Consider the following 113,802-nt stretch of genomic DNA (forward strand, 5'->3'; position numbering starts at 1 on the left):
GTTGGGTCCATCCCCGCGTGCACGGGGAGCAGAACGGCCTATATCCGCTCCCCGCGGGCGCGTTGGGTCCATCCCCGCGTGCACGGGGAGCAGACCTGATGGCCGCGCCCCAGAAGGACCCCGGCGGGTCCATCCCCGCGTGCACGGGGAGCAGCGCTGGATCTTCGCCTCGGTCGACAGGGGCGCGGGTCCATCCCCGCGTGCACGGGGAGCAGGCCCGTGCGATGCGGGATGCGGGCCGGGTGGGGGGTCCATCCCCGCGTGCACGGGGAGCAGCCCACGTACAAGCACGCCTCGCAGGGGCGGCTGGGTCCATCCCCGCGTGCACGGGGAGCAGGGATTGTCCGGTTCGATTACCCGGTCTCCGATGGGTCCATCCCCGCGTGCACGGGGAGCAGTCTCGTTGACCAGGCATGATGCGCGGGGTCTCTGCGCTGAGGAACCACTTCTCAAGAATCCGACGTTCTCCATGTATCGCATCAACTACCGCAAAGGTCGTTCGTAGCCCGCATGCGGCAACGAGGCCTCCTCACGTGAGGGCTGGCTTTCGAAGGATCGCGCGTTCATCGGCGGAAGCGTCGGCGCTTAGCAGCTTTGCTCCAGCCCGGTGGCAGGTCTGGGGGAGCCGCTTGGGCCGGTTGTTTGTGCGGTCGGTGGATCAGGGTGAGTCCTTCGTGGTCGAGGGGCTGCCAGGCGTGGTCGTGGGTGCGGAAGGTGAAGCCCTGTTCGGTGTCCGTGGTGTGGGCGAGGAGGGCTCGGCCTTGGTCGGCGTAGGCGCGGACTTCGTTCCAGAGCAGGTCGCGGATGCGGGCCGAAGGGCTGCCGATGAAGACGCCAGGCGAGATTTCCAGGAGCCAGCGGGTCAGGTAGCCGCGCAGTCCCGGCGGGCAGTTGGTGAGGACGATGACGGTCACCACTGGCCTCCAGGAGCGAGGTCGAGGTCGAAACCGGAATCGGGGTCGTGGTTGCGGCCGGCCGCAATGTGGTGACCGCCGTCTGTCTGGAGAGTGACGTGATCGGCGTCTGAAGTGCTCTCGGTTCCAGGTGGCAGCAGCAGGGCCTTGATGTCATGGACGCACCGGTCGAGGAGGCCGGTGCGCGCGATGTGGTCGCGCAGGGCGCGGCGGGTGCGGGGGCCGGGGTCCTCGTTGCTCTCAGCGGCGGTGGCGAAGGCTATGGGGATACCGACGTCGGTCTTGTAGAGGTCGGCGATGTCCAGGACGAAGGAGAGCTCGTGGCCGGAGTGGATGAAGCCGAGGGCCGGTGAGCAGCCCAGGGCGGTGACGACGGCGTGGGTGATCCCGTACATGCACTGGGCGGCAGCCGTGATGGTCTGGTTGACGGTGTCGCCTGAGGTGAAGTCGCCCGGCGTGTAGTGGCGGCCTTTCCAGGGGACGCCGGTACGGGCGGATTCGCGCCGGTAGCACTCCTTGAGGCGCATGCCCTCGGCGCCCAGGAGTTGGCGCCGGGTGAGTCCGGCCGGGTCCTCAGCGGGGAAGCGCAGCCGGTACATCGCGCGGGCGACCTCGAGCCGGGTACGGACGTTGGCCCAGGCCGTGGCCTGTGCCTCGGCGAGCGCGGAGGAACGGGTGAGGGCGCGGCCGGAAGCGTAGTAGCGGACGCCGTGTTCGCCGACCCAGGCGACAGCGGCGCCGGTTTCCCCGAGGACGCTCATCGCCTGGTGCGTGATGCGGGTTCCGGGGCCGAGCAGGAGGGTGCCGATGGTTGCCGAGGGGATGTGGCGAACCCCCTCGGCGTCCTCGGCGGTGATCGCGTTCGCATCGCGGTGGACGGTGCACCTCTCCAGATAGACGAAAGAGAGACGGTCAGCGACGCGGGTGAGTTCGCGCGGGGTGAGCCGGGTGCGGCGGCTGACGGTGGACACGGGATCTGCTCCTACGGGCCGTCAGCGGATGGGTGCGAGGGTCATCAGCCCGCAGCCGTAGGCCCGCGCCTTGCCCAGGCCTTGAGTGAGCAGGGTGCGGAGCCGGTCGGGATGGGTGACCTCCAGACATCCGTCGTAGGTGACCGCGGTGACACGGACGTGATGCCTCCGGTCGTCGCTCTTCTTCGTGAAGCTGAGGGGCCGGGGCGAGCGAACGGTGATCAGGTGTTCGTCGCCGTGCTCGACGAGGCGCTGGCTTTCGGGCTTGGCGAGGATGGCGAAGCCGCCTCGTTCCTGCCGTTCGAGGAGCCAGGCGAGTTGGTGCTTGGGAACTCGGTGGGCGGTCCGCTTGGTGGGAGCGCCGTCCTCGTTGCGGACGTAGTGGACGGGGTTGGCGGTGAGCCGGAAGGACCAGGTCGTGCCCTTGTCCAGGCGGCACAGGAGTCGTGAGTAGTCGCCGGTCTGCCAGTGGGGGCCTTCGGCGGCGGGCCACCCTGCCTGCTCGACGAGGTGGGTGAGGTCGGGCGGGGTGGGGCTGACGATGTAGAGGTGCGCCACTGCGGCGCTGGTGTGATCGACGCGCCACAGCACCCGGGGGGTGTCCGGGTCCCCGGGCAGATACGGGAAGGACGACATCACAGCGGCGTGCATGACCTGCGGGGAGGTCAGGAGTCGCCGGGCGCCGGTGCGGCGCGTGTTGAAGCGGAATCGGGTCAGATGATGGGTCATCAGTTGCCTGCCAGGGCGGTCATCGGATCGTGGTCGTCGAAGGCGCCGCCCGGGCCGTTCCGCAGCCGGTGCCAGGGGTTCGGCACCGGGATCGGACCTATCTCGGTGACGATGCGCAGGCCGTAGCGACGGTGCCGGCTGGAGAAGCTGAGCGGCTGGTCGCGCAGCGAGTCGCTGAGCGCGGTCGGGTCGGTGTCGCCGGCGAGAGCGGCTGAGGGCTCGGCCATGGCGCGCAGTTCGACGGCGGCGTGGCGGGCGTGGCGGCGCTGGTGCCATGCGGAGGCGTGCCAGGGCTCGCTTTTCAGGACGTCTTCCAGCCGCGTGCCCGGGTGGATGTCCCGGTCGGGGGTGAAGTCGACCGGGCGGGCCGGCGGGCAGGACCGCCGGCCGAGGTAGGGCAGATAGGCCGGCGCGCGCAGTGCTTCGCGCAGCTCGGCGATGGTGGCGCGGTCTCCTTCGACTGCGGCGACGAAGACGGCGTCGGCGAGGTAGAAACGCTCGGAGAGCGGCATCGCGTCGTCGGTGTCGAAGTGCCGGGCCGTCTGGAAGTCGCGGACGCGGGTGCCGGGCTGGTCGATGCGGACGCCGAAGCGCAGGCGGGCCAGGCGGGCGAGCTCGGCCTCGTTGTCGCGTTCGATACCGAGGGCGGCGGCCAGCATGCCGATGACGCCGCTCTTGGTGGGGGCGGGTTCGGTGGTGCGGCGGGCGAAACGGGCCGAGGCCCCCCAGGACTGGAGGGGTCCGGCCAGCTGGAGTGCCAGCACGGCGGTGACGTTCACATCTGCCGGGGCGCTGTCCGCGGCTACGGCGGCGGTCGTGGCGCTGGTCATCCGCGCTGCTCCAGGCGCTCGGCGACAGCTTGTCCGACAGCGGCGACGAGTTCCCTGACGCTTGCCGTCCGGGTACCGAGGACGGAGACCGGCTTGGCGGCGGGGCCGACGGCCAGGACCCAGCGGTGGGTGGTCTGCTCGTCCCCGTACGCCTTCTCGATCTGCGGGACGTATTCGGCGAGCCGCCGGCAGGCCTGCTCCATATGACCGCCTGCCTCCTCGCCCGCGACGACGGCCTTCTCGAAGGCGGAGACGTAGCTGATCGGGCGGCTGGTGCGGAGGGTGACGAGCACGGCTTCCGGCACGGTGTGGTTTCCGAACGTGTTGATCTTGCCGCTGGGCAGGGACGAGATGAAGGCGTCGGTGAAGGCCTCGGCGGCGCGGCGCACGGGGGTCGTCGTCGGCTCGTCGTCCTTGAGGCCCTGCCCGAGGTTGCGCTCCAGGAGGTCGACGTCGACGGCGGCATAGCGGTAAAGGGTCGAGGAGTTGAAGTCGACGGTGCCGATCATCCCGGCGCCGGTCTCGCCCTCCTCGTTCTCGTCGTCGACGGCGGTGAAGTAGTCCGTCTCGGTCTCGGCGCGGTGGACGCTGACGGCGTGGGCGACCTGGGCTGCGGCGTCGACGTTCAGGTCGGTGGAGTCGGCGACCATCCGGCCGAACAGGGCGACGTCGACGGAGTGGCTGGTGTCGGCGGTCTTCTTGGCCAGGTCCTTGTTGGCCTTGTCCTTGAAGAACGCGGTGATGTCACCGGAGCCCTCGATGGCGAGACGGGCGAGTCCGTCGATCTGCCGGGCGCTGAGGAACAGCAGGTAGGCGGTCTCGGGAGCCGGCTCGGGCTCGCCGTTCTTCTTCGCCCGGTCGGCCTTGCGCCTGGGCACCTCGACCTTGAGGCCGGCGGCCTTCAGAGTGTCGGCCGCCAGCTTGAGGGCGGTGTTACCGTCGAAGGAGGAGTCCAGGGCGGTGATGCGCTTGGCAACCAGCGCGACGACCTGCGTGGTCCGCACGCCCAGCTCCCCGGGGTCGAGCAGGCCCTTGAATGCCTCGCGGGTTGCGCGCTTCCACGCCTGGCTGGAGACCCGGGCCCGCTTCACCCCGCCGTAGACGGCGCTCTTGGGGGAGCCGGTGTCGTCGCGGTTGATGTTGCTCGGCGGGACGCTCTGCAGTGCGTGGATCTCGAGAATGGTGCGAGGCGTTGCGGTCACTGGCCGTCCTTCGGGTCGGAGTCGGTGCCGGAGTCGGTGGTCGCGGACTTCTTGGGCTGGTAGGCCTGGTACGAGCGGCCCCAGCTGCCGCGGACGGCATCGCGGGCGGCGGGCCGCTGCCAGCGGTAGACCTGCTGAGCAAGGACCGCGTAGTCCAGGGGGATGCTGTCGCGGCGCAGCAGGGAGACGAGTTCGCGCAAGCGGTCGGCGAGCTCCTCGACGGTGCGGGAGCTGCCCAGGCGGACGAACCGCTTGCGTATGGGGCCGCCGGGATCCTCCGCTCCCTTGATCTGGCGTACCGCGGCGCCGAGTTCGCGGGCAGCCCCGGACAGGTGCATCCGCTCCCCGCGGGACTGCTGGTGCAGCGCCCACAGAGTGAGGGCGAGGTGGAAGGCGTTCTCCGCCCGGGTCAGCTCGGTCTCCCGGTCCTTCAACTCCTCGGCCTCGTACAGCGGGCTGGTGTCGAGCAGGCCCCACAGGTCGGGGACGAGGTGCGGCGGCTTGCCTGCGCCGCGCCGCAGCCGGGCGAGCGCGGCGACGGCGGCGGCATGGTCAGCGAGATAGGCGTTCTGCAGGCGCGCGATCTCGTTGTGCGTGGCCTGCGCCACCGGGCCCCACTCCTGGTACGAAGCGGTGGCCGTGCGGTTGTCCACTCCGGTCCTGCCTTTCCGTGGGTGCGAAGCCGCGCTCGCGCGGCTGCAGGGGTTGTGGATGTCGTGTCTGCCGTCGGCGCCCGAACCGGGCTCCTGGTCGGGGAGGGTCATCCGACAGTGCTCTTCTCGCCGGTCGCAAAGGCGCCGGACCCGTTGGAGGACTGGGCGGCGGGCAGGGCCCGGCGCAGTCTGCTGCGGAACCACAGGTCGGCGAGGGCGGAGTCGAGAATCACCGTTCCCTTGGAGGTCTTGAACTGACGCCCCGCGAAAGCGGCCTCCCCTGCCTCATCGAGGAGCCGCCGGCCCAGGCCCCACACCGTGGAGAAGACGGACTCCTGCCAGATTTCCCTGTGTTCGTGCCGGTCGACGCCCGGGGCGAGGCCGCTGACCCAGATCCGATAAGGGCCGTCGAGGGCGGCGTACCCGAGGTCACCGGCGGTCTTCTTGGCGCGGTCGGTCTCGGCGCCTGCGGCATGAGCGAGGTCGCCGGCCAGATCGGCGAGTACGCGGACGGCAGCGTCGGCGTCGCCTACCGCGTCGACCGCGGTCTGGCCCATCAGCCGGTCCTGCTCGCCGAGCAGGGCGACAGACAGGTCGACCCCGTCCGCGGTGATCTCGTCGATGACGGACTGCTGGGTCCCGTAGACCACGCCGTACGTCCGCAGCCGCAGTCGGGCCGCTGGCTCGATGTGCCCCTCGTCCACGAGCAGTCCGAGCCAGTCGGCCAGGGCAGGCCGCAGGAAGCCCGCCGGTTCGTTCCGGCCGGTCTTCTCGCCCTGACCCACCGGGGCGACGAGGGACTGCATGCCGCGCCAGGCGGCCCGCTCCGGCTTGTGCTCGCGCGGCAGGTAGACCGGGACCTCGCGGAGCTTCTTCTCCTGCGGCTCGCTGCGCCGCCAGGCCGACATCGGCTCGTACTTCTGCCGGTTGCGCTGGACCAGGCCGTCACCGTACGAGAGGAGGACGCCGTGCACCCCGTCGGCGTCGTAGTGGAGGCGGATACGGCGAGACTGCCATGTGTAGAGGTCCCGCACCCCGCTGGGGCGGCTGGCGAAGCCCGGGTCCCGGTTCTCGCCAGGGGCGCAGGGCGGGCGGCGCCAGGCGGGCGCGTCGTCCTTTGCGGCGTGAACCAGCCCGCTGCCGGGGGCGATGAGGTTGAGCAGCAGCGTCTCGCGCAGGCTGCGGCCCTCGGCGGCGATGCCGCCCAGATTCCCGGCCCAGGCCGGTCCTTTGGGGTAGGCCTTGCCTGCCTTGGCGTCCGGATCCCCGACAGCGCCGGTCTTGATGCCGGAGGTGTCATAGGCGTGGGCGTGGACGACCCAGCGGGCGGCCTCGGCGAAGCCGAGCCGGTCCGCCCCGGGCCGGCGCATGGAGAAGAACGGGTCGCCGTTCGGCACATCGGCCACGATCCGGTCGAGCGCGAAGACCTCGTTCTTGCCGGTACGGAGTTCGGCGACCTGGAAGAAGGGTGCTACGGGATGGAGCAGGTCGAACCGGTCCCGGTGCTGCTCCAGATATGCGGGAACGGCATCGAACGGCTCCGCGCTCTCCCACAGCTCGGCCCAGTCGTCCGTATCGTCCGGCCGGCCGTCGAGAGCGTCGTGAAGCACCGCGAGTAACAGCCGCAGCAGCGCGAACTCCTGGGTGGGCAGGTCGCCGACGATCCTGCGGACCTTCCTGGCCTGCACGAAGACGTCCAGCAGGCTCAGCACTCCCTCGGTGCCGTCGGTGCACTGGACCGGGATCCAGGGCCGGACGGTCAGGTCGTACGACAGGACGCCATCGCCCCGCACATCCGCCCGGTCGTCCCCGTGCTCGTCGCGTTCAACCCTCACGGATCACCTCGAGTCCGTCGGTGGTGCTGTAGTCGAGTCGGTAGCCGGCCAGCCGGGCCTGCGCCCGGCGAGAGGATGCTTGCATCGGGGTATGACAATCGGTGCTGACCTGGAGAAACAGCTGTCCCTCCAGCCAGTGGGCGTCCTTGCTCTGCCAGGCGCGGACCCCGAACTGCTCCAGTTCGGCGATCACTTGGTCGACGATCCAGGCCCCGGACAGCTCCACCGGGAGCCGCAGTCCGCTGGCGGCCGCCGCGCGGGCGGCCCGGGCCGCGGGCACCGCGTCGGCAGGCAGCGGCAGTCCTCCGTCGCCGTCGGGCAGCCACTCCACCGTGGTCAGCGAGCCGTCCGGATGCCGCTGTACGACGAGGACCTCCAGTGACTCGCCGCCATCGCGCACCTGAGCACGGCCGGCCCGGGTGTCCTCGGTGTCGTGGACGTCGTGGCGGAGCCAGCCGGCCAGGGACTTGCCGTCCTTGCCGGCCTCGGCGACGCGAAACGTGTCCGCCTTGTTCTCCTTCTCCCGCTGCGCGGTCTCGTGCTGCAGCCGGGCATGCTCCATCACGTGCTGCCAGCCGACCGGGCCGATCGCCGCGTCACCGTACGCACACTGCACGAGCAAGCTGATCTCGTCCGGCAGCCGAACCGGATCCCCCTTCTCCAGGAAGGGCCACAGGGCCGCCGCCGACCTCAGCAGCACATGCCTCCCGTACACGGTCACCGACCCGCTCACGGGCTCGGGCACCGGCGCCCTCCAGTCCGCGACTCCTGTGATCAGGCAGCGCGCGGTGCCCAGCTTCCCGGGCCGCTGCCGAGGGTGCCGGTGCAACCGCCCCATCCGCTGCAGCACCAGGTCGACCGGGGCGAGGTCGGTCACCAGTAGGTCGAAGTCGACGTCGAGCGACTGCTCGGCGACCTGACTGGCCACCACCACATGCCGCACCGGCCGGGGATCGGCCGCACCGGCCGCCGGCCGCCCGGGCGGACCGAACAGCCTCAGCAGCTCCTCGTCCTTGGCCGCGCGGTCCAGATCGAGGAAGCGGGCGTGCGCCACCGACACCGAGATACCGTCCTTCGTCAGCTCCTCCCTGAGGCGCCTCGCCGTGGCATGCACCCTCTTGACGGTGTTGCGGACGACCAGGGCGCATCCGCCGTCCGCCAGCTCCGACCGCAACCGCCCGGCGAGCACGTCCAGTCCGTCGTCGAGGCGCTCCACGAACACCTCGGCCGTCCGCGAGGACCGCCCCGGCTCCATCGCCTCCGGCACACCGCCGGGCGCGACGGACGTGATCAGCGGATACCCCCCGGTCGCCCGCAGCACCGCGAACCGCGGATCGGCCCTCACCGCACCCGCATACGCCTCGGCGAGCCGACACCGGCGGTCCGCGGGCAGCGTCGCCGAGAGCACCACCACCGGCACTCCGTACGCACCGAGCCAGGACAGCACCCGCTCCAGATAGGTGTTCATGTACGCGTCGTACGCATGCGCCTCGTCGATCACGACGACTTTCCCTGCCACCGCCAAGTGACGCAGCGCCAGATGCCGGGTACGCAGCCCCGCCATCAGCAGCTGATCGACGGTGCCGACCACGAACGACGACAGCAGATGTCGCTTGCGCCCCCTCAGCCACTGGTGTGCAACCAGCTCCGCGCGGGCGGCCACCATGTCCTCGGCGGGCCGGAAGCCGCCGCTGTCACCGTCCAGGTCGACAGCGGAGATGTCCCGCGCGGAACCCCTCAGCAGCTCGGCAAACCCTGTGTTCAGGGCTGCCTTGGAATGCGCCAGCCGCACCGACCAGCGCTCACCGCCCTCCGCCACCGGAAGCCGATCCAGCCACGTCACCACCCGCGGGAACATGGCATTGCTGGTCGCCATCGTCGGCAGGGCGAACAAGCAGCCCCCGGCCCCCGACCGCGCGGCCAGGACCTCGGCGGCCGCCAGCGCCGCTTCCGTCTTCCCCTCCCCCATCGGCGCCTCGACGACTATCAGCCCCGGCACCGGCATCCGGTGGGCCACCCGAACCGCGCCCTCCTGCACGGGACGCGGCCGCGCCCCCGCCGGCAGATCGAACCGGGCCGCGAAGAGTTGCTCCGCATCCTCCTCCGGCAAGGCCGGCCGCCACGGGCCGGGAAGGTCGAGCCCCCGCCAGGCGGCCGCGATCCGCTCCTCGTCCGTACGGGGCCGGTCCTCGGGAAAGTACGGGAACAAGTCCCGGTTGCTGGCGATCCAGTCGGACACGATGACAATCGCCGACAGCAGCACCTGCACGGTCTGCGGCAGCTTGACCCTCCGCCACTCCCCCAGCCGGTCCTGCACCCCGAAGTGATCCGCGCACGCCTCCAGCAACTCCCGTTGCACCCGCGCCCACAGCGCCTCACTCGGCCCGGGCGTCCGTAGCAACTCCGGGTGCGCATCGAGATCGACCGCCCGCGCCGGCTCCGGCGGCACCCCGTGGTGCCCGCCGATGACCACGGTCAACTGACTGGTCGCCGCCCGCCTCCAGCCGTGGCACTCCACCAGCCAGTCCCGCAGCAGCACCTGTCCGGCCAGCCCGTGCGGAGCCACCGCCCGGTCAGGCATCGCCTTCCGGGACTTCATCTCCAGCCCGACCCCACGCATACGCTCGGCCAACGCCTCGGACTGGCAGGCGAACGCCGGCGTGACCTTCCCGAGGTCGTGAACGCCCGCCAGCCACACGGCCAGCAGCCGCCCGTCCCCTTCCCCCGCGGGCAACACACTCCCGATGCGCCACCGCACCGCGTCCGGCAGCCAGTGATCCCAGAGCAGCCCGGCCACCGCGCCGCTGTCCGCCATGTGCCGCCACAACGGCAGCCACTCGTCGCCTCCGCGCGCGGGATCCTGGTTGCTCTTGGCCCATACGGTCAGCGCAGGCCCACTGAGTCGACCTCTTAACCCAGACTTCAACTCGCCCCCCAAGTCGGCATGTCCGGTAAGTACAGGAAAGCGACACGCGAGGTAGCCCTTTCCGCATGGAGGCCGCACACGGATAAGCGGCACCGGCACATTCCCAGACTTCGCGGCCCCGCGACCCTCAATGCCATCACTCTTCGCCCCTGGCAACGAGGCGCCCGCCAGCCAACTGGCGGATGACCACTACGACTTGACATGCCAGGCGCCGCGTCCTCAGAGCAGCGGCAAGCTGCCCGAACAATTAAGGAGCGCTCTCGTGTTGGTTGTTTGGGTCAGATGACTCTTCGTCGCCAGCGGCGTCAGCCTCACCTTCTGGCTGGGCTTGGCGCCGGCCACAGGCTGCCGCTCAGGGTTCCCGGGGCCGAAGGGAGGTAGCGACAGTTCTGGCGGGTGCCGTGTCTGCTGTCGTGGCAGTACCGCCAGTTCGCTGGGCACAGGAAAGGCATCAGCCCCCAAGGATTCCTGAGAGCGCTCACTGCACTCCGCCGCCCAGCGGGTTACGGTCCGACCGCCCACGAAGGTGGCGCCTTGCTCCCCGCACACGCGGGGATAGCCTGAGCTTGGCGTTCCGCAGGCGCATGACGGCAGATGCCGGATCGTTGAACTCCCGTGCGTGCTCCTGCAGTTCACCGCCAAGCTGCAGCCAGTCCACATCGGGGTGCGGCAGACCTCGACCGCCATGGCGCGGCGTTCCGCCTCGGTCAGCCAGTGCCAATCGGCGAGTCGGCGAGCAACCCAGTCCGGAATCTCGGCGTCGCCGCGGCAAGGTGTGCGGCAGAAGTTGCAGCCAGGCTGGCGGCGCGAAGGCGGGTGCGCGGCCCTGCACCGGAGACGCCGTCTGCTCCCGCCGCGAGCTGGACGGTGAGCCGTGGTCGGGGTGGCACGGACCGCCTCATCGACCCGCGAACCGCCTGCCGGACGCTACATCCACCCGCGATACCCGTGACGCCCCGTCAGGGCAGCCAGTGCCGATCCAGCACGGGAAACGCAACGGGGTCGGACTGCGAACAGCCCGACCCCGATTGACCTGCAGTTTTGCTAGATCTGAAACGATCTGCAATGGCGGGTATCAAACGTTGAACCGAAACTCCACCACATCCCCGTCCTGCATCACATAATCCTTCCCCTCCATCCGCGCCTTGCCCTTGGCGCGGGCCTCGGCTACCGAGCCGCATTCGACCAAGTCGTCGAAGGAGATGACCTCGGCCTTGATGAAGCCCTTCTGGAAGTCCGTGTGGATGACGCCGGCGGCCTCGGGGGCCGTGGCGGCCTTCTTGATGGTCCAGGCGCGGGATTCCTTCGGGCCGGCCGTCAAGTAGGTCTGCAGGCCCAGGGTGTTGAAGCCGACGCGGGCCAGGGTGGCGAGGCCCGGCTCCTCCGCGCCCACCGACTGGAGGAGTTCGAGGGCGTCCTCGGCGTCGAGTTCGGCCAGGTCCGCTTCCAGCTTCGCGTTGAGGAAGATGGCCTCCGCCGGGGCGACCAGGGCGCGCTGTTCGGCCTTGAAGGCGTCGTCCGTCAGCTCGTCCTCGTCGACGTTGAAGACGTAGAGGAAGGGCTTCGTCGTGAGGAGGTGGAGGTCGTGGAGGAGCTCCGCCTTCTCCGAGCCCTGGACGATGCCCTGGGAGAAGAGGGTGTCGCCCTTCTCCAGGATTTCCTTCGCCTCCTCGACGGCCTTGACCTTCGGGGCGATGTCCTTCTTGATGCGCGATTCCTTCTGGAGGCGCGGGAGGACCTTCTCGATGGTCTGGAGGTCGGCGAGGATCAGCTCGGTGTTGATCGTCTCGATGTCGTCCTTCGGCGAGACCTTGCCGTCGACGTGCACGACGTTCTCGTCCTTGAAGGCGCGGATGACCTGGCAGATCGCGTCGGACTCGCGGATGTTCGCGAGGAACTTGTTGCCCAGGCCCTCGCCCTCGGAGGCGCCGCGGACGATGCCCGCGATGTCCACGAAGTCCACCGTCGCCGGCAGGATGCGCTGCGAGCCGAAGATCTCGGCGAGCTTGTCCAGGCGGGGGTCGGGGACGCCCACGACGCCGACGTTGGGCTCGATCGTGGCGAACGGGTAGTTGGCCGCGAGGACGTCGTTCTTGGTGAGGGCGTTGAACAGGGTCGACTTGCCGACGTTGGGCAGACCGACGATTCCGATCGTGAGCGACACGTTTGACCGACTTCCCGTGTACGTACGTGATGAGTGAGGGCGTCCCCCGCGGACCGGGTGGTCCGGGGATGCGGCAGCCCTCGCGGGCGGGCCGACACACCAGTTTAGGGCCGGGCGGAGGGTGCCTGCCGACCCGGCTGTCAAGGCGGGCGGCGGGCAGGCGGTGCAGGGCGCTCCGCGCGTCACCGTCCGTGCCGCGACGTAACGTAGAGGAATGGTGACGGAGATCTTCGGTGTGGATATCGGCGGGTCCGGGATCAAGGGCGCGCCCGTGGATCTGGAGCGCGGGGACCTGGCGCAGCCGCGGCACAAGGTGCTGACCCCGCATCCGGCGACTCCGGAGGCGGTCGCCGGGGGTGTGCGGGAGGTCGTCGAGCACTTCGGGTGGTCCGGGCCGGTGGGCGTCACCTTTCCGGGGGTGGTGACCGGCGGAAGCACCATCCGGACCGCCGCCAACGTCGACAAGGGGTGGATCGACGTCGATGCGCGCGAGCTCCTGGGCGGGGCGCTCGGCGGACTGCCGGTGACCGTGCTCAATGACGCGGACGCGGCCGGGCTGGCCGAGATGCGCGTGGGCGCGGGCAAGGGGCGCGGTGGCACGGTGATGATGCTGACTTTCGGCACCGGGATCGGCAGCGCGCTCTTCGTCGACGGGCGCCTGGTGCCGAACACCGAGCTCGGGCACCTGGAGCTGCACGGCCACGACGCCGAGAAGCGGGCGTCCACGAAGGCCCGCGACGACGAGCAGCTGACCTGGGAGCACTGGGCCCGGCGGGTGCAGAAGTACCTGGCCCACCTGGAGATGCTGTTCTCGCCCGAGCTGTTCATCGTCGGGGGCGGGGTCAGCCGGAAGTCGCAGAAGTTCCTGCCCCTGATCGAGGGGATCAAGGCGGAGATCGTGCCGGCCGAGCTGCTCAACAATGCGGGGATCGTGGGCGCGGCCATGGCGGCCCGCGAGGAGCTGCCCGCCGCCTGAGGGTGAGGCGCGGGCGGGTGCGCGGGGCCGGTGGAACGCGTGCGCGGGGCCGGATGGAACGGGCCGCGCGGGGCCGGATGGAACGGGCGCACGGGGCCGGTGGAAACCGAACGAAGGGCCAAGCCACGCCAAAAGCGCGTGTCCCGTGCCCGTAATGCCGCAAAGGCCTGCCTACGTTGGATCAGTGGAGCAACACAGGACCCGGCCCGCCCGTGACGCGCAGCGTCGTCCCGCCCCTCTGCCGCCGCAGGCGCAGTCCCCCGACGCGGTGCCCGTCGCGCGTCGCGCGGTGCCGCGTCCGGCCGTGTCGGGGCCGCCGGCCGCGCGTGCGGTACGGGGTTCGGTGCAGGCCGTGCGCAAGGGGTACACGGCGGTACGGACGATGCCGAACCCGCGGCTCACGGGGCTGGGCGCCGGACTGTTCGCCACGGTCGTGCTGCTCTTCGTCGCCTGCGTGGACCGGCTGCTCTTCGACGGCTCGGTGGCCCTGTACGGGTTCTTCTTCCTGCCGGTCAGCGCCCTGACGGCGTGCTGGGTACGGCCCGCCGACCTGGTGACCGCGCCCGTCGCTGTGCCGATCGCGTTCGCGCTCGGGCTGCTGCCCATCGCGGGCGGCAGCGGGGGGTTCGGCGGCCAGCTGATGGGGCTGCTCACGGCGCTCGCGCTGAACGCGGGCTGGCTGTATGGGGGCACGCTGATCGCCGGGGTCATCTCCTCCGTACGGAAGATCCGCGAGATGGGCCGGCGCCGTGCGGCCCGCGCGGCAGCCCAGCGCCCGCCGCACCGGCGTACGGGCCGCGCCTGAGCCCCCTCGCAGGAACCGCTCCCCACACACAGGACAGCCGGCCGGACCCCAGGGTCCGGCCGACTGTTCCGTGTTCACGGAAAGCGAGGCGCCGTCAGGATCGTCGCCGCGGGCTCAGAGCTCGCCCGCCTCCGCCCGCAGATCCCTGCGCAGCTCCTTCGGCAGCGAGAACGTGATGGACTCCTCGGCGGCCTTGACCGTCTCGACGTCCTCGTAGCCGCGCTGGGCCAGCCACTCGAGGACCTCGTCGACCAGGACCTCGGGGACCGAGGCGCCGGAGGTGACGCCGACGGTGGAGACGCCCGCCAGCCACTTCTCGTCGATCTCCGAGGCGAAGTCGACCAGGTACGAGGCCTGCGCGCCCGCCTGGAGTGCGACCTCGACCAGGCGCTTGGAGTTGGAGGAGTTGCGGGAGCCGACCACGATCACCAGGTCCGCTTCCGCGCCCATCTGCTTGACCGCGAGCTGACGGTTCTGTGTGGCGTAGCAGATGTCGTCGGAAGGCGGGGAGACCAGGCCGGGGAACTTGGTCTTGAGGGCGTCGACCGTCTCCATGGTCTCGTCGACCGAAAGCGTGGTCTGGGAGAGCCAGACGACCTTCTCCGGGTCGCGGACCTCGACCTTCTCGACGTCCTTCGGGCCGTCGACCAGCTGGATGTGGTCGGGGGCCTCGCCGGAGGTGCCGATGACCTCCTCGTGGCCCTCGTGGCCGATCAGCAGGATGTCGTAGTCCTCGTTGGCGTACCGGATGGCTTCCTTGTGGACCTTGGTGACCAGCGGGCAGGTCGCGTCGATCGTGGCGAGGCGGCCGCGCTTGGCCTCCTCGTGGACGGTGGGGGCGACGCCGTGCGCGGAGAACATCACGATGTTGCCCGGCGGCACCTCCTCCGTCTGCTCGACGAAGATCGCGCCTTTGCGCTCCAGGGTCTGCACCACGTACTTGTTGTGGACGATCTCGTGGCGTACGTAGACCGGGGCCCCGTACTGCTCCAGGGCCTTCTCGACGGCGATCACGGCGCGGTCCACGCCCGCGCAGTAACCGCGGGGGGCGGCGAGCAGGACGCGGCGGGCTTGGGTCGGTGCAGTCATGCCTCCCATCGTAAGGCCGTGCCCAACAGGTCAAAGAGCCCCGCCTTGGGGAGACTGGGGCGTAGCCGAGCAGAGAGAGGCGCACGATGTCGGCGGAGCCTCACCACAACGCACCGGGCACACCGGACCCGCAGGGCGCCCCGGGCACACAGGGCGCATCGGACCCGCAGGGCGGACAGGGCGGACAGGACAGCCACACCGGGCTGCGGCGCAGTCTGGGCTTCCGGGATCTGGTCGTCTACGGCCTGCTGTTCATCGCCCCGATGGCACCCGTCGGAGTCTTCGGCGCCCTTGACGCCAAGTCGCACGGCGCGGTCGCCCTCGTCTACATCGTGGCGACGATCGCGATGGCGTTCACCGCGTACAGCTATGCGCAGATGGTGCGGGTCGTGCCACAGGCCGGCTCCGTGTTCGCGTACGCGCGGGCCGCCCTCGGGCGCGGGCCCGGTTTCATCGCCGGCTGGATGGCGATGCTCGACTATCTGCTGATCCCCGCGGTCGCGTACCTGTTCTGCGGGATCGCGATGAACGCGCTGGTGCCGGACGTCTCGCGGTGGGTGTGGACCGCGCTCGCGGTGGTGATCACGACCGCGCTGAACCTGACGGGCGTACGGACCGCGGCGAAGGCCGGCTTCCTGGTGCTCGCCATGGAGATCGTGGTGCTGGCCGTCTTCATGGTCTCGGCGATCGTGGTGCTCGTACGGGACGGGGCGCAGCGCGACTGGCTCTCGCCGCTGACCGGCGACGGGACCTTCGCGCTGTCGGCCGTGCTCGGGGCCGTGTCGATCGCGGTGCTCTCGTATCTCGGCTTCGACGCGATCGCCTCCTTCGCCGAGGAGGTGACGGGCGGGTCGGCGAAGGTGGCGCGGGCGGTGCTGTTCTGTCTGGCGCTCGCCGGCTTCCTGTTCATCGCGCAGACGTATCTGGTCGCGCTCCTTGAACCGATGTCCTCGGCCGAGCTGGCGGCCGCCCCCGAGAAGCAGGGGTCCGCGTTCTACGACGCGGTGGACGCCTCGGTCGGTACGTGGCTGCACGACCTCGTGGCCGTGTCCAAGGCGATCGGCGCGGCCTTCGCGGCGCTCGCCGGGCAGGCGGCGGCGGGGCGGCTGCTGTTCGCGATGGGCCGGGACCGGCGGCTGCCGAAGCTGCTCTCGCGCACGGACTCGGGTACGCCCCGGGTCGCGCTCTCCATCGCCGCGGTGATCACGCTGGTCGCCGCGGTGTGGGCGGCGTCCCGTGACGACGGCATGGACCACCTGGTCTCGGTCGTGGACATCGGCGCGCTCGTCGCGTTCACGATGCTGCACGCGTCGGTGGTGGCCTGGTTCGCGGTGAAGAAGCGGGGCGGGGCGGTCAGCTGGTGGCGGCATGTACTGGTGCCCGTGCTCGGTGCGGCCATCGCGATCGCGGTGATCGTGGAGGCCTCGCGGGCCGCGCAGGTGGTGGGCGCCTGCTGGCTGGTGGTCGGGCTCGTGGTGCTGTTCGTGCAGCGGGGCCGGGTGGAAGGCGCACCGGAGTCCGCCCGCTGAGCCGCGGGGCCGGGTGGAAGGGGCGCACGGCCGAACCGACCCGCTGACCGGCCGCGTTGTCGGCGCGCGCCACTACTCTCCTACGCATGGCTCTGAACACATCCGCCGAGGCGCCCCTGCCCGTGGGCGAGGTGTCGCGGCTCATCGGAGGCTGGATCGACCGGCTCGGGGCGGTGTGGGTCGAGGGGCAGATCACCCAGCTGTCGCGGCGGCCCGGCGCGGGCGTGGTGTTCCTGACGCTGCGCGACCCCTCGCACGACATCTCCGTCAGCGTCACCTGCTTCCGGTCCGTCTTCGACGCCGTCGCCGACGTGGTCTCCGAAGGGGCGCGGGTCGTGGTGCTCGCGAAGCCCGAGTGGTACGCGCCGCGCGGGCAGCTCTCGCTCAGGGCCACCGAGATAAAGCCGGTGGGCGTCGGTGAACTGCTCGCGCGGATCGAGCAGTTGAAGAAGTCCCTGGCCGGCGAAGGGCTGTTCGCGCGCGAGCGCAAGAAGCGGCTGCCGTTCCTGCCGCAGCTGATCGGCCTGGTCACGGGCCGCGCCTCGGCGGCCGAGCGGGACGTACTCGAAAATGCCCGGCACCGCTGGCCGGCCGTCCGCTTCGAGGTGCGGAACGTGGCGGTGCAGGGTGTGCACGCGGTGCCGCAAGTGGTGCAGGCGGTCAAGGAGCTCGACGAGCTGGACGCCGTGGACGTGATCATCGTGGCGCGCGGCGGCGGCAGCGTGGAGGATCTGCTGCCGTTCTCGGACGAGCAGCTGATCAGGGCCGTCTCCGCCTGCCGTACACCCGTGGTGTCCGCGATCGGGCACGAGCCGGACTCTCCGCTGCTCGACCTGGTGGCGGACCTGAGGGCGTCCACGCCCACGGACGCGGCGAAGAAGGTCGTGCCCGACGTGGGCGAGGAGCTGGACCGGGTGCAGCTGATGCGCGACCGGGCGCGGCGGGCCGTGGACATACTGCTCGACCGCGAGGAGCGCGGGCTCGCCGTCGCGATGTCGCGGCCCTCGATGGAGCATCCGCACCGGATGGTCGACGAGCGCGAGCAGCAGGTCGACCAGCTCCTGGAGCGCGGTCGGCGCACCCTCGGGCATCTGCTCGACCGCGCCGACTCCGAGCTGATCCACACCCTGGCCCGCGTGGTGGCCCTCTCCCCCGCAGCCACGCTCCAGCGCGGTTACGCGGTGCTGCAACGCGGCGACGGCTCGGTGGTCCGCACAGCGGCGGAGGTCGAGCCGGGCGAGGCGCTGCGGGCACGGGTGGCGGACGGCGAGTTCACGGTCGCGCGCACGGACGGCGGCACATCGGGCACGGGCGCGAGTGCGGGCACGGACACTGGCGCGGACACGGGCACCGGCACTGGTGCGGGCACTGGCACCGGCACCGGCACCGGCACCGGCACGAACGAAGACGCGGGCACTGGCACGAACGAAGAGGAGAACGGGTCATGAGCGTGACCGAAGAGACGCTGGGATACGAGCAGGCCCGCGACGAACTGGTCGACGTGGTGCGCAGGTTGGAGGCCGGCGGCACCACGCTGGAGGAGTCACTTGCCCTGTGGGAGCGCGGCGAGGAACTGGCAAAGGTCTGCCGCCGCTGGCTGGACGGCGCCCGGGCCCGCCTGGACGCTGCGCTGGCGGCGGAGGAGGACGAGGGCGAGGACGAGAAGTAGCTCGCCCTCACGCCCCCGCACACGCGAAAGCCCCCGGTGACAGGCCGGGGGCTTTCGCGTGTACGGGGGGGGACGGGCGCCGTTCGCCGCGGGGCACGGCACACGGGGCTCGGGGCGTCTGCCCCGGACAACCTCAAGGCCCAGGGAGTGGCGGGGGTCGGCCCCAGGTAACCCCCAAGGCCGGGGGGCCGGGAGCGGCAGCCCCCGATCAACCCCAAGGCCGGGGGGCCGGGGGGCGTCAGCCCCCCGAACAACCCACCGCCGCGGAGCGGCGGAGCAGGGTGCGCCGGTGCGGCGCGGCACCTAGGGCCAGCCCCTCAGACCCGCCCTCAGACCGTCGTGACGACATCCTCATACGCCAGCCGCGGCGACCGCGGGAACCAGGCGTCCTCACCGGGCTTGCCGATGTTGACCACCATCAGCGGGGTGTGGTCGTCGTCCAGGAACTCCTTCTGGACGCCGGCGAAGTCGAGACCGGTCATCGGGCCCGCGGCCAGACCGGCGGCACGGACGCCGATGATGAAGTACGCGGCCTGCAGCGCGGCGTTGAGGACCGCGGACTGCTCGCGGACCGGACGCTCGCCGAAGAAGAGGTCCTTGGCCTGCGGGAAGTGCGGGAGCAGCGCGGGCAGCTCCTCGTGGAACTCGTTGTCCGCGGAGAGGATCGCGACCAGCGGGGCGGCGGCGGTCTTCGGCTGGTTGCCCTCGGCCATGTGCTTGACCAGACGCTCACGGGCCTCGGCGGAGCGGACCAGCGTGATGCGCAGCGGAGTCTGGTTGAAGGCGGTCGGGCCGTACTTCACCAGGTCGTAAATCGCCTGAACCTGCTCGTCGGTCACCGGCTCGTCGGTGAACGTGTTGGCGGTGCGGGCCTCGCGGAAGAGGAGGTCCTGAGCGGCGGCGTCGAGTGCGAGGGTCATGCGAGGCAACCTTTTCGGGCGGTACGGAGTGGGGGCGGCGTCCCGACCGGGACCGCATTCCGTTGGCGGACGGAATGATCGATCATCGATCGGGTCGACGGTTACGACCATAGGCCCGTTACGTTGAAAGTTCAACCAAGACTAGGGCGGAGTGATCCGCTTCACAGGCGGACCGGACGGACCGCCCCCGCACCCCCGGAAGGCTCAGGCCTGGTCCGCCGGAGCCGGGCGCAGAGCCTCGGCGACCTTCACCAGGCTCTTGAAGGAGCCGCTGCCCGTGACGACGGTGGTGGCGCCGTTCTCCTGGAGGACGAGGGCGTCGTACGCCTCACCCTCGTAGCGCTTCCACTCCTTGCCGCCGACGCGCTCGGTCTTCCCGGTGTCCGCGGCCTCCTGCGTCTTGTCCGCGATGAACGGGCCCGGCTTGCCCGAGGTCTGCTCGACCGCGACGTACTTGCCGTCGGGGCCGTGGAAGCCCAGGTGCCAGTGCTCGTCGTCGGCGCCGCGGTAGCGCACCGAGGTCGCCTTCCACTCCTCGGGCAGGCCCTGCGGGGCGAGCACCGGGTACGAGGCCGCGCGGGACGCCGTCGCGAGCTCGACCTTGTAGTCCACGCGCTGGGTCGGGGTCGCCGACTCGTCGTGCGGGATGAAGACGTAGATCACCGCGACGACGGCCCCGATGACCAGCATCGAGAGGACCATGTCCCGGACTGTCTGCGCTGTCGTTCTGCCTTTGCTGCCTGCCACGCCCCCCATGGTCGCAGGTGCGCGAGTCCGCCCTGTGCGCAGGTCCGCCAGTCCGGCAGGGCAGCCGCGAGGACGAGGGACGTCCGTCCTGTGCCCCGGTGCGGGGTCCGCTCAGAAGTGACCCCCCCTGCTCATTTTGTCGACGTAACGATAGAGTCCGGGGGTACACCCTCATCCGGCCGTCGCCGTTCCCAAGAGAGGTTCGCTCCGATGACCGAGCACCAGCACCACCTGCCCTCCGAGCTCGAGGTCCCCTCCGAAGCTCCCGATCGCAACCTCGCCCTGGAGCTCGTCCGGGTCACCGAAGCCGCCGCCATGGCCGCCGGCCGCTGGGTCGGCCGCGGCGACAAGAACGGCGCGGACGGTGCGGCCGTGCGCGCCATGCGGACCCTGGTCTCGACCGTCTCGATGAACGGCGTGGTCGTCATCGGCGAGGGCGAGAAGGACGAGGCGCCGATGCTCTTCAACGGCGAGCGGATCGGTGACGGCACCGGCGCCGAGTGCGACATCGCCGTGGACCCGATCGACGGCACCACGCTGACGGCCAAGGGCATGCCGAACGCGATCGCGGTGCTCGCCGCCGCCGACCGGGGCACGATGTTCGACCCGTCGGCCGTGTTCTACATGGACAAGCTGGTCACCGGCCCCGAGGCCGCGGACTACGTGGACATCAACGCGCCGGTGTCGGTGAACATCCGCCGGGTCGCGAAGGCGAAGAAGGCCGCGCCCGAGGACGTCACCGTGGTCATCCTGGACCGCCCGCGCCACGAGGGGATCATCAAGGAGATCCGCGAGACCGGCGCCCGGATCAAGCTGATCTCGGACGGCGACGTGGCCGGCTCGATCCTCGCGGTGCGCGAGGGCACGGGTGTCGACCTGCTGCTCGGTGTCGGCGGGACGCCGGAGGGCATCATCTCGGCCTGCGCGATCAAGTGCCTCGGCGGTGTGATCCAGGGCAAGCTCTGGCCCAAGGACGAGGCCGAGCGGCAGCGGGCCCTGGACGCCGGCCACGACCTGGACCGCGTCCTGTCGACGAACGACCTGGTCTCCGGCGAGAACGTCTTCTTCGTCGCCACCGGCATCACGGACGGCGAGCTGCTGCGCGGGGTGCGCTACCGCTCCGAGACGGCCACGACCTCGTCGCTGGTCATGCGCTCGAAGTCGGGCACGATCCGCCAGATCGACTCGGAGCATCGCCTGGCGAAGCTGCGCGCCTACAGCGCCGTGGACTTCGACCGCGCCCGCTAGCAGTGCGCGCGTGCGGGGCGCCCTTCCTCCGAAGGGCGCCCCGCACGCGTGACGACGGCGACTAGCCGGCCGCGGCTATGCGCGTAACCGCGTGCGCCGACTTCTGCAGCTCCACATCACGGCGCCTGCGGCGGGCCAGGACCACCCTGCGTTCCGCGGCGGTCAGGCCGCCCCAGACTCCGTAGGGCTCGGGCTGGAGCAAGGCGTGTTCGCGGCATTCGACCATCACCGGACAGCGGGCGCAGACCCGCTTCGCGGCCTGTTCGCGGGACAGGCGCGCGGCCGTGGGCTCCTTGGACGGGGCGAAGAACAGCCCTGCTTCGTCACGCCGGCACACCGCCTCCGTGTGCCAGGGGACTTCCGAATCACGCGTCGGCACCCTCTGTGTCGGGATCGCGGGGATCGCGGTGACCGGAAGGGACTGATGCGGAGGGTGCAGCACGGTCTACTCCTGACGACGGATTCGCAAGCGAGTGACGATGCAGCAGCCCTACCCGCTGTGCGCGGGCCTATGCACTGAGTTCCGATGTGCGGAAGCCGCCGATCACTACCGGCCAGTCCGTGAGCCCGGTCAACCGCCGTGCGCTCCTGGTCAGTTGAGGTGCTTGCGCATGTGCCGGGCCACCGTGCGGCCCACGTACTTGTGCAGGTCCTCGATGAACTTGCCGCGCTTGGGGCGCGCCTCGATGTTGCCGAGCACCGCGTAGCCATCGACGAAGACCACGGGCGCGCCGGACTCGGCGGAGTCCAGGGCCTCGACCTCGAAGTTGCCGAAGATGCCGCTGCCGCTGCCGCGCAGCGAGATGTTCTCGGGGACCTTCACCTCGACGTTGCCGAACACCGAGACGGCCTTGATGACCACCTGCTGGTACTCGAAGATCGCCTCGGTGAGGTCGATCTCGACATTGCCGAAGACCGCGTACGCGTGCGTCCTGCGGCCCACGCGCCAGCGGCCCTTGCGGGTGGTGGAGCTGAAGACGGCGACCAGGTTCTCGTCGGCGGTGGCCGGGACCGCGCCCGGGGTCGGCTGGTCGCCGACGGGGGCGGCGGGCTGCGGCGCATGGTGGGCGCCGGGCAGGTCCGCGACGTACGGCTCCAGCTCGGCCACGGTCTTGGCCTGATACACCCCCTCGATCCGCTCGGCGTGCTCGTCGGCGGTGAGCCGGCCCTCGGCGAGCGCGGCCGCCAGGATCTCGGCCGTGCGGTCGCGGTCCGCGTCCGAGGCGCGCAGGCCCACGGGCCGGGGTGCCGGGTCGGCGAGCGCGGGGGCCGGCCGCTCGGGCTCGGCCTTCTTCAGCGAAGGCTTCGGCTCGGGCTCGGTGTCGGGCTGCTTTTCGAGGTCCACATCCAGCAGCATACGAAACGCGATAGATCGCGACTACCCCGTGAACCCGACAACTGAGCCTTACCTCACAAGTTCAGGGACGCTCCCGGGTCCTACCCTTAAGGGTGCTTGCCAACAGGACGTCAAGCCGCTGTCTGTCGAATAGAGGAATGGCCCGAGATGCCGGAGTTCGCGTACACCGATCTGCTGCCGACCGGTGAGGACACCACCCCGTACCGCCTGGTGACGTCGGAGGGTGTCTCGACCGTCGAGGGGCCGGACGGCCGGACGTTCCTGAAGGTGGAGCCGGAGGCGCTGCGCAGGCTCGCGGAAGAGGCCATCCACGACATCCAGCACTACCTGCGCCCGGCCCACCTCGCGCAGCTGCGCCGGATCATCGACGACCCGGAGGCGAGCGGCAACGACAAGTTCGTCGCGCTCGACCTGCTGAAGAACGCCAACATCGCGGCGGCCGGCGTGCTGCCCATGTGCCAGGACACCGGTACGGCGATCGTCATGGGCAAGCGCGGGCAGAACGTGCTGACCGAGGGCGGCGACGAGAAGGCTCTGTCCAAGGGCATCTACGACGCGTACCAGAACCTGAACCTGCGCTACTCGCAGATGGCCCCGCTGACCATGTGGGACGAGAAGAACACCGGCTCCAACCTGCCGGCGCAGATCGAGCTGTACGCCACCGACGGCGGTGCGTACAAGTTCCTCTTCATGGCCAAGGGCGGCGGCTCGGCCAACAAGTCCTTCCTGTACCAGGAGACGAAGGCCGTCCTGAACGAGGCCTCCATGATGAAGTTCCTGGAGGAGAAGATCCGCTCGCTCGGTACGGCCGCCTGCCCGCCGTACCACCTCGCGATCGTCGTCGGCGGTACGAGCGCCGAGTTCGCTCTGAAGACCGCCAAGTACGCCTCCGCGCACTACCTGGACGAGCTGCCCGCCGAGGGCTCCGAGCTCGGCCACGGCTTCCGCGACAAGGAGCTGGAGCAGAAGGTCTTCGAGCTGACGCAGAAGCTCGGCATCGGCGCCCAGTTCGGCGGCAAGTACTTCTGCCACGACGTACGCGTGGTGCGCCTGCCCCGGCACGGCGCCTCCTGCCCGGTGGCGATCGCGGTGTCCTGCTCGGCCGACCGCCAGGCCCTGGCGAAGATCACGGCCGAGGGCGTCTTCCTGGAGGAGCTGGAGAAGGACCCGGCGCGCTTCCTGCCGGACACGACCGACGAGCACCTTTCGGACGGGTCCGACGAGGACGTCGTACGGATCGACCTCAACCGGCCGATGGACGAGATCCTCGCCGAGCTCACCAAGTACCCGGTCAAGACCCGCCTCTCGCTGACCGGCCCGCTGGTCGTGGCGCGCGACATCGCGCACGCCAAGATCAAGGCGCGGCTCGACGCGGGCGGCGAGATGCCGCAGTACCTCAAGGACCACCCGGTCTACTACGCGGGCCCCGCCAAGACCCCCGCGGGCTACGCGTCCGGTTCGTTCGGGCCGACGACGGCCGGGCGGATGGACAGTTACGTGGAGCAGTTCCAGGCGGCGGGCGGCTCCATGGTGATGCTCGCGAAGGGCAACCGGTCCAAGCAGGTCACCGACGCGTGCGACACGCACGGCGGCTTCTACCTCGGCTCGATCGGCGGCCCGGCCGCGCGCCTCGCGCAGGACTGCATCAAGAAGATCGAGGTCATCGACAACGAGGACGACGGCATGGAGGCCGTCTGGAAGATCGAGGTCGAGGACTTCCCGGCCTTCATCGTGGTCGACGACAAGGGCAACGACTTCTTCCAGGAGCCGGCGGGACCGCCGACCATCCTGAACATTCCGGTGCGGGCGCCCGGCCAGGCGTAGCAGCAGGGGGGCTGGACAGTCCCCTCCCTCCCGGGGGCCACACCGGCCCGTCCAGGCTATCGGCCCCCACTGACAACCCCCGGGTATCCCCCGGATATCCCCCGGCCACACCAACGGGTCACCCTCCGCAGTCGTCCGATTGCGGAGGGTGTTCGCGTATCCAAGGGTGGGACCTACCGTGATCGCATCGGGCGCGCCGTGCCCGTACGGAAGGACCCGTCCCCATGCACCGGAAACAGCTCCTGACCGTCGCACTGTCCGCCGCCCTGTGCGGAACGCTCGCACTCGGCTCGGCCGTGTCGGCCGCGCCCAAGGAACCCAGCCCGGCCGCCGCGGGGTCGGACCAGGAGCCGCCGCGGCTCCCTCCGCTGCCGTCGCTCACCACGCCGCCGCCCGCGCAGCCGGGCGGTCAGGAGCCGGCCGCGGCGCCGAGCCCCACGCCCTGGTTCACCTTCCCGACGTTCTCCTGGCCGCCGGCGCCGAACGCCTCGCAGCAGCCGGGCGCCTCGCAGCCGGCCGGGCAGGCCAGCGGCGACCCCACGCCGGACCCGTCCCAGTCGCCGTACCCGGAGTTCGAGGGCGCCGACCTGCCCGGCAAGCGCAAGGCGCTGGCGAAGACCTGGAAGACCATCGGCAAGTTCGGCAACGGCGCCGGTGACGTGGCCGACTTCGCCGGTACGGTGCTGGGCGGCGAGAAGGACCCGAAGGTGCTCCTGGCCGCCGAACTGAAGGCCAACGCCAGCCTCGACAACCTGCTCGGCGGGTTCGCGGGCGGCCCGCCGCGCTCCGACCGGGCCAAGGCGTACCGCGTCCTGGAAGGCACGATCCAGGCGCTCAAGGCGGAGAACAAGGCGATCCGCGAGGCCGCGGCGAAGGGCGACCTGCCGGGTACCGCGATCCACGCGGGCTTCTCGATGATGCACATGTCCTTCCTGGCCGCCGATGTGTTCGTGAACATCGCGCTGAGCGTGGTCGGCCAGGTGCTGCCGTTCGAGCTGCCCGAGTTCACGTTCACGCCGCCGAAGAACGCGAACCAGGCGCAGAACCCTCAGCAGAACGCCAACCCGGCGCAGAACCCGCAGCAGAACGCGAGTCCCGCGCCGAACGCCGGCAGCGGCCGATGACGGCGGTCTGAGATGAGCATCGAGGACCCGACACCGACACCCGACGGGCCCGGCGGCCCCGAGCCGGGCATCGAGCCGCCCGCGCCGGGGATGGAATCCCTGACCCCCGGCACCGAGCCGAACCCCGCGGCCGCCACCGCCGCGGCGGCCGCGGCGGCCACGGCACAGGCGACCGCGGGCATGGAGGAAGAGGCGCGGCGCCGAGCCGGGGCCGAGGGGGCGCGGGACGCGAAGAACACGCAGGACACGCAGGACGCGAAGGGCTCGGTGGACCCCGGTGGCGGAGACGGGGGCGGCGGAGGAGACGGCGAGGGGAGCGGTGACAGGGACGGTGACCGGGGTGACGAGCCCGAGACCCCCGCCACCGGGGTCTGGCCGCGCCGCCTGGAGCGGGTCAACTGGGTCGTCCTGGGCCTGACCGCCGTCGCCACGGTCGTCACCGCGGCCCTCTACTTCTCCGAGGACGTGGACGCGGGGCACACCCAGCGCGACAACTGGGCGCCGCTGGTGATCTGTTCCGTCCTGTTCGCCCTGAGCCTCGCGGCCGCGCTGCTGCGTCCCTTCCTGCTCACGACCAAGCGCTGCGTGCTGATGTCGGTCGCGGCCACCGCGGTCTTCATCCTCGGCACGGTCACGATCTGGCAGATCGTCAACAACGACAAGAACATCAACACGATCGTCGGCACCGCAGTGAAGTCGGACGCCGAGACGAAGAAGGTGCTCGGCGAGTACTTCGGGCCGAAGGTGATGGGGCAGCTGAAGCTGATCCCGACCGGACTCTTCATCCAGGGCGCGAAGTTCACGGGCCCGCAGGAGGTCGAGGTCAACGGCTACGTGTGGCAGCGCTACACGAAGGACATCCCGGAGAGCAGCCGCGCGGTGACCTTCCCCGAGGCACCCGACGGGTACTCGATGGACGAGGTCTACAAAGTGGACCTGCCCAACGGGCAGCAGGTGCGCGGCTGGCACTTCAACCTGACCCTGCGGCAGAAGTTCAGCTACTCCAAGTACCCGCTGGACAAGCAGAACATCTGGCTGCGGATGTGGACGGTCAGCGCGTTCGAGCCCGAGATGATCGTGCCCGACTTCTCCTCGTACCCGCCGTGGAAGTACGACCGCCTGGGCCTGGACCAGTCGATCGTGTCCGAGGGCTGGAGCCCGTACTACACGGCGTACAGCTATCAGGAGCACGAGTACTCGATGACCTATGGCGTACGGCCCTTCGCCGGGCCCAACGTCAAGGCGCCGGACATGTACTTCAACATCGGGGTCGCGCGCAGCTACGCGGGGCCGATGACCGGCAAGCTGCTCCAGTCGCTGTTCATCGCCGCGATCATGTTCCTGGCGCTCTTCGTGTACACGAAGGACGACCGGCGCAATCCGCGGTTCGGGTTCTCGACCTGGACGGCGATCTCGTTCGCGGTGTCGCTGCTGCTCGTGGTGGTGGTGGACCAGACGCAGATCCGCGAGATCGTCGGCGACACCTCGCTCAGTTACATGGAGTTCTTCGCGATCGCCCAGTACGTGGTGATCATGGGCATCTTCGCCAACGCGATCATTCTCGGTACGGAGACGAAGGTGCGGGCCCTGGAGTGGCGGGACAACCTGCTGCCGACGCTTCTGTACTGGCCGGTTCTGATCGGGCTGTTCTTCGTGTTCACGGTGATCGTGTTCGCGGAGTAGGGCGGGTCGCCCGGCATCTCAGGACGGGGCGAGGCGGGGGTCCGGCGCGCGGCGCCGGACCCCCGCCTCCTCCGTTCTTCGACCGCCTCACCCGCCGGCGCGGCCCACGTCCTCGAACAGCGTGCGCGCCTTCGCCGTGAACACCGCGCCCCAGGCCGCGTTCTCGAACGCGGGCTCCTTCGGGCGCGAGCTGGTCACGGCGACCTGGACGTCCTCGCCTTCGGGCGTACGGGCGTACCAGGGGCCGCCGCTCGCGCCGTGCGTCATACGGCAGGGCGCCAGCTGCTCGCCGCCCTTGAGGCGCTCGTCGGTGATCGCCGTGACCGGGCCCGAGCAGTACTGGAGGGTCTCGCCGTCGTACGGCTTGTCGACCGGGTAGCCGAGCGCCGTCTTCTCCCCCGCCACCGGCTCGAAGACCGCGCGGCGCGCGCCGGTCACGTCCTCGACGCGGCGGCCCTGTTCGTCCGGGCCGAGGAGCAGGAAGGCGAAGTCCGCCTCGTGGTCCTCGCCGCTCTGCCAGGCCGCGTCGACACCGCCGGACTTCGCCACGTAACTCCCGTACGGGGCCTCGCCCTTGTCGTACGCCGGCACGAAGATCATCCGCTTCATCCAGCCGCCCGCCGCGTTCAGGTACACGCAGTGCGCGGCCGTGGCGACGACGCTGCGGTTGCCGGAGCGGACCACGGCGGCGGTGCAGGAGGCGTCGCGCTCGGGACCGCCCTCTTTGGCCGGGCGGATCGTCAGGAAGAGCTTGCCGACGTTGCGCACGGGTTCGGCGCCGAGAGTCCAGGGGACGCCGCCGGGGCGCTCCTCGTCGCCTGCGGGCGCGCTGCGGACGGCTGCGTCGCCGGGCGGGATGCCGTCGGCGACGGCGTCGGGCGGGATGCTGTCGGCCGCACGCATGCGTTCCGGGGTCCAGTAGGCGCGGGTCGCGGCCTCGGAGGCGTCCGGGGCGTAGGCGGCGGGACCCGAGGGGGCCCGGAGGGGCTGGCCGGTGGCGGCCTGCGGGGTGAGCGTGGTCGCCAGGAGTGCTCCCGCGACTACGGAGAGTATTCCGATCATGTCTCGAACATAAGACGGGCGCCGGATCGCGGCTCGTCGGAGAGGGCCGGTGCGGGAATAGCGGGTACTCGGCTGCTGCTCTCCGTAACAACGACCCCTGCGGGAGGCATGGCGATGACGCACGACGCGGACGCGTACCGGATCGAGCACGACTCCATGGGCGAGGTGCGGGTGCCCGCGCACGCCAAGTGGCGCGCGCAGACCCAGCGCGCCGTGCAGAACTTCCCGGTCTCCGGGCAGCGCATCGAGCGCGCCCACATCCGGGCCCTCGCGCAGATCAAGGGCGCGGCGGCGAAGGTGAACGCGTCGCTCGGCGTGATCGACAAGGACGTCGCCGAGGCCATCGAGGCGGCGGCGGCCGAGGTCGCCGAGGGGAAGTGGGACGAGCACTTCCCGGTGGACGTGTTCCAGACCGGCTCCGGCACCTCGTCCAACATGAACACCAACGAGGTGATCGCCACCCTCGCGAGCGAGCGGCTCGGCCGGGACGTACACCCCAACGACCATGTGAACGCCTCCCAGTCCTCCAACGACGTGTTCCCGTCCTCGATCCACATCGCCGCGACCGAGGCGGTCACGCGGGATCTGATCCCGGCGCTCGAGCACCTCGCCGCGTCGCTGGAGCGCAAGTCCGGGGAGTTCGCCGAGGTCGTGAAGTCGGGGCGGACGCATCTGATGGACGCCACGCCCGTCACGCTGGGCCAGGAGTTCGGCGGGTACGCGGCCCAAGTCCGGTACGGAGTCGAGCGGTTGAAGGCCTCGCTCCCCCGGCTCGCGGAGCTGCCGCTCGGCGGGACCGCGGTCGGTACGGGGATCAACACCCCGGCCGGGTTCTCGGCCGCGGTGATCGAGGAGGTCGCCGAGGCCACCGGGCTGCCCCTGACCGAGGCCCGCGACCACTTCGAGGCGCAGGGCGCGCGGGACGGCCTGGTCGAGACCTCGGGCCAGCTGCGGACGATCGCGGTCGGCCTCACGAAGATCGCGAATGATCTGCGGTGGATGGCCTCGGGCCCGCGCACCGGGCTCGCCGAGATCAACCTGCCGGATCTCCAGCCGGGTTCGTCGATCATGCCGGGCAAGGTCAACCCGGTGATCCCGGAGGCCGTGCTCATGGTGGCGGCCCAGGTGCAGGGCAACGACGTGACGGTGTCGGTGGCGGGAGCGGCGGGGAACTTCGAGCTCAACGTCATGCTGCCGGTCCTCGCGAAGAACGTCCTTGAGTCGGTCCGCCTGCTCGCCAACGCCTCGCGGCTGCTTGCCGACCGCACGGTGGACGGGATCACCGCGAACGCCGAGCGGGCCCGCGAGTACGCCGAGTCCTCGCCGTCCGTCGTGACCCCGCTCAACAAGTACATCGGGTACGAGGAGGCGGCGAAGGTCGCGAAGAAGTCCCTCGCCGAGCGCAGGACGATCCGGGAGGTCGTGCTCGAGTCGGGTTATGTCGAGCGGGGGTTGCTCACGGAGGAGCAGCTCGACCAGGCGCTCGACGTGCTGCGGATGACACGGCCGTGACCGGATCTCCCTCGGGCCCCGGCCGGGCGGCCACCTAATATCTGGTCATGGAAGAGCACGCGATCACCGCCGACGGAGTGGAGCGCTGGGCGCCGGGGAGCCACATCCTGTGGCGCTACCGGGAGAACGGCGGCGACGCCGTGCACATCTGCCGCCCCGTGACCGTCGTCCGCGACACCGCCGACCTGCTCGCCGTGTGGATGGCGCCCGGCACCGAGTGCGTACGGCCGGTGCTCGCCGACGGCACGCCCGTCCACCACGAGCCCCTGGCCACCCGCTACACCAAGCCGCGCGCCGTCGTACGCGACCGGTGGCACGGCACCGGGGTGCTCAAGCTGGCCCGGCCCGGCGAGGCCTGGTCGGTGTGGCTGTTCTGGGAGCAGGGCTGGCGGTTCAAGAACTACTACGTCAACCTCGAGGAGCCGCTGGCCCGTTGGTCGGGCGGCGTGGACTCCGAGGACCACTTCCTCGACATCTCCGTACAGCCCGACCGCCGCTGGCATTGGCGAGATGAGGACGAGTTCGCCGAGGCCCAGCGCGTCGGTCTGATGGACGCCGCGCAGGCACGCGCGGTGCGGCAGGCGGGTCGTGCGGCGGTGGAGGTTGTACGGGCCTGGGGGTCGCCGTTCTGCGACGGGTGGCCGCAGTGGCGCCCGGATCCGGCCTGGCGCAGGCCGGTTCTGCCGGAGGACTGGGATCGTACGCCCGCGCATGTGTCCACATGAGACCCTTGATGCGCCCCCATGGTCCAAACGTAGGATCAACGTCCGGAAGTGTTAACTCGCGGGGCTTGCGCACGGCTTGACGGAGCGTCACTGAGGGGTGGCAAGGACGTGAACCAAGAGAACGTGCGGGGCTCGATCGACGGACGGATTCCACACGCGTGACGGAGCACCCCACCTCCCACGACGCCGGCCGAACGGCAGCGGCCGGCGCGACCGGCCCCGCGGAAGCCCGCGGGGCGGTCCTGCAATCCCAGTCGCAGCCCCAGCCGCCGCAGGACAACGCTGCCAAGGGGTTACCCGCCCAGGGTGACCGCGGCGCCGCCGAGCCGCCCGCCGCCACCGAGCACGCGCAGGTGCCGGAAGGGCCCGCGGCCGCCGAGGCGCGCCCGGGGGCACGGTCCGCGGCACGGCCCGGGGCGCGCCCGGACACCGGTGCCGCGCCTGATGCCGGCACCTCCGGCGACGGCGGGGTGCCCGGGGCGCGCGGCAACGGCGGCGAGCGCGGGAACGGACGCGGGACCGAGCACGGCTCCGGACCCGGCTCCGGGCGCGGCAGTGAGCGCGGCTCCGGACGCGGTGGCGACAAGGCGCGGCGTGAGGGCGACCGGCTGCGGTTCGTGGGCTCCGCGACCCGGCGGATCGCCCGCGGCATGGACCTCGACGAGATCGTGATGGGGCTGTGCCGGTCCACCGTGCCCACGTTCTCCGACTCGATCCTGGTGTATCTGCGCGATCCGCTGCCCGTGGGCGAGGAGCGGCCCGTCGGGCCCGTGGTGCTGCGGCTGCGCCGCACCGACCGGATACCCGACGCCCCCGAGGACACCGAGGACTCCCTGTCCGACGGTGTGCTCCAGCCCGTCCTCCAGCTCCAGCCGGACGCCGCGCCGGCCGCCGAGCTGTGCGAGGTGCGGGCCGGCGGGGCGCTGGCCGAAGTGCTGCGCGGGGTGCGGCCGGTGTTCGGGGAGTCGGACACCGCGCGGGCCGCGCTGCCCGAACTGCTCGGCGAGGAGCGGTCGTTGCCCAGCCCGCGGCGGGTGATCCTCGCGCCGCTGCGCGGGCGCCGGCGGGTGATCGGCGCGGCGGTGTTCCTGCGCCGGCCCGAGCGGGCCGCCTTCGAGGCGGACGACCTGCTGGTCGCGGCCCAGCTCGCCACGCACACCGCGCTCGGGATCGACAAGGCGGTCCTGTACGGGCGCGAGGCGTACATCGCCGACGAGTTGCAGCGCACGATGCTGCCCGAGACGCTGCCGCAGCCCACGGGCGTGAAGCTCGCGAGCCGCTATCTGCCGGCCGCGGAGACCGCCCGGGTGGGCGGTGACTGGTACGACGCGATTCCGCTGCCGGGCAGCCGGGTCGCCCTCGTGGTCGGCGACGTCATGGGGCACTCGATGACCTCCGCCGCGATCATGGGGCAGCTCAGGACGACGGCGCAGACGCTCGCCGGGCTCGACCTGCCGCCGCAGGAGGTGCTGCACCACCTGGACGAGCAGGCGCAGCGGCTCGGTTCGGACCGGATGGCCACCTGTCTGTACGCGGTGTACGACCCGGTGTCGCACCGCATCACCATCGCCAACGCCGGGCATCCGCCGCCGGTCCTGCTGCACATCGGCGGGCGTGCCGAGGTGCTGCGGGTGCCCGCGGGTGCGCCGATCGGCGTGGGCGGGGTGGACTTCGAGGCCGTGGAGCTGGACGCGCCGGCCGGGGCGACGCTGCTCCTGTACACGGACGGCCTGGTGGAGTCGCGGCTGCGCGATGTGTGGACCGGGATCGAGCAGCTGCGGGAACGGCTGGCCGCCGCGGCCGAGTTGACCGGGCAGGACCACTCGCCGCCGCTGGAGGCGCTGTGCGACGACGTGCTCGACATGCTCGGTCCGGGCGACCGGGACGACGACATCGCTTTGCTCGCGGCCCGGTTCGACGGGATCGCGCCGAGTGATGTCGCGTACTGGTACCTGGAGCCCGAGGACTCGGCGCCCTCGCGTGCGCGGCGTCTGGCGCGGCGGGCGCTGGAGCGCTGGGACCTCGAGTCGCATACGGATGCGGTGGAGCTGCTGGTGAGCGAGGTCGTGACGAACGCGGTGCGGTACGCGTCACGGCCCATAACGCTGCGGCTGCTCCGGACCGATGTGCTGCGGTGCGAAGTCGTGGACGACGTACCGCAGTTGCCGCGGCTGCGGCAGGCGCGGGCTACGGATGAGGGTGGGCGCGGGCTGTATCTGGTGAACCGGATGGCTCGGCGGTGGGGGGCTACGCGGTTGTCCACCGGGAAGGTTGTGTGGTTCGAGTTGAATCGGTGAGGCGGGGTTCTCGGGCCTTTCGGGTGCGGGTGGGGTGTGGTTGCGGTGGGGGCGGTTTTCCCCTACCCGCCCCTTCCCGAAACCGGGGGCTACGCCCCCGGACCCCCTGGGTGGGCATCCGAACTGGACTGCGCCCAGGGCCCTGGGTGGGCACCTGAGCTGGGGCTGACGGCCCCGGCCCGCCTTGGTGGGCACCCACGCGGGGCTTCGCCCCCTGCACCCCCCTTTGGGGCTTCGCCCCTTGCCCCCGATCGCGCCTGAACGGCGCTCGTCCTCAAACGCCGGACGGGCTGAGAGTTGCCCCAGTCCTCAGTGGCTGGACGGGCTGATCGTGCCCTCACAGCAGGGTCAGCTGGAGGGTGGCCTCGTACTCGCCCGGGGGAACGAAACCCGGGACCGTCAGGGTGAGTTGGGCGTCCGCCGTGAATTTGCCGCCCGTCATCGGCGTCCTCGCGTGGTGGCCCATCGTGCAGAGTGAGGAAGCCTGCGGGCCGAGTGGGCCCGGCGTGCCGGCCTTGGGGCGGCCCACGCTGCCCGGTTGGCCCGCGCACTTCGGCTTCCAGCGGACCGACTCCGCCGGGATCGTGGCGCCGTGCGCGGTCCTGAGGTCGGTCAGGGTCGCCGTGAGGGACCAGCCGATGTTGTGACCGCGGCCGTCGGTGACCGTGACCGTGTTCAACGCGCTGGTCGCCGTGGACTGTTCGCCGAGCTCGAAGGTGCCGAAGTCGACGGCGTCCCCGGACTGGTCCATCGCGAGCGGGCCCGGGGTGATGTACGCGGCGAGGTGTTGGGAGGCGTGGGGGGCGTCGGCTTGCCCCCCTTCCGGTGCGGTGGGGTCCGGGTGCGGGGGCGGGGAGGGTGCGGGGTCCTGGGTGGCCGGGGCCGCGGGATCGTCCTCGGTGCGTTCGGGGAGCAGGTCCGTCGGGTCCGGGGCGCCGGGGGCTGCGGGCGGTGCGGCGACGGTGAGGCGGGCGCTCGCCTCCCGGGCGCCGTCGAAGAGGCGTACGCGGTGGGCGGCGGGAGCGACCAGGTCGGCGCCCGCCAACGTGACCGTCCCCGCGAGGACGCCGGCCGCGTCCACCGCGAGCGAGCTGTCCGTGAACCCGGCCGGGCTGCACGCGGACCCGTCCTGCGCGCACAGCAGCGCACGCGGCGTGCCGCCCGGAGTCCAGCCCGCGCCACTGAGGGCGACCGCGGCGCCCGGCTCGGACGGTCGCCGGTCGGGCAGCGTGAGCGTCGGGGCCGGGTGGGCGACTCCGGCCACCTCGACCGTGCCGACGGGCTGCACCCCCGACCGTACGACGCACGGCGTCTCGTGATCGCGGTCCAGGACGCGGGTGACGGTGAGGGTCCGGGTGGGCGTGAGTCGCACCGGGCCGCGGGCGCCCACCGGCATCATGAAGTCGCCCTCGTAGGACGGGACTTGGATACGGGACGGGGCGAGCGGGATGTCCACGGCGGTCGGCTCGCCGAAGACGGTGACCGTGCCGTCCGCGCCTCCGGAGAGCGCGAACTCGATGCCGGCCGTGAACGGGGTGTCTGCCAGCGCGAGCGGACTGGTCGCGGGCGTCGGCCCGAGCTCCACTTCGACGTGGACGGTGCCGCCGGGGGCGACCGTGGCAGGGCTGAGCTTCACGGTGATCTTCTGCGGGCCGCGGGTGTCGCCCTGTCCGGCGGGGAGCCGGCAGTCGACGGTGGGTTCGGTGGTCACGCCCCGGTCCGGGGTCTCGGCGGTCTCCTGCGAGGCCCCGGGGCTCGGCGACTCGGCCGCGCCCGCCGCACCGGACGCCAGGAGCAGGACGGACGCGGCCGCCGCGACCAAGCGCCGCGCCCCGGGCCGGCGGAGCCGCGGGACGGGCCGGCGGAGCCGCGGGACGGCCCCGGGTACGCGCCCCGCAGGTCTTCGCGGTCGCGGTCCCAGTCGCATCGGAAACCCCCTCGCCTGCCGCCCGGCGCACACCCCCTGCGCACCAGGCCCATACGTGACGCGCATCTGACGGACATTCAGATACGGGCGGGGTGAGAAGTCAATGCGCGTGCCGGCCGTTACCGCAGGGAACCCCGACTTGCCCTCAGGTGCAGCCCGTTGGGCACACGAAGGCGCCCGGAACCGTGGAGGTTCCGGGCGCCTTCGAGGGTCCCGTGCGGGCCTGGGTCCGCGTCAGTCCCGTGGCTTTCCGTTGCCGTTGTCACCGCCGGGATCGTCCGGGTCCGGGTCGAGCGTGATCGGCGGCTCGTACGTCGGATCGATCGACGACGGAGGATCGGTCGTCGGGTCCGCCGAGGGCGGCTCGGTCGTCGGGTCGGTCGACGGCGGTTCGGTCGTCGGCTCCTGCGTCTTCGGCGGCTCCGTCGTCGGGTCCTGGGTCTCGGGCGGCGCGGTGGTGGGCGGCGGCGCGACGCCCACGCCCATGTCCGTCTCCAGCTCGAAGCGCGCGTCCGAGCCGCCGTTCAGGGCGCCGAGGGTGTAGGCGGCCCAGATGCGGGACGGGAAGCCGGAACCGTGGATGGTGTCCTCGCCGCCGGCACCGCGCAGCGAGACGTGGTTGCCGGACTCGGCGGGCTTGCCGTCGGGACGCTTGAGACCTCCGCCGCCCTCGGGCGCCTCACCGTAGACACCGACGACGGTGACCAGTTCGGGGGTATAGCCCGCGAAGAGCGCCGAGACGTTGTTGTCCGACGTACCGGTCTTGCCCGCCGCCTTGTACTTGCCCGCGTACGGACCGCGCAGCACGGTGGCGCCCGTACCGTCGTTGGTCACGCCCTGAAGGACCGAAGTGATGGTGTCGGCGGTCTCCCGGCTGATCACCTGGTCACCGATCGGCTCGGGCACGTAGTTGCCGTCCTTGTGCTCCGCCTTCTTGATGATGGACGGCGTGACCTTCTTGCCGTGGGCGTCGAAGGTCGCGAAGACACCGGCCATGTCGAGCGGGCTGGCGCCCATCGAACCCAGGGTCATGGCGGGGTGCGGCTCGAACTCCCGCATCCCGAGGGCCTCGGCGGTCTCCTTGACCTTGTCCATGCCGACGTCGGCACCCAGACCCGCGAACACCGAGTTGATGGACTTGTCCATGCCGCGCTGGACGGTGACGTCGCCGTAGTCCTTCTTGCCCTCGTTCGGCGGGGCATAGGTCTGGCCGCCGAAGTCGACCTTCGTCTCGCTGTCGCCGTCGTAGATCGTGTTCGGCGTGATCGGCTGCCCCTCCGGGCTGCCGTTCTTGGCTGTCGCCCCGTGCTCGAGCGCCGCCGCGAGGATCACCGGCTTGAAGGTGGAGGACGCCTGGTAGTCGTACTGGATGGCCATGTTGCGGTGCTTGATCGCGTCCTCGCCGCCGTACATGGCGACGATCTTCCCGGTCTTCGGGTCGACGGACACGGCACCGGCCTGCACCGCGGCGTCGACCTTGCGCTGCTTCGGGTCGAGCTTGTCGGTGAGCTCCTGCTTGACGGCCTTCTCGAGCGCCTTCTGCTTCTTCGGATCGATGTTGAGCTGGATGGTCCAGCCACCCTGGTCGATCTTGGCGAGGGCCTGCCCCGCCGTCAGATCCTCCTTTTCCATCAGATGCCGGGCCAGCTCGTTCTTGGCGGCCTCGATGAAGTACCCGTTCTGCCCCTGCATGCCCGCGGCCTGCGTGGGCTTCTTGGGCTCCACGAACTCCTGCTCGGCACGCTCGGACTGAGTCAGCCAGCCCATCTCGACCATGTTGTCGAGCGCGTAGGCCCAGCGCTGCTTGGCGAGCTTCTTGCCCGTGTCCGAGGCGATCGCGAAGTCGTACTGGTTCGGCGCCTGGAGCAGGGCGGCGAGGTACGCGCCCTCGGAGAGGGTGAGCTTGTCCGCGTCCTTGCCGTAGTAGGCCTGGGCCGCGGCCTGGATGCCGTAGACACCCCGGCCGAAGTAGCTGGTGTTCAGGTAGCCGGCGAGGATCTCCTCCTTGGAGGTCTGGCGGTCGACCTTGAGGGCGATCACCAGCTCCTGGACCTTGCGGCTGACCGTCTGGTCCTGGGTCAGGTAGAAGTTCTTCACGTACTGCTGGGTGATCGTGGAACCACCCTGCTTGCCCTTGCCCATGAGCGTGTTGAGGACACCGCGGGTCGTGCCCTTGATGTCGACGCCGGGGTCCTTGTAGAAGGTCTTGTTCTCGGCGGCCACGACGGCCCGCTGGACCTTCTGCGGGATCTTGTCGAGGCCGACGATCTCGCGTTTGGTCTTGCCGATGTTCGCGATCGTCTTGCCGTTGACGTCCTTGTAGACGTTGCTCTGCTGGGTCGCGTCGATGTTGGGGTCCGGGACATCGACGTACCAGTAGAGGCCGACGGCCGCCGCCATGCCCAGCAGGATCAGACCGAAGAACGTGCCGACGATCTTCTTCCAGGTGAAGATCCGGCGTATGAGGCTGCGGTCGTCCTTGCGCGAGGCCGCCCTGCGCCGGTCGGCGCGGCCGCCGCCGGAGGCGGGCCCGCCGCTCCCGGGCGCGTGGCCGCGGCTGTGCGTCTGACGGCCGTAGCCGTAGCCGTCCGAAGGCGATCCCATGGAACGGTGTCCACGCGGGTGCCCCACGCCCGGGTCGCGCTCCATCCGCCGGGCACCGGCCGACGGCGGGGTCGCTGCCCGGCGGGCACCGCCGCCGCGCTGCCGCGCTCGTCTGTCTTCCGCTCGGCCCATGGTTCGCGTAGCTCCAGTCGTGTCTCGGCTTCCCCCCGGGTCAGCTCAGAAAGCTAACACCGCAGCTGGGGACAAAGGGATGACGATCCGGTCTTTTACGGACGTGACAATCAGCACCTGTCCTACAGGAACCGACTACCCGAGGCCCCGAACGGTTGCTCCTCCGGATGTGAAGGATCGGTTCCGTTCCCATGACCGGTCCGTTTTGCGGGAGTTGACCCGCATTCGCGACGCTTCACAGCAATGTGGCGCTGGTCTCGTCGGTGCGCTAAAGTGATATCACTTTGCTAGGTCGGCGGCTTCGTTCGCCGGCGTAGACACTCAGTGGACACTCACGGGGAGCCAGAGATGACCGCAGCGGACAGCACGCCCACACCCGACGTTCCGCAGATGCCGGAGCCGCGCGTACGGGAGTTCCAGGCGCATTCCATCGGGGGCGGGCTCGCCCTGCTCTTCGGGCTCGTGGGGCTGCTCGCGGGCGTCGGGCTCGTGGTCGCCGCGACCGGCGTGGACGCCGGCGGCGCGAAGGCGGGCCTGATCATCGGCGGGATCCTGATCGGCCTCGCCGCGTTCCTCGCGATGTGCGGGCTGAACATGGTGGCACCGGGCGAGGCCCGCGTCGTGCAGCTCTTCGGGCGCTACCGCGGCACGATCCGCGAGGACGGCCTGCGCTGGGTCAATCCCCTCACCTCGCGTACGAAGATCTCGACGCGCGTGCGCAACCACGAGACGGCCGTCCTCAAGGTCAACGACGCCTACGGCAACCCCATCGAGCTGGCCGCGGTCGTGGTCTGGAAGGTGGAGGACACCGCGCAGGCCTCCTTCGAGGTGGACGACTTCGTGGAGTTCGTCTCCACGCAGACCGAGGCGGCCGTGCGGCACATCGCGATCGAGTACCCCTATGACGCGTACGACTCGGAGCAGCTCTCGCTGCGCGAGAACGCCGAGGAGATCACCGAGAAGCTGGCGATCGAGCTGCACGCGCGGGTCGAGGCGGCGGGCGTGCGGATCATCGAGTCCCGTTTCACGCACCTCGCGTACGCACCCGAGATCGCCTCGGCCATGCTCCAGCGCCAGCAGGCCGGCGCCGTGGTCGCGGCGCGGCAGCAGATCGTCGAGGGCGCGGTCGGCATGGTCGAGTCGGCGATCGCGCGCATCACCGAGCAGGACATCGTCGAGCTGGACCAGGAGCGCAAGGCGGCGATGGTGTCCAACCTGATGGTGGTGCTGTGCGGTGACCGTGCGGCGCAGCCGGTCCTGAACACCGGGACGCTGTACCAGTGAGTCCGGAGCCGGAATCCGGACCCGGCTCCGGCCGGCGGCCGGCCGCGCGCAAGCAGGTGCTGCTCCGGCTCGATCCGCTCGTGTACGACGCGCTGGCGCGGTGGGCCGGGGACGAGCTGCGGTCGGCGAACGCGCAGATCGAGTTCCTGCTGCGGCAGGCGCTGAAGGAAGCGGGGAGGCTGCCGGGGGCCGCGGGGCCGTTGCCACGCCGGGGACGGCCGCCGAAGGATCCGTCCGACAGCTCTTCCGGCAACTCCGATTCCGCCACCGAATCGTGACAAGGGGCGCTGACCTGCGAGGTCGGCGCCCCTTCCGCATGCGCGGACAGCGCTATGCACCCCGCGTATACACACGAGGTATACACCGTGTGTACAGTGGCGCCCATGAGTATCGGACACACGCTCCTCGGGCTTTTGGAAAGCGGTCCGCGCCACGGGTACGACCTGAAGCGCACCTTCGACGAGAAGTTCGGCCACGACAAGCCGCTGCACTACGGCCAGGTCTACTCGACGATGTCGAGGCTCCTGAAGAACGGGCTCGTCGAGGTCGACGGGGTCGAGGCGGGAGGTGGTCCCGAGCGCAAGCGGTACGCGATCACCGAAGCCGGGATCACCGACGTCGAGAAGTGGCTGGCCGCGCCCGAGAAGCCGGAGCCGTATCTCTCCTCGACCCTCTACACGAAGGTCGTCCTCGCGCTCCTGACCGGACGCGACGCCGCCGACCTCCTCGACACGCAGCGCTCGGAGCACCTGCGGATGATGCGGATGCTCACCGAGCGCAAGCGCAAGGGCGACCTCGCGGACCAGCTGATCTGCGACCACGCCCTGTTCCACCTGGAGGCCGATCTGCGCTGGCTGGAGCTCACCGCCGCGCGCCTCGACAAGCTCGCCGCGGAGGTGGCTTCCCGATGAGTACGCAGACCGCTCCCGCAGGTTCCCTGCTCACCGCGCACGACCTGCGCAAGGCGTACGGCCCGACCGCCGCGCTCGACGGCGCGCACTTCTCCATCCACCCCGGCGAGGTCGTCGCCGTCATGGGCCCCTCCGGGTCCGGCAAGTCCACGCTGCTGCACTGCCTCGCCGGCATCGTGACGCCCGACTCCGGGACCATCACGTACAACGGCCGTGAGCTGAGCGCGATGAGCGACGGCGAGCGCAGTGCGCTGCGACGCTCCGAGTTCGGGTTCGTCTTCCAGTTCGGCCAGCTCGTACCGGAGTTGAGCTGCGTGGAGAACGTGGCGCTCCCGCTGCGTCTGAACGGCACCAAGCGCAAGGAGGCCGAGCGGGCCGCGCTGCACTGGATGGAGCGCCTGGAGGTGGACGACCTCGCGAAGAAGCGTCCCGGTGAGGTGTCCGGCGGTCAGGGTCAGCGGGTCGCCGTGGCGCGTTCGCTGGTGACCGGGCCGCGCGTGCTGTTCGCGGACGAGCCGACCGGCGCGCTCGACTCGCTCAACGGCGAGCGGGTGATGCAGCTTCTGACGGAGGCGGCCCGTTCGACGAATGCCGCCGTCGTCCTCGTCACGCACGAGGCGCGCGTGGCCGCGTACTCGGACCGCGAGATCGTCGTACGCGACGGCAAGTCCCGTGACATGGAGCCCGCCCTGTGAACGTGTGGTTCAGGGACCTGGCCATGGGCGCCAGGTTCGCGGTCACGGGTGGCCGCGAGGGCTGGGTGCGCACCGTGCTCACGGCGGTCGGTGTCGGGCTCGGGGTGGCGCTGCTGCTGGTGACCACCGCCGTGCCGAACGCGATCGGCGCGCGCGACAAGCGCGAGGACGCCCGCACCGATCTGCGGTTCTCCGTGACGCAGATGCCGAAGGCCGATGACACCGTCGTGGTCGCGATGGCCGACACCGAGTTCCGCGGCACCTCCATCCGCGGCCGGCTGATGCAGCCGGAGGGCGACAAGGCTCCCCTGCCGCCCGGGATCTCGGCGTATCCGAAGCCCGGCGAGATGGTGGTCTCGCCCGCGCTCGCGCGGCTGCTCGGGGCCGAGGACTCGGCTCTGCTGCGCGACCGCCTGGACGCCCGGATCGTCGGCACGATCGGGGAGGCGGGGCTGACCGGTCCCGCGGAACTCATGTACATCAAGGGCGTGGCGGGCCTGCATCCCACCGGCTACCCGGTCGAGCGGATCGACCACTTCGGCAATGCGCCGGAGCCGGAGCCCTTGGACCCGATTCTGCTGCTGCTCACTCTGATCGTCGTCATCGTGCTCCTGATGCCGGTCGCCGTCTTCATCGCGACCGCCGTACGGTTCGGCGGCGAGCGCCGCGACCGGCGGCTCGCGGCCCTGCGGCTGATCGGCGCGGACGGCCGTATGGTGCGGCGGATCGCGGCGGGCGAGGCGGCCTCGGGTGCCCTGCTCGGCCTGCTCGTCGGAGCCGGTGTGTTCCTCGTGGTGCGGCAGGCGGCCAGCAAGCTGGAGCTGATGGGCATCAGCGTCTTCCCGCAGGACATCGACCCCGCTCCCGCCCTGGTGGCCGTGGTGGCCTTCGCGGTGCCGGCGGCGGCCGTGGCGGTGACGCTCTTCGCCCTGCGCGGCGTGGTGATCGAACCGCTGGGCGTGGTCCGCACGGCCAAGCCCTCGCGGCGCCGCCTGTGGTGGCGCCTGGTGCTGCCGCTCGCCGGCCTCGCCCTGCTCTACCCGATGCTGGGCCAGGGCAACGAGAACGGGGAGTTCAACCAGTACATGGTCACCGCGGGTGTGGTCCTGATCCTCGTCGGCGTCACGGCCCTGATCCCCTGGCTGGTGGAGGCGGTCGTGACCCGGCTCGGGTCCGGTCCGGTGGCCTGGCAACTGGCCGTCCGCAGGCTCCAGTTGAGCAGCGGCACGGCGGCCAGGCTCGTCAACGGGATCGCGGTCGCGGTGGCCGGGGCCATCGCGCTCCAGATGCTCTTCGCCGGGATCGAGGGCGACTACACCAAGGCGACCGGCGAGGACACCGAGCGGGCCCAGATGACGGTGAACGTGCCGGCGTCGACCGAGACCTCCACGCTCACCGCGCAGTTGCAGCAGGCCCTCGCGAAGACGCCCGGTGTCGCCTCCGTGACGCCTCCGCTCACGAGCGCCGGCGTGGGCGAGAAGCCGCACGACGCGAACGAAGGCGCCTCGTTCACCAGCGGTTCCTGCGCGGCGCTGCGCGAGGTGGCGAAGCTGCCCTCCTGCAAGGACGGCGATGTGTTCGCCGTGCGGGGCGCGTCGTACGACGACAGCACCGACAAGCTGGCGAAGCCGGGCACCACGCTCTACGTCGACCCGGGATACGACAAGGTGAAGGGCGCGGCGGTCCCGTTCAAGGTGCCGGCAGGGCTCAAGGACGCCAGGCCCCGGGAGCTCCCGACGGGCGGCGACCGCGGCGGCTTTCTCGTGACACCAAGCGCCCTGTCCGAGGCCGCGGGCGCCACGATGTCCGGTGATCTGTACCTCAAGCTGGACCCGTCGAACCCGGACGCGAGCGACGAAGTCCGTACGGCCGCGGCGCAGTTCGGCCCGCTCATCAACTCGCACTCCATGGTCGCCATGGAGCGGGTCGGCCGCTTCGACTCCATCCGTACGGGCTTGTTCGTGGGCGCGACCTGCGTGCTGCTCCTCATCGGGGCGAGCCTGCTCGTCTCCCAGCTCGAGCAGCTGCGCGAACGCCGGAAGCTGCTCTCGGCCCTGGTCGCCTTCGGTACGCGGCGGCGCACCCTGAGCGCCTCGGTCCTGTGGCAGACGGCGGTCCCGGTGGCGCTCGGCCTGGCCCTCGCGACGGCGGTGGGTCTGACGCTGGGTGCGGTCCTGCTGAAAATGACCGCGCAGACGGTGGCGGTCGACTGGGCCTCCGTCCTCGCGATGGCCGGCGTGGGCGCGGGGGTGGTCCTGGTGGTCACGTTCCTGAGCCTGCCGCCGCTGATGCGCCTGATGCGGCCCGAGGGGCTGCGGACCGAGTAGCCGGGGGGGATGGCGAAGGGCGGGTCACGGTCACCGTGGCCCGCCCTTCGCGTATGCCGTTCAGACCTGCTCAGGCGAGCAGGGACGGACCGGCAACCCCCGCACCGCATCCCGCAGTTCCCCCGCGAGCTGCGCGAACTCCTCCGCGCGCCCCGACCCCTCCCTCGCCACCAGGGCGATCCGCCGCGACGGCGCCGGCTCCGCGAAGGTGCCCGTGACCAGCTGGGACGAGCGGCCCGTCTCCACCGCGACCGCCGTGCGCGGCAGCAGCGTCGCGCCGATGCCGCCGGCCACCAGTTGCACCAGGGTCGACAGGCTCGCGGCCGTGGTCGTCACCGGTACGTCGTCCCGGCCGGCCTCGCGGCACACCTCGAGGGCCTGGTCGCGCAGGCAGTGCCCCTCCCCCAGGAGCAGCAGCTCCAGGTCGCGCAGGATCTCGCGCGGGATGCCCTCGCGGCCGCCGAGCTCATGGCCGAGCGGCGCCACGAGCACGAAGTCCTCGTCGAACAAGGGGAGTTCGACCAGCCCCGGCACGCCCAGCGGCACCGCGAGCAGCAGCAGGTCGAGCCGTCCGGCCGACAGCCCCTCCACCAAGGACGGCGTCTGCTCCTCGTACACCTGGAGATCGAGGGACGGATACCGCTCCTGTACGAGGCGCAGGACCGTCGGCAGCAGATACGGGGCCACCGTGGGGATGACCCCCAGCCTGAGCGCCCCGGTGAAGGGGCCGCGTACGGTGTCCGCGTCCTCGACGAGCTGGTCCACGGCGGCGAGCACCGTGCGGGCGCGGGCCGCGAGCCGCTCGCCGGCCGGGGTGAGCAGCACCTTGCGCGTGCTGCGCTCCACGAGCCGCACGCCGAGCACCCCTTCGAGGGCGGAGAGCGCGCCGGACAGCGCGGGCTGGCTCATGCCGATCGCGGCGGCCGCGTCCCGGAAGTGCAGATGCTCGGCGACCGCGGCGAAGGCCCGCAGCTGCGCGAGGGTGGGCTGCCGCTTCGCCGCCGGGCCCCGGCCCCGCTGCCGTACCACCGCCATACGTCCGCCGCCTCCTGTCCACCGCCGCCATTGATAGGCGGCTCCGATCACGGTGAGCGATTCTAGCTATTTCCACGATCAGTACGCTCCGTGCCAAGATCGGAATCCGTCCAACCCCCTGGAAAGCCCGTAAAAGGGACTTTTCCGCACTGCAAGGAGAGCGTGTGCTCACTGTCGGTGACAAGTTCCCCGCGTTCGAACTGACCGCCTGCGTCTCGCTGGAGAAGGGCAAGGAGTTCGCGCAGATCGACCACAAGACCTACGAGGGCAAGTGGAAGGTCATCTTCGCGTGGCCCAAGGACTTCACCTTCGTGTGCCCCACCGAGATCGCCGCCTTCGGCAAGCTGAACGACGAGTTCGCCGACCGTGACGCGCAGGTGCTCGGCTTCTCCGGTGACTCCGAGTTCGTGCACCACGCCTGGCGCAAGGACCACCCGGACCTGACCGACCTGCCGTTCCCGATGATGGCCGACTCGAAGCACGAGCTCATGCGCGAGCTCGGCATCGAGGGCGAGGACGGCTTCGCCAAGCGCGCCGTCTTCATCGTCGACCAGAACAACGAGATCCAGTTCTCCATGGTGACCGCCGGCTCCGTCGGCCGTAACCCCAAGGAGGTCCTGCGGGTCCTCGACGCGCTGCAGACCGACGAGCTCTGCCCGTGCAACTGGAACAAGGGCGACGAGACCCTCGACGCCGGTGCCCTCCTGGCCGGTGAGTGACCTCCATGGCACTCGATGAGCTGAAGTCCGCGCTGCCGGACTACGCCAAGGACCTGAAGCTGAACCTCGGTTCGGTGATAGGCAATTCGGAGCTGCCCGAGCAGCAGCTGTGGGGCACGGTGCTCGCCTGCGCCATCGCCTCCCGCTCGCCGAAGGTGCTGCGCGAGCTGGAGCCGGAGGCGCGTGAGCACCTCTCCCCCGAGGCGTACACCGCCGCGAAGTCCGCTGCCGCGATCATGGCGATGAACAACGTCTTCTACCGCACGCGCCACCTGCTCTCCGACCCGGAGTACGGCACGATGCGCGCCGGTCTGCGGATGAACGTCATCGGCAACCCGGGCGTGGAGAAGGTCGACTTCGAGCTGTGGTCGCTGGCCGTCTCCGCGATCAACGGCTGCGGCCAGTGCCTGGACTCGCACGAGCAGGTGCTCCGCAAGGCCGGCATGGACCGCGAGACGATCCAGGAGGCCGTGAAGATCGCCGCCGTCGTGCAGGCGGTCGGTGCGACGCTCGACGCCGAGTCCGTCCTCTCGGAGGCCGTCCCCGCGTAAGCGGAACCTCGTGAGCCGCATCTCGTGTACGAGGGCCCGTCGACCACCCGGTCGGCGGGCCCTCGTCATGGGCCCGCCCTCGCCCCGCCGAGGTCTCGCCCCACCGAGGTCTCGCCCCACCCCTCCTTCAGGCCCTCACTTCTTCAGGCCCTCACATCTTCAGGCGCTCCAGCAGCAGCTTCATGTCGTCGATCAACGGCTGCACCAGCAGCTCGAAGTCGGCCGGGGCCTCGTCGTACCGGGAGGCGTGCAGCCACATCCGCACCACGGCCCCGCCCTCGCGCACGGACAGGACTGCGGAATCCCCGTACGCGGCGTACGCCAGGTAGGCCTCGTCGCCGAGGCCGTCGATCCTGCGGACGGGCTCGTACGCGGGCGACCAGTCGTCCTGCGTGGACAGGGCCTTGAACTCGGCCGCGGGGTCGGCCTTCTTGTGCAGCGTGAAGGAGACGGACAGCCGGGCGTGCGCGTGTCGGCCCGCGAAGTCGAGCTCGCACCAGGCGCGGTCCAGGGCGTCGTCCGCGCGTTCCGCACGGTGCTGGATGCCGCGCTTGCCGATGGCCGAGGCGAGGTGCGGGACTTCGGTCACCGTGCACAGATCCCCGGGCATCGCATAGCCCTTCGGGTCGGGTGCGCTCGCGCCGCCGAAGAGGGCCAGCCCCGCCGCCCACAGCCCGGAGGCCGCGAGGGCCCCGCCCACCGCCCAGCTCCAGGGCCGGCGCGCCCGCGCGGGGGCGGGTTCGGCCGTCACCACATCCGGGCCGGGCGGGGGCGATCCGTCGTCGTCGCCGACCAGTTCGGGCTCGGATATCACGGGCGGCCCCCAAGCGGTTCTACTTCTTCAGATCACGCATGAGGCGCTTCAGGTCCGCGGTCATCAGCTCGCGCACCTCGGTGAACTCGGGCTCGGGAGGATTCCCCGGGTCTTCGTCCTCCGTCTGCTCCCACCGGTGGCTGACGGTCATGTCGAGGACCACCGGACCGTCCAGGACCCGCAGCTGCGGATAGCCGAAGTGGTCCGGAAGGTAGTAGGCCCGGTCGCCCAGACCGTCGACCTCCTCGTACCTCACCTCGGAATCGTCCCACCACCCCGACTGCGTGGACAGAGCCTTGAACTCCGGCTCCGGATCGGACTCCTTGTGCACCTCGACCGAGAGCTCCACCGCGTACCGCGTGAACCCCGACCCCTCCCCGTTCGGAGCCGGAGGGCCGAGCAGCACCGAACACCACGCCCGGTCGAGCGCGGGGTCCTTGCGTACGGCGCGGTGCTCGGGCACCCGCTCGCCGTATCTGCCGCTCAGCGAGCTCAACTCGGCGGTGGTGCACAGGTCCTCCGGCACCTTGTAGCCCTTGAGGTCGACCCCGGAGTCCGCCCGGATCAGCGCCAGCGAGCCCGCCCACACCGCCGAGGCGAGCAGCGCGCCGCCGAGCGCCCACAGCCACGGCGGGCGGGAGCCGAGAGGGCGGCGGGCCCGTTCGGGAGTGGCGACCAGGTCGGCCTGCGGGGGTATCTCGCCCTCGTCGCCGACCAGTTCGGGCTCGGATATCACGCTCTGTCCCCCTGGGGCCCGGCCGCGGGCTCCGGCGCCGAGGCGGCCGCGGCCTGCTGCAATGCATTGTCCTGTGCATGCGTCCGCAGATATCCCACCACGGTGTTCGTGACCGCCACCAGGGGTACGGCGACCACCGCGCCGCCGATGCCGGCCACCATGCCGCCGGCCGCGACCGAGAGGACCACGGCCAGCGGGTGCACGCGCACCGCACGGCCCAGGATGAACGGCTGGAGCACGTGCCCCTCGATCTGCTGCACGGCGAGCACCACGACCAGCGCCATGAGGGCGGTGAACACGCCCTGCGTCACCAGCGCGACCACCACCGCGAGTGCTCCCGAGATGACCGCGCCGACGAGCGGGATGAAGGCGAACAGGAAGATGAACACGGCGAGCGGCACGGCCATCGGGACATCGAGGAAGTAGATGCCGATGCCGATGAAGACCGCGTCGATCAGAGCCACTATCACCGTTCCGCGCACATACGCGGTGAGGGTGCGCCAGGCCCGCGGGCCCGCGCCCGCGACGCCCGGCCGGGCCGAGGCGGGCACCAGCTTGAGGGTCCAGCGCCAGATCCGCTTGCCGTCGTAGAGCAGGAAGAGCGTGGAGAACATCGCGAGCAGGATGCCGGTGAGGATCTCCACCATCACCGTGACACCGGCCAGGCCCGCGGAGGTGAGCTCCTCGGTGTTGGTGCCGATGGCTTCGCGCAGGTTCTTCGCGATGTCGTTGATCTCGTCGCCGGTGACGTGGAACGGGCTGTCCAGGAGCCACTTCTCCAACTCGTCGATGCCGCGCTGCACCTGGTTGGAGAGGTCGTCGGTGTTCTCCATGACCTGCCAGACCACGAACCAGCCGACCAGGCCCATGATGACGAAGCCCGCGATGAAGGTGACGGCGGTGGCGAGCCCCCGGGGCAGGCCGAGCCGCTTCAGGCGCGAGACGGTCGGCTGGAGCAGCGCGGTGATGAGCAGAGCCGCGACGAACGCGAACACCACCAGCTGCACCGAGGAGATGGCCCGCATGAGCACCCACAGCGCGCCCGCGAGCACGAGCAGCCGCCAGCCGACCTCGGCGGCGACCCGGATGCCCCAGGGCACGGCGGCCACGGGGTCGGGCCGGGCCGCTATGGCCGGCGCGTAGGCGGGGGGTGCCGGAACGGAGGCGCCGGAACCCGCTTCGCCGTCGGGCGACTTGGCGACGGCGGGCAGGGGTTCGGGGGTGTCCGCGGGCTCCGCGGACCGCGGCCGCGGCTCGTCCAGGCCCTCGGCCTCCTCGGCGCGGACCCGCCGCTCCTCGAGCCGCTCGCCCGCCCGGGCGACGCCCGTACCGAGCCGGCTGAGCCACCCTGGCAGTCTCGACATGATCTTCCTTCTTCCCCCCACTGATCCCACTGGTCCCCCGGTATCCGATCGGCTCGAACCTACACGCGCGAAGCCCCCCACCGAAGGACGGTGAGGGGCTCCGCAAAGTTGAGCTGGACCGGAAACCGGTCCCGGTCGTGCCGGTACCGGTGGATCAGTACCAGTTGTTCTGCTGCCAGAAGTTCCAGGCACCGCAGGGGCTGCCGTAGCGGGAGTCCATGTAGTTCAGACCCCACTTGATCTGGGTGGCGGGGTTGGTCTGCCAGTCGGCGCCGGCGGAGACCATCTTCGAGCCGGGCAGCGCCTGCATCAGGCCGTAGGCACCGGAGGAGGGGTTGGTGGCCCGGTAGTTCCAGCTGGACTCGTGGTCCACGATGTTGCTGAAGCACTGGAACTGGTCCGCGGGGACCATCTGCCGCGCCATCGCCTGGACTTCGGCGACGGTGTACGAGGACTGTGCGGCGAAGGAGGATGCGTCGCGCGTGGCCGAGCGGCTCGCGGCTTCCTTCTCCGCGCGCTCCTTGGCCTTGCGCTCGGCCTCGGCCTTCTTCGCGGCTTCCTGCTTGGCCACGGCGTCCTTGGCCGCCTGCTTGCGGGCCTCTTCCTCCGCGGACTTCTGCGCCGCGACATCGGCGGCGGCAGCCTGCGCGTCGGCCTGCTGGGTCAGGGATGCGGTCTGCACCTGGACCTGCTGGCCTGCGGGTATGTCTGCGAGGAGAGTCCCTCCGTCGGCAGCGGTCGCCTCGAAGTCGTTCGAGGGCTCCTGGGTGCTGCCCGAGGCAACGCCCACGACGGCGCCGACAGTGGTGACCGCGGTGGCCGAGGCCACTGCGAATCCCCGGACCGAAATCCGGCTCACACGGTTTCCTTCCAGCATCGCCCGAGGGGTGACCTTTCGGGCGCAATCTTGCCCCTCGCGCTGGCTTCCTCCTGATACATGGTCACGGGAAGCACGGACCCGGTGGGGCAACTCCTGTGCGGGAGGAGCCTCTTGTGTCGCGGGTGGCATACGGCGATCGCTATGTAGTTGAGAGGTCCAACTGACCCCGTACCGCTGGGGGTACAGGAGTGCCGTATGCGGGGCCTGACAGGAGCAAGACTCTGCCGGAACCGGACGCCGCGAGGCAATTCCGCGTTGCGTGGGAAAGCTCACACCCCGTTTACCCCACCAGTTTCCTGGAAGCGTGCACGCACAAAGGCGCCGCGCGAGTAAGCTCTTCGGCTTCCCCGCGCGGCGCCCAACTGCCGCGTTACGGCTCAGATATGGCCGTCCTCGAGCATTTCGGTCACCAGCGCCGCGATCTGCGAACGCTCCGAGCGCGTCAGCGTGACGTGCGCGAACAGCGGGTGGCCCTTCAGCTTCTCGACCACCGCGACCACTCCGTCGTACCGCCCGACCCTGAGGTTGTCGCGCTGGGCGACGTCATGAGTCAGGACGACACGGGAATTCGCCCCGATCCTGGACAGAACGGTCAACAGAACGTTCCGTTCCAGGGATTGGGCCTCGTCCACGATCACGAACGCGTCGTGCAGGGAGCGGCCGCGGATGTGCGTGAGCGGCAGCACCTCCAGCATCCCGCGCGCGGCGACCTCCTCGATGACCTCCTTGCCGGCGACCGACCCCAGCGTGTCGAACACGGCCTGCGCCCACGGGCCCATCTTCTCGGCCTCGGTGCCGGGCAGATAGCCGAGCTCCTGCCCGCCGACCGCGTACAGCGGACGGAACACCATCACCTTCTGGTGCTGGCGCCGCTCAAGGACGGCCTCGAGACCCGCGCAGAGCGCGAGCGCCGACTTGCCGGTGCCGGCCCGGCCGCCCATCGACACGATGCCGACGTCCGGGTCGAGCAGCAGGTCGAGCGCGATCCGCTGCTCGGCGCTGCGGCCCTTGAGCCCGAAGGCCTCGCGGTCGCCGCGCACCAGCCGGACATTGCCCTCCGCCGTCACGCGGCCCAGTGCCTTGCCCCGTTCGGAGTTGAGCAGCAGGCCGGTGTGGACGGGCAGGTCGGCCGCCTCCGGGACGTACAGCGTCTGCTCCTCGTAGAGCAGATCGATCTGTTCGCCGGACAGGTCGAGTTCGGACATTCCGGTCCAGCCCGAGTCCGTGATGGCGAGCTCGGCGCGGTACTCCTCGGCGAGCAGGCCCACGGAGGAGGCCTTGATACGGAGCGGAAGGTCCTTGGAGACGACGGTGACGTCGTACCCCTCGGCCTGGAGGTTGCGGGCGACGGCGAGGATCCGCGCGTCGTTGTCACCGAGCCGGTAGCCGGCCGGCAGGACGCTCGGGTCCGAGTGGTTGAGCTCGACGCGCAGCGTGCCGCCCAGGTCCCCGAGCGGGATGGGTGCGTCGAGCCGCCCGTATCGGACGCGGTAGTCGTCGAGCCGGCGCAGCGCCTGCCGGGCGAAGTAACCGAGCTCCGGGTGATGCCTCTTCGCCTCGAGTTCCGTGACCACGACGATCGGGAGTACGACCTCGTGTTCGTCGAAGCGGTGGAGGGCGCCCGGGTCGGCCAGCAGAACGCTGGTGTCGAGTACATAGGTGCGCCTGTCGGGCATGCGGCGCTTAGTGCTGGTCACCACGGAAGGACGTACCCCCTCAGCAGAGGTCGGGGAGCGACGACGTCGCGGGCTTTCCCGGACCGGTCGGCCAGCACGGGCCGGAGACCGGCCCAACCACGACGCCGCACTTGCGTACGGTCCACCTGGTGCAAAGGGCCTCCCGGGTGAGCAGGCTCCATGCCGCTCACTGAGATACGGCATCCGTTTGTCGGACGCCGACCTGGGAGGGATATTCCCTCGAACACGCGAAGCCATGCAATGGCATATGACGACGCGTTGGTGAACTTCTGCCCCTCCGAAAGGCGCGGCCTGGTGGCCGCCGCGGATTACGCCCCGAACCGCCGGTGCCGTGCCGCGTAGTCACGCAGCGCGCGCAGGAAGTCCACCTTGCGGAAGGCGGGCCAGAAGACCTCGCAGAAGTAGTACTCCGACAGGGCCGACTGCCACAGCATGAAGCCGGACAGGCGCTGTTCGCCCGAGGTGCGGATGATGAGGTCGGGGTCGGGCTGCGCGCTCGTGTAGAGGTGCTTGCCGATCGTCTCGACGTCGACCGCCTCGGCGGCCTGCTCCAACGAGAAGCCGCGGTCGGCCGCGTCCAGCAGCATGGAGCGCACGGCGTCCGCGATCTCCTGGCGGCCGCCGTAGCCGATCGCGACGTTGACGAGTATCCCCTGGTTGGCGGCGCTGGCCTCCTCCGCCTCCTTCAGGACCGTCTGGAGTCCCGACGGCAGGATGTCGGGGGTGCCGACGTGGTGCACGCGCCAGCGGCCGTCGCGCGCGAGGGCGCGCACGGTGTCCTCGATGATGCCGAGGAGCGGGACGAGCTCCTCCTGGGGGCGGTCGAAGTTGTCCGTGGACAGCAGCCACAGGGTGACGACCTCGACGTCCGTCTCGGAGCACCAGCCGAGGAACTCGCCGATCTTGTCGGCGCCCGCCTGGTGACCCTGGGCGGTGGTGGACCCGGCGGCCTTCGCCCAGCGCCGGTTGCCGTCCATGATGACGCCGATGTGCTTGGGCACCTGGTCGTGGTCCAGGTGTCCCTCCACGCGGCTCGCGTACAGCCTGACCAGCAGGCCGCGCAGCCTGTCGCGCAGGTTCACGTTCGTTTCAGCCCCTCACCTGTATACGACGGTCCCCGAGCGCGAAAGCCTACCGCTGGAAACGGAGCGGGCGCCGCCGGGAGTGTCACAGCTCTGACGTAGCTTCGTCACCATGAACGACTCCCCCGTATACGCCGCTTCAGCCGACCGGTACGACGCCATGGAGTACCGGCGCACCGGCCGCAGCGGTCTGAAGCTGCCCGCGATCTCGCTGGGCCTGTGGCACAACTTCGGTGACGACCGCGCCCTGGACACCCAGCGCGCCATCCTGCGCCGCGCCTTCGACCTGGGCGTCACCCACTTCGACCTCGCCAACAACTACGGGCCGCCGCCCGGCAGCGCGGAGTTGAACTTCGGCAAGATCTTCGCCCAGGACTTCGCCCGCTACCGGGACGAGCTGGTCATCAGCACCAAGGCCGGCTACCTCATGCACCCCGGCCCGTACGGCGAGTGGGGCAGCCGCAAGTACCTGCTGTCCTCGCTGGACAACTCCCTGAAGCGAATGGGCCTCGACCACGTCGACATCTTCTACTCGCACCGCTTCGACCCGGACACCCCGCTCGAGGAGACGATGGGCGCGCTCGCGTCCGCCGTGCAGCAGGGCAAGGCGCTGTACGTGGGCATCTCCTCCTATACGAGCGAGCAGACCCGCGATGCCGTGGCGATCCTGCGCGAGATGGGCGTGCGTCCGCTGATCCATCAGCCCTCGTACTCGATGATCAACCGCTGGACCGAGGACGACGGCCTGCTCGACGTGCTCGACGAGGCGGGCATGGGCTGCATCTCGTTCGTGCCGCTCGCGCAGGGGCTGCTCACGAACAAGTACCTGAAGGGCATTCCGGAAGGTTCCCGGGCGACTCAGGGCAAGTCGCTCAATCCGGACCTGCTGAGCGACGAGGTCGTCCGCCGTCTCAACGGGCTGAACGACATCGCCGCCCAGCGCGGCCAGTCCCTCGCACAGCTCGCCCTCGCGTGGGTGCTGCGCGACGAGCGGATGACCTCGGCCCTCATCGGCGCCTCCAGCGTGGGTCAGCTGGAGGAGAACGTGGCGGCGCTGAGCGGCCCGAAGCTCACGGAGGCGGAGCTGACGGCGATCGACGAGTTCGCGGTGTCGACGCCGGGGACGAACATCTGGGCGGGCCGCCGCTGAGCTTGTCCTTCTTGTACGGGTGCTCGTACGGCTTCTCGTACGGGCACCCGTACCGGCGCGCGTACGGCTAGGAGGCCGCGTATCCCTGGGGGAACTGCTCCGCGGTGCGCGGCCTCTTGAACCAGTGGCCCGCGCTGCTCTGGCTGAGCACGGCGACCAGGGCGATGGCCAGGCCGGCCGCGATGAGGCCGCCGAGGCCGTTGCCGTTGGCCATCGAGCCGAGGGCGAGCAGGATGTGGACGCTCGCGAGCACGATCGCGGCGACGCGTACGCCGTTGCCCGCGGTGGTGAAGCGCAGGGCCAGGATGAACAGCGTGATGACCATGAGGTTGTAGCCGAAGACCGCGCCGAACTCCTCCGGGCCGCCGCCGAGCGCGGCCACCGCCACGAGGGCGAGCACGAAGAAGCCGGCGAGCACGAAGACCAGGACGCGCGCGGCCTTGACGCTGCCGGGCATCTGCGGCGGGCCAGCCTGGTAACCGCCGTAGGGGTAGGGGTACGGGGCCGGGGCTCCGTAGGGGTGGGGCTGCCCGGGCTGCGCCGGGTGGGGCGCCTGCGGCTGTCCGGCGTACGAGGCCTGCGGCTGCGCGGGGTACGGGGCGGGGCCCTGCGGGGCGGTCGCGTACGGGTTCTGCTGCGGGGGCTGCTGGTACGGGTTCGGCTGGTGCGGCGGGGACTGGTCGTTCGACATGGCATCGACCCTAACCAGGGCCCGGCAAAGAAAACGGGCCGGTCCATGGGGGGGAGATGGACCGGCCCGAGGGGGGGTTTCCACCATAACCCTTCGTAAGGGGTGCTGTGTGCATCGGCGTGCCGCAACTACGCTCCGAAACCGCCGAGCAACACTCCGGTGGCCGCTCCGGCGAGCATGCAGGGGCCCAGCGGCATGGCGCTCTTGCGGCCCGCCCGGCCAAGCAGGACAAGGGCTGCGGCGTATCCGCCGGCGTACAGGATGCCCGCGAGGAAGCCGAGGAAGAGGATCTCCCAGCCGTACCACCCAAGGGTGACTCCGAGGACGATCGCCAGCTTGACGTCTCCGAAGCCCATGCCGCTCGGGTGGGCCAGGAACAGCACGAAGTACCCGCCGCCCAGGGCGAGTCCGCCCAGGAGGGCGCCGGTCCAGCGGCCCTCCGCGGCAGGCAGCAGCGCGGCCAGACCGAGGCCCGCGGCCGCCGCGGCGGCCAGGGGCAGCGTGAGGATGTCGGGGAGACGGTGAACGTTTCGGTCGACGGCCGCGAGCACCACCCCGAACGGGGTGAGCAGCAGCCATACCGCGAGCTCGGGCCGGGCTCCGGTGGACGCGGCGAGCGCGGCGCACAGGGCGGCGGTGAGCAGGACGAGGGCGGGGGCGCTGGGCCCGTACCGTTCCGTCGCGCAGCGCGTGGTGCCGAGCCAGCCGCCCCACGGGCCGGTGAGCGCGTGGCCGGACGGGCAGGCCGCGCGCCAGGGCGCACCGGCCGGCACGGAGAGCCGGTAGGCGACGCGGCCGGTGAGCGCTCCGGCGAGTGCGCCGTACAGCGCCGCGAGGACGATCAGGAGGACAGGCACGCGCAGAGGGTAGAGGGGGCGGCGGGCGCGCGTCATGGGTCCGTGGGCCCAACGGGGCCGCCCCGCAAGGGGGTTCGGGCCGCACTCCGCCCGGTCAGTCCCGGTCCTGCTCCAGGGCCAGGTCGAGGAGGGTGCCCGCCGCGCAGCCCAGGGCCACGCCCAGGCTGGTGAGCAGGATGGCCTCCGGGGCCAGGTCCTGCCAGAGCAGGGCCAGGTGGGCGGCGTGGGCGGTGATCGGGACGGTGAGCGCGGCGAGCAGGTGCAGGCCGGGGGTGTCGCGGAACGGGGCGCGGTGGAGGCGGCCCGCGACGAGGACGGTGAAGCCCGCGCAGACGGCGGCGGGGAGCGGCAGGGCGAGCAGATCGCCCCAGGCCGCCCAGCCGGCTCCGTCCGGGGTGACGCCGTCCCCGAAGGGCCCGTAGCGGTTCTGGTCGGTCAACGGGTCGGAGAGCAGGGAGAGTTGGGGTGCCGCGGTGAGTGCGAGCGCGAGCAGTCCGGCGGTCCAGGAGCGCAGCAGCGCGGCGCCCGCGGCGAGCGGTCCGGTCCGGAGTGCCTGTCTGCCGCCGAAGGTCATGCGGGAAAGGTAGGGGCCGGGTGCGGCGGACGCCATGAGTCCGGGGGCCCAACATCACGTTCCGCGGAACACGGGATGCGTGCGCGACGAAAACGGCACCGCGCAGCCCCCTCCACTGCGCGGTACCGCAGTACGCGCAGTTTGCCCACGCGAATTTCCGTTGGTCTGAACTTACGTGATGCCTACATCCTGATGGCCCGAATTCGGATAACGATGCGGATTCAAGCCGTTGGATTGGGCGGGTAATGCCCGAGTTCGTGCGCTTACGACCGCACTTCTGTGGCCTGAATCACGCCATCGCCGGTGTGATCACGCCACCGTGGGTGCGCTCCGCAACGGCCTCGTGACGCGGCCGGATAATCCCTCCATGCCGCTCACCGTCAGCTGGACCACCGCCCAGGCGCGGAGATTCGCCCGCCAGTCGCTCGACGTGCCCGCCCAGGGCGATCCGCCCGCGCAACTCGCCCGGCTCGCCGCCGCGATGTGCGGCACCCACGCCCAGGTCGCCTCGGCCGCCGAGCTGTCGCTGGCGCTGCGGCACGACCGGGCGACCCGGCAGGAGGTGCGCGAGGCGCTGTTCACGGCGTCGACGCTGGTCAAGACGTACGGGCCGCGGGGCACGGTGCATCTGCTCCCGGCGGCCGAACTGCCGCTGTGGCTGGGCGCGTTGTCCGCGCAGCCCACCGGAGCCCAGCACCCCGACGGCGTACGGCTCGACGCGCGGCAGACCGACGAGGTGGTCGCGGCGATCGCCGAGGCGCTCGACGGGCGCTTCCTGACGGTGGACGAGCTGACGGACGAGATCGTGGCGCGCACCGGGCCGTGGGCGGGCGAGCTGACGATGGAGGCCTTCCAGACGAAGTGGCCGCGCTGGCGGACCGTGATGCACACGGCGGGCCACCGCGGCGCGCTCTGCTTCGGCCCGAACCGCGGCCGCAAGGTCACCTACACGCGCCCGCAGGCCGGACCACCGCTGCCCGCGGACGAGGCGCTGCCCGCCCTGGTCCGTTCCTATCTGCACGCCTACGGTCCCGCCACCCCCGAGTCCTTCGCCAAGTGGCTCGCGATGCCGGTGGGTTGGGCCCGCACCGCCTTTCACAGCTGCAAGGTGACGGAGGTCGACTTCGAGGGGACGCCGGCCTGGGTGGCGGCGGACGACACGGACTTCCCCGCCTTCTCGGAGCCGGTCCGCGGCGTGCGCCTGCTGCCCTACTTCGACTCCTTCGGCATCGACGCGTATCCCCGCGACCGCTTCTTCCCGGGCCGCGCCCGCGACCGCGCGCTCGCCCGCGGCCAGGCCGGCAACTACCCCCTGCTCGTGGTGGACGGCGAGGTGGCGGGCGTGTGGCACCAGAAGCGTGCGGGCAAGCGGATCGCGGTGACGGTGGAGCCGCTGGTCAAGCTCTCGGCGGGGCAGGTGCGGGAGCTGGAGGGCCAGGTCGCGCGGGTGGGCGAGGTGCTCGAAGGGACCGCGGAGCTGACCGTGGGCGAGGTGGCGGTCGGGCCGCACGCCTAGGGCCGCCTGCCGGGCGGAGCGGGCCCTGAGTTGGGCCTGCGGGCCCATCCCTGTTTCCCCTGGTCATGGTTGCGTGGAGCAACACCCGAGCACACGCGACCAGTTGGGGGACGGATGGCCGGCACGTACTACGTGAGCGGGTACGAGCCCCTGGAGCGGCAGCCGTTGCCCCGTGCCCTCGCGGGCGCGATGGCGGTGACCTATGCGCTGCTCGGTGTCGCCGTGCTCTCCAGCGTCGGTGTGCTGATGGCCGCCGAGGAGCCGGACGGGGTGCTGCTCGGGCTGCTCGTGTACGGGCTGATACCCGGGGTGCTCGGGGCGGTCGCCGCACGGTGCGCCTGGCGGGGCGGGGTGCGGGCGCGGTGGGGGTTTCTCGCCGCGCACGGGCTGTACGTGGTGCAGGCGTTCGGGTCGCTCGGGCGCGGGGACGCGCGCGGGCTCACCCAGCTCGTGCTGCCCGTGCTCGCCCTCGTGCTGCTCAGCCGGGCGTCCACGCGAGCGCGTGGTACGCGTCCGATCCCGGGCTGCGCGCGGAGCGGCGGCCGTTCAGCGTGGCGCGGTGGATCAAGTGGCGTGCGGACGAAGGGCAGTCGATGCCCGAGTACGCGGCGCTGCTCGCCCTGGTCGCGGCGATCGTGGTGGGCGTGGTCGCCCTCGGCATGAACGGGACCATCTCCGGCACGGTGTCGAGTGCCGTGTGCACGATCACCGGGGGCGGGGACTGCGGGGGCGGCGAAGGCGGCGAGGACGGGGGCGGTAACGGGGGTACGGGCGGCAGCGGCGGCGGGGACACCGGCGGGAACGGCGGGGACACCGGCGGCAACGACGGGGACACCGGTGGCGGCAGCGGCGGGAACACCGGCGGCGGCAGCGGCGGCACGGGCGGCGAGGACGGGCAGGGCGGCGAGGACGGCGAGGGCGGCCCCGGTGAGGTCGTGCCCGCGAGCAACGAGGGCGAGGACGGCGGGGGCGACGACGGCAAGGGGTTCTGGGGGCAGCTCGGGGACGTCTTCACGCAGCCCTTCGTGGCCGCCTGGGAGGACGTGAAGGGCACCTGGGACGCGGTGACCGATCCCGGGAAGTTCCTCTCCGACACCTGGAACGGGCTCAAGGACTACACGACCACCTGGTGGAGCGAGAAGGCCGACTCCCTGGGGAAGCAGTGGGACGAGGGCGGCTGGAACTACCTGACCGTCCCGCTCAAGTGGATCTCCTCCCCCGAGGACTTCGTCAGCGACTTCCTCATCGACTCCTTCATCGACAAGGAGTCCTTCGAGAACGGCGACTGGGGCAAGGGCACCGGCAACACCATCTGGAACATCGGGTCCGTCTTCATCCCGGGCGTGGGCGCCGCGAAGTGGCTGCAGAAGCTCAACAAGATCAACAAGGCGAACAAGGTCCGCAAGCCCGGCGACCTGGCCGGGGACGCGGCCGGCCGGGCCCGCAAGGCACGCGAGACCGGTGACGTCGGGGCGGCCCGCGAGGCGGCCGACGAGGCGCAGCGGCACGCGGACGACGCGGCGAAGAAGGCGAGGGAGAACCCGGACGACGCGGACCTCGCCGAGGACGCGAGGAAGGCGCAGGACCAGGCGCTCGCCGCCCGTACGGACGCGGCCAAGGCGGCCCTGCGCGGGCGCGGTTCGTCCGTGTCCGACGACCAGATCGACGGGCTCGTGGAGCGCGCCCAGGACAGCCCGGCGGACGGCGGCATCAGCAAGAAGCAGGCCGCCGACGCCCTGGACGACCTCGCCGATCTCGCGAGCCGGCCCAACGTCCGCCCGGACGCGGCCAGTTCGCTGGAGGGCAAGGTCGCCAACGCCAAGACGGCCGACGCGCTCGACCAGGCCCGCGCCGAGGTGCACGCCGTGCAGCGGGCGGCCGACGACGCCGCGCCCGGCACGCAGGTGGACGCGGGTCCGGGTACGGAGGCGGGGCGGCCCGCGGACCTCGGCTCGGAGCAGCTCGACCTGGACGGGATTCCGGACGCCGACGTGGCGTACAAGGCCAAGGACGGCACGTACCACGTCGTGGAGGTGAAGAACGCCGGCTCGGCCACCCGCAAACCGGCCTTCGCCAACCAGGTGGAGCGGCTGCGCAAGTGGGCCGACAAGGCGCCGGGCCGCAAGGCGACGGTGGAGATCGACAGCAATGACCGGTGGACGCAGATCTTCAGCGAGTTCAAGCCGGGCCGGGGCGGCAAGCCCGCGAAGGACTCCCGTACGGCGGCCGGCGAGATGGCGAGGAACAACGTGGACGTGTCCATCGGCGGCAGGAAGCTGAGCGCCGGGGAACTCGGCCGGATGCAGGATGCGATCAACGAGCGGACCCGCAACGGCACAATGGACTGGTCGCGGATGACGGATCCCGATGCGGCGCGGGAATACCTGGGTGTCTGAGCCGCGGTCCTGGAAGCAGCGGGGAGTGTGAGCGGAGCGTGGGCGCTGAGGACGAGCTCGGCTGGGATCCGGGGGTCGAGCGCTGGGCGTACGACGGGGATCATGTGCTGCCGGGCTCCCTGCGCGCCCTCACTCCCCCGTGGGACCGCTGCGTGCACGCCGAGGTGGTCTCCCTGCCCCGTACGGACGCGGAGCTGGCGCGGGCCCGCCGGGTCCTGACCGGCCTGCTCGACGACCCGCCCCGGCCCGTACCGCGCGCCCCGGCGCCCGGGCTCCTGGAGCACGCCTGGGAGTGGGCGGGTACGGAGATCCGCGCCCGGCTGCCGCATCCGGCGGATGTCACCTGGGCGCGCGTGGCGGAGCTGGCCGCCGAACTCCGCCCTGCCGCAAGGCCGTTGGAGGAGCACGCGCTCACCCACCTGGAGCCCACGCTCCTGCGCCTGATCGCCGACTGGCGCACGGACGTCGCCGGTTCCGTCTGGACCTGGCTCACCCTCGACCCGGACCCCGCCCGCTTCTCCCCCTGGGCCGTCCCCCTCGCCGAGCGGTCCGTCACCGAGCGCCTGGAGTCCGACGAGGCCATCGCCTACCTCGGTGCCGCCGGCGCGGGCGGGTCGGCCGCCGCCGTGGACGCTCTGACACGCCTGGCCGAGAAACCGGACGGGCCCGCGACCTGGGACGACGCGGAAACGGCCCGCGACATGCTGGCGGAGCTGCGCGCGAGCGGACGATAATCGTCGCCCAACTGTCCGGTTTCTCCGAGAAGTTGGGTTCGCGTCATGCCTGAGCACGCAGCCACACCCGCACCCGCACAGGATCTGCCCGAGCGGCCGTCGTACATGGACTCGCGGCTGTTCGAACCGATGCTCAAGTACGTGACCCGCGCCCAGGTCATGGCCTACCGGGCGACCGACGGGCGGGTGGGCGGCACGTTCCGCGGTGAGCAGCCGGTCTGTCTGCTCACCACTCAAGGCCGCAAGTCCGGCAAGCTCCGCACGAAGGCGTTGATCTACCTCCCGCACGGGGACTCCGTGGTCCTGGTCGCCTCGAAGGGCGGGTCCGAGACCCATCCGCTCTGGTACCGCAACCTCGTCGCGGAGCCGAAGGTCCTCGTCCGCACCGGCGCCCATCTGCGGGTGATGCGCGCGCGGACGGCGGACAAGCAGGAGCGCGAGGAGCTGTGGCCGCGCCTGGTGGACCTCTACGCGGAGTACGCCTGGTACCAGTCCTGGACCGACCGGGAGATTCCGGTGGTGATCTGCGACCCCGTCTGAGGAAGCGGCGCCGCGAGCCCGAGGGCACGCCCGGAATGCCGAGCTCGCGCCCGAAATTCCCGAGCGCGCACCCCGGGGCCCTGACCTAGCATCGGGCTCATGAGCACCACACCGCACACCGACCGTTCCTTCGACGAGCTGATCCGCGAGGCCGAGGAGGCCGACGTCTCCGGCTGGGACTTCAGCTGGTTCGAGGGGCGGGCCACGGAGCTGCGGCCCAGCTGGGGCTATCAGCGGCTGCTCGCGGGGCGGCTGGCCGAAGCCCGTGCCGCGCTCGATCTGCAGACCGGCGGGGGCGAGGTGCTCGCGGGCGCGCTGGAGATCGCGCTGGCCGGGCGGCGGCCCGGCCGGGCGGCGGGCCCGGCGCTGAGCGCGGCCACGGAGGCGTATCCGCCGAACGTCGCGAAGGCGACGGCGCTCCTGCACCCCATGGGCACGACGGTGGTGGCGGCGCCGGACGATCCGCCGTTCCCGTTCGCGGACGGCGCGTTCGACCTGGTGACCAGCCGGCACCCGGTGAAGGCGCACTTCGCGGAGATCGCCCGCGTGCTCTCCCCCGGCGGTACGTACTTCGCGCAGCACGTGGGTCCGGCCAGCGTGTTCGAGCTGGTCGAGTACTTCCTCGGCCCGCAGCCGGCGGAGGTGCGGCGGGCGCGGCACCCGGACGACGAGGCGGCGGAGGCGAAGGCGGCCGGCCTGGAGGTCGTGGACCTGCGTCTGGAGCGCCTTCGCATGGAGTTCCACGACATCGGCGCGGTGGTGCACTTCCTGCGCAAGGTGGTGTGGATGGTCCCGGGCTTCACGGTGGAGGCGTATCTGCCTCAACTCCGGGCCCTGGACGAGCAGATCAGGTCGCAGGGGTCCTTCGTGGCGCACAGCTCGCGGTTCCTGATCGAGGCGCGGAAATCCTGATGCTGTCGGAATGCGGCCGGCAGTAGCGTCGGCCGCATGACGTATCCCACGCCTTTCACGCCCACGTTCGAACGCCCGCCCCTCGACGTCGACGAACGCGCCTCTCTGGTCGGCTGGTTGGACCTGCAACGCAAGATCCTCCGCTGGAAGTGCGAGGGCCTGAGCGAGGAGGACGCGCACCGCGCGGTCGTGCCCAGCTCGCCGCTCACCACCATGGCGGGCCTGATCGCCCATATGCGGTGGGTGGAGCACAGCTGGTTCGAGGTGCTGTTCCTCGGCGGCGACAAGACGGTCAACCCCTCCTTCGACGAGGACCGCGAGGACGGTGACTTCGATACGCAGGGGCTCACGCTCGCCGAACTCCTCGCCGCGTACGAGGCGCAGTGCGCGCGCAGCAACGAGATCGTCGCCGCGGCCTCCCTGGACGACGTGGGCCGCCACCCCGACTTCCGCTCGGGGAACGCGAATCTGCGCTGGATCCTGACCCACATGATCGAGGAGACGGCCCGGCACGCGGGGCACGCGGACATCGTCCGCGAACTGCTCGACGGCTCGAAGGGCTACTACTGAGTCGGGGCTGCTCCTGCGCAGGTCGCGGGTGCGCAGGCCCGGGGCTCAGTCCTCGGGCGTGCGCAGGCCCGGGGCTCAGTCCTCGGGCGTGCGCAGGCCCACGCAGTCCAGGGCCCAGAAGGGCTCGGAGTAGACGAAGGTGCCCGTCATCCACGGCTCGTGCGCGGACAGGCGAGCCACTTGGAAGGCCGGTTCGGGGATCCGCAGGGACGGCGAGCGGAAGCCGAGCGGGGTGGCGTGGGCGAAGCCGCGGCTGCCGTAGTAGTGCGGTGAGCCCTCCAGGAAGACCAGGGGTACGCCACGGGCCTCGGCCGCTTCGAGGGCGTGGGCGATCAGGCGGGTCCCGATGCCCCGGCCCTGGAACTCCGGGAGCACGCCCAGGGGCGAGAGTGTCATGACGTCCACGATGCGGCGCGGGGCGTCGAGGCGCGCGGCACTGAGCAGCACATGCCCGACGACCCGGCCGTCGACGTCGGCGACGAAGGACAGCGGCGGCACGGCGGCTTCCGCGCGGCGCAGGGCCTCCACGAGCGCGGGCACCCGCTCGGTGTCGCCGAAGGCGCGCGCGTGCACCTCGCGGACCGCACGGTGATCCTCGGCTGTCTCCTGCCGGATCACCTCAGGCCCCGCCTCAAGAGGGGCCGTTCCGGGGCTCGTTGGCACATCGCGTGAGGTCATGACCGCGAGCGTAGGTCGCGGGGCGGTGCGGACGCGAGGCAATTCCGCACGGCGCGCGGACGCACGGACGCCGCCCCGCTCGGCCCCGAGTCGTACGGGGCCGAGGAGGCGGCGGGTTCGGTCGTGCGGTGGTGCGAGGTGCGCGGATCACTGGGCGGTACGGATCACTCGGCGGTGCGGATCACTCGGTGGTGCGGCTCACTTGGTGGAGAGCGCCGCCGCGATCCGGGCCGTCATGTCGGCCATGACGGGGGTGGCGCCGCCCTTGCGGGCGTGGGCGCCGGACTCCAGGGCGAGCAGGACGATCGCCCGGAAGTTCTCCGCCTCGGCCGGGTTCCGCTCGGCGAGCAGGGCGACGGCCTCGGTGAGGGCCGGGAACACCTTGTCGGCGATCTCGGCGACCGACTTGCCGCTCAGGTCGTGCACCTTCGCCTTCTCGGCCAGCACGTGGCCGACCGGGCCGGTGCCGGCGTACAGGGCCATCGAACCGTGGGCCGCGATCTTGCCGGGCTGCCCGGTGCCGTCGACGGCGGCGAGCAGCGAGACGGCGCCGTAGGCGGCGGTACGGAGGGTGGCCTTCTCGTCGGCGGAGAGGGAGAGGGCGGCGGCGGTGGTGGCGACGGACATGGCGGGTCTCCTCGGTGGGTGTCGGGCTCGGTGGTCCCCGGAGGCCGTTTCCGGCCCTCCGGTCGGCCCTCGGTGGGCCGTGACACCACTATGGCACACCCTTGGCGCCATTGCGAGCCAATCTGGCACCAGAAAGTTGTGCACTGACCCTTAGATCGCCTCTGACCTGCACTTTTGACGGCGAAAAATGTGGCGCACACATGGCACCACAGTGGCGCCACGGCCAGAATCCCGGCGGGCATCACGGGGAGCTCTGGGGATACGCCGCTGTCGTGGCGTGCGGCAGGACGGCCCACATGCGCGTACCGCCGCCCGGCTCCGGGGACTCGTCGCAGCCCCAGGTGCCGCCGCAGGACTTCACGACGCGGGCGAGGAGGCGCAGGGCGGTACGCCGCCGGGCGTCCACGGCCGCGACGAGCCGGGGGTTCGAGGGGCGCGGTTCGCCGTCGTAGACGATCACGCGGAGCGCGGCGGCGCGGTAGCGGAGCGAGACGTAGACCTGGGGTGCGGAGGTCAACCGGCAGGCGGTGGAGGTGAGTTCGCCGACGGCCTGGATCGCGGCGTCGGCGAGTTCGGAGAGATGGTGGGTGGCGAGGATGCGGGCGGTCGCGTGGCGGGCGACGGACGGGGTGGAGAGCGCTGCGGGGAGGGTCAGGCTGTAGGTGAGGGTGGCGGGGGTGGCGCCGGGCTCGGGGTCGGTGGTGCGGATGAGGGTGAGGGTGGGCGCGGGTGCGGTGAGCGACATGGGTGACTCCCTTGTGCGGTGAGGGAATTGAGGGCGCGGTCGGGCGCGGGCGCGAGCTGGTGGCTCTGCCCCTGCGGGACGCCGGCGCCTGGCGGGCAGGGGTGCACTTCCGGATTCACGCGTGCCGCACGTGACCGCTCCGCTACTCACTGTAGAGCAGTTGGGAGTACGTGTACTACGGAATCGCCTCAATAGACTTCCGCCATGCCACCCAGGAGCACACCGACCGAACGCCAGCGACGACTTGGTGCCGAGCTGCGGAAGATGCGCGTCGCGGCAGGCATGACCACCGAGTTCGCCGCGGGACTGCTCGGCGTCCCGCGCACCAACGTGCCCAACATGGAGTCGGGCCGCTCAGGCATCAGCGCCGACCGGGTCCGCACCCTGGCCAGCAACTACGGCTGCGCGGACGAGGAGTTGGTCGAGGCCCTGGCCGCCATGGCCGGGGAGCGCGACAAGGGGTGGTGGGAGAAGTACCGGGGCCGACTCCCGGCCAGCTTCCTGGACATCGCCGAGATGGAGTGGCGCGCCCGCAGGCTGCGCATCGCCCTCACCGTGCACATGCCGGGGATACTCCAGACCGAGCAGCACGCCCGCGCGGTCTTCGAAGCCGTCATCCCGCGCCTGCCCGCCGCCGACGTCGACGTACGCGTGGCTCATCGGCTGGCCCGGCAGCAGGTCCTCGACCGGCAGGATCCGCCGCAGGTCGACGTGATCATCCACGAGGCCGCGCTGCGCATGCAGTTCGGCGGACCGGCGGTCGCCCGTGGGCAGTTGGAGCACCTGCTGCACGTGGGCGAGCGAGACCACGTCACTCTGCGCGTGATCCCGTTCGCGGCGGGCAGCTTCCCCGGGGCCGGGCAGTCCGTGATCTACGCCGGTGTGGACGTGCCCGCGCTCGACACCGTCGAGCTGGACAGCACGCATGGCGCGGAATTCATCGACACGGACATGCAGTTGCAGAAGTATCGGGCCCAGCTCGACGCGATGGAGGCGGTCGCGCTCGCCCCCGCCGCGTCACGTGACGTCATCCGCGCCCTCGCCGACGACCTGTAGGAGGTCTCAGCCGTGCCGACCATCTCCTGGGAAGACCCGTTCTGCGGGGAAGGTGCGAACTGTTTCCGGCTCGGCGTGGACGACGAGGGCAACGGCTACATCTCGGTCGCCGGCGCCGAAGAGACGTATCTCCAGGACAGCCGGGACGCCCTGCGGCAGATGATCCTGGACATCAAGGCGGGCAAGGCCGATCACCTGCTGTAGGCGACCGGCCCTGCCCGCGCTCGTCAGCTCGTGGAGTCCGCCGACTCGCCGCGCGGGAACGAGACCTCCACGCGGCGGTTCTTCTTGCGGCCCTCCTCCGTGGAGTTGTCCGCGATCGGGTAGTCCTCGCTGTAGCCGCGCACCTCGAAGCTGACCTCGGCGCCGAGGGACTTCGACAGCTCGTTGTGCACGGCGTCGGCGCGCTTCTTGGAGAGCGTCCGGCCGTGCGCGTACGAGCCGAGGTTGTCGGTGAATCCGAAGACCCGCACCTTGGTCGCGTTCTGCGCCTTGATCTCGTCGGCGATGGCCTGGATACGGGCCTGCGCGTCCGGGTTGAGCTTGGCGCTGTCCTTGCCGAAGAGGACTTCGGCCTGGAGGGCGAACTTGACGTCGGAGGCGGTGTCCTCGCGGCGTTCCTCGCCGCCGAGGTCCTCGACGACGGACTTGATGTCGAGGACGCGGGCGGGGGCGAGAGTGGCCCCCTCCGCCAGCTTCAAGTTCGGTGAGTTCGCGTCCACTTCGGGCGGTGGGCTCGTGGTCGTGGAGCCTGGTGGCTGACTCGGCTTCTCGTCGGCCTGAGCCGTTCCGATGGTGAGCGTGAGGGTGGTCAGGAGGGCGGCTGCGGTGAGGGTGACCGAGTTACGGGTACGCATGGTCACTCGCCCTCGGAGATTTCGATCGTGGCCGGGGGCATGTCGGCGATCTGGAAGTCGACGGTGGTGGCGGAGTCGGGCGGGGCGGGGAACTGGGCGAACCACGTCCTCTCTTCACCAGCGGCGAAGCCACCCCTGAAGTTCGTGCACAGGCAGCGACCCTCGGTGTCGCGGAGGATGAGATACCGCTTCTTGCCAACCTTGTCGACTACGTTTGCGCCAGCCAGCGAAGCCCCATTGCCCGTTAGTTCCTTCTCTGACCCGTTCCATGAGACCGGGACCCAACGGCTCGTGCCACCGTTCTTGACCTTGCCGTTCACGGTCAGGAAGCCGCCCTCATCTCGCACAGCCGAGGTAATCGTGAGCGTGATGCTCTTGCCTCCTGTGACCTCGGCAAGCACCTTCTCCTCCGCCGGAGACTCAGGCTCGGCCTTCTCTTTGTCAGCCTTGTCGCTCTTAGCAGGGCTGGACTCTGTTGCCTTGGTGTCGTCGCCATCGCCGCCCCCACCACAGCCGGCAACCGTGAAGACCAACCCGGTTGTAATCGCCACTGCGGTCAGTGCCCTGCGGACCTTCATGTGCGTTTCCTTTTCTCGTCATTCCGCCAGGTTGACTTCGTAGAGCTCCTGGGCCGTGGGCAGATCACCTGCGTTGAACGTCTTGGGATCTATAACCCACAGACCACTGCCGTCGCAGAAGAACTCGATGGTCTGTCCGGGAACGTTGGCCACCATGTGGCAGCGGGGCTCGATCACTGCCGTCGCGTCGGCGTGCGCCCGCTTTGCCTCGGTCCCGGGCACCAGGGAGTCGCCCACCGTGTAGTTCGTCTGGATCCTGGCCTTGTAGGCGAGGTCCCCCTTCACGAACGTCGGGTGGACGTACTGCACCGTGGAGTCGTTCTCCGCGGCGAGATGCTGGGCAGCCGGCAGCCCGTTGCTGGGCGACGGAATCTTGCCTTCGAGAGGCAGGACCCACGCACCCGTCGGGAGACCGGCGATGAACTCCAGCCGTAACTCGTCACGGACCTCTTGAGCGGCAGCAAGGGCGGCCGCATCCGCAGCGGACTGAGCTCCGTTGCGGGCGACCGCCCCTTTGGCGAAGACGAAGAAGACGAACGCGGCAAAGAGCAACATCCCCACGAGCCACACGTACAGCGGGATGGTCGACCCTTTGTCGTCACGCAAAGGCGGAAGCATTAGCCGCCGGTGATCGCGGTAACCGCCTCGTCGATCGCGGTCGAGATGGTTTCGTCGAGCCCCAGACCCATCACCGCAGCCACGATCGCCGCAATCAACACCAGCAGACCGGCGTACTCCACGAACCCAGCACCCTCGTCCTTCTGCGCGCCCTTCATGCGCTCGATGACTCGGGTCTGCCACTTCACGTAGAGCTTCGACATGCTGTTCCCCTCCGGGTCCGGCCGACCGAAAGCCGGCCGACTCACCTTTCACGTCTGTGTCGAGCCCGGCGCCAGAACCGGCTTCCTCCTGGCCGGTGCCGTGGCCGTTTTCGACACGGGAAACGTACGGGGGAACACCGTCCTCGCCGCAGGGCCCGTGGGCCCAACTCCGGGCCCAAAGGCGGAGTTGGGCCTTCGGGGCCTGGAGCGTCATCGCCGCACCGTCCCCAGCCAGACCGCGATCGCTTCGCTGCGGCTCGTGCTGTGCAGCTTTGCGAAGATGCGGTTGATGTGGTTCTTCACCGTCTTCTCGCTGATGAAGCAGGTGGCGGCGATCTGCTGGTTGCTCATGCCGGCCGCTATGAGGTCCATGACCTCCACCTCCCTTGCGCTCAGACCGAAGTCGGGCCGCGGGCCGCGCACTTGGGGCGCCGCGGGGAACCCCGAGGGGACCGCAGGTTCAGACTGTGGCACAGGCGATTGCATTTGCGAAAGGCTTTGCTGTGCGAAGGGCGGTTCCGAGACAGGTGGCCGCGGATCGGCCGGATGCGGGGCGGGTGCGTCCGGCGCGGAGGGTGAAGGCTGGACGGGTATGCCGGGAACTTTGCTCGTTCCCGTGAAGGGGATGCCGGTCTCGTAGACGCGGCCGAGCCCGTCGGGCAGGCCGGGGCCCGGCGCGGGCCCGGGGCCGGTCGCGTGGCCGGGGCCGGGTGCGTGGCCCCGTACATGCGCGAGCAGCGCGTCCTGGGCCGAGGCCGTGAAGTGGGCGCGGCCCGCCTTGATGTCCCGTACGGCGTCCGCGAGTTGGTCGGCGGTGAACTCGCCGTGCACGAGGTAGCCGCCCGCGCCCAGGCGCAGGGCCTCCTGGACGATGGAGGATTCGCGGCTGTACGTGAGCATCAGGACCGGCGCGACCTTCACCAGGAAGGGCAGGGCCGAGATGCCGTCCACGCCCGGCATGCGGACGTCCAGGAGGACCACGTCCGGGCGGTGCTGCTGGGCGGCGGCGAGTGCCTGGCGGCCGTCGGCCGCCTCCGCGACCACCTGGAGGTCGTCGCGGCCGCCGAGGAGTGCGGTGAGTCCGGCCCGTACGACGGGATTGTCGTCCGCCACCACGACGCGCAGCGCGGCCCGTGCGGCAGGTGCCACCGGGCCGAACGGGTCCTCGGGCGGCAGCGGAACCCCGGCCGGGGTGTGCTCGGAGCGGGGTGCCGAGGTGTGCGAGGACGTGTGCGTGGAGACGTGGTGCGAGGTGTGCGACGTGTGCGCGGCGGGTGCGGTCGCGGGTGGGCGGGCGGAGCCTTCAGCCGGGGCGGGGGGAATCGGCGTGCCTGCGGGGGTGTGCCCGGTGGACGGCGCTGCTTCCGGCATGAGAGGCCTCCTCTCTGGTCAGGTCAGGTCTGGTCTGGTCCGGTCAGCTGACGGTGGGGGTCGGGGTGGGGGCGGGTGCGGGTGGGGTGAGGGCGCCCAGGGGGATGTCCAGGCGGACCTCGGTGCCGGTGCGGGCGGTGCCGCGGCCGATGCGGATCCGGGCGCCGATGGCGGCGGCGCGTTCGACCATGCCGACGAGGCCGAAGTGGCCGGCCTTGCGGAGCTCTTCGAGGTCGGTGCCCGGGGGCAGGCCCTTGCCGTTGTCCTGCACGGACAGGCGCAGGAGTTCGCCCGCGACGACGCCGAACTCGACGGTGACGTGGCTCGCGTGGGCGTGCCGGTGGGTGTTCTCCAGGGCCTCCGAGGCGATCGTGAGGAGCTGGCGGGCGACCGCGTGCGGGAGGCGGGGCGCCGGGGCGTCCCGGGTGGAGAGGTCCGTGTGGACGCCGGTGCGGGAGGTGAAGTCGGCGGTGCGGGCGCGGAGTTCGTCGGCCACGTCGACGCCGGGGGTGCCGTGGCCGGTGCCGTCGTGGGAGTAGTCGGTGCGGCGGCGCAGGTCGGAGAGGATCTCGCGGGACTCGGCCGCGGCGCGGCGTGCGCTGCGGGCGACGATGCCGGCCTGGTGGCGGACGGTCAGCGGGTCCATGCGGTCGGCGCTCGCGGCGAGGGAGTCGGCGGAGAGCGCGACGCCGTGCAGGGTCTTCGCCACGGAGTCGTGCATCTCGCGGGCGAGGCGGGCGCGTTCCTGCTCCACGGCCTCGGTGACGGCGAGGCGGCTCGTGGCCTCGCTGAGGGCCTGGGTGGCGGCGCCGAAGCGGAACATGAGGTTGCGCAGGGTCACGCCGATGATGCCCGCGGCGACGCAGAAGCCGGAGATCAGGGTGGTGCTGGCCGGGTTGTCCATGCGGTCGGCCCAGGCCGAGTAGGCGGCTGCGAGGAGGAGGATCTGGGCGGCCGTGTAGAGACCGGCGCCGCGCCAGCCGTAGAGGAGGCCGCCGAGGAGCGGGGTGCAGACGGTGGCGTAGCCGAGGGGCGAGTCCGGGGACGCGGTCAGGAGCAGGACCGCGCCGAAGATCATGTCGACGGCCATGAGCCACTTGTGCTTGAGGACCAGGGGGCCGAGGGTCTCCCAGTCGCGGAGCATCGCGTACGAGCCCATGAGGCTGAAGACGACGGCGCTGCCGATGAGGAACTCGCCGAAGCGGCCCTCTGCGCGGGTGAGGGCGAAGGGGGCGCCGAGGGTGATCATGGCGAGGCGGAAGCCGAAGACTTGGCGGCACAGGGCCTGGAGGGCGTTGAGCTGGATGGGGAGGCTGGGGGTGGGTTCGTCGTCGGCGAAGGCGCCCTGGGGTGGGAGGGGTTGTTGTTCGCCGCTTTGGACCAGGGCAGGCTTGGGCTGCCTGGTCCTTGTCGGGCGGAAGCCGCTGAGGGCTGCGCCCGCTTTGGGGGTGCCCTGTGCGTTGGCTGCGGCTTCTGCGGCGGCGCGTTGGGCCTGGTTGCGGAAGCTCACCGTCTGGCGGTCCATGGGGGTTCGCCTCCTTTGGTTTCTCCCCGCCCCGCCCTTTCTCCGTTTCCCGGGGCTTTGCCCCGGACCCCGCATCCGACCTTCGGTCGGATCGCCTCAAACGCCGGCGGGGCTGGATTGGGAGCTGAAATCACGTCAGCCCCCCAGAATCGAGCCGAAGTCCGTGTCCGAGCCCAGGAACATGCCGCAGACGATCAGGATCAGCGTGGCGGGGACCATGAAGATGAGCGTGACCATCGTGGTTTTCGGGATGGTCTTGGCGGCGCGGCGGCGGGCGTTCTGGGCGTCGGTGCGGCGCATGTCGTTGGCGATCTGGATGAGTGTGTCCGCGATGGGGGCGCCCAGTTCCTCGCCCTGCTGGAGGGCCGTGACGAACTGGGAGACCTGTTCCGAGGCGTTGCGGCGGCGGAGCTGTTCGAAGGCCTCGCGGCGGGAGACGCCCATGTCCATCTGGCGCAGTGTGATGCGGAGTTCGTCGGACCAGGGGCCCTCGTAGCGTTCGGCGACGCGGTCGAGGGCCTGGCGGAAGCCGAGGCCCGCGGAGACGACGACCGCGAGGACGTCGAGGAAGTCCGGGAGGGTGCGTTCGATCTGTTCCTTGCGTTCGCGGATGGCCTGCCAGATGAGGGCGTCCGCGGCGAACAGGCCGAAGGCGAGGGCCAGGAGGCCGAAGACGGGGACGCCGTTGGCGAAGAGCGAGAGGGCGCAGACCGCGCCGAAGATGCCGTAGACCGCGCGGCGTGCGGCGTAGCGGTCGATGGTGAGGCCGCCGGGGTTGCCCGCCATGTCGATCTTGCGGCGCTTGGCGTCCACCTTCTTCGGGCCCATGAGGCGCAGGACCGTGGGGGCGAAGCGGATGCCCAGGCGGTCGATGGCCGAGTCGGCGGCCGAGACGCGCGAGGAGCCCGATTCGAGGGCCACGGCGAGGTCGCCCGGCAGTTTGGCGTCGGCGCGGTACATCCGTATGCCCGTGAAGACGCCCGCCACGGAGAGGGCGAGCAGGAGCGCGAGTCCGAGTCCCAGCATCTGCTTCAGCCCCCTCAGACTTCGATCTTGCCGAGGCGGCGGATGACCACGAAGCCCACGGCGTACAGGCCGAGCGAGATCAGGATGAGGATCTGGCCCACGGGCGAGCCGGTGACCTTCGCGAGGGCGCCGTCGTTCATGGCGTTCAGCATCAGCATCGCGCCGACGCCCAGGCACGGGATCGTGAACGCCGTGGCGTTGACCTCGGAGAGCATCGTGCGGACCTCGCGCCGGGTCTCCTTGCGCTCCTCCAGGGTCTCGGTGAGGTTGCGCAGCGAGCCGACGATCGTGCCGCCCGCCTTGTTGGAGAGGATCAGGGTGGTGACCAGGACGACCAGCTCGCGGGACGGCAGGCGTTCGGCGAGCTCGCCGAGCGCGTCGTCGATGCTGCGGCCCACGGCCAGCTGGTTCGAGACGATGGTCAGCTCCTCGCCGGCCGGGGCTTCGAGTTCGTCGGCGGCCATCGCGAGCGAGGTGCGCAGGGCCAGGCCCGCGCTGGTGCCGTTGGCCAGGAGGCGGGCCAGGTCCGGGAGTTGGTTGATGAAGGCCTCGATGCGCTTCTGGCGCTGCCAGTTGAGGAAGGTGTTCGCGGACCAGACGCCCACGAGGCCGGCGATCGGGCCGAAGAACGGGGCCAGGAGGCTGGTGGCGATCAGCCACAGGGCCACGACGGTGACCATCATGTAGACGAAGAACTCGCCGGGGGTCAGGTCGAGGCCGGTCGCCGAGAGCTTCAGCTGGATGCGGCGGCCGAGCTGGGTGCGGCGCAGCCGCTGGTCCACGCCCGTGAAACGGCGCGTGCGGGCGACCGTGTGGTGGCCCGTCTGCGAGAGCCTCTCGACGAGGGCCTGGCGCTGGGCCTTGCCGGAGGCGTACGTGTGCAGGCCCGCGGTGGCCAGGGCGCCGCAGAGCAGGGTGCCGCCCAGGGCGAGGAGTACGGGGCTGTTCATGAGCCGGGTGCCTCTCTCGTCGCCGCTCGGTGCGGGTGCGGTGGTCGCAGTGTTCGGGGTGGTCGGGGTTCGTGGGTCGCGCGGGGCGCGTGGGTGGTGCGGGTCGTCCGGGTCGCTCGGGTCGTCATCAGCCGTACGCCTCCCGCGTCATCAGCTCGTGCGCGCCGTCGCTGACGCCGAAGGCCGGCGGGATGGGCTCGCTCGCCAGGTAGAGGCGTTCGGCGATACGGCGGGGCAGCGGCAGGTGCTCGTAGACGCCGTGCACGACACGGTCCGCGCCCATGGGCTGCGCGGCGAAACGGCTGACCGTGGTGATCTTGAACTGTTCGCGGCCGTGCGAGACGAGCAGCGCGATCTCGGTGATCTTGCGGGAGCCGTCGGCGAAGCGGGTGAGCTGGACGACCACGTCCACGGCCGAGTTGATCTGGTCCTTGAGCGCCTCGAAGGGGATTTCCACGGAGGACATGGAGCCCAGGGTCTGGAGGCGCATGAGGGCGTCCTCGGCGCTGTTGGCGTGGACCGTGGCGAGCGAGCCGTCGTGACCGGTGGACATCGCCTGGAGCATGTCGAGGGTCTCGCCGCCGCGGACCTCACCGACGATGATGCGGTCGGGGCGCATACGGAGGCTGTTGCGGACCAGGTCGCGAATGGTGATCTGGCCCTTGCCCTCCACGTTGGGCGGGCGTGATTCGAGGGAGATCACGTGGGCCTGCTGGAGGCGGAGTTCGGCCGAGTCCTCGATCGTGATGATGCGCTCGTGGTCGGGGATCAGGGCGGAGAGGGCGTTGAGTAGCGTCGTCTTTCCTGTGCCGGTGCCTCCGGAGACGATCACGTTGAAGCGGGCGCGTACGAAGCTGCTGAGCAGCATCAGCATGTGCTCGTCGAGGCTGCCCATGCGGATGAGTTCGTTGAGTTTGTACGCGCGCGGGAAGCGGCGGATCGTGAGGGTGGCGCCGGTCAGGCTGAGCGGCGGGATGATCACGTTGACGCGCTCGCCGCTGGGGAGGCGGGCGTCGACCATGGGCGTGGACTCGTCCACGCGGCGGTTCACCGTGGAGACGATGCGCTCGATGGTCTGCATCAGCTGGTCGTTGGACGCGAAGCGGAGCGGGAGCTGCTCCACGCGGCCGGCCCGCTCGACGAAGATCGCGTCGGGGCCGTTGACCATGATCTCGGTGATGCTGGCGTCTTCGAGGAGCGGTTCGAGTACGCCCAGGCCAAGGGCCTCGTCGACGACCCTGCGGATCAGCTGGGAGCGCTGGGTCGTGGAGAGGACCGGGCCCTCGCGGCTGATGATGTGGCCGAGCACGCGCTCCAGGCGGGCCCTGCGCTCGCCCGCGGCGAGGCTCGACATCTCGGCGAGGTCGATCTCCTCGAGGAGTTTGCCGCGGTAGACGGCGACGGTGTGGTCGTCCTCGCGGCCGGTGCCGTTCTCTTCGGGGGTGGCTATGCGGGCCCTGAGGCTCATGTGCGGGTGCTCCTCAGTCGTCCATCGGCATGGTGACCGTCCGGGTGGCTGTCCAGCCCATGTCGACGAACGGGATCAGCTCCGGGATGTCGACCTCGACCGTCGCGGTCACGGTGGTGGCGCCGGGCGGGGCGCTGATGCTCGCGCCGTCCGCGAGCCAGTCGCTCATGGCGGCGCGGCCGGCGGCGTCGGCGTTCTGCTCCAGGGAGGCGGCTCTGGCTGCGGCGCGGGCGGCGGAGCCGGCTTGGCTGAAGGTGTAGCCGACGAGGCCCAGTTGGATGCAGGCGAGGCCGATGAGGAGGAGGGTGGGGAGGAAGCCGGTGAACTCCAGGATGGCGGCGCCCTTGTCGCTTTTGAGGGCGAGGGTGCGCTTGGGGGTGGGGGCGTTTTCGGGTGCGGGTGCGTGGCGCCTGCGGCGGGCCTTTCTCCCCGCCCCGCCCCTTCCCGAAACCGGGGGCTCCGCCCCCGGACCCCCGCATCCGGACTTCGTCCGGATCTGCTCAAACGCCGCAGGGGCTGAAAGGATCGCCTCAAACGCCGGCGGGGCTGAATTGCTCATCCCTCCATCACCGCCCCTCCCTCGCCGTCCACGCTCCAGCCCGCGTCGAAGCCCGGGAAGAAGAGCGGGACGTCCACCGAGATGTTCGCCTTGTACAGGTCGCCCTCCTGGGCGCAGCCCGCGGTGAAGCTGTCCTGCCAGGCCGAGGGGAGGTTGGCGCGGGCCGCCTGCTCGCAGGCCGCCGCGGGGTCGGCGCCGCGGACCGCCGCCACCGCGCCCGCTCTCGCGCCCTCGTCCGCCGCGTTGCCCGCGATCGAGTACGTGTAGCCGTACAGGACGCACTGCCAGAGGATGGCGATCACCGCGAAGATGACCGGGGCCATGCCCGCGAACTCGAGCGTGACCGAGCCCTCGTCGCCGCGCGGGCGGCGGCGGCCGAAGCCGATCGAGCCGCGGTCGCCCGTCAGGCGGGAGGACTTGGCGGGGCGCTGCTGCACCTGGACCAGGCCGAGTTCGCCGGCCAGGCCCCACAGCGCCTGCTTCACCGTGCTGCGGCTGTCCAGGTCCTGCATGCGGCCCGCGTCCACGGCCGACTGGAGTTCCTTGAAGTTGGAGGGGACGGCGGTCTTCGCCACCTTCGTGCCCGTGATGCGTTCGATCAGGGGCGGCTGGATCTCCGTGTTGCGGGTGTGGCGGTTGACGACCACCACGGTCTCCTCGGCCTTGCGAATCTGGAGGCGGTCCCACATGCGGACCATGCGCTTGGCGGCGCGGACCGCCACCACGTCCGGGGTGACCAGCAGGACGGCCTGGTCGGCCATTTCGATGGCCGCGGCGTTCGCGCTGCTCATCTGGGTGCCGCAGTCCACGACCACGACCTCGTAGCGGTTGCGCAGGGCGCTGACCGCCTGGCGGGCCACGCGGTCGGTGACGTCCTCGCCGCGTTCCCCCTCGCCGGGGGCGAGCAGGAGGCCGAGGCCCGTGGGGTGGGTGAAGACGGCGTCCTGGAGGACGCGGGGGTTGATGTCCGGGATGCCGGCCAGGTCGACGATGGAGCGGCGGAACTGGACGTCCAGGTACGAGGCCACGTCGCCGGCCTGGAGGTCCAGGTCGAGCAGGGCCACCGAGCGTCCCGACGCCCGTGCGGCGAGGGCGAGTTGGACCGCGGTGAGGGTGGTGCCCACGCCGCCCTTCGCGCCGGTGACCGTGACCACCGTGCCGCCCGGGCCCGAGTACGCCTCCGGGCCCTGGGTCAGGTGCGGGCGTACGCCAAGCGACCAGGAGGCGGCCGTCTGGACGCGGGCCGCCAGCTCCTCGTAGCCGAGCGGGAGCCCGACCAGGCCGCGCGCGCCGGCGTCCATGGCCGCCGAGAACAGGCCGGGGCTCGGGTCGTGCGTGATGAGGACGACGCCCACCACGGGGAAGCGCATCGCGACTTCCCGGATGAGTTCGAGGGCCGGGACCGGGCCGATGCGCTCGTGCACGAGCACGACCTCGGGCAGCTCTTCCAGCGACTCGCCGGCCAGGCGGGCCAGGGTGTCGAGGAGCGCGGTCGAGTCGGTGACGGGCAACGCCGGTTCGGCGTCGGGTAGTTGGCTCAGGAGGGTGGCGAGCGAACGGGCGGAATCCGGGTCGCCCACCGCCGGCAGGATGCGGATGGTCACGTGGGGGCCCTCACTTGTCCTCGTCGAGGGTGTAGCTGCGGTCGTCCGGCGAGACGGGGGTGTCACCGCCCTGGGAGATCAGGGCGAGCCGGACGTGGGTCGCGAAGGATTCGGCGTAGGCGACGCGCTGCGCATCCAGGGTGTTGAGGGCGAAGGTGATCGGGACGGCCTCGATCTGGCGGCCCGAGCGGTCGTCCTCACGGGGTTCGAGCGGGGTCAGCTTGCCCACGTCGAGGACGCGGGCGTTCTGGACGATGACTTTCGACTGGTCTTTCTGTGTTTCGTTCTCGGCTTTGAAGGTCGCGAAGATGTTGACGGTGGAACCGGGGGTGATCTTGCCGGCGACTCCGGTCGCGGCGTCGATCATGATGGCGATCTCCTGTTCCCCGTCACCAAGTTCGGGGCGTTTGACGATCATGTCGGATTGCAGGAGAGAGCCTTTGCGGAGTTGCGTGACGGCGATCTTCCCGTCGATTTCCCGCAGATCCGTGACGGCGTTCGCGGAAAGCCAGCGCTCCGGCATCTTGATCTTCTCGAACTGCGTGCGGTCGAGGGCCTTGTACGGCGCGACATCGCTTTTGAGTCGGTACGCGGAGACCTCGGGCCCCACCTTCGAGTTGACGTCGCGGATCACCGAGAGCACCCCGGCGAAGGCGCCGAAGGCACACAGGACCGACAGGAGCAGCAGGATCACACCGCGGCGCTGGCGAGAGTTCATGAGCCGGACTACCTCGATCAGGTGGGGACGTATGCAAAAGGGATACGGGCTTTGCTGAGCGGGTGGTGCACGGTGGACGTGAAGGGTCTCTAGGGGCCGATGGCTTTGCGTTGCTGTCCTGGGGTGAGGACACCCGTGGAACGCGATTGGTTCTCGTACTGCGGGAGCGGGGCATTGCAGAATCCGCAGCGGTCACCGATGAGTTCGAGTCCGCACCAGTGGCATTCCTCGCGCTTCACGGAGGAGACCAGCTGGTAGAGCACGGAGATGTCGGGAATCGCGGCGGCGAATTCGATCAGCTTTCCCGTGGCCCACCAGCGGGCCGATTCGGCGGGCAGCGGAGCTTCGGCGACCCCCTGCACCCGCCAGGAGCGGGCGAGCGTCGCGGTGATCCAGTCGGACTGCAACTGCCCCTTGGCGAAAAGGAGTTGCGTGGCGAAACCGGGGGCTTCGAGCCGGGCGCCCTGGCCGGCGTTCCCGAGCCGGATCAGCTGGGGCTTGGGGGCGGCGAGCACCGCGAACTGGGAGCCGGGCACCCAGGACTTGGCGTGCTGCTTGAGGCTGACGGGGACGCGGTCGAGCTTGGTGACGGAGCTCAGGACGGCGCCCGCGTAGATGTAGTGCGCGAGCAGCCGGGCCGCGGAGGCGAGGACGCCGGGGCTGAAGTCGCAGAGCGAGAGCTGCCTCAACTGGAGGGCGAGGACTGCGAGTCCGAGGGGCGGCAGGTCCAGGTCCAGCAGGGCGATCCGGTCGGACTCCAGGACGCCGCGGACGGTGTGCAGCCGGTGCAGGGCCTGGGAGGGGAGCGAGGCCGGGCAGAGGACGATCACATAGCCGTGCTGTTCGAGCAGGGCGTGCATGTCGGAGAGCGAGGCCTCGAGCGGCCGGGTGGTGCGGCCCTGGGGCGCCTGGAGGACGGCGGCGGCGGGCGTGTGGCGGTCGGGCGGCGGAAGGATCAGGTCGGGTGCCGTGACGGCTATGGCAGTAGGCACGACGGATCCCCCCGATCACTTACGACCACTTGTGGCCTTCCCGCATCAGCACCATATCCAGGTCATGCCCAGCTCAACACTGGATCGACGTAACTCCTGGTGAGAACTTGATCGACTCACAGTGAAGTTCTCCGCCCGTGTCCGCCCGCGTCGCCCAAGTCTGTTCCACACAAAGGGAGTTGGAAGTTCCAGAGGTCTTGACAACCTGAATGGTCTGGACCAGATTGCGCGGCAGTACCGAGCGGTGGCCACCGTCACGTCTTCCTCACCCCCCTCACTTCTCCAGGAGGCACGTTGTGGGCTCCGTAGGACGCATGCTCTTGGCCGCCGCGGCCGGCGGCGCGCTCGTGGTCGGTGGTCTCACCGGCAGCGCACAGGCCGCCGATGTGAACGTGGCGAAGAACGCCGGCTTCGAGAGCGGCCTCGCCAACTGGACCTGTACGGCCGGGTCCACCGTCTCCTCCCCCGTGCACGGCGGCGCGGCCGCCCTGAAGGCCACCCCGGCCGGGCAGGACCACGCGCGGTGCAGCCAGACGGTGGCCGTGCAGCCCAACTCCACGTACCAGCTGAGCGCCTGGGTGCAGGGCGGATACGCCTACCTCGGCGCGAGCGGCACCGGGACGACGGACGTGTCCACCTGGACCCCCGACTCCGCCGCCTGGAAGGAGCTGAAGACCTCCTTCAAGACCGGCGCCAACACGACCTCTGTGACGGTCTACACGCACGGCTGGTACGGGCAGCAGCCCTACCTGGTCGACGACGTCTCCGTGGTCGGGCCCGACGGCGGCGGGGGCGGCGACCCCGACCCGGTGGTGCCGGTGGCGCCCGCGGGCCTCACGGTCTCCGGCACGACCTCCTCGTCCGTCTCGCTCGCGTGGAACCCGGTGGCGAACGCGACCGGCTACAACGTGTACCGCGACGGCACCAAGGTGCAGTCGGTGAGCGGGAGTTCGGCCACCGTGACGGGCCTGGCCGCCGACACCTCGTACACCTTCCAGGTGACCGCGACCAACGCGGCGGGTGAGTCGCCGCGTACGGCCTCGGTGAACGGGCGGACCGCGACCACCGGCGGCGGGGGCGGCGGCGATGTGCCGGCGCACGCGGTGACCGGGTACTGGCAGAACTTCAACAACGGCGCGGCCGTGCAGAAGCTCTCGGACGTGCAGGCGCAGTACGACATCATCGCCGTGGCCTTCGCCGACGCGACCTCGACGCCGGGCGCGGTGGACTTCACGCTCGACTCGGCCGGGCTCGGCGGCTACACGGACGCGCAGTTCAAGGCGGACGTGGCGGCCAAGCAGGCGGCCGGCAAGTCGGTGATCATCTCGGTCGGCGGCGAGAAGGGCACGGTCGCGGTCAACTCCGCGGCCTCGGCCACGAACTTCGCGAACTCGGTGTACGCGCTGATGCAGGAGTACGGCTTCGACGGGGTCGACATCGACCTGGAGAACGGCCTGAACTCCACCTACATGACCCAGGCGCTGCGCTCGCTGTCCCAGAAGGCGCCGGGCCTGGTCATCACGATGGCGCCGCAGACCATCGACATGCAGTCCACCTCGAACGAGTACTTCAAGACGGCCCTGAACATCAAGGACATCCTGACCGTCGTCAACATGCAGTACTACAACAGCGGTTCGATGCTGGGCTGCGACGGCAAGGTCTACTCGCAGGGCTCGGTGGACTTCCTGACGGCCCTGGCCTGCATCCAGCTGGAGGGCGGCCTCGCCCCGTCCCAGGTCGGCCTCGGGCTGCCCGCCTCGACCCGGGGCGCGGGCTCCGGCTACGTCTCCCCGTCGGTGGTGAACGCGGCGCTCGACTGCCTCACTCGCGGCACGTCCTGCGGCTCCTTCAAGCCCTCGCGCACGTACCCGTCGCTGCGGGGCGCGATGACCTGGTCCACCAACTGGGACGCCACGGCGGGCAACGCGTGGTCGAACGCGGTGGGGCCGCACGTGCACAACCTTCCGTAACGCACCCCTCCCGTGACATCCCGATCCCCGTAACGCCCTGACCCCCACGGGAACCTTGGAGCCCCGTCCTGCCGCTCCCCCGGCAGGACGGGGCTCCGGGATGTCCGCCGGGCCCTCCCCGGCGCTAGAAGAAGTTCGCCCAGTCCATGTCCCAGATCTGCTTGATCGCGAGGACGAGGAAGAGCAGGCCCGCGATCAGGAGCATGATGTTGCTGGCTCCGGCCGGGCGGTTGCGCCATTCGGCAGGTGTACGGGAGGAGTTGAGCAGCCAGATCAGGGTCAGGGCGAGGAAGGGCATGAAGGCAGCGCCCAGGACTCCGTAGATGATGATCAGGCGGAAGGGCTGGTCGACGAAGAGCAGGATCATCGGCGGGAAGGTCAGCCACAGCAGATACGCGCGGAACGCCGGGGACTTCTCGCGGCTGCCCGAGGCCACCTCGGCGCCCGTGGACCCGCCCGAGCCGCCGCGCATGCGCGCCGCGAAGTCCGCGAACATCAGGCTGACGCCGTGCCACACGCCGATCAGCGAGGTGAACGAGGTGGCGAAGAAGCCGACGAGGAAGAGCTTGGCGGTGGCCTCGCCGTACTCCAGCTCCAGGATCTCGGAGAGCTGGAGCAGGCCCTTGTCGCCCGAGGCGATCGCCACGTTCGCGGAGTGCAGGAGCTCGGCGCCGACGAAGAGCATCGCGATGACGAAGATGCCGGTGGTGATGTAGGCGACCCGGTTGTCCAGGCGCATCACCTTCATCCAGCCGGAGTTGGTCCAGCCCTTGGCGTTCACCCAGTAGCCGTACGCGGCGAGCGTGATGGTGCCGCCGACGCCGCCGATCAGGCCGAGGGTGTTGAGGACGGAGTCCTTCGCGTCGGGCACGACCGGGAGCAGGCCCGCGAAGGCGTCGCCGAGGTTGGGCGTGACGCGGATCGCGAGGTAGACGGTCACCAGGAACATGACGCCGACCAGGATCGTCATGACCTTCTCGAAGACGGCGTACTTGTTGAACCAGACGAAGACCAGACCGACCAGACCGGTGGCGATGGCCCACCATTTCAGGTCGATGTCGGCGTCCGGGAAGAGCGCCTGGAGGGGCAGTCCGGAGGAGGACATGGCGGCGGCCCCGTAGACGAAGCCCCAGATGACCACGTAGACGACGAAGAACCAGGTCGTCCACTTGCCGAGGCTCGCCCAGCCGTCGAAGAGGGTGCGGCCCGTGGACAGATGCCAGCGGCCGGCCGCCTCCGCGAGGGCGATCTTGACCACGCAGCCGATGATGGCGGCCCACAGGAGCGTGTAGCCGAAGCTGCTGCCCGCGATCAGCGTGGCCACGAGGTCCCCGGCGCCCACGCCGGTGGCCGCGACGACGATGCCCGGGCCGATGTACTTCCAACTCGATTTGCGTGGTGCGGTGCTGGTGGTGGAACCGTCCGTTTCGGCCATGTGGAGCCTCCCCGCTCGTCCCCGGTGATCGAGATCACCGGTCACCATCGGCGCTTTCCGGCCGTGGCACAAGAGGGCGTGCGGGACTCGCTATTGACGAGGCCATGCCACTCCCCCACGATGACCCCGCACAACCGCACGCGTCTCACCGGATAGCGGACACCGCACCGGACACAGCACCTGCCATCAGATCCGACGCACGCCTGCACAGCACCTGACACCGCACCGCCGTACTCGCGTCGCCATGAGCCACCCCCACCACTGCTCAGGAGATGTCATGCGCCTACGCATACGCGGAAAGAGAACGGCGGCCCTCGCGGCCGTCGTGGCCCTCGCCCTCGCCGCCCCGTTGACGGCCGACGCCTCGCCCGACGAGGCGCGGGCGAAGGCGGCCGCGCAGGAGGAGAGCCGCCAGCAGTACGAGATCCACGTGCACAGCAACAAGCTCGACCGGGCCGCCGTCACGAAGATCGCGCAGTCCGGGGTCTCCGTGGACGAGAGCGACGGGCACACCGTCGTGGTCACGGCGAGCTCCGCCCAGGCCAAGCAACTGCGCGCGCAAGGCTATGAGTTGGAGCCGCTCGGCGTCACGCCGGAGCGCCTGGCGGGCGCGGACGTGAAGCCGCTGGACTTCCCGCCGGCCGACTCGCGCTACCACAACTTCGCCGAGATGAACGCGGAGATCGACCAGCGCATCGCGGCGTACCCCTCGATCATGAGCAAGCGCGTGATCGGCAAGACGTACCAGGGCCGGGACATCACGGCCATCAAGATCAGCGACAACGTGGCGAGCGACGAGGCCGAGCCCGAGGTGCTCTTCACGCACCACCAGCACGCGCGCGAGCACCTGACCGTCGAGATGGCGCTCTACCTCATCCGGGAGCTCGGCACCGGGTACGGAGCCGACTCGCGGGTCACCAACATGGTCAACGGCCGAGAGATCTGGATCATCCCGGACGTGAACCCGGACGGCGGCGAGTACGACATCGCCAGCGGCTCGTACCGCTCGTGGCGCAAGAACCGGCAGCCCAACTCCGGTTCCTCGTACGTCGGTACGGACCTCAACCGCAACTGGGCCTACCGCTGGGGCTGCTGCGGCGGCTCCTCCGGCTCCACCTCATCGGAGACGTACCGCGGTCCGTCGGCCGAGTCGGCGCCCGAGACCAAGGTGGTCGCGAACTTCGTGCGCAGCCGGGTGATCGGCGGCAAGCAGCAGATCAAGGCGTCCATCGACTTCCACACCTACAGCGAGCTGGTGCTGTGGCCGTACGGCTACACGTACAGCGACACCGCGACGGGTCTCACGGCGGACGACCGCAACGCGCACGCGACGGTGGGCCGCAAGCTGGCGGCCTCCAACGGGTACACACCGCAGCAGTCCAGTGACCTGTACATCACGGACGGGTCGATCGGTGACTGGATGTGGGGGTCGCAGAAGATCTTCCACTACACCTTCGAGATGTACCCGTCCTCGGCGGGCGGCGGCGGCTTCTACCCGCCCGACGAGGTGATCGAACGGGAGACCTCGCGCAACCGGGACGCGGTGCTGCAACTGCTGGAGAACGCGGACTGCATGTACCGGTCCATCGGGAAGGAGGCGCAGTACTGCGCAGCCTGACTTCGCGGGTCCGTGGGCACCGCGGCCCGCACGGCCGGGCTGCTCCGCCGCTCCGCGGCGGGGGTGTTTCCGGGGGCTGACGCCCCCGGAGCCCCCACGGCCCCGGCTCCGTCAGGAGCACCTGTTCAGGACCGCTGAGCGAGCTGGGCCTGGTAGTGCGCCGCTACCGGGCCCAGTTCCGTGAGCCACTGGATCAGCTTCTGCTGCTTCTTCGCGTGGATCACGCACTCCTGGAACCAGCCCGCGGCGTGCGTGATGCCCACCCGCAGGTACACGCCCTGGGCCGTGTAGTGCAGCTGCGTGAGCTGCTGCCACGGGAAGTCGGCGACCTGGCCGCCGATGTCGAAGGAGACGCCCTCGGGGTCGATGACGAGCGCGTTGTTCTTGTCGAAGGCCACGAACTCCGGCCCGGCCGGGACGGGTTGCGGTACCTGGGGCGCGTACGCGGGCGGCGGCGGGAAGTCGCCGGGCGGCGGGCCGAAGCCTGGGGTCGACATGACGCCCATTGTGCGTGAGCGCCCCCGGTCGCAGTAGACCGGGGGCGCTCGTCTGCCAGGCATGCGGGGACTCGGCCCCGTACCCGAAACAGACCCGCTAGACGAACAGACTCAGCAGCGCCGCCACCGCGAAGCCCGCCACCGACAGGACCGATTCCAGGACCGTCCAGGACTTCAGGGTGTCGCGCTCGGAGATGCCGAAGTACTTGGCCACGATCCAGAAGCCGCCGTCGTTGACGTGCGAGGCGAAGATCGAGCCGGCCGAGATGGCCATGATGACCAGGGCCAGGAAGGCCTGCGAGTGGTTGCCGTCCGCGACCAGCGGGACCACGATGCCGGCCGTGGCCACGATCGCGACCGTGGCCGAGCCCTGGGCCACGCGCAGGACCAGCGAGATCAGGTAGGCCAGGACGATGATCGGCAGGCCCATGTCGTCGAAGGTCTCGGCGAGGGCGTCGGCGATGCCGGAGCCCTTGAGGACCGCGCCGAACACACCACCTGCGCCGACCACGAGCAGGATGTTGCCGACCGGCTTGAGGGACGCCGTCGAGACGGTTTCGAGCGACTTGCGGGACCAGCCGCGGCGGATGCCGAGCAGGTAGTACGCCATGAGCAGCGCGATGGTCAGGGCCACGAACGGGTGGCCGAAGAACTCGATGACCGAGCGCAGCGTGGACTCGTCGAGCGCGATGGAGGAGAAGGTCGCGGCGAGGATCAGGAGCAGCGGCGTACCGATGATGGTGAGCACCGTGCCGAGGGAGACGGGCTGCTCGGGCGGGGTGACCCCGGCCGCGCGCTGCTCGGCGGCCACGGCCGTCCTGGCCTCCTCGGCCGCTTCCAGCATGTCCTGCGGTACGGGGACGAAGATCCGCTTTCCGATCCAGGCCGAGTAGACCCAGGCGGCGAGGACCGCGGGGATGCCGACCACGATGCCCATGATGATGACCCAGCCGAGCGAGACGTCGAACATGCCGGCGGCGGCCACGGGGCCGGGGTGCGGGGGCAGGAACGCGTGGGTCATGGACAGACCCGCGAGCAGCGGCATCGCGTAGAGCAGGATCGACTTGCCGGAGCGCTTGGCGGCGGCGTAGACGATCGGCGCGAGGACGAAGATGCCGACGTCGAAGAAGACCGGGATGCCGAAGATGAGACCGGTCATACCCATGGCGAGCGGGGCGCGCTTCTCGCCGAAGAGGCCGAGCAGCCGCTTCGACAACACCTCGGCGCCGCCGGAGACTTCGAGGATCGCGCCGAGCATGGTGCCGAGGCCGATGATGATCGTGACGTGGCCCAGGATGCCGCCCATCCCGGTCTCGATCATCGAGACGATGCCCTGGTCGTTGCGCTGCACGGTGCCGAAGAGCTCGGTGACGCTCAGGCCGGCCGACAGGCCGACGGCGATGGAGACGGCGAGCAGGGCGACGAACGGCTGAAGTCTGACCTTGATGATCAGGAAGAGCAGCAGGGCGATCCCGAGGACGGCGACGGTCAGGAGACCGCCGGTGCCGCCTATGAGGCTCAGCAGACCGCCGGTATGCGGTGTCTCGGGTGGGGCGGGGGACGCGGCGAGCAACATGGGAGGAACTCCATTGTTCTGTGCTGGTGTTGCAGTGGTTCAGGGCAGGGCTGAGCACGGCACGGCGCATCCACGGGGAGGTGCGCCGTGCCGCGGGTGAGCGGAACTAACGGCAACGTGCGGTGTTTCCCGGCGCGTTCGGCGCGGCCCGGCCGGTCAGCCGAGGACGGCGAGCGCGTCGATCTCGATGAGCAGCCCCTTGGGCAGGCCCACGTACACGGTGGTGCGCGCGGCGGCCGGTGCCTTGAGGCCCTGCTCCTCGAAGTAGGCGTTGTAGATCTCGTTCATCTCCGCGAAGTGGTCCACGTCCGTGAGGTAGACGCGCATCATCATCACGTCGTCCCAGGTGGCGCCGCCCTCTTCGAGGATCGCCTTGACGTTGGCGAAGGTCTGGAGGGTCTGCTCGCGCAGGGTCGGTCCCGCGGGGGTGGGGGCCTTGCCCTCCTCGGCCGGCAGGAAGCCGACCTGGCCGGCGACCTGGAGGATGTTGCCCTTCTTGACGCCGTGCGAGAACTTCGCGGGCGGGGCGGTGTGGGTGGCCGGGGTGAGCTGGATCTTCTCGGTGTTCTGGGACATGAACTTTCCTTGCTGTGTGGGGTGTTGGGGGTGGTGGGTCCGGGCGGCCGGTCTACGAGGGGGCGTGACCGGAGTACTCGCGGCTGATCGCCTCCGCGGTGCGGCGGACGAGCGGGAGCAGCGTGAGGAGTTCCTCGGCGGTGACGACCACGCTGGGCGCCGACACCGACATCGCGGCCACGACGCGGCCGTCCGCGCCCCGGATGGGGGCGCCGATGCAGTTGATGGACTCCTCGTGGCCACCGAGGTCGGTGGCCCAGCCCTGTTCGCGTACGGTCTCCAGTTCCTTGAGGAACGCGGCCGCGTCGGGGGTCGAACGGGGCGTGTACCGGGGGTAGTCGAGCTTCTCGGCGACGGCGCGCCGCTCCGGCTCGGACAGGTCGGCGAGCAGCAGCTTGGCGACCGCGGCCACCGTGATGGCCACGGGCTTTCCGATCCGGGAGTACATCCGCACCGGGTAGCGGCTCTCGACCTTGTCGATGTAGAGGACCTCGTTCTCCTCGTACACCGCGAGGTGGACCGTGTGCCCGATCTTCGCGTTGAGCTCGACGAGATGCGGATGCGCGATCTCGCGCACGTCGAGGTTCTCGACGGCTTCCTGGGCGAGCGCGAAGAGGCGGGCGCCCAGGCGGTAGCGCTGGTCGGACTGGCGGTAGACCAGGCCGTGCTCGTGCAGCGTGCGGAGCAGGCGCAGCGCGGTGGACTTGTGCACGTCCAGGCGCTCGGCGACCTGCCCGAGGTCGGCGGGCCCTTCGGCGAGCAGCGGAAGGATGCTCAGCGCGCGGTCGACGGTCTGGCTCATTTCGTGACTACCTCCCCATTCACCCCGGACATGGTCCAGCCGGGGCCGAGGCGCAGTGTGCCCCACTCCGCGTCGGGGAGTGCGGCAAGGCGGTCGGCTTGGGCGCGGCCGGGGGGCTCGGCCATGTCGCCGGGGACGGTGAGGGCGGCGGCGGCCCAGAGGTGGCCGTGCCTCAGGCGCTGCGCGGCGGGCAGTCCGCGCAGGGTGGCGGAGAGGAAGCCGGCGGCGAAGGCGTCGCCGGCGCCGACGGCTGCGACGACCTCGACGGCGGGGGCGGGCTCGTGCACACCGTCCGGGGCGTCCTCGCCCCGGACGGCGGCGCCCAGCGCCCCCTGCTTGACGACGAGCGTGGCCGGCTCCGGCAGCGTGGCGCGGATCGCGGCCGGTCCGCCCGTCAGGCCCCAGGCCTCCTCGGCCTCGTCCTCGCCCACGAACACGAGGTCCGCGCCGCGCGCCAGCTCCAGCAGTACGCGCGCGTCCGCCGGCGAACTCCACAGCCCCGGACGGTAGTTGACGTCGAACGAGACCAGCGGGCGGCCGGGGCGCGGCGCGGTCAGCTCACGCAGCAGCCCGAGGCAGTCCGCGGACAGCGCGGCGGTGATGCCCGACAGGTGCACGATACGCGCGGAGCGCAGAGCGTCGAGGTCCATGTTCGCGACGGACATCGCCGAGGCGGCGCTCCCGGCGCGGTAGTACGCGACCTCGTGCGCGTCGGTGGCCCGGTCCCCTGCCGTACGGAAATAGATCCCGGTCGGGCGCCCGGCGTCCGCGCGCACCGCGGAGGTGTCCACGCCGCAGGCGGCGATCTCGCGCGTGAGGTACTCGCCGAAGCCGTCCGCGCCGACCCGGCCGACCCAGCGCGCGGAGTGCCCGGCGCGCGCGAGCGTGCAGGCCACGTTGGACTCGGCGCCTCCGATCCCGCGATCGAACGAGGGCACGTCGGCGAGGCGCCCGGGCCCCGTCGGCCGGAACGTGACCATGGACTCGCCGAGGCAGGCGACGTCGAAGCGCGGGGCTCCGGCGGCGGCTTCGGGGTCGGACACGTTCGGGTGGGGCACGTCGGCTCCTTCTGCGGGTGCTGCTGCGGGGGCGGTCGTAGGGGGCGTTGACCCGGTGTTGGCACGGATGTTAGACAGAGGTAAGCGCACTACGCAATGACCGTTGCAGAGAATGCAACGGGCTAGGAGGAGGGTTCCATGGCAGCCGACAAGGTGGTCGGAGAAGCGGTCGGAACGGACGCCGGAGCGAGCGCGGGGACCCCGGCCGGGCAGCACACGGTCGCGTCCCTGGCCGAGGAGCGGATCGACTTCCGCTTCAAGGGGCTGCCGCCGAACGCCGAGGGCCTGACCGTCGGCGAACTGGCCGCCGAGCGCCGCAACCTCTTCACCGGCGGCTTCACCACCCCGGTCCTCGCCCTCTCCGCCGAGCGCCTGGAGCACAACCTGCGCCTGATGGAGTCGTACTCCGAGCGCCACGGACTCGCCTTCGCGCCGCACGGCAAGACCTCGATGGCCCCGCAGCTGTTCGCGCGCCAGGAGGAGCACGGCGCCTGGGGCATCACGCTCGCCAACCCGCACCAGACCCGCGTCGCGCGCGCCTTCGGGGTGCGGCGGATCTTCGTCGCCAACGAGATCGTGGACCCGGCGGGCCTCGCCTACATCGCGGCCGAGCTCGCGGCCGACCCCTCCTTCCGCTTCATCTGCTACGTGGACTCCGTACGCGGCGTACAGCTGATGCACTCGGCACTCGCCGCGGCCGGCGCGACCCGCCCCGTGGACGTGGTGGTCGAGCTCGGCGCCGGCGAGGGTGCGCGCACCGGCGTGCGCACCGAGGCCGAGTGCACCGAGGTGGCGCTCGCGGTGTCCGCCGCCGACACGCTGCGCCTCGTCGGCGTCGCGGGCTACGAGGGCGAAGTGCCGGACGCCTCCCTGGAGTCCGTGGAGGCGTGGCTGCGCCGGCTCGTCGCCCTGGCCGTCGAGTTCGACAAGTCCGGGTTCTTCTCCGGGCTCGACGAGATCGTGGTCAGCGCCGGCGGCTCGGCCTGGTTCGACGCGGTGGCCACGGTGTTCGCGGAGATCCCGGAGCTGTCGGCGCCGGTCCTGAAGCTGCTGCGCTCGGGGGCGTACGTCTCGCACGACGACGGCCATTACCGGCATCTGACCCCGTTCAACCGGGTGCCGCAGGAGGGTGCGCTCCAGCCGGCGTTCCGGCTGTGGGCCCAGGTGATGTCCCGGCCCACGCCGTCGCAGGCGTTCGCGAACGCGGGCAAGCGGGATGCGGCGTACGACCTCGATCTGCCGTTCGCGCAGGTGGTGCGGTCGGAGGACGGCTCGGTCCGCCCGGCCGAAGGGGTCACGGTGACGGGCCTGTCGGACCAGCACACGTGGCTGCGCACGGAGTCGGAGGGCGCGCTGTCGGTGGGCGACTGGGTCGGGATGGGCCTGTCGCACCCGTGCACGTCGTTCGACAAGTGGCAGCTGATCCCGGTGGTCGAGGCGGACGGCACGGTCGTCGAGTTCATCCGCACGTACTTCTAGCCGCGCCCGGCCAGGGGCGCCTGCGGCGGGCTCTTCTCCCCGCCCCGCCCCTTCCCGAAACCGGGGGCTCTGCCCCCGGGCCCCGCATCCGACCTCCGGCCGGATTGTCCTCAAACGCCGGACGGGCTGAAAGTGAAGGCACCCATGGACCTGGTCATCCGCAACGCCCGCGTCATCGACGGCTCGGGCGAGGACTCGTACACCGCCGACGTCGGCATAACGGACGGGCGGATCGCCGAGATCCGCACCGAGGGCCCGCGCCCCACCGGTGCGAGAACCCTCGACGCCGACGGCCTCGCCCTCGCCCCCGGCTTCATCGACATGCACGCCCACAGCGACCTCGCCCTCCTCCGCGACCCCGACCACAGCGCGAAGGCCGCCCAGGGCGTCACCCTCGAAGTCCTGGGCCAGGACGGCCTCTCGTACGCGCCCGTCGACGACCGCACCCTCGCCGAGGTCCGCAAGGCCATCACCGGCTGGAACGGCGACGGCTCCGACATCGACTTCGACTGGCGGACGGTCGGCGAGTACCTGGACCGCCTCGACCGGCAGGGCATCGCCGTCAACGCGGCGTACCTGATCCCCCAGGGCACCGTCCGGATGTACGCCGTCGGCTGGGAGGACCGCGAGGCCACGCCCCAAGAGATGGACCGGATGCGGCAGTTGGTCGCCGAGGGCATGGAGCAGGGCGCGGTCGGCATGTCCTCCGGGCTCACGTACACGCCCGGCATGTACGCCAAGGACTCCGAACTCGCAGAGCTGTGCAAGGTCGTGGCCCGCTACGACGGCTACTACTGCCCGCACCACCGCAGTTACGGTGCCGGGGCCTTGCAGGCGTACGCGGAGATGGTGAACCTCACCCGCGAGGCCGGCTGCGCGCTCCATCTCGCCCACGCCACCATGAACTTCGGTGTGAACAAGGGCAAGGCGCCCGATCTCCTGAGCCTGCTCGACGGCGCGCTCGACGCCGGCGCCGACATCAGCCTCGACACCTACCCGTACACCCCGGGCTGCACCACGCTCGTCGCGATGCTGCCGAGCTGGGCCAGCGAGGGCGGGCCGGAGGCGATCCTCGCGCGCCTCCAGGACGACGAGACGGCCGAGAAGATCCGCCACCACATGGAGGTCATCGGCGCGGACGGCTGCCACGGCGTGCCGATCGAGTGGGACACCATCGAGATCTCCGGCGTCTCGGACCCCGGGCTCGCCTCCTGCGTGGGCAAGACGATCCAGCAGTCGGCGGACATGCGCGGCGAGGAGCCCTGGGTCACGGCCCGCCGGCTGCTCATCAACGACAAGCTGGGCTCGACGATCCTGCAGCACGTGGGCCACGAGGAGAACGTCCAGCTGATCATGAAGCACCGGGTGCACACCGGCGGTTCGGACGGCATCCTCCAGGGCTTCAAGCCGCATCCGCGCGCGTACGGCACGTTCCCGCAGTATCTCGGCCGCTACTCGCGGGAGTTGGGGATCCTGAGCCTGGAGGAGACGGTCGCGCACCTCACCTCGCGCCCGGCCGCCCGCCTGCGCCTCGCGGACCGCGGTCTGGTCCGCGAGGGCTACCGCGCCGACCTGGTGCTCTTCGACCCGGCCACGGTCGCGGCCGGCTCCACCTTCGAGGCCCCGCGCACCCTGCCCGTCGGCATCCCGCACGTCCTGATCGACGGCAGGTTCGTGATCGAGGACGGCAAGCGGACAGACGTGCTCGCGGGCCGTTCGGTGCGGCGCACCGCCGCGTGACTCCGCGACAGCGGCACAACCTCTAACTCCTTGGACAGGGACCGCAGGCGCTGATTACCCTGCGGTCCATGTCCAGCCCCGAGGCCTCCAGACTCTAGCCACCGGCTCCCCGGTGGCTGCTCGCGTCGATCCGCCCCGCCTCTGCGCGCGGGGTGCCGCCTGCTGCCGGCCTGCCGTTCCACGGTCCTCATTCACCAGCCGTACGCGCCCTTCGCGTACGGCCACCGTGTGCTGCGGAGTTCTGCTGTGCCTCTTTTCCTGTACCTCCTCGGCCTTGCCGTGTTCGCGCAAGGCACCTCCGAGTTCATGCTCGCCGGGCTCGGCCCGGACATCGCGCGGGACCTCGGCGTCCCGCTCTCCGACGCCGGGCTGCTGACCTCGGCCTTCGCGGTCGGGATGGTGATCGGCGCGCCCGCCATGGCGCTGCTCGCCCGCCGCTTCCCGCCCCGCGCGGCCCTGCTCGCCTTCCTGGCCGCCTTCCTCGCGGTCCATGTCGCCGGCGCCCTGACCGGCAGCTTCGCCGTGCTGCTCGCCATGCGCGTCCTGGGCGCCCTGGCGAACGCCGGCTTCCTGGCGGTCGCCCTCGCCACCGCCGTCACGCTCGTCCGCCCGGACCAGAAGGGCCGGGCCACCTCCGTCCTGCTCGGCGGTGTGACCCTGGCCTGCGTGGCCGGGGTTCCGGCGGGGGCGCTGCTCGGCCAGCTCTGGGGCTGGCGCGCGGCGTTCTGGGCGGTGGCGGCGGTCTCGGCCCCGGCCCTCCTCGCCATCCTCCGCTCGGCCCCGGCCGCGAACGCGGCGACCGCCCCGGCGCCCGAGCACACCCCCGACGTCACCACCGAACTGCGCACCCTGCGCCGCCGCTCCCTCCAACTCACCCTGCTCCTGGGCGCGTTGGTGAACGGTGCCACGTTCTGCGCCTTCACCTATCTGGCCCCGGTCATCACCGACGCGGCCCGCCTCGCGGAGTCCTGGGTCCCGGCGCTGCTCGCCCTCTTCGGCCTGGGCTCGTTCCTCGGCGTCACCCTCGCGGGCCGCTTCGGGGACGGACGGCCGCGGACGGTGCTCGCCGGCGGCACGGCCGCCCTGCTCTGCGCCTGGACCGCCTTCGCCCTCACCGCGCACTGGCCGGTGGCGACCACCGTCGCCACCCTCACCCTCGGCACCCTCTCCTTCGCCGTGGGCGCCACGCTGATCTCGCGCATCCTGTACGCGGCGGAGGCCGCCCCCACCCTGGGCGGCGCCTACGCCACCGCCGCGTTCAACGTGGGCGCCGTCATCGGCCCGGCCCTCGGCGGCCTCGCCCTCACGTGGGGGCCGCGCGGACCGCTGTGGGTGAGTGCGGGTCTGGTCGCCGCGGCCCTCGCCGCCACCCCGTGGATGCTCAGGGTGGCAGAGGTCACGTCGGCGGACGAGGCCGCGTACATCCAAGCCCCGTCCACCCCGTGATCCACGATTCCGCACGCGCCCGCCCTCCGTCGCATTGCGATGGAAGGCGGGCGCGTGGGTGCTCGGCGGGTGGGCGGGCCGGGTGGTGGCAAAGACCGCGCGCCGGGACGAAACACGCTCGTAAAGTTGCCGCATGCAGCTCATCCAGTCGACGAAGCTCTCCAACGTCTGTTACGAGATCCGGGGTCCGGTTCTCGAGGAGGCCATGCGGCTGGAGGCGGCAGGGCACCGGATCCTCAAGCTCAACACCGGGAACCCGGCGGCGTTCGGGTTCGAGTGCCCGCCGGAGATCCTGGAGGACGTGCTCCGCAACGTCGGGTCCGCGCACGGCTACGGGGACGCGAAGGGGCTGCTGTCCGCGCGGCGCGCGGTGATGATGCACTACCAGACCCTCGGCGTGGAGACGGACGTCGAGCACGTCTACATCGGCAACGGGGTCTCCGAGCTGATCGTCATGGCCATGCAGGCCCTGCTCGACGACGGCGACGAGGTGCTCGTGCCCGCGCCCGACTATCCGCTGTGGACGGCCGCCGTCTCGCTGTCCGGCGGCACGGCCGTGCACTACCGCTGCGACGAGCAGGCGGACTGGACGCCGGATCTCGCGGACGTGGAGCGGAAGGTCACCGACCGCACCAAGGCGATCGTGATCATCAACCCGAACAACCCCACGGGCGCCGTGTACAGCGACGAGGTCGTGCGCGGGCTCGCGGACATCGCGCGCCGGCACAACCTGCTGGTGTGCAGCGACGAGATCTACGACAAGATCCTGTACGACGGCGCCACGCACACCCCGACCGCCGCGCTCGCCCCGGACCTGCTGACGCTGACCTTCAACGGGATGTCCAAGGCGTACCGCGTGGCCGGTTACCGGACCGGGTGGATGGTCATCTCCGGGCCGCGGGCGCACGCCGCCTCGTACATCGAAGGGCTCACGATCCTCGCGAACATGCGGCTGTGCGCCAACATGCCGGCCCAGCACGGGGTGGTCGCCGCGCTCACGGGGCGGCAGACGATCAACGATCTGGTGCTGCCGGGCGGACGGCTGCTCGAGCAGCGCGACGCGGCGTACGACCTGCTGACGCAGATCCCGGGTGTCACCTGCGTGAAGCCGAAGGGTGCGCTGTATCTGTTCCCGCGGCTCGACCCCAAGGTGTTCAAGATCAAGGACGACCGGCAGATGGTGCTCGACCTGCTGCGGGCCGAGAAGATCATGGTCGTCCAGGGCACGGGCTTCAACTGGCCCGAGCCGGACCACTTCCGGATCGTCACGCTGCCCCAGGCCTCGGACCTGGTGGACGCGGTGACGCGGATCGGGAACTTCCTGGACGGGTACAGCCAGCCGTGAACTTCCTGGACGGGTACAGCCAGCCGTAAGGACGGGTACAGCCAGTCGTAGGGCGGCGTGTGCCGGCGCGGCGGGTCAGACCGCGGCCGGCGTCAGCGCCTCCGCGTGCGCCTCCATGCGCCGCGCCGCCAGGATCGCCGCCGAGGTGTCGGCGCGCGAGGCCGCCACCACCAGGGCGCGGCCCGCGAGCGCGTGGGCCCGCTGGTGCAGCGCCGCCAGGTGCGGCTCGTGGATCGCGGCCGCCACGCCCGTACGCACCGGGGCGCGACCGCCGCGCAGCCGCGTGACCGCCGTGGCCAGCTCGGCCGAGGCCTCGTCGAGGTCGGCGGCGGGCGCGAGTCCCCGCAGCTCGTCCGTCACCGCGAGCAGCGCCGCGAGATGGCCGGCGAGCTGGAGCTCCAGCTCCTCCTCGCGCGTGCGGTGCGGAAAGTCGCCGTCGGAGCCCGTCGCATGGACCGACTTGGCGCGGATCGGCTCGTACATCGCAGGACCTCCAGGGTGGGATGAGTCCATCCTAGCTTAGATTCAGTCTAAAGTTGAGGCGCATCAAGGCGGCCGGGGCGGGCGCACCGGTCCTGTGCGGGTCAGTCCGCCACCAGCACCACCAGCGCGATGAGCGCGACCACCAGCACGAGCACCCACACCAGCTTTCCGCTGTTCAGCGCCGGAGCGGGGACGGGCGCGGGCTGGGGCGCGGGAGGAGGCGGCGGCGCGGGCCGGGCCGGCGGGCGCTGCGGCGCGTTGAAGAGGTCCTGGCCGGTGGCGCCGGCCCGTACGCACCACGGGCAGGCCGTCAGATGGGAGCCGTACGTGTGGCGGGGACGCGCGCCGCACACCTTGACCCGGCCCCGCTCCTCGTCGAGCGCGCGCAGCCAGTCCTCGGCCGTGGGCCGCGCCTTCGGATCGAGCACGCCGGGCCCGAACGCCCGCCGCGCCAGGGTGAGCAGCCCGGGCGGCAGGACGGTGGGGTCGATGATGCCGCGCGGCACGATCACGTCCTGCGGGCGGACGACGTACGAGATGGAGGCCGCGATGTTGTCCTTGACCGTCGAGTCCTCCTGGCTGTCGTGCGGGACCCCGCCGAAGGGATGGTTGCCGACGGCGAGGAGCTGATAGACGAGGACCGAGAGGGCGAAGTCGTCGCTTTCGACCGTCGCCGGGCCGCCTGCCTGGCGCTCCGGGGCCGAGTAGTCGGTGGTGTGCATCAGGCAGGGGAAGGACTCGCGGGTGCGCTTGTCGGTGAAGGCGATGGAGTCGCAGTCGAGGAAGGTGACGAAGCCGTTCGCGTCCACGACCACGTTGCTGGAGGAGAAGTCGCCGACGACCAGGCCCTCGTGGTGCAGCCGGGCCGTCATGAAGGCCAGGTTCCATGCGACGCCGAGCAGGAAGCGCCAGTCGGCCCGGTCCGGGAAGAGCCGCAGCCGCTGCGAGCGCGTGAACAGGCCGACCAGCTGGACGTGTTGGGGCTCGCCGAAGCGGCGCATCGCATAGCCCAGGAAGGCGCCTTCGGGCGAGCGGGCGAGGGCGGTGGGCCAGGCGAGTTCGGGTGCCTGGTTCGAGTCGACCGGCCGGTCGCCGAGCGGGGACATGGCCAGCATGCGGGTGAGCCGGCGCTCCTGCTCGGGTCCCGGGCGCTCGCGGTAGAGCTTCACGACGATGCCCGGGTCGCCCTCGACCGGGTACACGGAGGCCTCGCCGCCGCCTTTCAGGGGGCGCTCGGCGAGGGTGACGGGCCGCCCGTCGAGCAGGACGCGGCGGCCGCCCGCTGCCGCGCTTCTCCCCGCGCTCGTGCCCGTACTCATATCCGTACCGCCCGCAGGAGCGTCTTGTCGTCCGCGTTGACCGCCGAGAGCCGGTCGGAGCGCAGGAGTTCGGCGAGCTCCGCCTCGTCCGCCCCCGGCTCGGCCTCCGGTGCTTCGAGCGGCCCCAACACCGCGGAGAGGAAAGAGGCGTTGGGGGTACGGGAGCGGGTGAGCGCGGCCTGTGTGAGCCCGTCCGTGGAGAGGACCACGGCGTCGATCCCGGGGTCGGCCACGCAGTCCGTGCGCACCCAGCGGCCCGCGTGCCGCGAGGTGAGGAAGACCGTCTCGTTGCTGTACTCGCTGGCCGCGTCGGCCTGCGGCAGCAGATGGAACAGCGCCTCGCCGTCCTGGTCCGCGCCGGCCCGTACGAACACCAGGCCGTCACCGACGCTCAAGTGCCCCAGCCAGTCGGGGGTGATGACGACGACGGTGAGGGTGGTCGCGAAGTCCTCCGCGGGGTCGCCGGTCTCCTTCACCGCCAGCAGGAAGTCGCCGGTGACCTCCTGGTACGCGGAGTGCAGGAGGTCGTGGACGGCGTCCCCCACCTCGACCCGGCGTCCCGCCGCCGCCCGCCCGAAGTGCTCGGTCGCGAGCCGGGCGGCGAGCTGCGCGCCCTCCTGCGAACGGGGCCTGCTACCCGCGCCGTCCGCGACCGCGAGGACGAGCACGGGGCCGGCCGGGCCGCTGTCGCCCGCGCTCCACACCGCGCTGTCCCAGGCGTCCTGGCAGGGGGTGCCGTTCCGCCGGTGCCGGTAGCCCTGCACGCTCACCCCGTGCGTGCGCCAGGTCCCGGACCGCGGACGCCCCCGGCCGCCCTGCGCATGGCCGTCCCGCGCCCGGCCGCCCTGCGTGTGACCGCCCTTCGCCGCCATCGCTCAGGCTTCCCAGGCGGGCCGCTGCGTACGGAACTGGTGGAAGATCTTCTCGAAGGCCTCCTCGCCCTCGCCCTTCTGCTCGGCGGCCGCGCTGGCCGACATCATCTGGAGCAGCTCGCGGAACGGGAAACCCTGCAACTGCGCGTTGAACGTGGGCGCGAAGGCGCTGAGCACGGCCTGCCCGCGCTCGGTGATCCCGCCGACGCCGATCGCGTACAGCCGGAAGCGCCGTGCGCGCTGCTCCTCGGCGAGCACGGGCACGATGCGCTGCCAGGCGGTGGTGTAGTGGCCGGTGCCGTCGGTGGGCAGGCCGTCGGTGACCAGGCAGATCTGCGGGCGGTAGTACTGGAGCCCGAGTTTGCGCAGCTCGGTCTTACGGGCCGCCACGATGTGCATGGCGAGTTCCACGGCCTCGGTCATCAGGGTCACGCCGTTCGCCGCGAGCGTGGGCGGAGTGAAGGCGTGCGCGGGCACGAACGGGCTGAGGTTCATGCCCGGGTACAGCGGCTCGGCACCCCGGTAGGCGGTCACGGACTGGTCCCCGAAGGTGATGACGGCGACCTCGACGCTGTAGCTGAGGTTCACGTCGTCGTGCAGCTCGCGGGTCCACTCGCGCAACGCGTCGTTGAGCGCCTGGATCGGACGACCCTCCATGGAACGGGAGTTGTCGAGACACAGCACGAGCGGCAGCCGCTGGGCGTTGTTGTCCAGCTCGAAGTCGAAGTCCGCGTACTGCGGGACGGCGGTGGGCGGCGGAGGTTCATGCGTCATGGGTGTCTCCTGGCAGGGCGAGCAGATGCGGGGCGGGGATTCCGGTCACCGGGTCGGGGCCGTCGCCGGCCTCGCCGGAGATGTCGCGTACGTCGACGAAGGCGCCGACCGGCGGGGGCGGGGCGGCCGGTCCGCCGATCCAGCGGGCGCGGTACAGACAGCGGTCGATCTCGACGTAGCCCTCGGGGTGCAGGGCCGAGCGGACCACGGCGCGCGGGCGCGGGGGTGCGGCGGGTGCGTCGAACTGCCGTGGCAGCGGCGGGAGTTCACCGGTCTCGGGGTCCACGGCCAGCCTGCCGGGCGGTGATTCGGCGGCGTACGGGTCGGGGGGCGCGGGCCGGTTGCGTACGGGGCGCAGGGTCACCGTCCGCGTGGACTCGCCGCGGGCCGCCTCCTCGCGCGCCTCTCCCTGCGCCTCCTCGCGCACCTCCTCCGGCGCCTCGTGCTGTGCCTCGTGCTGTGCCTCCCGCCGCGCCTCCCTCTGTGCCTCCCTCTGCGCCTCCGCCTGGGCCGCGTCCCTGTTCACGGACTTGTCGCGCGGTGTCCCGGCGCGGTGGCGCGGTCCTGTCCTGCGTCCGCGGGCGGGCGGTACGGCGGCCGGTGCGCCGCCCGCGCGGGCCGGGGCGGTGCTGCCCGTCGCCTGCGCGGGGGCGCGTACGGCCTTCAGGATCAGCACCGTCAGGGCGAGCAGGGCGGTGCAGGCGGCGAGCAGGATCCACAGCGCGGTGCCGCTCTCTTCGCCTTCCGTGTCCAGCGGGTCCGCGAGCCCGTCGCGCACCAGGTCCGCGCCCGACTGCTCGCGCGCGAGGGCCGTGCACAGCGACCGCTCCGGCTTGCCCGTGCACAGCCCCGCCTCCCGTACGGCCGCGAGGGTGGCCGCGTCCAGCGGGGTGATCCGGCTGTCCGCGGCGACCCGGCGCTCCGCGGCGAGCAGCAGCAGTACGGAGCCGCCGGGGCCGGTCTCCTGCCGGGCCGGCACCTCTACGGTGAGCCCGTCCCCCAGTTGCTCGCGGTGCCCGGACAGCTCCGACGGCGTCAAGGAACGCCCCAGTTGGACCGGCCGTTCCACCGTCAGCAGGTCCGCGTCCGGCGCCCGCGCGGCCTGCCGCGCCAGGCAGGGGAGCCGCAGGGAGAGGGCACCCGGGCAGTCGAGGTCGTCGGCGGAGGCGGGCCGAACCCCGGCCGACAGCCCCAGGACCAGGGCGCATCCGAGCGCCGCACCGAGGAGCCTGCCGCGCCCTGCTCCGAGCAGCCGTCCGCGCCCCGCGCCAAGGAGTCTTCCGTGCCCCACCGCACACCCCCGCTCCGGTCGACCGACCTCACGAACCCGCGGTCCCACGCATCCGCGAACCCGCCTCAGCTCACCCGCACTTCGGCGGGCCACCGCACCCTCACGCCCACCGCGCTCTCAGACTCACCGCACCCTCACTCCCACCGGCCCCGCACACCCACCGCACCCTCACAACCGGAACACCTGATGGCACCGGGTGAACATCTGCCGCGCCTGGTCCGCCCAGTCGTCCGCCATCGCCGCGAAGTCCGCGGGGGTCATCCGGCAGCCGAGCGGCAGCTGGCAGACCCCGGCGATGCAGGGCTCCGGGCCGCGTACGTCCCAGACGGAGAGCATGGGGAAGAGCTGCTCGGTGTTCCACGCGTTGGCCGCCGCCGCGGCCACCGCCAGCTGGTCGCCGCGCAGCCGGCGCCCGTCCGTCATGAACGCCACGAGCAGCCGCCGCGTCGTGGTGAAGCGCAGGGTCAGCGTGCGGCCCGAACCCGTCAGGTCGAGGTCGAGGCTGAGGGCCTGCTCGTCGCCCTCGACCGGGACGCCCGCCTTCTCGGCCCAGAGCCGGACGAGCTTGCGCCAGTACGTGGCGATGTCGAACTCGCGGTCGAACTCCCGGCCGGATTCGGCGCGTACGCGCGGCTCACCTGTCACGGGCCACCGCCCCCGCGACCATCGCGTCGGTCAGTCCGGCGTCCAGGAGTGCCTGGGCGTGCAGTTGCAGACAGGACGGCACGGAGGCCGCGGGGGCCTGCGGGTCCTGGGCCTGCCGGCTGTCGAGGTCGCGCTCGCGCGCCCGGATGGCGGCGGCCACCGAGGGGGGCGGCCAGGGCGGTGCGTCGTCGTCGGGCGCGAGGAGTTCGAGGAGCGGGCCGAGGGCGGGGCGTACGGACTGGTCCTTGGCCAGGCAGGGCACGAGGAGGCGGCGCAACTCCTCGGGCACCCCGTCGAGATCGGGCGGCTCGCCCTGCACCCGCAGCGCGACGTGCTCCCCCGCACCGAACGGGGAACGCCCCGTGGCGGCGAAGGCCAGCACCCCGCCGAGCGCGAACACGTCGGTGGGCGGCCCCACCGCACCGCCCGTGAGCTGCTCCGGGGACATGAAGGGCGGTGTGCCCATGACGATGCCGGCCTGCGTGATGCTGCTGGATCCGGCGAGCCGGGAGATCCCGAAGTCGATGACGCGCGGGCCGTCGGCGGCGAGCAGCACGTTGGACGGCTTGAGGTCGCGGTGCACGATGCCCGCGGCGTGGATGGCCATGAGGGCCTCGGCAAGGCCCGCGCCGAGGCGCCGCAGGTACGGCTCGGTCAATGGACCGCCGGAGCGCACGGCCTCACTCAGGGAGGGTCCGGGTACGTACATCGTGGCCAGCCACGGCAGGTCGGCGTCGGGATCGGCGTCGACGACGGCCGCGGTGAAGGCACCGCTCACCGCGCTCGCGGCCGCCACCTCGCGCGCGAAGCGCAGCCGGAAGTCGTGGTCGGCGACGAGCTCGGGCCGCACGACCTTGACCGCGACGGGCCGCCCGGCGCGGGAGCGGGCGAGATAGACCCAGCCCATGCCGCCGGAACCGAGCCGGCCGACGATGCGGTAGCCACCAACCCGCAGCGGGTCACTGACCGGTGTCCTCATGGACCGAGTGTGCCCGCTTTCTCCGGTTGGTGAAGGCCACGCGCAGAGATTCCATGGAGAATGCGCTCACCAACTGCCTTGTGTGCTAGGTGAGTTGGGGACGGAGGGGCGAAGGTGCGCTGTGGGACGACGAGAAAGCCCCCGGCCCCTGCCACCGCCTCCCACAGCCGCCCGAGGCCGCGCCCAGCCGATCGAGGCACCTGCCGGGGTACCGGGTGGCACGACGCGCCACGAAGCCCGCGGTGCGCCGCGCCCCGGACACGCCCCCTTGCCGCCACCGCCCACAACAAGCCCGCCTGCCGGGGGTATCGGGGGGGGGAGCCCCCGCGATGCGCCGCATGCGGGGCGGCCCGTTGCCGTACGGTCACGGCACGTCCCGCGGCCGTACGGTCACGCCCCCGCCGCCGCCCGGCCACAGCACCCCCGAAACGGGCCCGCCCCGGCCGTACGGCCGGGGCGGGCCCGTCAAAACGCTGCTCAGCCGAGGCGCTTCACCAGGGCTCGGTACTCGTCCCACAGCTCCTTGGGGGTGTGGTCGCCGAAGGTGTTGAGGTGGTCGGGGACCAGGGCGGCCTCCTCGCGCCAGACCTCCTTGTCGACCGTGAGGAGGAAGTCCAGGTCCTCGTCCTCGAGTTCGAGGCCGGCCGTGTCCAGGGAGTCCTTCGTCGGCAGGATGCCGATGGGGGTCTCCACGCCCTCCGCGCGGCCGTCGAGGCGGTCCACGATCCACTTCAGGACGCGGGAGTTCTCGCCGAAGCCCGGCCACACGAACTTGCCGTCGGCGTTCTTGCGGAACCAGTTCACGTAGTAGATCTTCGGCAGCTTGGACTGGTCCTTGTCGGCGCCGACCTTGACCCAGTGATTCATGTAGTCGCCCATGTTGTAGCCGCAGAACGGCAGCATGGCGAAGGGGTCGCGGCGCAGCTCGCCGACCTTGCCCTCGGCCGCGGCGGTCTTCTCGGAGGCGACGTTCGCGCCGAGGAACACGCCGTGGTTCCAGTCGAAGGACTCGGTGACCAGCGGGACCGCGGAGGCGCGGCGGCCGCCGAAGAGGATCGCCGAGATCGGCACGCCGCGGGGGTCCTCCCACTCCGGCGCGATGATCGGGCACTGCGAGGCCGGCACGGTGAAGCGGGCGTTCGGGTGGGCCGCCGGGGTCTCGGAGGCCGGCGTCCAGTCGTTGCCCTTCCAGTCGGTGAGGTGCGCCGGAGTCTCCTCCGTCATGCCCTCCCACCAGATGTCGTTGTCGTCCGTCAGCGCGACGTTCGTGAAGACCGAGTTGCCCCACAGCGTCTTCATCGCGTTGGCGTTGGTGTGCTCACCGGTGCCGGGCGCGACACCGAAGAAGCCGGCCTCGGGGTTGATCGCGTACAGGCGGCCGTCCTCGCCGAAGCGCATCCAGGCGATGTCGTCGCCGATGGTCTCGACCGTCCAGCCGGAGATCGTGGGCTCCAGCATCGCGAGGTTCGTCTTGCCGCACGCGGACGGGAAGGCGGCGGCCACGTACTTCGACTCACCCTGCGGCGGCGTGAGCTTGAGGATCAACATGTGCTCGGCCAGCCAGCCCTCGTCGCGCGCCATGACGGACGCGATGCGCAGCGCGTAGCACTTCTTGCCGAGCAGGGCGTTGCCGCCGTAGCCGGAGCCGTACGACCAGATCTCGCGGGTCTCCGGGAAGTGCGAGATGTACTTCGTGGTGTTGCACGGCCACGGCACGTCCGCCTCGCCCTCCTGGAGCGGGGCGCCGAGGGTGTGCACGGCCTTGACGAAGAAGCCGTCGGAGCCGAGCTCGTCCAGGACCGCCTGGCCCATCCGGGTCATCGTGCGCATCGAGACGGCCACGTACGCCGAGTCGGTGATCTCGACGCCGATCGCGGACAGCGGCGAGCCGAGCGGCCCCATGCAGAACGGGACGACGTACATCGTGCGCCCGCGCATGGAGCCGCGGAAGATGCCGCCCTGGTCGTCCTTGCCCTGGAAGATCTCCCGCATCTCGGCGGGGGCCTTCCAGTGGTTGGTCGGACCCGCGTCCTCCTCGTCCTCGGAGCAGATGAACGTACGGTCCTCGACGCGCGCGACGTCGGTCGGGTCGGAGGCCGCGTAGTAGGAGTTCGGGCGCTTGATCGGGTCGAGCTTCTTGAACGTGCCCTTCGCGACGAGCTCTTCCGCGAGGCGCTCGTACTCGGCCTCGGATCCGTCGCACCAGACCACCCGGTCCGGCTGGGTGAGGGCTGCGATCTCGTCCACCCAGGCGACGAGCTCTCGGTGGTTGGTGGGGGCAGTGGTGGAAGCCGCGTTGTCGCGCGCCACGATCGCTCCTAAATGAGGGTTTTGTAGTTGGTTGGCCCCTTGGGGGCTGCGACCCGGATACCGCGCCCGAGCAAGAATGCCGCTCATCCGGTGCCGACCTCACTCATTTGATCATCGGGGCGATTCGCCCATCTGTCCAGAGGGCCTCACACGTGAGCATGCGCACACCGGACAATTAACTTACGGGCCCGTAGGTAGCATTGCCCCCATGACCTCTCCCGCTCACGAGGCCACCGCACCCCCCGCGAACGGGGGCCCTGCAGGCCAGCAGTCTCCGACGGAGATCGACCTGCCGCACTTCGTGAAGCCCAAACTGAGGGGCTGGCTCCATGCGGGCATGTTCCCCGCGGTCCTGATCGCCGGCGTCTTCCTCATCGCCTTCACCGACTCGACCCGGGCGCGCGTCGCCACGGCCGTCTTCGTCCTGACGGCCTGCCTGCTCTTCGGTGTGAGCGCGCTGTACCACCGGGGCACCTGGGGCCCGCGCGGCGAGGCCGTCCTGCGCAGGCTCGACCACGCGAACATCTTCCTGATCATCGCGGGCACCTATACACCCCTGTCCCTGCTCCTGCTGCCGGGCTCCACCGCCCGGCCGCTGCTCTGGGCGATCTGGGCGGCGGCGGTCGCGGGCATCGCGTTCCGCGTCTTCTGGGTCGGCGCCCCGCGCTGGCTCTACACCCCGTGCTACATCGCGATGGGCTGGGCGGCCGTCTTCTTCCTGCCGGACTTCCTGCGTACGGGCGGCATCGCCGTCCTGGTGTGCGTGGTCGCCGGCGGCCTGCTCTACACCGCCGGCGGCGTGATCTACGGGCTCAAGAAGCCGAACCCGTCACCGCGCTGGTTCGGCTTCCACGAGGTGTTCCACTCCTTCACGCTGGCGGCGTTCGTCGTGCATTACGTGGGCATCTCGCTGGTGGCGTACCAGCACGCCTGACCCCTCTTCTCGACCTCCCAGTGGCCGCGGCTTCGACGCCGCGGCCACTGTGCGTTTCCGCGCCCGAAAAAACTTGACAGTGACTCTCACTTGAGAGCTACTCTCAATTTCATGACCGGGATTTCGCGTACGACTGGGACCGACGGACACGTCGAGCTGAACCCCCGCCGCTGGTGGGCCCTCGGGGCCATGGTCGCGAGCATGCTGGTGCTCGGCTTCGACATGACGATCCTCAACGTGGCGCTGCCGACGATGGCGGAGCAGCTCGGCGCCTCCACCGGCGAACAGCAGTGGATGGCGGACGCGTACATCGTGGTGTTCGCCGCCCTGATGCTCCCTGCGGGTCTGCTCGGCGACCGGTTCGGGCGGCGGGCCATGCTGATCACCGGGCTCGGGATCTTCCTCGCGGGCTCGGTGGTCGGGACCCTGGCGACGGATGTCGGGCCGGTGATCGGGGCGCGGGCCGTGATGGGGATCGGCGCGGCGTTTGTGATGCCGCTCGCCCTCGCCGTACTGCCCTCGCTGTTCCCTGAGGAGGAGCGCGGCAAGGCGGTGGCCCTCGTCACCGCGGCCTCCGCGCTCGGCATGCCGCTCGGGCCGATCATCGGCGGCTGGCTGCTCGACCACTTCTGGTGGGGCTCGGTGTTCCTCATCAATGTGCCGATGGTGGCGATCGGAGTGCTCGCCTGCGCCTTCCTGCTGCCCGAGACCCGCGACCCCTCCTCGCCCTCCGTCGACGCCGTCTCGACCGTCCTGACCGTGGCCGGGCTCGGCGCGCTCACGTACGGAATCATCGAGGCGCCTGTACGCGGCTGGGGCGACCCGCTCGTGGTGGGCGGTCTCGTCCTGAGCGTGCTGCTGCTGGCCGGACTGGTGGCGCGCGAGCGCCGGGCGGCGCGGCCCATGCTCGATCTGCGGCTGCTCGCCCACCGGCCGTTCCTGCTCAACACCCTGGTGGCGACGCTGGTGATGTTCGTCCTGTCGGGGCTGCTCTTCCTGCTGCCGCCGTATCTCCAGGCCGTGCTCGGACACGACGCCTTCGGCACCGGGCTGCGGCTGCTTCCGCTGATCGGCGGGCTCGTGGTGGCGGCGAAGGCCAGCCAGCCGCTGGTCGAGCGGTTCGGGGCACGGGCCGTGATCTGCGCGGGACTTGTGGTGCTCGCCTTCGCCGCGCTGCTCGGCACGCGTACGACGGCCGACAGCGGCTACGGGTTCACCGCGCTGTGGCTGACCATCGCGGGCGCCGGCTTCGGCTTCGCGATGATGCCGGCCATGACGGCGGCGATCGGCGCGCTGCCGCGGGACCGCGCGGGCAGCGGCTCGGGGCTGCTCATGACCGTACGGCAGGTGGGCGGGGCGATCGGGATCGCGCTGCTCGGCTCGCTGCTCGCCTCGGTGTTCGCGGACCGGCTGGACACCGGGCGGCTGCCGGCGGAGCTGGCGGACCGCGCCGGGGAATCGGTGGTGGCCGCGAAGGTGATCGCGCAACGCCTGGGCGACCCGGCGCTCGCCGCCTCCGCGGACGCGGGCTATGTGCACGGCATGGTGGTCGTGCTGCTGGTCTGCGCGGGTGCGGCGCTGGTCACGGCGGCGCTTGCGGCGTGGCTGCTGCCGCGGCGGGCCGCGGACGCGGGCGTCGCCTCGCCGGTGGTGCATGCCTGACAATGCGGGTATGGCCGCCCGCACAAAGTCCCCTGCTCCGTCCCCCGGTTCGTCCTCCGGTCCGTCCGCTTCAGGCCCCTCGGCGGACGGCTCCCCGGACACGACCGCCGAGGGGTATCTGGCCCAGTTCCTCGGCGCGCAGACGGTCCGGCTCGGACTGCGCGAGCGCAAGAAGCAGGCCACGCGGAACGCGATCCGCAGGGCCACGTTCACGCTGATCGAGGAGCAGGGGTACGACGCGACCACCATTGAGCAGATCGCCGCGGCCGCGGAGGTCTCGCCGTCCACGGTCTTCCGGTACTTCGCGACCAAGGAGGACATCGTCCTCACCGACGAGTACGACCCGGTGATGCTCGCGGTGCTGCGGGAGCGGCCGGAGGGTGAACCGCCGCTCGCCTCGCTGCGGTTCCTGCTCACCGAGGCGGTCAAGGCGGTGTCCGCGCACGAGCCCGAGGAGCTGCGGCAGCGCAGCCGTCTGATCGTCGAAGTCCCCGCCGTACGGGCCCGGATGACCGAGACGATGGCACAGACCTCACAGGCCCTGAGCGTCGTCCTCGCCGAACGCACCGGCCGCGCACCCGACGACCTCGAGGTACGCATGTTCACGGCGGCGGTGCTCGGAGCGCTGCGCGAGGCGATGATCTATTGGGGCGAGCGGGGCTTCGAGGAGGACCTGCTGGCGGTGGTGGGGCGGACCTTCGACTTGTTCGAGCGCGGGCTCACGCTCTGAGCTCCGGCTGCCGAGCGCGGCTCCGCTCGCTGAGCGTCGTGCACCACGCAAGGCATCGCTCGCTGAACGCGGGGCGCCACACACAACTTCGCACCCTGAACTCCCGCCGTCCGCGCGGGAAAACCGCAGGCCAGCCGCGGGGGTCCGGTGGCATCCTGGCCCGGTGAACGGACCTGAGATCACCGTCGACTTCGCGCCCGCGCTCGCGCTCTTCCTGCCGCACGAGCGCCGCGGCGCCCCCAGCAGGCTGCGCACGGACGGCTCGTCGACGCTCGGCCACGCGGTCGAGTCGCTCGGCGTGCCGCTCACCGAGGTGGGGCGGCTGCTCGTGGACGGGCGCGAGGTGGGGACCGGGCACATCCCGGCCGAGGGCGAGCAGGTGACCGTCACGGCCGTGGCACGTCCCCAGGTCGTGCCCGGTGCACCGCTGCGGTTTCTGCTCGACGTCCACCTCGGAACGCTCGCCCGTCGTCTGCGCCTGCTCGGCGTGGACGCGGCCTACGAGTCCACCGACATCGGCGACCCGGCGCTCGCCGCACAGTCCGCGCGGGAGCAGCGCGTCCTGCTCAGCCGCGACCGGGGGCTGCTGCGGCGGCGTGAGCTGTGGGCGGGTGCGTACATGTACAGCGACCGCCCCGACGACCAACTCCGTGACGTACTCGACCGGTTCGAGCCCGAGCTCGCCCCCTGGACCCGCTGCACCGCCTGCAACGGCCGCCTCACCCCGGCGACGAAGGCCGAGGTCGCCCATCTGATCGAGGCCGGCACCCGACGTACGCACGACGTGTTCGCCCAGTGCGGCGCGTGCGGCCGGGTGTACTGGCGCGGCGCTCACCACGACAAGCTGGAGGCGATCGTGGCGGAGGCACAGGCTCAGGCGGGGCAGGGGCCAGGCAGCACCGCCCGTTGACTCGGTGCGCGCCGCGGGCCGACCACGGACCGACGGCAGTGCGCACCGCCCGTGCACTGGGCGGCCCCGGGGCACCCACAGGGGCGGCGGGGCCTCCTTGCCCGCGGTGCCGGTCCGCGCGCTCGCCCTCGTCTGCCAATGGCCCTGCGAACGGAATGGCCAGACCCCAGCCCCGGTGAGGGCCGCGCTCGACTCGTTCACCTCGAACCAGAGGTCCGGGGCCTGTACACCGACGTTGGCGCCTGACCTACGGTCGGGCGAGCTTTTCGGACAGATCCTGAACAGTGGTGACCGGGGCGTCGCAGGTGAAGTTCCGGCACACGTAGGCGGCCGGGCGGCCCTCGACGAGCGGGCGGTCCGCGAGGAGCGGGAGCTCGGGCTCCTCGCCGTGCCGCTCGGGCGCGGGTCCGTACGCGACGACGGCACCGGGCGCGGTGGAGAGCAGCGCGGCCCGCAGCAGCTCCCGCGTGGCCGGATCGCTGCGGTCGCCCACGACGGCGATCTCGCGCGGCCCGTCGAGCACCGCCTCGGCCACCGCGAGCCCGTGTCCGATGAACCGGGGCGCGCGCGGGCCGAGCGCCTGCACGATGCCCAACGCCCGCTCGGCGGCGGTGCGGTGGGGCTCGGCGCCGGTGTGCGCGGCGTACGTGAGCAGCGCGCCCGCGGCGGCGCACCAGCCGCTCGGGGTGGCGTTGTCGGTGGGGTCCTGCGGGCGGCGGATCAGCTGCTCGGCGTCGTGCGCGGTGTCGAAGAGCGCGCCGTCCTCGCCGGTGAACTGGTCGAGGACGATGTCCAGCAGGAACCCGGCGAACTCCAGCCACACCCCTTCGCCGGTGACGCCCGCGAGTGCGAGGAACCCCTCGGCGACGTCCGCGTAGTCCTCCAACACCCCGGCGTTCGCGCCGCGTTGGCCGTCCTTCGAAGTCCGCGCGAGCCGGGCGTCGGCACCCATGTGCAGCCGTACGAGAAGATCCCCGGCCGCGAGCGCGGCGTCCACGAGGTCCGGGCGGTCGAAGTACGCGCCCACCTCGGCGAGCGCGGCGATCGCGAGCCCGTTCCAGGCGGCCACCACCTTGTCGTCGCGGCCCGGCGCGGGGCGCTCCGCGCGCGCCGCGAGCAGCCGCTGCCTGATCGACTCGATCCGCTCGGAGTCCACGAGCCCGTCGCCCTGCGGGAGTTGGAGCACCGAGGCCCCCTCCTCGAAGGTCCCCTCCTCCGTCACCCCGTAGTGCACCGCGGCCAGCTCGGCGTCCTCGTCGCCGAGCACCTCCCGCAACTGCTGTGGGGTCCACACGTAATACGCGCCCTCGACGTGCTTCCCGGAGGCCGGGTCCTCGGAGTCGGCGTCGAGCGCGGAGGCGAACCCGCCCTCGTTGGTGCGCAGTTCGCGCACCATGAACTCCGCGGTCTCCAGCGCGACCCGCTTGGCCAGCTCGCTGCCGGTGGCCCGCCACAGATGGGCGTACGCCCGGCACAGCAGCGCATTGTCGTAGAGCATCTTCTCGAAGTGCGGCACGACCCACTCACGGTCGACGGAGTAGCGCGCGAACCCGCCGCCGAGCTGGTCGTAGATCCCGCCGCGCGCCATCCGCTCGAGCGTGTCCACCGCCATCTGAAGCGCGCCCTCGGCCCCCGTGCGCGCGTGGTGCCGCAGCAGGAACTCCACCACCATGGACGGCGGGAACTTGGGCGCTCCCCCGAACCCGCCGTGCGACGCGTCGTACTCCCGGGTCAGCCCGAGCAGCGCCTGCGCGAGCTCCTCCTCGCCGGGCAGCTTCGTGGACCCGTACGCGATCTCGCGCGCGGCCAGATCCCGCGTGATCTTCTGCGCCACCTCGGCCACTTCACCGCGCCGGTCCGTCCACGCCTGGTGCACCCCTTCGAGCACCTGCCGGAAGGAGGGCATGCCGTGGCGGGGCGCGGGCGGGAAGTACGTACCGAAGTAGAACGGCTCCTTGTCCGGCGTCAGCCACACGGACATGGGCCACCCGCCCTGCCCGGTCGCCGCCTGCACGGCCTCCATGTAGACGGCGTCGACATCGGGCCGCTCCTCACGGTCCACCTTCACGTTCACGAAGTGCTCGTTCATGTACGCGGCGGTGGCCTCGTCCTCGAAGGACTCGTGCGCGAGGACATGACACCAGTGACACGCGCTGTACCCGACGCTCAGGAACACGGGCACACCCCGCCGCCGCGCCTCCTCGAAGGCGGCGGGCTCCCAGGGCCACCAGTCGACGGGGTTGTCGGCGTGCTGAAGGAGGTACGGGGACGTGGACTGCGCGAGTCGGTTGGCCATACCTCCATCCTTGCGCACCTACCAGTCGCGCGGCGCGACCAGCTCCTCCGCGTCCGCGCCCTCGAAGCCGTACGCCATGGCCACGAACCAGAATTCCTCGCCTATCTGCTCGCGCGCCACCGTGTCGATCTCACTGCCGGCCTCGTCGAACGCCTCCTCCAGCGCATTGAACTCCTCGGTGGCCGCGTGGGTCAGGACGTACAGCCCGGCCAGGTCCGCCGGGCGCTCGGCCTCGATCCGGGCGCACAGGCGGGTGAGGATCGCCGCGCCCCGGTCCAGCACATGCGCCGGGTAGAAGTCGTCGTCGCCGTAGAGGGGCTCGAGGAAGGCGTGCGCGGCGATCCGCTCGTTCGTGACGGTCATACGGACGAGCCTGCCGTACGGCACTGACAACGCCGTACGGCACCAGCCCCCGCACTGCTCCCCCGGCTACCGGAACGCCGCCAGATGGCGCTCCACCCACCCCGCGAACGACCCGGCCGGGCGCCCCAGGACCCGCTGTACGTCGGGGCCGGGCACCTGTTCGGCCGGCAGCGGGAGGCCGAGCACGTCCAGGGTGCCGTCGATGACCTCCTCGGGCATGAACTGCGCCATGTGCGCGTGGGCTTCGGCGCGGGACAGCTCGACGAAGGCGACCTCCTCACCCAGGACCTGTCCGATCACCTCGGCCTGCCGGCGCGGGCCGACGGCCTCGGGGCCCGTGAGTTCGTACGTACGGCCCGTATGACCGTGCTCGGTCAGCGCGACCGCGGCCACCGCGGCGATGTCGGCCGGGTCGACCACGGGCAGGGCCACGTCGCCGAACGGGGCGAAGACGGTGCGCCGCGTGCGGACGGGGTCGGACCAGGCGAGCGCATTGGAGGCGAAGCCGCTGGGGCGCAGGACCGTGAAGTCGGCTCCCGACGCGCGTACGGCGGCCTCGTAATCGCGCAGCCGGGTGTGCGAAAGGGCCTGCGGGCGCGTGGAGTTGATCTGCGAGGACACCAGGACGATCCGCTTGACGCCGGCGTCGGCGGCCGCGCCGACCAAGGCGTCCGGGCGTTCGCCCGCGCCGTTCAACTCCCCGCCCAGGAGCAGGAAGAGCGCGTCGGCACCGTCGAGCACCGGCCGCAGGCTCGCGCTGTCCCCGACGTCCGCCTGCGCGTGCCGGACACCGGCGGGCAGCTCACCTTCCTGCGGGCGGCGCGACACGGCCGTCACGTCCGCGCCCCGCTCGGCCAGCAGCGGCACCAGCGTCCGCCCGATGTTCCCGGTCGCACCCGTCACCACGATCATGAGTCTCTCCCCATGTAAGTTAGTTGGCTGACTTACTCGATGCGGCGACCGTAGCACGGCCCCACGGGCGGCTGTCTATAGTTAGTCGGGTGACTGACTCAGTGAAGCCCCGAGCGCGGGCCGCCGCCGACAAGCGCCGCCGGCTCACCACCGAAGCGGCCCGGATCCTGCACGAGCGGGGCGTGGAGCGGACCACGCTCGCCGACATCGCGCGCGCGGCCGACGTGCCGGTCGGGAACGTGTACTACTACTTCAAGACCAAGGACGACCTGGTCCTGGCGGCGCTCTCGGAACACAGCGCGCATCTGGACGAGATCACCGGCAGGCTCGACGAGCTGGCCGATCCGCGCGAGCGCCTGAAGACCCTGGTCCAGGGGTGGATCGACCAGCGCGAGGTCGCGGCCCGGTTCGGCTGCCCCACCGGCACCCTCGCCGTGGAGCTCGACAAGCGCGCCGACGGGACGCTCGACGCGGAGGCCGGTGCCGTCATCCGGCGCCTGCTGGAGTGGACCGGCCGCCAGTTCGGCGAACTGGGCCTGCCCGACCCGGAAGGCCTCGCCGTCACCCTCGTCTCCGCGTATCAAGGCATGTCACTCCTGACCAACGCCCTGCGCGACCCGGAGATCACCGCACACGAAGGGGCCCGGCTGCTCGACTGGCTCGACTCGCTGGAGGCCTCCGGGCCACAGAAGGGCTGACCGGGAACCCGAGAAGAGCTGACCGGGAACCCGAGAAGGACTGACGGCCCGAGAAGGGTTGACGGCCCGAGAAGGGTTGACAACCGGCTTGATCCCTGGCGGAGTTACTGCTCGGTATCTTCCCGGTCTTTCCGGTCCTCCCGGTCGGCGTCGCACGTCACTCGCCGGACGGCACCACCTCACAGGGAGCCCACGGCACATGGCCATGCCCGAACGCGCGGGACACGGACGCGCGGGACACGACTACGACGTCATCGTCTGCGGAGCCGGTCTCGCCGGCAGCGCCGCGGCCGTGCTGCTCGCCCGGCGCGGGGTGCGGGTCGCGCTCCTCGAGCGGCGCTCGGACCCCGAGGCGTACAAGGTGCTGTGCACCCACTCGATCACCGCCTGCGCCCACCCCGTACTCGACGAGCTCGGTCTGATACCCGCCCTGGAGAAGGCGGGCGCGGTGCGCAACCACGCGCGCTGGCACACCCGTTGGGGATGGATCGAGCCGAAGGCCGCGCCGGGCGGGCCCGAGCTGCCGTACGGCTACAACATCCGGCGCAGCACACTCGATCCGATGATCCGGGCGCACGCGGCGGGCACCGACGGGGTCGATCTGCTGCTCGGGCACCGGGTGACCGGGGTGGTCGCCGAGGGCGGCCGGGTCCGCGGGGTGCGGGTGTCGGCTCCCGGCGGCGAGCGGGAGCTGCGGGCGCGGCTCGTGGTCGCCGCGGACGGCCACAACTCGCCGGTGGCGGCGTTCGCCGGCGTGCCCACCAGGCAGCACGAGAACACGCGCTTCGGCTATCTCGCACACTTCCGCGGTCTGCCGCTGCGCGACGGGGCCGCCCATGTCTGGTTCGGCGAACCGGACATGGCGTACGCCTTCCCCAACGACGACGGTGTGACGGTCGTGGCCGTGATGCCGGACAAGAAGCGCCTGCCGGAGTTCCGCGCCGACCTGGAGGGGGCGTTCCTCGCGTCCTTCCGCGCGCTCCCGGGGGCGCCGGACCTGGCGGCCGCCGAGCGGATATCGAAGATCATCGGCACCCTCGACCACCCGCTGCGGAGCAGGAAGCCGGTGGCCGAGGGAGTCGCGTTCATCGGGGACGCCGCCCTGACCGGTGATCCCCTGTGGGGCGTGGGCTGCGGGTGGGCGCTCCAGTCCGCGCAGTGGCTGGCCGAGGCGGTGGCGCCGGCCGCGGCGGGGCGCGGCGACCTCGACAAGGCGCTGGCCTCGTACGCCCGCAAGCACACCCGGCGGCTGCGCCCGCACCAGGCGCTGGCCGTGGACTTCGCCAAGGCCCGCCCCTTCAATCCGGGCGAGCGGCTGATCTTCTCGGCGGCCGCGCGCGATGCGGCCATGGCACGCCATATGCACCTGTTCGGATCCCGCCTGATCGGACCGCTGCGGGCGCTCAGCCCGTGGGTGATGGCCCGGGCCGTGCTGGTCAACCTGCGGCATCGGCGCGGCCGGGCCACGTAATCGGTTGTGATCAGCCTGTAACCAGGAACAGTGCAACCTTCGCCGCCTTCAGCCGGTCAAGTCACACGAAGTCCCCTGTCTTCACTGTCTCCACTGCCTTCACTCGCGTGCGGCCGGGCGACTTCACCGACTCCGACCCCTCATCGACCCCATTGCCCGGGAGCCCCTGAGTGCACAGCAGGCGAATACGCACCACCCTTGCCGCGACTCTCGCGGTGGCCGTTCTCACGCTGACCGGCTGCGGCTCGGACGGCGGCGGCAGCGACCAGGCGGCTCCCGCAGGGAACACCGCGGCGCCGACCTCCGCCCCCGCCGAGCCCACCGAGAGCGAGAAGCCCTCCGAGAAGCCGTCGGAGAAGGCCGAGCAGATCGTCTTCAAGCCCGGGGACAACTCCGACGAGGTGCGCGAGCTCCAGGCCCGCCTCGTCCAGGCCAAGCACCTCAAGGCGGTGCCGAACGGGAACTACGGGCCGGCCACCGAGGGTGCGGTCACCGAGTTCCAGAGCGCCCAGAAGCTGAAGGTCACCGGGGTCGTCTACGCGTCGACCTGGGAGAAGCTCAAGTCCCTGACCAAGACGCCCACGCAGGACGAGCTGCACCCGAAGAAGCAGATCCTCGGACACGGCGACAACAGCGACCAGGTGCGCGAGCTGCAGGCCCGCCTGAAGCAGCTCGGCCACTTCAAGGAGAAGCCGACCGGCTACTACGGCGACGCCACGCAGGCCTCGGTCAAGGCGTACCAGCAGTCCGTGGGCATCGAGGCGACCGGCACGGTGTACGAGGACACCTGGGAGAAGCTGACCTCCCAGACCCGGCAGCCCACCCAGGACGAGCTGAAGCCGCCGGTGGACCTGCCCGAGGTGGACGGCTCCAAGGCCGACCTCGACGACCGCTGCATGACCGGCCGCGTGCTGTGCATCTCCAAGACGTCCAACAAGATGGCCTGGATGATCGACGGCAAGGTCTACAAGCTGCTCGACGTGCGCTTCGGCGCGAAGGGGTACGAGACGCGCGAGGGCGTGTTCTCCGTGTACTGGAAGAGCCGCGACCACGTGTCGACGATCTACGACTCCCCGATGCCCTTCGCGATGTTCTTCGACGGCGGCCAGGCGGTCCACTACTCCGAGAACTTCGCGCAGAACGGCTACACCGGCGGCTCGTACGGCTGTGTCAACGTGCGGGACTACAACGGCATCAAGTGGCTCTTCGACAGCCAGGTGAAGGAAGGCGACAAGGTCGTCATCCACTGGTGAGCCGCGGGTGAGTGCGGCGTGAGCCCTCGGTGAGCGGCCCGTCGAGGCCCGGTTCTCCGTTCGTACGGAGGACCGGGCCTTCGCCTTGTCCGGAGGCAGGCCCGCGCATTTCGCCCAAGCTGCCGCAGGCCGTCCGCGTATCCCGTGTGCCCCTCGCGAACCCGCTTCATCCGCAGGACACTTGGGTACGGCCAGAGCAGTACCGGGAGTAGCTGTACCGGGAGCGAGGGGGCGCGAGATGCGGGACGGCCATCGGGCCGAGGCCGAGCGGCTGCTGGCGCGCGCGGTGGAGGAGGAGGTGCGCCGCTCCGGCGGCCGGACCGACGGGAACGTGCTCCTGAGCCGGGCACGCGGCGCGCTCGACCAGATGGCCGCGAGCGCCGCGGAGGAGTACGCCGCGTATGTGCAGGCCCTCGACGACTCCGAGGCCGGGGCGCAGTCCTTCGGCGACCGGTTCGGCAAGGAGGGCGCCACCCCCCTCTTCGTGACCGTGGTGGCCGCCGTCGCCGCCGCCGTGGCGGACCTCGCGTTCGGGACCGGGGCGAGCACCGCGCTCGGGGCCGGAGCCGTCGTGGCCGTGGTCGGGGCCGCCGCCACCGTGGGGAAGATCACCGCCGCGCACTGGCCGGCCGCGCACCAGGCGGCCGGGGCACGCAACCAGCCCGGTGGACCCGAGCAGTTGAGGCTCCAGTGGCTGACCGCTCTGGAGGTACGGGGCATCCGTCCGTACATCGACCAGCAGCGCGTGGTGGCCGGGCGCCCCGGCACCGGCGCGAAGAAGAAGGCCGCCTCGACGCTTCTGCCGCGCGACAAGAGCCAGGCCGCGCGCCGGCGCAGCGTCCTGGAGAGCTCCTTCGCCCAACTCCCCGAGCCCGACGGGCCGTTCGCGGGCCGCCGGCAGGAGCTCGGCCGGATCGCCCAGTGGGTGCACGCCGCCCGCGCCTCCACCGAGACCAAGCCGACCGTCGTGGTCCTGTACGGGGCACCCGGCTCGGGACGCTCCACGCTCGCGGTGCACGCGGCGCACGACCTGCGCGACCAGTTCCGCGGCGCGTGCGTGGTGGACCTGCGCGGGGACAGCACCACGGAGCCGCCGCGCACCACCCGCGACGCGCTCCTGCACCTGCTCAACCGCCTCGGCGCACCCCGCGAACAGCTCCTCTTCCGTGAACGGTCCTCGCCCGACCAGCAGTTGCGCCGCCTCAGCGAGCTCTACCACCAGCACCTGACCGGACTGCCCGTCACCGTCGTCCTCGACGACGCGAGCGACCCGGAGCAGGTGCGCACCCTCATC

Annotated in this window: 103 protein-coding genes and 1 CRISPR repeat array (1 of these 104 only partly in view); of the genes, 43 read left to right on the forward strand and 60 right to left on the reverse strand. The window is 71.1% G+C overall.

The window, feature by feature from the left end:
- Positions 1-3: 3 nt before the first annotated feature.
- A CRISPR array of direct repeats spans positions 4-398; the repeat unit is 29 nt; unit sequence GGGTCCATCCCCGCGTGCACGGGGAGCAG.
- Between the two features lie 165 nt (positions 399-563).
- The 9 genes from cas2e to ychF all read right to left on the reverse strand — a co-directional run bounded on the left by cas2e (position 564) and on the right by ychF (position 12,224).
- Positions 564-914, reverse strand: a complete 351-nt coding sequence (gene cas2e, locus BLT97_RS18455; protein ID WP_093612152.1) for a type I-E CRISPR-associated endoribonuclease Cas2e — start codon at positions 912-914, stop codon at positions 564-566.
- Entirely contained in the window at positions 911-1,885 is a 975-nt protein-coding gene (cas1e, locus tag BLT97_RS18460; RefSeq protein ID WP_093611576.1) for a type I-E CRISPR-associated endonuclease Cas1e, read from the reverse strand. The genes cas2e and cas1e overlap by 4 nt, the downstream gene beginning before the upstream one ends.
- A 21-nt stretch (positions 1,886-1,906) precedes the next feature.
- Positions 1,907-2,614, reverse strand: a complete 708-nt coding sequence (gene cas6e, locus BLT97_RS18465) for a type I-E CRISPR-associated protein Cas6/Cse3/CasE (RefSeq protein ID WP_093611578.1) — start codon at positions 2,612-2,614, stop codon at positions 1,907-1,909.
- Positions 2,614-3,444, reverse strand: coding sequence for a type I-E CRISPR-associated protein Cas5/CasD (gene cas5e / locus BLT97_RS18470; RefSeq protein WP_093611580.1), 831 nt, complete (start codon positions 3,442-3,444; stop codon positions 2,614-2,616). Before cas5e ends, cas6e begins: the two co-directional genes overlap by 1 nt.
- Positions 3,441-4,646, reverse strand: coding sequence for a type I-E CRISPR-associated protein Cas7/Cse4/CasC (gene cas7e / locus BLT97_RS18475; RefSeq protein ID WP_093611582.1), 1,206 nt, complete (start codon positions 4,644-4,646; stop codon positions 3,441-3,443). The genes cas5e and cas7e overlap by 4 nt, the downstream gene beginning before the upstream one ends.
- The gene (gene casB, locus BLT97_RS18480) at positions 4,643-5,299 is read right to left on the reverse strand and encodes a type I-E CRISPR-associated protein Cse2/CasB (protein ID WP_218137313.1); all 657 of its coding nucleotides are present in this window, start codon (positions 5,297-5,299) and stop codon (positions 4,643-4,645) included. The genes cas7e and casB overlap by 4 nt, the downstream gene beginning before the upstream one ends.
- 107 nt (positions 5,300-5,406) lie before the next feature.
- The gene (gene casA, locus BLT97_RS18485) at positions 5,407-7,134 is read right to left on the reverse strand and encodes a type I-E CRISPR-associated protein Cse1/CasA (protein WP_245769406.1); all 1,728 of its coding nucleotides are present in this window, start codon (positions 7,132-7,134) and stop codon (positions 5,407-5,409) included.
- Complete coding sequence (locus tag BLT97_RS18490) at positions 7,124-10,072, reverse strand: CRISPR-associated helicase/endonuclease Cas3 (protein WP_093611586.1); 2,949 nt, start codon at positions 10,070-10,072, stop codon at positions 7,124-7,126. Before BLT97_RS18490 ends, casA begins: the two co-directional genes overlap by 11 nt.
- Positions 10,073-11,135: 1,063 nt before the next feature.
- Positions 11,136-12,224 carry a redox-regulated ATPase YchF gene (ychF, locus tag BLT97_RS18495; RefSeq protein ID WP_093611588.1) on the reverse strand — a complete coding sequence of 363 codons (1,089 nt, stop codon included), beginning with the start codon at positions 12,222-12,224 and terminating at the stop codon, positions 11,136-11,138.
- Between the two features lie 214 nt (positions 12,225-12,438).
- On the opposite strand from ychF, the gene ppgK reads away from it, so the two are divergent.
- Entirely contained in the window at positions 12,439-13,200 is a 762-nt protein-coding gene (gene ppgK / locus BLT97_RS18500; protein ID WP_093611590.1) for a polyphosphate--glucose phosphotransferase, read from the forward strand.
- A gap of 184 nt (positions 13,201-13,384) precedes the next feature.
- Complete coding sequence (locus BLT97_RS18505; protein WP_093611592.1) at positions 13,385-14,005, forward strand: DUF6542 domain-containing protein; 621 nt, start codon at positions 13,385-13,387, stop codon at positions 14,003-14,005.
- A 114-nt stretch (positions 14,006-14,119) separates the two neighbouring features.
- On the opposite strand, the gene BLT97_RS18510 is transcribed toward BLT97_RS18505, so the two are convergent.
- A complete protein-coding gene (locus BLT97_RS18510; RefSeq protein WP_093611594.1) occupies positions 14,120-15,094 on the reverse strand; it encodes a 4-hydroxy-3-methylbut-2-enyl diphosphate reductase in 975 nt (324 codons plus the stop codon).
- 86 nt (positions 15,095-15,180) lie between these two features.
- Between BLT97_RS18510 and BLT97_RS18515 the strand changes: the two genes are divergently transcribed.
- The 3 genes from BLT97_RS18515 (at position 15,181) to BLT97_RS18525 (ending at position 18,292) form a co-directional block, all read left to right on the forward strand.
- Positions 15,181-16,623, forward strand: coding sequence for an APC family permease (locus BLT97_RS18515; protein ID WP_093611596.1), 1,443 nt, complete (start codon positions 15,181-15,183; stop codon positions 16,621-16,623).
- 86 nt (positions 16,624-16,709) lie between these two features.
- On the forward strand, positions 16,710-18,071 hold the full coding sequence (gene xseA, locus BLT97_RS18520; RefSeq protein WP_093611598.1) for an exodeoxyribonuclease VII large subunit: 1,362 nt from the start codon (positions 16,710-16,712) through the stop codon (positions 18,069-18,071).
- On the forward strand, positions 18,068-18,292 hold the full coding sequence (locus BLT97_RS18525; RefSeq protein ID WP_093611600.1) for an exodeoxyribonuclease VII small subunit: 225 nt from the start codon (positions 18,068-18,070) through the stop codon (positions 18,290-18,292). The genes xseA and BLT97_RS18525 overlap by 4 nt, the downstream gene beginning before the upstream one ends.
- Positions 18,293-18,621: 329 nt before the next feature.
- On the opposite strand, the gene BLT97_RS18530 is transcribed toward BLT97_RS18525, so the two are convergent.
- Together BLT97_RS18530 and BLT97_RS18535 are read right to left on the reverse strand one after the other, a co-directional pair.
- A complete protein-coding gene (locus tag BLT97_RS18530; protein WP_093611602.1) occupies positions 18,622-19,212 on the reverse strand; it encodes a malonic semialdehyde reductase in 591 nt (196 codons plus the stop codon).
- A gap of 204 nt (positions 19,213-19,416) precedes the next feature.
- Positions 19,417-19,914 (reverse strand): DUF4245 domain-containing protein, encoded by a 498-nt coding sequence (locus BLT97_RS18535; RefSeq protein WP_093611604.1) that lies wholly within the window; start codon positions 19,912-19,914, stop codon positions 19,417-19,419.
- A gap of 255 nt (positions 19,915-20,169) precedes the next feature.
- On the opposite strand from BLT97_RS18535, the gene glpX reads away from it, so the two are divergent.
- The gene (glpX, locus tag BLT97_RS18540; protein WP_093611606.1) at positions 20,170-21,207 is read left to right on the forward strand and encodes a class II fructose-bisphosphatase; all 1,038 of its coding nucleotides are present in this window, start codon (positions 20,170-20,172) and stop codon (positions 21,205-21,207) included.
- 61 nt (positions 21,208-21,268) lie between these two features.
- On the opposite strand, the gene BLT97_RS18545 is transcribed toward glpX, so the two are convergent.
- Positions 21,269-21,649, reverse strand: a complete 381-nt coding sequence (locus BLT97_RS18545) for a WhiB family transcriptional regulator (RefSeq protein WP_093611608.1) — start codon at positions 21,647-21,649, stop codon at positions 21,269-21,271.
- Positions 21,650-21,799: 150 nt separating this feature from the next.
- The gene (locus BLT97_RS18550; RefSeq protein WP_245769407.1) at positions 21,800-22,552 is read right to left on the reverse strand and encodes a DUF1707 SHOCT-like domain-containing protein; all 753 of its coding nucleotides are present in this window, start codon (positions 22,550-22,552) and stop codon (positions 21,800-21,802) included.
- Positions 22,553-22,711: 159 nt separating this feature from the next.
- On the opposite strand from BLT97_RS18550, the gene BLT97_RS18555 reads away from it, so the two are divergent.
- The 3 genes from BLT97_RS18555 (at position 22,712) to BLT97_RS18565 (ending at position 27,195) form a co-directional block, all read left to right on the forward strand.
- Positions 22,712-24,388, forward strand: a complete 1,677-nt coding sequence (locus tag BLT97_RS18555; RefSeq protein WP_093611612.1) for a fumarate hydratase — start codon at positions 22,712-22,714, stop codon at positions 24,386-24,388.
- Positions 24,389-24,612: 224 nt separating this feature from the next.
- Positions 24,613-25,512 (forward strand): hypothetical protein, encoded by a 900-nt coding sequence (locus tag BLT97_RS18560; protein ID WP_093611614.1) that lies wholly within the window; start codon positions 24,613-24,615, stop codon positions 25,510-25,512.
- A 12-nt stretch (positions 25,513-25,524) separates the two neighbouring features.
- Entirely contained in the window at positions 25,525-27,195 is a 1,671-nt protein-coding gene (locus tag BLT97_RS18565; RefSeq protein ID WP_093611616.1) for a hypothetical protein, read from the forward strand.
- 87 nt (positions 27,196-27,282) lie between these two features.
- Here BLT97_RS18565 and BLT97_RS18570 read toward each other — a convergent pair whose 3' ends face one another.
- Positions 27,283-28,257 (reverse strand): trypsin-like serine peptidase, encoded by a 975-nt coding sequence (locus tag BLT97_RS18570; RefSeq protein ID WP_093611618.1) that lies wholly within the window; start codon positions 28,255-28,257, stop codon positions 27,283-27,285.
- 114 nt (positions 28,258-28,371) lie between these two features.
- Here BLT97_RS18570 and BLT97_RS18575 point away from each other — a divergent pair, with 114 nt between their 5' ends.
- The 3 genes from BLT97_RS18575 (at position 28,372) to BLT97_RS18585 (ending at position 32,791) form a co-directional block, all read left to right on the forward strand.
- A complete protein-coding gene (locus tag BLT97_RS18575; RefSeq protein WP_093612156.1) occupies positions 28,372-29,769 on the forward strand; it encodes a class II fumarate hydratase in 1,398 nt (465 codons plus the stop codon).
- Between the two features lie 47 nt (positions 29,770-29,816).
- Positions 29,817-30,494 (forward strand): cytidylyl-2-hydroxypropylphosphonate hydrolase, encoded by a 678-nt coding sequence (gene fomD / locus BLT97_RS18580; RefSeq protein ID WP_093611620.1) that lies wholly within the window; start codon positions 29,817-29,819, stop codon positions 30,492-30,494.
- A gap of 158 nt (positions 30,495-30,652) precedes the next feature.
- A complete protein-coding gene (locus tag BLT97_RS18585) occupies positions 30,653-32,791 on the forward strand; it encodes a SpoIIE family protein phosphatase (RefSeq protein ID WP_093611622.1) in 2,139 nt (712 codons plus the stop codon).
- Between the two features lie 337 nt (positions 32,792-33,128).
- Here the strand turns inward: BLT97_RS18585 and BLT97_RS18590 are convergent, their stop codons facing one another.
- Both BLT97_RS18590 and BLT97_RS18595 read right to left on the reverse strand, forming a co-directional pair.
- Positions 33,129-34,613 carry a WxL domain-containing protein gene (locus tag BLT97_RS18590; protein ID WP_093611624.1) on the reverse strand — a complete coding sequence of 495 codons (1,485 nt, stop codon included), beginning with the start codon at positions 34,611-34,613 and terminating at the stop codon, positions 33,129-33,131.
- Between the two features lie 339 nt (positions 34,614-34,952).
- A complete protein-coding gene (locus BLT97_RS18595; RefSeq protein WP_093611626.1) occupies positions 34,953-37,454 on the reverse strand; it encodes a transglycosylase domain-containing protein in 2,502 nt (833 codons plus the stop codon).
- A 348-nt stretch (positions 37,455-37,802) separates the two neighbouring features.
- Here BLT97_RS18595 and BLT97_RS18600 point away from each other — a divergent pair, with 348 nt between their 5' ends.
- The 5 genes from BLT97_RS18600 (at position 37,803) to BLT97_RS18620 (ending at position 42,671) form a co-directional block, all read left to right on the forward strand.
- Positions 37,803-38,738: an SPFH domain-containing protein gene (locus tag BLT97_RS18600; protein WP_093611628.1), complete on the forward strand. Its 936-nt coding sequence runs from the start codon at positions 37,803-37,805 to the stop codon at positions 38,736-38,738.
- Positions 38,735-39,016 (forward strand): type II toxin-antitoxin system antitoxin, encoded by a 282-nt coding sequence (locus BLT97_RS18605; RefSeq protein WP_093611630.1) that lies wholly within the window; start codon positions 38,735-38,737, stop codon positions 39,014-39,016. The genes BLT97_RS18600 and BLT97_RS18605 overlap by 4 nt, the downstream gene beginning before the upstream one ends.
- Positions 39,017-39,121: 105 nt before the next feature.
- A complete protein-coding gene (locus BLT97_RS18610) occupies positions 39,122-39,649 on the forward strand; it encodes a PadR family transcriptional regulator (protein WP_093611632.1) in 528 nt (175 codons plus the stop codon).
- The gene (locus tag BLT97_RS18615; RefSeq protein ID WP_093611634.1) at positions 39,646-40,344 is read left to right on the forward strand and encodes an ABC transporter ATP-binding protein; all 699 of its coding nucleotides are present in this window, start codon (positions 39,646-39,648) and stop codon (positions 40,342-40,344) included. The genes BLT97_RS18610 and BLT97_RS18615 overlap by 4 nt, the downstream gene beginning before the upstream one ends.
- A gap of 23 nt (positions 40,345-40,367) precedes the next feature.
- Positions 40,368-42,671, forward strand: a complete 2,304-nt coding sequence (locus tag BLT97_RS18620) for an ABC transporter permease (protein WP_093612158.1) — start codon at positions 40,368-40,370, stop codon at positions 42,669-42,671.
- A gap of 60 nt (positions 42,672-42,731) precedes the next feature.
- On the opposite strand, the gene BLT97_RS18625 is transcribed toward BLT97_RS18620, so the two are convergent.
- Positions 42,732-43,706, reverse strand: a complete 975-nt coding sequence (locus tag BLT97_RS18625) for a hydrogen peroxide-inducible genes activator (RefSeq protein WP_093611636.1) — start codon at positions 43,704-43,706, stop codon at positions 42,732-42,734.
- A gap of 164 nt (positions 43,707-43,870) precedes the next feature.
- Between BLT97_RS18625 and BLT97_RS18630 the strand changes: the two genes are divergently transcribed.
- Positions 43,871-44,425 carry a peroxiredoxin gene (locus BLT97_RS18630; protein WP_093611638.1) on the forward strand — a complete coding sequence of 185 codons (555 nt, stop codon included), beginning with the start codon at positions 43,871-43,873 and terminating at the stop codon, positions 44,423-44,425.
- 5 nt (positions 44,426-44,430) lie between these two features.
- Positions 44,431-44,976 carry an alkyl hydroperoxide reductase gene (locus BLT97_RS18635; protein ID WP_093612160.1) on the forward strand — a complete coding sequence of 182 codons (546 nt, stop codon included), beginning with the start codon at positions 44,431-44,433 and terminating at the stop codon, positions 44,974-44,976.
- Positions 44,977-45,127: 151 nt separating this feature from the next.
- On the opposite strand, the gene BLT97_RS18640 is transcribed toward BLT97_RS18635, so the two are convergent.
- From BLT97_RS18640 to BLT97_RS18665, 6 genes are all read right to left on the reverse strand, one after another.
- On the reverse strand, positions 45,128-45,790 hold the full coding sequence (locus tag BLT97_RS18640) for a hypothetical protein (RefSeq protein WP_093611640.1): 663 nt from the start codon (positions 45,788-45,790) through the stop codon (positions 45,128-45,130).
- Positions 45,791-45,809: 19 nt separating this feature from the next.
- A complete protein-coding gene (locus BLT97_RS18645) occupies positions 45,810-46,526 on the reverse strand; it encodes a hypothetical protein (RefSeq protein WP_093611642.1) in 717 nt (238 codons plus the stop codon).
- Positions 46,523-47,890: an AI-2E family transporter gene (locus BLT97_RS18650; protein WP_093611644.1), complete on the reverse strand. Its 1,368-nt coding sequence runs from the start codon at positions 47,888-47,890 to the stop codon at positions 46,523-46,525. Before BLT97_RS18650 ends, BLT97_RS18645 begins: the two co-directional genes overlap by 4 nt.
- A gap of 154 nt (positions 47,891-48,044) precedes the next feature.
- Positions 48,045-48,749, reverse strand: coding sequence for an aggregation-promoting factor C-terminal-like domain-containing protein (locus BLT97_RS18655; protein WP_483883500.1), 705 nt, complete (start codon positions 48,747-48,749; stop codon positions 48,045-48,047).
- A gap of 398 nt (positions 48,750-49,147) precedes the next feature.
- Positions 49,148-50,470 (reverse strand): RNA 5'-3' helicase PhoH2, encoded by a 1,323-nt coding sequence (phoH2, locus tag BLT97_RS18660; RefSeq protein WP_093611648.1) that lies wholly within the window; start codon positions 50,468-50,470, stop codon positions 49,148-49,150.
- 305 nt (positions 50,471-50,775) lie between these two features.
- On the reverse strand, positions 50,776-51,549 hold the full coding sequence (locus BLT97_RS18665) for an isoprenyl transferase (protein WP_093611650.1): 774 nt from the start codon (positions 51,547-51,549) through the stop codon (positions 50,776-50,778).
- A 112-nt stretch (positions 51,550-51,661) separates the two neighbouring features.
- Between BLT97_RS18665 and mgrA the strand changes: the two genes are divergently transcribed.
- Entirely contained in the window at positions 51,662-52,699 is a 1,038-nt protein-coding gene (mgrA, locus tag BLT97_RS18670; RefSeq protein WP_093611652.1) for an L-glyceraldehyde 3-phosphate reductase, read from the forward strand.
- Positions 52,700-52,766: 67 nt separating this feature from the next.
- Here mgrA and BLT97_RS18675 read toward each other — a convergent pair whose 3' ends face one another.
- The 3 genes from BLT97_RS18675 to BLT97_RS18685 all read right to left on the reverse strand — a co-directional run bounded on the left by BLT97_RS18675 (position 52,767) and on the right by BLT97_RS18685 (position 54,821).
- Complete coding sequence (locus BLT97_RS18675) at positions 52,767-53,390, reverse strand: hypothetical protein (RefSeq protein ID WP_093611654.1); 624 nt, start codon at positions 53,388-53,390, stop codon at positions 52,767-52,769.
- A gap of 128 nt (positions 53,391-53,518) precedes the next feature.
- Positions 53,519-54,247, reverse strand: a complete 729-nt coding sequence (locus tag BLT97_RS18680) for a prepilin peptidase (protein ID WP_176953819.1) — start codon at positions 54,245-54,247, stop codon at positions 53,519-53,521.
- A gap of 94 nt (positions 54,248-54,341) precedes the next feature.
- On the reverse strand, positions 54,342-54,821 hold the full coding sequence (locus BLT97_RS18685) for a hypothetical protein (RefSeq protein ID WP_143041349.1): 480 nt from the start codon (positions 54,819-54,821) through the stop codon (positions 54,342-54,344).
- A gap of 367 nt (positions 54,822-55,188) precedes the next feature.
- On the opposite strand from BLT97_RS18685, the gene BLT97_RS18690 reads away from it, so the two are divergent.
- The 7 genes from BLT97_RS18690 (at position 55,189) to BLT97_RS18720 (ending at position 61,489) form a co-directional block, all read left to right on the forward strand.
- Complete coding sequence (locus BLT97_RS18690) at positions 55,189-56,337, forward strand: winged helix DNA-binding domain-containing protein (RefSeq protein WP_093611660.1); 1,149 nt, start codon at positions 55,189-55,191, stop codon at positions 56,335-56,337.
- A gap of 114 nt (positions 56,338-56,451) precedes the next feature.
- The gene (locus tag BLT97_RS18695) at positions 56,452-57,000 is read left to right on the forward strand and encodes a hypothetical protein (protein WP_093611662.1); all 549 of its coding nucleotides are present in this window, start codon (positions 56,452-56,454) and stop codon (positions 56,998-57,000) included.
- Positions 56,931-58,733 (forward strand): hypothetical protein, encoded by a 1,803-nt coding sequence (locus BLT97_RS18700; RefSeq protein WP_093611664.1) that lies wholly within the window; start codon positions 56,931-56,933, stop codon positions 58,731-58,733. Before BLT97_RS18695 ends, BLT97_RS18700 begins: the two co-directional genes overlap by 70 nt.
- Positions 58,734-58,771: 38 nt before the next feature.
- Entirely contained in the window at positions 58,772-59,467 is a 696-nt protein-coding gene (locus BLT97_RS18705) for a hypothetical protein (RefSeq protein WP_093611666.1), read from the forward strand.
- A gap of 45 nt (positions 59,468-59,512) precedes the next feature.
- Positions 59,513-60,007 (forward strand): nitroreductase family deazaflavin-dependent oxidoreductase, encoded by a 495-nt coding sequence (locus tag BLT97_RS18710; RefSeq protein WP_176953820.1) that lies wholly within the window; start codon positions 59,513-59,515, stop codon positions 60,005-60,007.
- Between the two features lie 99 nt (positions 60,008-60,106).
- Positions 60,107-60,919, forward strand: coding sequence for a methyltransferase domain-containing protein (locus BLT97_RS18715; protein ID WP_093611670.1), 813 nt, complete (start codon positions 60,107-60,109; stop codon positions 60,917-60,919).
- A 36-nt stretch (positions 60,920-60,955) separates the two neighbouring features.
- A complete protein-coding gene (locus BLT97_RS18720) occupies positions 60,956-61,489 on the forward strand; it encodes a DinB family protein (RefSeq protein ID WP_093611672.1) in 534 nt (177 codons plus the stop codon).
- A 75-nt stretch (positions 61,490-61,564) separates the two neighbouring features.
- Here BLT97_RS18720 and BLT97_RS18725 read toward each other — a convergent pair whose 3' ends face one another.
- The 3 genes from BLT97_RS18725 to BLT97_RS18735 all read right to left on the reverse strand — a co-directional run bounded on the left by BLT97_RS18725 (position 61,565) and on the right by BLT97_RS18735 (position 63,539).
- Entirely contained in the window at positions 61,565-62,167 is a 603-nt protein-coding gene (locus BLT97_RS18725; RefSeq protein ID WP_425442727.1) for a GNAT family N-acetyltransferase, read from the reverse strand.
- A 198-nt stretch (positions 62,168-62,365) separates the two neighbouring features.
- The gene (locus tag BLT97_RS18730) at positions 62,366-62,794 is read right to left on the reverse strand and encodes a hypothetical protein (RefSeq protein ID WP_093611676.1); all 429 of its coding nucleotides are present in this window, start codon (positions 62,792-62,794) and stop codon (positions 62,366-62,368) included.
- 241 nt (positions 62,795-63,035) lie between these two features.
- Positions 63,036-63,539: an ATP-binding protein gene (locus BLT97_RS18735; RefSeq protein WP_218137317.1), complete on the reverse strand. Its 504-nt coding sequence runs from the start codon at positions 63,537-63,539 to the stop codon at positions 63,036-63,038.
- 204 nt (positions 63,540-63,743) lie between these two features.
- On the opposite strand from BLT97_RS18735, the gene BLT97_RS18740 reads away from it, so the two are divergent.
- A complete protein-coding gene (locus BLT97_RS18740; RefSeq protein ID WP_093611678.1) occupies positions 63,744-64,595 on the forward strand; it encodes a helix-turn-helix domain-containing protein in 852 nt (283 codons plus the stop codon).
- Between the two features lie 12 nt (positions 64,596-64,607).
- The gene (locus tag BLT97_RS18745; protein WP_093611680.1) at positions 64,608-64,799 is read left to right on the forward strand and encodes a hypothetical protein; all 192 of its coding nucleotides are present in this window, start codon (positions 64,608-64,610) and stop codon (positions 64,797-64,799) included.
- 23 nt (positions 64,800-64,822) lie between these two features.
- Here the strand turns inward: BLT97_RS18745 and BLT97_RS18750 are convergent, their stop codons facing one another.
- The 13 genes from BLT97_RS18750 to BLT97_RS18810 form a co-directional block, all read right to left on the reverse strand.
- The gene (locus BLT97_RS18750) at positions 64,823-65,452 is read right to left on the reverse strand and encodes an OmpA family protein (protein ID WP_093611682.1); all 630 of its coding nucleotides are present in this window, start codon (positions 65,450-65,452) and stop codon (positions 64,823-64,825) included.
- Positions 65,453-65,454: 2 nt separating this feature from the next.
- A complete protein-coding gene (locus tag BLT97_RS18755) occupies positions 65,455-66,030 on the reverse strand; it encodes a hypothetical protein (protein WP_093611684.1) in 576 nt (191 codons plus the stop codon).
- A gap of 18 nt (positions 66,031-66,048) precedes the next feature.
- Positions 66,049-66,636 (reverse strand): pilus assembly protein TadG-related protein, encoded by a 588-nt coding sequence (locus tag BLT97_RS18760; protein ID WP_245769409.1) that lies wholly within the window; start codon positions 66,634-66,636, stop codon positions 66,049-66,051.
- An 11-nt stretch (positions 66,637-66,647) separates the two neighbouring features.
- Positions 66,648-66,851: a hypothetical protein gene (locus tag BLT97_RS18765; RefSeq protein WP_093611686.1), complete on the reverse strand. Its 204-nt coding sequence runs from the start codon at positions 66,849-66,851 to the stop codon at positions 66,648-66,650.
- 210 nt (positions 66,852-67,061) lie between these two features.
- On the reverse strand, positions 67,062-68,222 hold the full coding sequence (locus BLT97_RS18770; protein WP_093611688.1) for a response regulator transcription factor: 1,161 nt from the start codon (positions 68,220-68,222) through the stop codon (positions 67,062-67,064).
- A gap of 43 nt (positions 68,223-68,265) precedes the next feature.
- Complete coding sequence (locus BLT97_RS18775; protein ID WP_093611690.1) at positions 68,266-69,747, reverse strand: sensor histidine kinase; 1,482 nt, start codon at positions 69,745-69,747, stop codon at positions 68,266-68,268.
- A 135-nt stretch (positions 69,748-69,882) separates the two neighbouring features.
- Entirely contained in the window at positions 69,883-70,773 is an 891-nt protein-coding gene (locus BLT97_RS18780) for a DUF5936 domain-containing protein (RefSeq protein ID WP_093611692.1), read from the reverse strand.
- 14 nt (positions 70,774-70,787) lie between these two features.
- Entirely contained in the window at positions 70,788-71,723 is a 936-nt protein-coding gene (locus BLT97_RS18785; RefSeq protein WP_093611694.1) for a type II secretion system F family protein, read from the reverse strand.
- 127 nt (positions 71,724-71,850) lie between these two features.
- Positions 71,851-73,191, reverse strand: a complete 1,341-nt coding sequence (locus tag BLT97_RS18790; protein ID WP_093611696.1) for a TadA family conjugal transfer-associated ATPase — start codon at positions 73,189-73,191, stop codon at positions 71,851-71,853.
- 13 nt (positions 73,192-73,204) lie between these two features.
- Positions 73,205-73,750: a TadE/TadG family type IV pilus assembly protein gene (locus BLT97_RS18795; protein ID WP_093611698.1), complete on the reverse strand. Its 546-nt coding sequence runs from the start codon at positions 73,748-73,750 to the stop codon at positions 73,205-73,207.
- Positions 73,747-75,354, reverse strand: a complete 1,608-nt coding sequence (locus BLT97_RS18800) for a CpaE/TadZ family protein (protein ID WP_093611700.1) — start codon at positions 75,352-75,354, stop codon at positions 73,747-73,749. The genes BLT97_RS18795 and BLT97_RS18800 overlap by 4 nt, the downstream gene beginning before the upstream one ends.
- A 10-nt stretch (positions 75,355-75,364) precedes the next feature.
- On the reverse strand, positions 75,365-76,072 hold the full coding sequence (cpaB, locus tag BLT97_RS18805; protein WP_093611702.1) for a Flp pilus assembly protein CpaB: 708 nt from the start codon (positions 76,070-76,072) through the stop codon (positions 75,365-75,367).
- An 89-nt stretch (positions 76,073-76,161) separates the two neighbouring features.
- The gene (locus tag BLT97_RS18810) at positions 76,162-77,064 is read right to left on the reverse strand and encodes a hypothetical protein (protein ID WP_093611704.1); all 903 of its coding nucleotides are present in this window, start codon (positions 77,062-77,064) and stop codon (positions 76,162-76,164) included.
- A 314-nt stretch (positions 77,065-77,378) separates the two neighbouring features.
- On the opposite strand from BLT97_RS18810, the gene BLT97_RS18815 reads away from it, so the two are divergent.
- Positions 77,379-79,034 carry a chitinase gene (locus tag BLT97_RS18815; RefSeq protein WP_093611706.1) on the forward strand — a complete coding sequence of 552 codons (1,656 nt, stop codon included), beginning with the start codon at positions 77,379-77,381 and terminating at the stop codon, positions 79,032-79,034.
- Positions 79,035-79,158: 124 nt separating this feature from the next.
- Here BLT97_RS18815 and BLT97_RS18820 read toward each other — a convergent pair whose 3' ends face one another.
- Positions 79,159-80,469: an Nramp family divalent metal transporter gene (locus BLT97_RS18820; RefSeq protein WP_176953821.1), complete on the reverse strand. Its 1,311-nt coding sequence runs from the start codon at positions 80,467-80,469 to the stop codon at positions 79,159-79,161.
- A gap of 277 nt (positions 80,470-80,746) precedes the next feature.
- On the opposite strand from BLT97_RS18820, the gene BLT97_RS18825 reads away from it, so the two are divergent.
- Entirely contained in the window at positions 80,747-82,087 is a 1,341-nt protein-coding gene (locus tag BLT97_RS18825; RefSeq protein ID WP_093611710.1) for a M14 family metallopeptidase, read from the forward strand.
- A gap of 125 nt (positions 82,088-82,212) precedes the next feature.
- Here the strand turns inward: BLT97_RS18825 and BLT97_RS18830 are convergent, their stop codons facing one another.
- The 5 genes from BLT97_RS18830 to BLT97_RS18850 all read right to left on the reverse strand — a co-directional run bounded on the left by BLT97_RS18830 (position 82,213) and on the right by BLT97_RS18850 (position 86,596).
- Positions 82,213-82,584 (reverse strand): hypothetical protein, encoded by a 372-nt coding sequence (locus BLT97_RS18830; protein WP_143041350.1) that lies wholly within the window; start codon positions 82,582-82,584, stop codon positions 82,213-82,215.
- A gap of 97 nt (positions 82,585-82,681) precedes the next feature.
- Positions 82,682-84,160 carry a GntP family permease gene (locus BLT97_RS18835; protein WP_093611714.1) on the reverse strand — a complete coding sequence of 493 codons (1,479 nt, stop codon included), beginning with the start codon at positions 84,158-84,160 and terminating at the stop codon, positions 82,682-82,684.
- 156 nt (positions 84,161-84,316) lie between these two features.
- Positions 84,317-84,736 carry a RidA family protein gene (locus BLT97_RS18840; protein WP_093611716.1) on the reverse strand — a complete coding sequence of 140 codons (420 nt, stop codon included), beginning with the start codon at positions 84,734-84,736 and terminating at the stop codon, positions 84,317-84,319.
- 52 nt (positions 84,737-84,788) lie between these two features.
- On the reverse strand, positions 84,789-85,538 hold the full coding sequence (locus BLT97_RS18845) for an IclR family transcriptional regulator (RefSeq protein ID WP_093611718.1): 750 nt from the start codon (positions 85,536-85,538) through the stop codon (positions 84,789-84,791).
- Positions 85,535-86,596, reverse strand: coding sequence for a sugar kinase (locus BLT97_RS18850; protein WP_281251136.1), 1,062 nt, complete (start codon positions 86,594-86,596; stop codon positions 85,535-85,537). Before BLT97_RS18850 ends, BLT97_RS18845 begins: the two co-directional genes overlap by 4 nt.
- 138 nt (positions 86,597-86,734) lie before the next feature.
- On the opposite strand from BLT97_RS18850, the gene BLT97_RS18855 reads away from it, so the two are divergent.
- From BLT97_RS18855 to BLT97_RS18870, 4 genes are all read left to right on the forward strand, one after another.
- A complete protein-coding gene (locus BLT97_RS18855) occupies positions 86,735-88,075 on the forward strand; it encodes an amino acid deaminase (RefSeq protein WP_093611720.1) in 1,341 nt (446 codons plus the stop codon).
- Between the two features lie 144 nt (positions 88,076-88,219).
- Entirely contained in the window at positions 88,220-89,815 is a 1,596-nt protein-coding gene (locus tag BLT97_RS18860) for an N-acyl-D-amino-acid deacylase family protein (RefSeq protein WP_093611722.1), read from the forward strand.
- Positions 89,816-90,061: 246 nt separating this feature from the next.
- Positions 90,062-91,261: a Cmx/CmrA family chloramphenicol efflux MFS transporter gene (locus tag BLT97_RS18865; RefSeq protein WP_093611724.1), complete on the forward strand. Its 1,200-nt coding sequence runs from the start codon at positions 90,062-90,064 to the stop codon at positions 91,259-91,261.
- A 133-nt stretch (positions 91,262-91,394) separates the two neighbouring features.
- Positions 91,395-92,606: a pyridoxal phosphate-dependent aminotransferase gene (locus BLT97_RS18870; RefSeq protein ID WP_093611726.1), complete on the forward strand. Its 1,212-nt coding sequence runs from the start codon at positions 91,395-91,397 to the stop codon at positions 92,604-92,606.
- Between the two features lie 75 nt (positions 92,607-92,681).
- On the opposite strand, the gene BLT97_RS18875 is transcribed toward BLT97_RS18870, so the two are convergent.
- The 8 genes from BLT97_RS18875 to BLT97_RS18910 form a co-directional block, all read right to left on the reverse strand.
- The gene (locus BLT97_RS18875; protein WP_093611728.1) at positions 92,682-93,089 is read right to left on the reverse strand and encodes an SCO4983 family protein; all 408 of its coding nucleotides are present in this window, start codon (positions 93,087-93,089) and stop codon (positions 92,682-92,684) included.
- Positions 93,090-93,190: 101 nt separating this feature from the next.
- The gene (locus BLT97_RS18880) at positions 93,191-94,408 is read right to left on the reverse strand and encodes a protein kinase (RefSeq protein WP_093611730.1); all 1,218 of its coding nucleotides are present in this window, start codon (positions 94,406-94,408) and stop codon (positions 93,191-93,193) included.
- Positions 94,405-95,280, reverse strand: coding sequence for a PP2C family serine/threonine-protein phosphatase (locus BLT97_RS18885; RefSeq protein ID WP_093611732.1), 876 nt, complete (start codon positions 95,278-95,280; stop codon positions 94,405-94,407). Before BLT97_RS18885 ends, BLT97_RS18880 begins: the two co-directional genes overlap by 4 nt.
- A gap of 3 nt (positions 95,281-95,283) precedes the next feature.
- Positions 95,284-96,054, reverse strand: a complete 771-nt coding sequence (locus tag BLT97_RS18890; protein WP_093611734.1) for a vWA domain-containing protein — start codon at positions 96,052-96,054, stop codon at positions 95,284-95,286.
- Positions 96,044-97,345 (reverse strand): hypothetical protein, encoded by a 1,302-nt coding sequence (locus BLT97_RS38910; RefSeq protein WP_093611736.1) that lies wholly within the window; start codon positions 97,343-97,345, stop codon positions 96,044-96,046. Before BLT97_RS38910 ends, BLT97_RS18890 begins: the two co-directional genes overlap by 11 nt.
- A gap of 168 nt (positions 97,346-97,513) precedes the next feature.
- Positions 97,514-97,990: a hypothetical protein gene (locus BLT97_RS18900; protein WP_093611738.1), complete on the reverse strand. Its 477-nt coding sequence runs from the start codon at positions 97,988-97,990 to the stop codon at positions 97,514-97,516.
- Entirely contained in the window at positions 97,980-98,969 is a 990-nt protein-coding gene (locus BLT97_RS18905) for a serine/threonine-protein kinase (RefSeq protein ID WP_093611740.1), read from the reverse strand. Before BLT97_RS18905 ends, BLT97_RS18900 begins: the two co-directional genes overlap by 11 nt.
- Before the next feature lie 477 nt (positions 98,970-99,446).
- Positions 99,447-101,279, reverse strand: coding sequence for a phosphoenolpyruvate carboxykinase (GTP) (locus tag BLT97_RS18910; protein ID WP_093611742.1), 1,833 nt, complete (start codon positions 101,277-101,279; stop codon positions 99,447-99,449).
- A gap of 208 nt (positions 101,280-101,487) precedes the next feature.
- On the opposite strand from BLT97_RS18910, the gene trhA reads away from it, so the two are divergent.
- The 4 genes from trhA to BLT97_RS18930 all read left to right on the forward strand — a co-directional run bounded on the left by trhA (position 101,488) and on the right by BLT97_RS18930 (position 105,515).
- Complete coding sequence (gene trhA, locus BLT97_RS18915) at positions 101,488-102,213, forward strand: PAQR family membrane homeostasis protein TrhA (protein WP_093611744.1); 726 nt, start codon at positions 101,488-101,490, stop codon at positions 102,211-102,213.
- A gap of 111 nt (positions 102,214-102,324) precedes the next feature.
- On the forward strand, positions 102,325-103,875 hold the full coding sequence (locus tag BLT97_RS18920) for an MFS transporter (RefSeq protein ID WP_093611746.1): 1,551 nt from the start codon (positions 102,325-102,327) through the stop codon (positions 103,873-103,875).
- 10 nt (positions 103,876-103,885) lie between these two features.
- The gene (locus tag BLT97_RS18925; RefSeq protein WP_093611748.1) at positions 103,886-104,605 is read left to right on the forward strand and encodes an acyl-CoA-like ligand-binding transcription factor; all 720 of its coding nucleotides are present in this window, start codon (positions 103,886-103,888) and stop codon (positions 104,603-104,605) included.
- 163 nt (positions 104,606-104,768) lie between these two features.
- Positions 104,769-105,515 carry a Mut7-C RNAse domain-containing protein gene (locus BLT97_RS18930; protein WP_093611750.1) on the forward strand — a complete coding sequence of 249 codons (747 nt, stop codon included), beginning with the start codon at positions 104,769-104,771 and terminating at the stop codon, positions 105,513-105,515.
- A 247-nt stretch (positions 105,516-105,762) separates the two neighbouring features.
- Here the strand turns inward: BLT97_RS18930 and BLT97_RS18935 are convergent, their stop codons facing one another.
- The 3 genes from BLT97_RS18935 to BLT97_RS18945 all read right to left on the reverse strand — a co-directional run bounded on the left by BLT97_RS18935 (position 105,763) and on the right by BLT97_RS18945 (position 109,086).
- Complete coding sequence (locus BLT97_RS18935) at positions 105,763-107,811, reverse strand: thioredoxin domain-containing protein (RefSeq protein ID WP_176953822.1); 2,049 nt, start codon at positions 107,809-107,811, stop codon at positions 105,763-105,765.
- 18 nt (positions 107,812-107,829) lie between these two features.
- Positions 107,830-108,174, reverse strand: a complete 345-nt coding sequence (locus BLT97_RS18940) for a DUF5713 family protein (protein WP_093612168.1) — start codon at positions 108,172-108,174, stop codon at positions 107,830-107,832.
- 66 nt (positions 108,175-108,240) lie between these two features.
- Positions 108,241-109,086 (reverse strand): SDR family oxidoreductase, encoded by an 846-nt coding sequence (locus BLT97_RS18945; protein WP_093611754.1) that lies wholly within the window; start codon positions 109,084-109,086, stop codon positions 108,241-108,243.
- Between the two features lie 89 nt (positions 109,087-109,175).
- On the opposite strand from BLT97_RS18945, the gene BLT97_RS18950 reads away from it, so the two are divergent.
- The 4 genes from BLT97_RS18950 to BLT97_RS18965 form a co-directional block, all read left to right on the forward strand.
- Entirely contained in the window at positions 109,176-109,784 is a 609-nt protein-coding gene (locus BLT97_RS18950) for a TetR/AcrR family transcriptional regulator (protein ID WP_093611756.1), read from the forward strand.
- Positions 109,785-109,983: 199 nt separating this feature from the next.
- Positions 109,984-111,255 carry an NAD(P)/FAD-dependent oxidoreductase gene (locus BLT97_RS18955; protein ID WP_093611758.1) on the forward strand — a complete coding sequence of 424 codons (1,272 nt, stop codon included), beginning with the start codon at positions 109,984-109,986 and terminating at the stop codon, positions 111,253-111,255.
- A 170-nt stretch (positions 111,256-111,425) separates the two neighbouring features.
- Entirely contained in the window at positions 111,426-112,508 is a 1,083-nt protein-coding gene (locus tag BLT97_RS18960; RefSeq protein ID WP_093611760.1) for a L,D-transpeptidase family protein, read from the forward strand.
- A 238-nt stretch (positions 112,509-112,746) separates the two neighbouring features.
- Positions 112,747-113,802, forward strand: the 5' portion of a protein-coding gene (locus BLT97_RS18965; protein WP_176953823.1) for a tetratricopeptide repeat protein. 2,148 nt of this gene lie beyond the right edge of the window; the window shows 1,056 of its 3,204 coding nt (coding positions 1-1,056); its start codon is at positions 112,747-112,749; the stop codon falls past the right edge of the window.

The organism is Streptomyces indicus (genome assembly GCF_900100315.1).
Taxonomy (GTDB): Bacteria; Actinomycetota; Actinomycetes; order Streptomycetales; family Streptomycetaceae; genus Streptomyces; species Streptomyces indicus.

Excerpts from the sequence above, each read along its gene's own strand:
- cpaB (WP_093611702.1), bottom strand. The coding sequence starts at position 76,072 with ATGAACTCTCGCCAGCGCCGCGGTGTGATCCTGCTGCTCCTGTCGGTC.
- BLT97_RS18815 (WP_093611706.1), top strand. The coding sequence starts at position 77,379 with ATGCTCTTGGCCGCCGCGGCCGGCGGCGCGCTCGTGGTCGGTGGTCTC.
- fomD (WP_093611620.1), top strand. The coding sequence starts at position 29,817 with ATGGAAGAGCACGCGATCACCGCCGACGGAGTGGAGCGCTGGGCGCCG.
- BLT97_RS18890 (WP_093611734.1), bottom strand. The coding sequence starts at position 96,054 with ATGACGCATGAACCTCCGCCGCCCACCGCCGTCCCGCAGTACGCGGAC.
- xseA (WP_093611598.1), top strand. The coding sequence starts at position 16,710 with ATGGCTCTGAACACATCCGCCGAGGCGCCCCTGCCCGTGGGCGAGGTG.
- trhA (WP_093611744.1), top strand. The coding sequence starts at position 101,488 with ATGACCTCTCCCGCTCACGAGGCCACCGCACCCCCCGCGAACGGGGGC.
- BLT97_RS18765 (WP_093611686.1), bottom strand. The coding sequence starts at position 66,851 with ATGTCGAAGCTCTACGTGAAGTGGCAGACCCGAGTCATCGAGCGCATG.
- BLT97_RS18730 (WP_093611676.1), bottom strand. The coding sequence starts at position 62,794 with ATGTCCGTCGCCACCACCGCCGCCGCCCTCTCCCTCTCCGCCGACGAG.
- BLT97_RS18600 (WP_093611628.1), top strand. The coding sequence starts at position 37,803 with ATGACCGCAGCGGACAGCACGCCCACACCCGACGTTCCGCAGATGCCG.
- BLT97_RS18715 (WP_093611670.1), top strand. The coding sequence starts at position 60,107 with ATGAGCACCACACCGCACACCGACCGTTCCTTCGACGAGCTGATCCGC.
- BLT97_RS18615 (WP_093611634.1), top strand. The coding sequence starts at position 39,646 with ATGAGTACGCAGACCGCTCCCGCAGGTTCCCTGCTCACCGCGCACGAC.
- BLT97_RS18775 (WP_093611690.1), bottom strand. The coding sequence starts at position 69,747 with ATGGACCGCCAGACGGTGAGCTTCCGCAACCAGGCCCAACGCGCCGCC.
- BLT97_RS18935 (WP_176953822.1), bottom strand. The coding sequence starts at position 107,811 with ATGGCCAACCGACTCGCGCAGTCCACGTCCCCGTACCTCCTTCAGCAC.
- BLT97_RS18840 (WP_093611716.1), bottom strand. The coding sequence starts at position 84,736 with ATGTCCCAGAACACCGAGAAGATCCAGCTCACCCCGGCCACCCACACC.
- BLT97_RS18755 (WP_093611684.1), bottom strand. The coding sequence starts at position 66,030 with ATGAAGGTCCGCAGGGCACTGACCGCAGTGGCGATTACAACCGGGTTG.
- BLT97_RS18685 (WP_143041349.1), bottom strand. The coding sequence starts at position 54,821 with ATGACCTTCGGCGGCAGACAGGCACTCCGGACCGGACCGCTCGCCGCG.
- BLT97_RS18525 (WP_093611600.1), top strand. The coding sequence starts at position 18,068 with ATGAGCGTGACCGAAGAGACGCTGGGATACGAGCAGGCCCGCGACGAA.
- BLT97_RS18795 (WP_093611698.1), bottom strand. The coding sequence starts at position 73,750 with ATGAGCAATTCAGCCCCGCCGGCGTTTGAGGCGATCCTTTCAGCCCCT.
- BLT97_RS18875 (WP_093611728.1), bottom strand. The coding sequence starts at position 93,089 with ATGTACGAGCCGATCCGCGCCAAGTCGGTCCATGCGACGGGCTCCGAC.
- BLT97_RS18925 (WP_093611748.1), top strand. The coding sequence starts at position 103,886 with ATGGCCGCCCGCACAAAGTCCCCTGCTCCGTCCCCCGGTTCGTCCTCC.
- BLT97_RS18945 (WP_093611754.1), bottom strand. The coding sequence starts at position 109,086 with ATGATCGTGGTGACGGGTGCGACCGGGAACATCGGGCGGACGCTGGTG.
- BLT97_RS18835 (WP_093611714.1), bottom strand. The coding sequence starts at position 84,160 with ATGTTGCTCGCCGCGTCCCCCGCCCCACCCGAGACACCGCATACCGGC.
- BLT97_RS18530 (WP_093611602.1), bottom strand. The coding sequence starts at position 19,212 with ATGACCCTCGCACTCGACGCCGCCGCTCAGGACCTCCTCTTCCGCGAG.
- BLT97_RS18885 (WP_093611732.1), bottom strand. The coding sequence starts at position 95,280 with ATGGCGGCGAAGGGCGGTCACACGCAGGGCGGCCGGGCGCGGGACGGC.
- BLT97_RS18515 (WP_093611596.1), top strand. The coding sequence starts at position 15,181 with ATGTCGGCGGAGCCTCACCACAACGCACCGGGCACACCGGACCCGCAG.
- BLT97_RS18675 (WP_093611654.1), bottom strand. The coding sequence starts at position 53,390 with ATGTCGAACGACCAGTCCCCGCCGCACCAGCCGAACCCGTACCAGCAG.
- BLT97_RS18720 (WP_093611672.1), top strand. The coding sequence starts at position 60,956 with ATGACGTATCCCACGCCTTTCACGCCCACGTTCGAACGCCCGCCCCTC.
- BLT97_RS18695 (WP_093611662.1), top strand. The coding sequence starts at position 56,452 with ATGGCCGGCACGTACTACGTGAGCGGGTACGAGCCCCTGGAGCGGCAG.
- BLT97_RS18700 (WP_093611664.1), top strand. The coding sequence starts at position 56,931 with ATGCCCGAGTACGCGGCGCTGCTCGCCCTGGTCGCGGCGATCGTGGTG.
- BLT97_RS18770 (WP_093611688.1), bottom strand. The coding sequence starts at position 68,222 with ATGCCGGAAGCAGCGCCGTCCACCGGGCACACCCCCGCAGGCACGCCG.
- BLT97_RS18570 (WP_093611618.1), bottom strand. The coding sequence starts at position 28,257 with ATGATCGGAATACTCTCCGTAGTCGCGGGAGCACTCCTGGCGACCACG.
- BLT97_RS18955 (WP_093611758.1), top strand. The coding sequence starts at position 109,984 with ATGGCCATGCCCGAACGCGCGGGACACGGACGCGCGGGACACGACTAC.
- BLT97_RS18690 (WP_093611660.1), top strand. The coding sequence starts at position 55,189 with ATGCCGCTCACCGTCAGCTGGACCACCGCCCAGGCGCGGAGATTCGCC.
- BLT97_RS18740 (WP_093611678.1), top strand. The coding sequence starts at position 63,744 with ATGCCACCCAGGAGCACACCGACCGAACGCCAGCGACGACTTGGTGCC.
- BLT97_RS18625 (WP_093611636.1), bottom strand. The coding sequence starts at position 43,706 with ATGGCGGTGGTACGGCAGCGGGGCCGGGGCCCGGCGGCGAAGCGGCAG.
- BLT97_RS18825 (WP_093611710.1), top strand. The coding sequence starts at position 80,747 with ATGCGCCTACGCATACGCGGAAAGAGAACGGCGGCCCTCGCGGCCGTC.
- BLT97_RS18880 (WP_093611730.1), bottom strand. The coding sequence starts at position 94,408 with ATGAGTACGGGCACGAGCGCGGGGAGAAGCGCGGCAGCGGGCGGCCGC.
- BLT97_RS18710 (WP_176953820.1), top strand. The coding sequence starts at position 59,513 with ATGCCTGAGCACGCAGCCACACCCGCACCCGCACAGGATCTGCCCGAG.
- BLT97_RS18785 (WP_093611694.1), bottom strand. The coding sequence starts at position 71,723 with ATGAACAGCCCCGTACTCCTCGCCCTGGGCGGCACCCTGCTCTGCGGC.
- BLT97_RS18845 (WP_093611718.1), bottom strand. The coding sequence starts at position 85,538 with ATGAGCCAGACCGTCGACCGCGCGCTGAGCATCCTTCCGCTGCTCGCC.
- BLT97_RS18535 (WP_093611604.1), bottom strand. The coding sequence starts at position 19,914 with ATGGTCCTCTCGATGCTGGTCATCGGGGCCGTCGTCGCGGTGATCTAC.
- cas5e (WP_093611580.1), bottom strand. The coding sequence starts at position 3,444 with ATGACCAGCGCCACGACCGCCGCCGTAGCCGCGGACAGCGCCCCGGCA.
- BLT97_RS18750 (WP_093611682.1), bottom strand. The coding sequence starts at position 65,452 with ATGCGTACCCGTAACTCGGTCACCCTCACCGCAGCCGCCCTCCTGACC.
- BLT97_RS18620 (WP_093612158.1), top strand. The coding sequence starts at position 40,368 with ATGGGCGCCAGGTTCGCGGTCACGGGTGGCCGCGAGGGCTGGGTGCGC.
- BLT97_RS18575 (WP_093612156.1), top strand. The coding sequence starts at position 28,372 with ATGACGCACGACGCGGACGCGTACCGGATCGAGCACGACTCCATGGGC.
- BLT97_RS18560 (WP_093611614.1), top strand. The coding sequence starts at position 24,613 with ATGCACCGGAAACAGCTCCTGACCGTCGCACTGTCCGCCGCCCTGTGC.
- BLT97_RS18780 (WP_093611692.1), bottom strand. The coding sequence starts at position 70,773 with ATGCTGGGACTCGGACTCGCGCTCCTGCTCGCCCTCTCCGTGGCGGGC.
- BLT97_RS18860 (WP_093611722.1), top strand. The coding sequence starts at position 88,220 with ATGGACCTGGTCATCCGCAACGCCCGCGTCATCGACGGCTCGGGCGAG.
- BLT97_RS18595 (WP_093611626.1), bottom strand. The coding sequence starts at position 37,454 with ATGGGCCGAGCGGAAGACAGACGAGCGCGGCAGCGCGGCGGCGGTGCC.
- BLT97_RS18725 (WP_425442727.1), bottom strand. The coding sequence starts at position 62,167 with ATGACCTCACGCGATGTGCCAACGAGCCCCGGAACGGCCCCTCTTGAG.
- BLT97_RS18555 (WP_093611612.1), top strand. The coding sequence starts at position 22,712 with ATGCCGGAGTTCGCGTACACCGATCTGCTGCCGACCGGTGAGGACACC.
- BLT97_RS18820 (WP_176953821.1), bottom strand. The coding sequence starts at position 80,469 with ATGGCCGAAACGGACGGTTCCACCACCAGCACCGCACCACGCAAATCG.
- BLT97_RS18830 (WP_143041350.1), bottom strand. The coding sequence starts at position 82,584 with ATGTCGACCCCAGGCTTCGGCCCGCCGCCCGGCGACTTCCCGCCGCCG.
- BLT97_RS18510 (WP_093611594.1), bottom strand. The coding sequence starts at position 15,094 with ATGACTGCACCGACCCAAGCCCGCCGCGTCCTGCTCGCCGCCCCCCGC.
- BLT97_RS18790 (WP_093611696.1), bottom strand. The coding sequence starts at position 73,191 with ATGAGCCTCAGGGCCCGCATAGCCACCCCCGAAGAGAACGGCACCGGC.
- BLT97_RS18870 (WP_093611726.1), top strand. The coding sequence starts at position 91,395 with ATGCAGCTCATCCAGTCGACGAAGCTCTCCAACGTCTGTTACGAGATC.
- BLT97_RS18565 (WP_093611616.1), top strand. The coding sequence starts at position 25,525 with ATGAGCATCGAGGACCCGACACCGACACCCGACGGGCCCGGCGGCCCC.
- BLT97_RS18905 (WP_093611740.1), bottom strand. The coding sequence starts at position 98,969 with ATGAGGACACCGGTCAGTGACCCGCTGCGGGTTGGTGGCTACCGCATC.
- BLT97_RS18610 (WP_093611632.1), top strand. The coding sequence starts at position 39,122 with ATGAGTATCGGACACACGCTCCTCGGGCTTTTGGAAAGCGGTCCGCGC.
- BLT97_RS18635 (WP_093612160.1), top strand. The coding sequence starts at position 44,431 with ATGGCACTCGATGAGCTGAAGTCCGCGCTGCCGGACTACGCCAAGGAC.
- BLT97_RS18920 (WP_093611746.1), top strand. The coding sequence starts at position 102,325 with ATGACCGGGATTTCGCGTACGACTGGGACCGACGGACACGTCGAGCTG.
- BLT97_RS18940 (WP_093612168.1), bottom strand. The coding sequence starts at position 108,174 with ATGACCGTCACGAACGAGCGGATCGCCGCGCACGCCTTCCTCGAGCCC.
- glpX (WP_093611606.1), top strand. The coding sequence starts at position 20,170 with ATGACCGAGCACCAGCACCACCTGCCCTCCGAGCTCGAGGTCCCCTCC.
- BLT97_RS18735 (WP_218137317.1), bottom strand. The coding sequence starts at position 63,539 with ATGTCGCTCACCGCACCCGCGCCCACCCTCACCCTCATCCGCACCACC.
- mgrA (WP_093611652.1), top strand. The coding sequence starts at position 51,662 with ATGAACGACTCCCCCGTATACGCCGCTTCAGCCGACCGGTACGACGCC.
- ppgK (WP_093611590.1), top strand. The coding sequence starts at position 12,439 with ATGGTGACGGAGATCTTCGGTGTGGATATCGGCGGGTCCGGGATCAAG.
- cas6e (WP_093611578.1), bottom strand. The coding sequence starts at position 2,614 with ATGACCCATCATCTGACCCGATTCCGCTTCAACACGCGCCGCACCGGC.
- BLT97_RS18650 (WP_093611644.1), bottom strand. The coding sequence starts at position 47,890 with ATGTCGAGACTGCCAGGGTGGCTCAGCCGGCTCGGTACGGGCGTCGCC.
- BLT97_RS18855 (WP_093611720.1), top strand. The coding sequence starts at position 86,735 with ATGGCAGCCGACAAGGTGGTCGGAGAAGCGGTCGGAACGGACGCCGGA.